A 115,343-nucleotide genomic window follows, 5' to 3' on the forward strand; every position below is an offset into this window, starting at 1 on the left:
TACTTTTTTAACTTTATGCAAGCATTTTCAATAAAAAAATGGTATGATATTAAAAGCAAGCGTATACATTTATTCTGCTATAAAGTATTCGTGGAGATATTTTGATTAAGGGGGAAATCAAATGGTAGGAATTGTCCTAGCTAGTCATGGTGGCTTTGCTGATGGGATCTTTCAATCTGCTGAAATGATTTTTGGTAAGCAAGAGAATCTGGCTCATGTGATTTTAAAGCCTGATGAAGGTCCAGATGACATTAGAGCTAAGATGGAAAAAGCTGTTGCTTCTTTTGATGATCAAGATCAAGTATTGTTTTTGATTGATCTATGGGGAGGTACACCATTTAACCAAGCAAATAATCTTGTTAAAGAACATGAAGATACTTGGGCTATTGTATCGGGTATGAATTTACCTATGGTTATCGAAGCTTTGGGTCAAAGAATGGCAAGCGATAATGCTCATGATATTGCCAAAGCTATTGTTAAACCGGGTCGTGATGGAATTAAAACACAACCTGAATCTCTTATGCCTAAAGAGGAGACAAAGGCAGCCCCAAGCAATAATGCACAACCACAAGGTGCTATTCCTGAGGGTACTGTCATTGGTGATGGTCACATTAAGTATGTTTTGGCTAGAATTGATTCACGTCTTCTTCATGGACAAGTTGCAACTGGTTGGACTAAGGCTATGAATCCAAATCGAATCATTGTTGTTTCAGATAATGTTGCTAAAGATAAAATTCGTAAAACAATGATTAAGGAAGCAGCACCAGCTGGTGTACCAGCAAATGTTGTTCCAATCAATAAGATGCTTGAAGTGGTAAAAGATCCACGTTTTGGAAATACTAAGGCATTGATTTTATTTGAAAATCCAGAAGATGCACTTAAAGCTATTGAAGGTGGAATGGACATCAAAGAATTGAATGTCGGATCCATGGCATATAGTGATGGTAAAGTTAATGTCAATACTGTTTTGGCAATGGATCAAAAAGATATTGATACGTATAAGAAATTAAAAGATTTGGGCGTTAAATTTGATGTCCGTAAAGTTCCTTCTGATGGTAAACAAAATATGGATGAACTTTTGGATAAAGCTCAAAAATTAGTTGATGAAAAGAAATAATTTATAGGGGGATTTGTTAAATGAATGCTATTCAGATGATTCTGGTAGTGATCGTTGCCTTCTTTGCAGGTATGGGAGGAATTCTTGATGAATTTCAATTCCATCAACCTCTAGTGGCATGTACTTTAATTGGTTTGGTTACTGGAAACTTAACTATCGGTATTATGCTTGGCGGTTCACTACAAATGATTGCTTTAGGTTGGGCTAATATTGGTGCTGCTGTTGCTCCAGATGCAGCTTTGGCATCAGTTGCCTCAACTATTATTTTGGTTCAAGGTGGACAAGGACAAAAGGGAATTGGTACCGCTATTGGTATTGCCATTCCTTTGGCCGTTGCTGGTTTGTTCTTAACTATGTTAGTTCGTACTATTTCTGTTGCTATTGTTCATATTATGGATAGAAAAGCTGAAGAAGCTAACTGGAGAGCTATTGACCGCTGGCAAATGATTGCTGTTGCTTTACAAGGTTTGAGAATTGCTATTCCAGCCGCATTATTACTTGCTATTCCAGCTTCTGTTGTTCGTGCTGGCTTAAATGCAATGCCTTCTTGGTTAAATGAAGGCATGACCATCGGTGGTGGTATGGTTGTTGCTGTTGGTTACGCTATGGTTATTAATATGATGGCTAGCCGTGAAGTATGGCCATTCTTCATCATTGGTTTCTGTTTGGCAGCCGTTAAGGAATTAACTTTGATCGCTCTTGGTGGTATTGGTATTTCACTTGCTATTATGTACCTTGCTCTTGAAGGTTCTAAAGGTGGAAACAACAATAACTCTAATTCTGGTTCAGGTGATCCATTAGGCGATATCCTGGATGACTATTAAAATTTGAGCGAAAGGAGGCTAATTATACAATGACTGAAACTGCACAAAAGAAATTAACTTTAAGTAAATCAGATCGTATTAAGGTTTGGTGGCGTTCTACTTTTCTTCAAGGTTCATGGAACTATGAAAGAATGCAAAATGGTGGTTGGGCTTACAGTTTAATCCCAGCATTAAGAAAATTATATCCTGAAAAGAAAGACTTATCTCTTGCATTAAAGAGACATTTGGAGTTCTTTAACACACACCCTTACTTAGCATCACCTATTATTGGTGTTACTCTTGCCTTAGAAGAAGAAAAGGCTAATGGTGCTCAAGTTGAAAACACTGCTATTCAAGGTGTTAAAATTGGTATGATGGGACCTTTAGCCGGTGTTGGTGACCCTGTGTTCTGGTATACAATTCGTCCTATTATTGGATCATTGGGTGCGTCACTTGCTTTGAGTGGTAATATCTTAGGACCTATCTTGTTCTTTGTATTATGGAATGTAATTCGTATGGCATTCTTATGGTACACTCAAGAAATGGGTTACAAAGCTGGTACTAAAATTACAGAAGATGCTTCAGGTGGTTTATTACAAAAAATTACCCGTGGAGCTTCTATGATGGGTATGTTTGTTATCGGTGCTTTAATTGAGCGTTGGGTAACAATTAACTTCAAACCAGTTGTTTCAAGTGTTCCACTTCAAAAGGGTGCTTATATTGATTGGAACACCCTTCCAAAGGGAGCAGAAGGTATTCATAAGGCTTTGAGTGAATACAACTTAGGTAATGGTATGGCCTTAGATAGAATTAAGGAAACAACCTTACAACAAAACTTAGATAGTTTGATTCCTGGTCTTACTGCACTTCTATTAACTTTCTTATGTATGTGGTTATTAAAGAAGAAAGTTTCACCAATCGTTATCATCATTGGTATCTTTGTTGTTGGTATTGTAGGTCACGTAATTGGCTTACTATAACAATTAATCAGATAAGAAACGGTCTTAGTTAGACCGTTTTTCTTATATATGAAAAGGTTTTTTATATGGTTCAATCATTAAATACAAAATCAGAGTATGTAGATGCTGCGACTTGGTTTAGAGGAATTCCTACATATGGAAAAGTTTTAGTCGGAGATAAAGGGTTTGAGTTTTATAGTGATAATAATCCAAATGACTATGTCCAGATTCCGTGGGATGAAGTAACTGTTGTAGTAGCCGATGTATATTTTGGTGGAAAATATATTCCTCGTTTTAAGATTTGTACTAGAAAAAATGGGAGCTTTATTTTTGCTGCAAGACATGTAAAGCCGACTTTGCGTGCTATTCGAAAGCATGTATCAGCAGATAACATGAGAAAAGCTCTTACCATTTGGCAAAAAATCAAACGGAATTTTAAGCACAAATAATAAGGAGAGTTAGCTCTAGGGCTAAGCTCTTTATTTTTTTATTAAAAAGGCCTTGGCATTAATGCTTACCTGTATTAAAATAACATTAATCAATTTTTTGATATCTAAAACTAGCTCTCAACTGACTGCTAGTTTTTTTTATAGGAGTGGCATTAAGTAATGGAAAATAAAAAGTCAATGCCTAAATTGAAACGTTCCATGACTGCTGGTCAAATGGAAATGATATCTTTAGGTGGGGCAATTGGGGTTGGATTGTTCATGGGATCCACTTCCACTATAAAGTGGACAGGCCCGTCTGTTTTACTGGCATATATGTTCGTTGGCTTAATTTTATACATCGTAATGCGGGCATTGGGAGAAATGTTATATGTTAATCCAGGAACAGGATCGTTTGCAGATTATGCAACTGAATATGTCCATCCATTAGCGGGATATTTAGCTGAGTGGGCTAATGTATTTGAATATATAGTTGTTGGAATGTCTGAAGTAGTTGCAGCAACTGAATATTTAAAATTTTGGTGGCCAAAAGTTAATGTGTTTTGGTCAGGAATTATTATTATTTTGTTTTTAGTCTTAGCAAATTTGGCTAGTGCTAAAGCATATGCTTCTCTTGAATTCTGGTTTGCAATGATTAAAGTTGTAACTATTATCTTAATGATTATTTTAGGATTCATTGTAATTTTCTTTGGAGTGGGGAACGGTGGAAAACCAACTGGCTTTAGTAATCTATGGTCACATGGCGGATTTTTCACAGGCGGAGTAAAAGGTTTCTTTTTCTCAATGTCAATTATTGTGGGTTCATATGAAGGAATTGAGTTGCTTGGAATCTCTGCTGGAGAGGTAGCCAATCCTAAAAAAGCAATTGTTAAAAGTGTTAAATCGGTTTTGTGGCGTATTTTGATTTTCTATGTCGGAGCAATTTTTGTTATTGTTACAATCTATCCATGGAACGAATTAAGTAATATTGGCTCTCCATTTGTAACTACATTTGCAAAGGTAGGAATCACCGCAGCAGCAAGTATTATTAACTTTGTGGTTTTAACGGCAGCGTTGTCAGGAGCAAACTCTGGAATTTATTCATCTAGTAGAATGCTTTTTAAATTAGCTCATGATGGGGATGCTCCTAAGACCTTTGGACATATTTCTAAGCGCATTGTTCCTAATCATGCAATTTTAGGTATTTCCGGGGGAATACTCATTGGATTTATTATTAATATGATTGCGGCTACAATTAATAAGTCTACTCAAGACTTATTCGTTGTCGTCTTCTCATCTTCAGTCTTGCCAGGTATGATTCCATGGTTTGTTATCTTGCTTGCCGAACTAAAATTTAGACGCAATAATCAAGATTTATTAGTAGACCATCCCTTTAAATTACCGCTATACCCTGTTTCCAATTACTTCGCATTTTTGATGCTGATTGTTATTGTTGTCTTTATGCTTATTAACCCTGAAACTAGAGTTTCTGTATTAGTGGGAGCTGCGGTCTTACTTATAGCTACAATTGTTTATCTATTTCGACATAAAAAGGATGGTGTAAATGATGGAGAATAAACAGAATCATCCCCCTAAACTAAAACGATCGATGACTGCTGGACAAATGGAGATGATCTCTCTAGGTGGAGCCATTGGTGTTGGATTATTCATGGGATCTACATCAACTATTAAATGGACAGGTCCATCGGTTTTATTAGCATATATGTTTGTAGGACTAATTCTATATATCGTAATGCGAGCACTGGGAGAGATGCTATATGTTAGTCCTGGAACAGGGTCATTTGCGGATTATGCAACAGAGTACATTTCACCATTAGCGGGATATTTAGCTGAGTGGGCTAATGTCTTTCAATATATTGTTGTTGGTATTTCAGAAGTTGTGGCCGCAACAGAGTACTTAAAGTTTTGGTGGCCTGAAGTTAGTGTTTTTTGGTCTGGAATAATAATTATTGCGTTCTTATTACTGGCAAACTTAGCTAGTGCTAAAGCTTATGGAACACTAGAGTTTTGGTTTGCGATGATTAAGGTAGTAACAATTGTGATAATGATTATTTTAGGCTTGCTGGTGATTTTACTCGGCGTAGGAAATCACGGAAAACCAATCGGCTTTAGTAATCTATGGTCACATGGTGGCTTTTTCACTGGTGGAGTAAAAGGATTCTTTTTCTCAATGGCAATTATTGCTGGTTCATATGAGGGAATAGAATTAATTGGTATTTCTGCTGGAGAGGTAGCCAACCCACAAGAGGCAATTGTAAAAAGCGTAAAATCAGTTTTATGGCGTATCTTGATTTTCTACGTTGGGGCAATCTTTGTGATCGTTACAATTTATCCTTGGAATCAATTAAGTAATATTGGCTCTCCATTTGTAGAGACCTTTACTAAGGTAGGGATCACAGCAGCTGCTGGGATTATTAACTTCGTAGTTTTAACCGCAGCCTTGTCAGGTGCGAATTCCGGTATTTATTCATCTAGTAGAATGCTATTTAAATTGGCACATGAGGGAGAAGCGCCAAAGGCTTTTGGAAAACTATCTAAGCGTATTGTTCCTGACAGAGCTATCGTTGGAATTACGTCAGGTATTTTAATCGGCTTTATTTTGAATTTGATAATGTCAACTATGAATAAGTCAATGGGAGAATTATTTGTGGTTGTCTACAGTTCCTCTGTTTTACCAGGAATGGTAGCATGGTTTGTAATTTTGATTGCTGAATTGAAATTCAGAAAAAATAATTCACATTTAATGGCTGAACATCCATTTAAGTTACCCCTCTACCCATACTCAAATTATTTTGCATTTGCAATGTTATTAGTGATTGCTGTATTTATGTTTATCAATCCAGAGACAAGAATTTCTGTAGGTGTGGGTGCTGGAGTTTTAGTGTTAGCAAGCCTTGTGTATATGCTTAAACATCGTAATAAAAAATAATTAATTAGACCATTTCTTTAGGGATGGTCTTTTTTTATTAGGACATAATATTAGCTTATAATGAGAAAAAGGTGTTAATTTTAAGTTATAGTGTTTACGCATTAAACTATATAATTTATAATTAAGTCTAACTGGTAAAAAGTAAGTTAAAGGAGCGAGTAAATATGAAACCAATTATTGGGATTTCTGGTTCTATAATTATTGATGATGGCGGTATTTTTCCAGGCTATCGTCGGAGTTATGTTAATGATGATTATATTGATTCTGTAATCCAAAATGGTGGAATTCCTTATATCATTCCTTTCAATGAAGATGAAGAGGTTGTGAAAGAGCAACTTTTAAATGTTCAAGGATTAATTTTATCTGGTGGTCATGATGTAGATCCTCATAACTATGGTGAAGAGCCTAAACAAAAATTGGGAGATATTTGGCCTGAAAGAGATAAATTTGATATGCGGCTCTTAAAACTAGCTGAAGAAAATGGAATTCCTGTTTTAGGAATTTGTCGTGGTGCACAAATTATTAATGTGTATCATGGTGGAACCTTATATCAAGATCTTAGTTATAGAAAAGAAAAAACATTAAAGCATAGTCAAGGTCAAACTCCAACCTTGCTTACTCATACTGTAAAAACAGTAGTAGGTACTAAGATTGCAGAATTGTTAGGCAAGAAAGAGATGCAAACAAATTCTTTCCACCATCAATTAATTAAGGATGTAGCAGATGATTTTAAGGTTTCAGCTCGTTGTGTAGATGGGGTAGTAGAGGCAATTGAAAACAAAGATGCATCAGTTATTGCGGTTCAATGGCATCCCGAAATGCTTCATCGTGTAGTTCCTTATCAAAATAATCTGTTTAAATATATTATTGATAATGCAAAGAAAAAATAGAAAGAAGTTATTAATAGATGAACGAAAATGAAACAAGTAAATTAGGCTTTTGGTCTATTGTTTTGTTGGCCATTAATTCGATTATTGGCTCAGGAATATTTTTAACGCCAGGGAACGTAGTTCAACAGGCTGGATCTAAAGCTTTAATCGTATATTTTATAGCTGCAATTTTTGCATCTATTTTAGCTATTTCTTTTGCAGCAGCAGCAAAATATGTAACTAAATCTGGAGCAGCTTATGCATACTCAAAGGCAGCTTTTGGAAATAATGTTGGTTTCTATATGGGAATTTTACGTTATTTTTCAGCTAGTGTTGCCTGGGGTGTAATGGCAGTTGGGGTTATTAAATCTACTATTTCTATTTTTGGTGGTAACCCTAATGAAACTACGAGCGTAACTATTGGTTTTTTGATATTAATGGCTGTCATTACGATAATTAATTTATTTGGTCAAAAAGTTGTTAAGTATGTTATGAACTTAGCAACTATTGGTAAATTAGCCGCTCTAGTATTGATTATTGTAGCAGGAGTAGTTTTATTAATTGTAAGTGGTGCTTCAAGTAATTTAAGTCAGGTAGATCAAATTACTCAAAATGGTCAAAAGATTGTTCCTACTTTAACTACTACAGGTTTTGTAATGGCAATCGTATCTGCCTTTTATGCCTTTACTGGATTTGAATCAGTTGCTTCTGGTTCAGACGATATGAAGAATCCTGCTAAAAACTTACCACGCGCTATTCCTTTAGCTATTATTGTTATCGCGGTAATTTATATTGGAGTTGTTGCTGTAGCGATGATGCTTGATCCTAAGGCGTTAATGACAACTAAGCAAGTTGTCGCAATTGCTGCTATCTTTAAGAATGAAATTTTAAGGGATGTTATCTTAGTTGGTGCTTTAGTTTCAATGTTTGGTATTAATGTTGCTTCTAGTTTCAATGCTCCACGAATTTTAGAGGCTATGGCACGTGAAAACCAATTTTCAAAAGCTTTAACTAAAAGAACCAAGAATAATTTTCCAATTAGAACTTTCTTTATTTCTGTATTACTTGCAATTTTAATTCCAATGGCATTTGAATATAATATGGTTAACTTGATTACTTTAAGTGCTATGGTACGTTTCTTAGGCTTTATTGTAGTTCCATTGGCAGTTATTCAATTCTATCGTGGAAAAACTGCAGAACCAGTTTTAAATGCGCAAAAGAATGTGTGGACTGATATTGTAGTTCCAATTCTTTCCATTGCTTTAGTAATTTTCTTACTAGTAGAATATAATTGGAAGGCTCAGTTTGGGGTGGTCAATGCACAAGGACAAGTAACTGGAATTAATTGGTATGCAATTGCTATGATGATTTTTGGATTTATCCTTTTACCTCTAATTATGTTTATTATCTCTAGAAAAGATCGTAAAGCTAGTAAATAACGAAAAAGACTGCTAAGCCGATTGGCTTAGCAGTCTTTTTTGTGCTATAGAATTTTTATGTCGGCAGCTTCACATGATTCAATCATTTCGGGAGGCCAAATACTTGCTTGAACTTCGCCAATATGAGCTTTTCCAAGTAAAAGCATACATAAACGAGATTGGCCAATACCACCACCAATTGTATAAGGAAGTTTACCTTCTAAAAGCATTTTGTGGAAAGGTAATTCAGATCTTTCTTCAGTATGAGCTTTTTTGAGTTGCTCTTTCAGCGATTCTTCGCTAACTCGAATTCCCATTGAAGAAATTTCTATTTTACGTTGTAAAGGTTCATACCAAAATAGTAAGTCACCATTTAATTGCCAGTCATCGTAATCTGGTGCACGACCATCATGTGGCTTACCACTACGCTTTAATCTATCACCAATTTTCATTAAGAATACTGCTTTTTTCTCTTTAGCTATTTTATCTTCACGTTCTTCTGGTCCTAAATCTGGCCAGCGGTCTTCCAGTTCTTGTGTAGTAATAAAAGTAATGTCGCTAGGTAAGCAGTAAGTAGAACCAGGATAGCGTGCGCTGAGCTCTTTTTCAGTTTCTTTAATTGCTTTAAAAATTTGTTTGACAGTAGTTTTAAGAGTCTCAATATTTCTTTCTTCTTTAGCAATAATCTTTTCCCAGTCCCATTGATCTACGTAGATTGAGTGAAAATTATCTAAATCTTCATCACGCCGAATTGCGTTCATGTTAGTATAAAGACCTTCATGCATTCCAAAACCATAACGCTTAAGTGCTAGACGTTTCCATTTTGCTAATGAGTGTACAACTTCGACTGTATCATCTGGCATAGCCTTTATATCAAAAGCAACCGGACGTTCAATCCCATTTAAGTTATCATTTAATCCAGTAGATTTTTCAACAAACATTGGTGCTGACATTCTTTGAAGGTTTAATTTGTCAGCAATTTTATCTTGAAAAGTTTCTCTAATGAAAACAATTGCGGCTTCAGTATCACGAATGGTTAAACTTGGATGGTAGTCCTTAGGTAATATTAATGTCATAATTATCTGTACTCCTTAGAAAAATTTTAAGAGTAAAGAAAAAGCCCTTCACTCCTGAGTTTCTCAGGACGAAAGGCTTTTTTCCGCGGTACCACCTAAATTGTCTAAAAATAGACCAGCTTAATAGAACACAATCATGCTCTTCGGCTTGATAACGTACCGATGACGGCGTAGCTTACTTTAATTTGGGCTAGCAGCACAGCGGAAAAGTGTTATTCGATAATTCAGGGTCTACTAGCTTCTCACTAACGCTAATTCACTGAAAGAATAAAATTATCTACTCGTCTCTTCATTGCTTTTTAATTTTTATATTAATTATATTTAACTCGATTTGCGTTGAAAAAGCAAGAGGTAAAAAGATAATTTTTTTCTAGTATGTTATGATGAATCTTGCATAAGACTAGGAAAGTTGGAAAAATATGACAAAAAAGAGATTGTGGACGTGTTTGGCAGCATTAGCCTGTGTCTTTTGGGGCATTTCAGGGTTATTTGCGAAGGGATTATTTAATATCAGCTCAAGTATAACGCCGATTTGGATTTCACAAGTTCGAATGGTAGTAAGTGGAGTATTATTATTGATTTTTGCTCAAATTACTGGCAAAAGACCACTTAAAACGATGACTGATAAAAAAGATGCAATTACTGTCATTGCGTACGGCTTGTTAGGATTATTACCGGTGCAATATTGTTACTTCATTGTTGTTCAACAAGCAAATGCCTCTATTGCTACTGTATTACAGTTTATTGGACCATTTTTTGTATTATTTTATATGGTAGTATTTGAGCATCAGGTATTACGTGCAGTAGATGTAATTGCTGCTATTGTTGCTTTTATAGGAGTTTTCTTTTTAGCTACACATGGGCACTTTAATCAATTGTCCTTAACTCCTTCAGTTTTATTTTGGGGCCTAATTTCAGCAGTAGGTGTAGCTACTAATACTCTTATTCCACGTAGATTACTTGATCATACTTCTAGTCTAGTAGTAACCGGATGGGGCTTGCTTTTTTCAGGTATTGCTTTGGTAATAGCACATCCGGTATGGCCAAAGATTCCGAATAATATTAACGTTTTTTGGCTAATGGCTGGTATAATCGTGATTGGAACTCTAATTCCATTTCAATGGATGATGGGATCACTTCGTTATATCAAACCATCAACTGCTAGTTTGTTAGATGCTTTTGAGCCGGTTTCCGCAACAATTGGGTCAGTAATTATTTTTGGATTAGTGATGGCTCCAGTTGATTGGGTTGGTTCAATAATGATCATTTGTGCAGTATTAGCACTTAATTGGGAACCAAAGCACCATAAATAAAAAAGTAGTTACTCATGATTTTTGAGTAACTACTTTTTTGGTAATTAGTTATTTCTTTTGCTGATTTTACTATGTTCATATCCATAGACACAATAGATAAATAGTCCAAATAAGAACCAAATGCTAGCAAAAATATAAGTTTTAACAGATAAAAAGCACATCATTCCAATGCAGGCAAGTCCGGAAAGAATAGGAATTACTGGATAGAATGGAACCTTGAAATCTCCTTCAGGAATATCTTTTCTTCTACGTAATAAGATGACCCCAAATGAAACAAAAGTGAAGGCAAGTAGTGTTCCAATTGAAACTAAGCTAGTAAGTTCTTTAAGAGAAAAGAGACCACCCATAATTGCAATCACAATAGTTACAATCCATAAGGCATTTTCTGGAAGACCATGCTTATCAATTTTTCCTAAAAAGCTAGGTAGGAGTCCATCGCGTCCAATAGAATAAATTAGACGTGAGCTTGAGTAAATCATAGTTAACATCATTGTACTCATTCCGACAATGGCACCAATCGATAATAAGTCTGCTACCCAACCTTGGTTAACGACCTTTAGAGCGTAGGCAACCGGATTGGCTACATCGAGTTGTTTATAATTTACCATCCCAGTTAAAACTACTGAAACTCCCATATAGAGAAGAGCTGCTACGATTAGAGTACCGATGATTCCAATAGGCATATTTTTTTTAGGATTTTTAACTTCAGCTGCTGAAGATGAAACAACGTCAAAACCTAAAAACGCAAAAAAGACTGTTGTAGCTCCACGTAAAACGCCTGTAGTTCCATATGGCGTGAAAGGTTGATAGTTTTTAGGCTTAATAAAAAATAAACCAACACCAATAAAAATAAATATGATTGCTATCTTAATTAAAACAGCAGCATTATTAAATTTCATGGATGCTTTCATTCCACGAGAAAGTAAGATTCCAATTAATAAAACGCTAATGACTGCCCATAAATTTAGGTACGTACCATTTAACGGATCGAATGGCCCCTCAAAATGATGCGGGATGTGTAAACCAAAGCTGTGTAGTAAGGAGTTGAAATAAGAAGCCCATCCAGCTGATACTGCAGCAACTGAGAGCATATATTCTAAGATTAATGCCCAACCTAAAATCCAGCCAATAACTTCTCCGTAAAGGATATTTCCGTAGGAATAAGCCGAGCCAGCAACAGGGATGCTAGAAGAGAGTTCAGCGTAACACATACTTGCTAGAGTACAAACTAAAGCAGCAATAAGAAATGAAAGTGTTACACCAGGACCAGCTTCTTTAGCAGCAACCGTACCTGGTAAAATAAAAATTCCTGTCCCAATAACTGCTCCGATACCAATGGTTAATAAGTCAAAAGCCCCGAGCGTTTTGACAAAGTGCTTATCAGTACCGAGATAACGCTTGAGGCTTTCTTTTCTAAACGGATTCAACTTCATTAGCAGTACGTTCCTTGTGACGTTCTAAAATCATTTTAACAATTGCGTTTGCCACATTTGTGTTTCGAAGTAGCGGTCCGTGTGAATATGATCCAATAAAGTTTTTGTATCGTAAACCTTCAACCTTATCTTGTGGATTGTTGCCGTAGCCTTCAATCATTTCACCAAAGGGATGAAGCATATTAGTATTATCAAAGTAAGTTTGTCCTGAATGATTTTCAAAAGCTTTTACTTCGCCCCATTCAGTCATATAGCGAGTATCACCAATCATTCGCTTGTCTGCCTTGAAAATTGTATGTAAAGGTAAGATACCTAATCCTTTGATGGTAATACCAGAATTGGTTTTGTAATAATCTCCCATCAATTGATAGCCGCCGCAGATGCAAAGCATTGGATTACCAGCTTTGATATAGTTTTCAATTGTTTCTTTATGACGTGGCAGATCTTTAGCTACAACAGTTTGTTCAAAATCTTGACCACCACCAAAGAATAAAAAGTCGTAGTCATTAGCATCAAAACTATCATCTAATGAAATGTTATCAACTTCAGTTTGATAGCCTTGCTTGCCAAATAGGTAGCGAATTACTTTAACGTCGCCAGAATCTCCGTAAGTATTCATTAAATCTTCGTATAAGTATGCAATTTTTATTGTTTTATCTGCCATAATTATCATCCTTATTTAAATTGTATGTTCAAAGTATAACTTAAAATTGTCTTAAATCATAGTTAGTAAAAAATATTAGTTCATTTCTTCTTGAGCAGCTAGATGGTTAATGGGGCCATATTTAGAGCCAACATTTATTGGATGTGAAATGGCTTCATAAGTAAAATCCTTAGCAATTTTAACGGCAGTTTTGAGATCAGTCCCTTTAGCTAATTCAGCTGTAATTACTGCTGATAAAGTATCACCAGTTCCGTTAGCTCGATCTGTTTTGAAATATGGCTTAGTTAACCATTCTTCTGAACCATCTGCTAATAAAAGGTAGTCCTTAACTTCAGTTTGATTGTTATTGTGGTGACTGCCCTTAATTAAAACATTTTTAACGCCCATTTTTTGTAGCTTTCTTGCGCCTTGTTTAATTTCATCTTCATTCTTTAGTTCAAGTCCAGTCAATTTCTGAGCTTCAAAAAAGTTCGGTGTAATAATTGTTGCAAGGGGAACCAATTCATCAAGAAAAGCTTGATAGGCATCATCTGCCAAAAGGGTAGCTCCATGCTTAGTGATGATTACTGGATCAAGCACAATATTTTGCATTTGATAATGTTTTAAATTTTTAGCAACTACATCAATAATTTCTTTATTAGCTAGCATTCCTGTTTTAACAGCTTTTATTTTAAAGTCTTCATTTAAAACATCAAATTGCTTTTGAATAAAATCTAATGGCATTAATTGTTGTGCAAAAATACCTTGAGAATTTCCTGCGACAGCAGCAGTTAAAAGACCCATTCCATAAACGTCACGTGCATAAAAAGCATGTAAATCTGCTGGCATTCCAGCACTTCCGTCACTATCATGACCTGCAATTGTTAAAGCTTCGATGTGTTCTTTTGACATATTGTGCCGTCCCTTCTAAAATTTATTTTTAGCAAGTTATTACTATCAATTATAAAAAATAAACTAACAAAGTGAAAGTGTTCTGTACGCAAGGCAGAACTTTTCTTGAACTTAAATCTCAAATACTTAATTACTTTAGAAAATAGTCTAGAATATAGATTGAGAGATAATATGGAGAATGAAGGATGAAAAGTATGGAACATAATCGTTTAGTTACCTTTGATGGTACTGTTAATTTTCGCGATATTGGTGGCTATGAAAATGATGAAGGCAAGCATGTTAAGTGGAATAAAATTTATCGTTCTGATTCCTTAAGTAGTCTAACTAAAAGCGATGAAGAAAAGTTAGAAAAAATGAAGGTTACAGTGGATTGTGATTTGCGTACAAGTAATGAACAATTAATGGCTCCTGACAAAAAATGGAGTGGAGTAGAAGTTCTCGATTGTCATGTCTACGCAGAAGATAGTAGCGGTAATTTTGTTAATGATAGCCATAAACTGTATCGTTTTTTACATCATATTCCTAAAGTTAATAGTTATTTAGGTGAAATTTATCAAAATGTGATTTTAAGTCCTGCTAGTCAAAAAGCTTTTGCTCGTGTGTTTGCCTCTCTACTTACATTGCCTGAAAATGAAGCGTTAGTGTATCACTGCAGCGCTGGTAAAGATAGGACAGGAATGACCACAGCATTAATTTTAAAGGGCCTTGGTGTTGATGAACATACAATTGCTCGTGACTATTTATTAACAAATGAGCTGTATACTTTTGGTCTTAAAAAACAACTCCCAAGTGATTCTGAGATGATTAAAATGGTTAATCGAATGAATGTTACTGAAGGAGAAGGTACCGCTATTGAAGGAATTACTCAGACAATTGATAGCGGGTATGGTGGTTTTGAAAATTACTTTACGAAAGAACTTGGTTTTTCAAAACAAGATCTAAAAGATTTTAGAAAATTATATTTAGAGTAACAAAAAACATTAGACACATCTAAAAGTGTCTAATGTTTTTTAGTTTCCACTAGATTCACGTTTAAGTAGTTCTACCGGTAAATAGTAGGTATAGTTATCCAGTTCTTCAGTTGGATTATCAATTCTTTTTTCTAAAAGTTTAACAAGTAATTGTGCAATTGAGCGAATAGGTTGAACAATTGTAGATAAACGTGGTTCAAAATCACGGACAACTTTACTACCATCAAAGCCAATAATTTTTAAATCTTTAGGAATATGAATACCTAAATCATGACTGATATTTAAAATAAGAAGGGCAGTGAGGTCATCAGAAGCGACTATTCCATCTACTTTATGATTTTCTAGTAAGTCTCTAATTGCCATTTCTTTTAAGGCAAGGGTTTCATTAAAGATCACTGGATGAATATGTTCTGTTAACTTGAGTTCCTTAATTGTTTCTTTATAGCCCAGGAGCCGCTTTTGAGTAGGATGACCATCTAAAGTGGGATTTCCTACAAAGTAAATGTGACGTGCACCATGATTATAAAGCTCTTGCGTAGCTAAACTACCGCCTTTAAAGTTATCGGCACTAACGATTGGAATATTATCCGATAGTTTTCGATCAAAAGATACAATTGGTAAGCCAGTTCTTTGATACTCTTCAATTCCTAAGTTATGTGCACCGGCAATAATGCCATCGACTTGATTAGCCATTAACATTTGCAGGTAAGTACGCTCTTTTTCTTTGTCATTGCCCGCGTTACAAAGAATTGTTTTATAGCCGTGTTTAAAAAGTTGATCTTCTATTTTAGAAACTAATTCTCCAAAAAAAGGATTAGAAACATCAGGAAAAATTAAACCAATTAATTTGGTTTTCTTGCCTTGTAGAGATCGAGCAACTGAATTAGGTTGATAATTTAACTCTTTCATTGCTTCATGAACTTTTTTACGTGTTTTTTGACTAATATAGCCGTAATTATTAATTACGCGTGAAACTGTAGTAACAGAGCAGCCTGCTTTGGCAGCTACATCGGTTAATTTGACCATTGTTATCTTCCTATAGTATAGAATTCATGCTCCATAGTCGTCCCGTGTACTTAGTATCTTTGTCAAAAGCAATTTTTTGGTTTGGAGTTGGTGCAAAGAATCTTAAAGTTGCAACATGACGACCATTATTGATGAAAATTTCGCATAATGAGCCATCGATGAAAATATCTAAATCTAGATCTTGATCATCTTTCAGGTCAATTGTTCTAGTTGCTCCATAATCCGGGTTAACAGCTGGACCACTTGAAGTACGATCAATTGTTAATTTTGCGTTTTTATCTGTATTAAAATCAAGTACTAGACTTGATGATAGATCTTCATTAGAAGCTAAGTGTAATTTTCCACTTTGACCAGCTAGTAAGTGAAGTTTTAGTTCATATTGCTTACCAGCTGCTTGACTAATTATCTTTTCATTATTGAGCTGTTTCTCATTATGACGTAATTTCTTAATTGCGTCTACTGGATGTTGATATAACGCCCCATCTTTAATTTCTAATCGCTTAACTTGACTGTAGCAATTAGCCCAGTTTTCTTTATCAGTTGGATAAGTACAATCTGGAAGACCAACCCAAGAAATGGCATAAGAATTTCCATCCGGTGCATTAAATGCTTGAGTGGCATAGACATCAAAGCCATCATCTAAATTAGCTGGATGGTCTTGAAGAGGAGTAAATTTTGCTTCACTTAAGTTAATATCTTTTCCGATCCAGTACATATTTGGATAAATATTTTTGTAGTCAGCAACTGACTTATCTAATCCTTGAGGACAGAAAATTAAAACAGGATAATTATTAACAAAAACTAGGTTAGGACATTCAATCATATAGCCCATTTCGTCTTTGCCTAAGTCTAAGTATCCATTTTCATGCCAATTTTTGAGATCAGTTGATTCATAGATATCAATGTGACCCTTCTTAGTCTTAGCATCTTGGGCCCCAAGTAAAACATAATATTTTCCATCATGTTCAAATAATTGTGGATCACGGAAGTGTTCACTAACATGGTCTGGAGGTAGGATTGCGGCATCCTTAGGTTTAGTAATATGATTATCTTTATCCATTTCCGCAATTACTTGATAAGGAATTCTAGTCCAGTCTTTGTCGCGGTGATTCCCTGTATACATTAATAGAAGTTTTCCATCATGTTCCATTGCTGAACCTGAGTAGGCACCTGCATTATCTAAATCACTATCTGGATCAATTACTGAACCAAGATAATGCCAATGCACTAAGTCCGGTGAAGCATAGTGAATCCAAGATTTAACTCCATGAACTGGTCCAAATGGATAAGACTGACAAAATAGATGGTACTCACCATTATAATAGGAAAATCCATTAGGATCATTGATTAATCCAGAAAGTGGGTGGATATGATAGTGCATTTGATAGGGAGACGTTGCAGCTTGAGCTTGAAGATTTAATAAAGTCTGTGCATCCCAATCTTTATATTTGCGATAACGTCGTTCTCTTGTCCATTCCATAATTTATTCACCTCATTGAATATGTAAACGCATTCTTATATAAGAATGTTAACTTAAAGCTGGTCTATATGTCAAACGAATAACAGTATTAAACTAGTATTTTAAAAAATTAGAAATTAAAATGTTTCAAAATAATAACATTTTTTATGATAAGCGCTTGACATAATCTTGAAATGCGCTATCATAATACATGTAAATATTTAAAACGCTTACACATTTTCAAGGAGGAGACAGACATGGATCACAAAAAAGTTGCTGAAACAGTTATTGAAGCTGTTGGTCGCGACAACTTAGTAGCCGCTGCTCACTGTGCTACGCGTCTACGTTTAGTCTTAAAAGACGATAGTAAAGTAAATATGAAAATGCTTGATAGCGATCCAGATATCAAGGGTACTTTTAAAACTAACGGTCAGTTTCAAATTATTATTGGACCTGGGGATGTTAATAACGTCTACGATGAATTAATTAAAATGACAGGTCTATCAGAGCTTTCAACTGATGATTTGAAGAAGGTTGCTCAAAAGGATCAAAAGTTCAATCCAGTAATGGCCTTTATTAAGCTTTTATCTGATATCTTTGTTCCTATTATTCCAGCATTAGTAGCCGGTGGTTTATTAATGGCCTTGAACAACTTCTTAACTTCTCCAGGTTTATTTGGAGCTAAGTCAGTTGTTCAAATGGCACCTAGCGTTAAAGGATTATCTGAAATTATCCAGGTAATGTCCGCTGCTCCATTTATTTTCATGCCTATCTTAGTTGGTATGTCTGCTGCTAAACGTTTTGGAGCTAACCAATTCTTGGGTGCAACTATTGGTATGATCATGACCACTCCAGCTTTAGGTGGAGCGGGTAAATATTGGGATATCTTTGGTTTACACGTTTCTCAAACTAATTACCAATACCAAGTTATTCCAGTCCTAGTAGCAGTTTGGCTTTTAGCTTTCTTAGAAAAGAGATTCCACAAGTGGCTACCATCTGCAGTTGACTTTACTTTCACACCACTTCTTTCAATTATGATCACTGGTTTCTTAACTTTTACAATTATTGGACCAGTCTTTAAAGGTGTGTCAGATGCAATAACTACTGCGATTGTTTGGCTTTACAATACTACTGGTGCCTTTGGTATGGGTATCTTTGGTTTATCTTACTCAGCTATTGTTACTACTGGTCTTCACCAAAGTTTCCCAGCAGTTGAAACTCAACTTTTAGCTGAATATGCACGTGGTCGTGGATCCGGTGACTTTATCTTTGTTACCGCATGTATGGCTAACGTTGCGCAAGGTGCTGCTACATTTGCTATTTACTTCTTAACTAAGAATGAAAAGGTTAAGGGCTTAGCAAGTTCATCTGGTGTTTCTGCATTACTTGGTATTACCGAGCCAGCTTTGTTTGGTGTTAACTTGAAGTACAAGTTTCCATTCTTCTGTGCTTTAATTGGTGCAGGTGTTGGTGCTGCTTTTGCCGGCTTAATGCATGTTACTGCCGCTGCTCTTGGCTCAGCTGGTTTTCTTGGATTCTTATCAATGGTTCCAAAGAGCATCCCAATGTGGGCACTTTCTGTAGCAATTAGTTTCATTGTTGCCTTTGGTTTAACCTTTGTATATGGTAAACGTCACTTTAAGGAAGACGTAGTAGAAGAATCCGGTACTGTTGAATCTGCTGGTGATCAAGTAGCACAACAAGAAAAAGCTGAACAAATTATCAAAGAAGATAAAGAATTACATGATGAAGTAATTGCCGCTCCTGTTTCAGGTAAGGCAGAAAGCTTGAAAGATGTAAATGACCCAGTCTTCTCTACTGAAGCAATGGGTAAGGGTGCTGCAATGGTACCAAGTGAAGGTACTATCTACTCCCCAGTAACTGGTGAAATTACAGTTGCTTATGAAACTAAGCATGCTTATGGAATTAAATCAGACGAAGGTGCAGAAGTTCTAATTCATATTGGTATTGATACTGTTAACATGAAGGGTGAAGGATTTACTACTGATGTAAAACAAGGCCAACATGTTGAAAAAGGTGAAAAGCTTGGAACAGTTGATTTAGATGCTGTGAAGAAAGCAGGATACGATACAACTGTCATGACTGTAATTACTAACACTACTAGCTATGCAAATGTTCAACGTATTGATGGCGTAGAAAAGAAGCATGGTGACGACTTAATCGCAGTTACTAAGAGATAAATTTTATTAATAAAATGAAATAAGCTCATTTCCGTTTTAGGGGATGAGCTTATTTTTGTGAGTAAGATAGAATATAGATATAAGATTAATTAAATTAACAGAAAGGTTCAAAAATTGTGACTAATCTTCACGTAATTCAAGCAGATATCACCAAATTAAAAGTCGACGCAATTGTTAACGCCGCTAATCGTACCCTTTTAGGCGGCGGAGGGGTAGACGGTGCTATTCACCGGGCTGCTGGCCCAGAATTACTAGCAGAGTGTCGAACGCTCAAGGGATGCGACACTGGGGAAGCCAAGATAACTAAAGGCTACAATGTACCAGCTAAATATGTTATTCACACTGTAGGACCAGTTTATAATCCTAATTTTGCTCAAAAAGATGCAGAACTTTTAGCAAATTGTTACCGCAATAGTCTCAATCTGGCTAAAAAGTATAATTTACATTCAATTGCTTTTTCTTGTATTTCAACTGGTGTATATGGCTATCCAAAAGAAGAAGCTGCCAAAATAGCTGTTGAAACTACAAGAAGCTGGCTTAAACAACAAAAATTTAATATTAAGGTCTACTTTTGTGTATTTGATTCAGAAAATAAAGCCATATATAATAAATTAACGTCTTAACTAAAGTGAGGAGTTTTAGATGAGTTTAAAATATGCAAAACGAAGTCAGGTGATTTGGTTTGCTATCTTAGCTGCAATTAAGGCTTGTAATATCTTATTTGTGGCTTATATGATCAAGATTATGCTGAATGTGGCATCATCGCATTCAAAGGATGTAATGCACTTGGTGCGTTTAGCAGCTTTAACGGCTTTAGGGCAGCTATGCTTCATGATGAGTAATTTCATCTATGAGCGTGTAAAAATGGGGATCATTCGTGATGTTAATATGGTTTTCAAGCAGGCTAATTTACAATATTTGGTTGACCAAGGTGAACCAGATATAAAAAATGGTTTGTCACTTATGACTAATGATTTGAAACAAATTGAAACAAATCGAATTACAGCTCAACTTGATATGATTTATCAAGGTCTAACTTTTATTGGATCATTAGCTTTTGCCTTATATAATTCCTGGCAAATGACTATTATTTTTGTAGTTGCGATGGCGGCTCCAGCTGTTGTACAAATCTTTACTAGTAGAATTATTACCAAAAAATCTAAAATTTGGGCTAAAACAAATGCTAATTATACTCAGAATGTTTCTGATTCATTAAATGGGGCTCAATCAGCTAAACTCTATAATGTTAGAGATAATATTGTCGTAAGAGCAACAAAATCAGCTCAAAATATGGAAAATGCTCTGCGAAATATGAACTTAACTCAAGCTTGGGCCTTAGAATTAATTTATTCTGCTGCTGAATTATTCTGTTTCATTATTCCATGTACGATTGGTGGCATAATGATGATGCAGGGAAGCTTAAGTGTTGGTACCTTATTTATGATGGTAGATTTGGCAATGAACTTTATTACGCCAGTCGTAACCTTGTTTAATGAATTTAATCAAGTTAAATCAACTGTTCCAATGTGGAAGAAAACACAAAAAGCCCTTAATTATGAAATAAAAGAAAATTCAGAGAAAGCCAAGAAGTTTGAAGGACTATATGTAAAAAATCTTTCGTATCAAACTAAGTCAGATAAGCATACAATTTTTACAGATGTTAATTTACAAGTTAAACCTGGAAAAAAGATTCTGCTCATGGCCCCAAGTGGTTGGGGCAAAACCACTTTGTTGCGCCTAATGCTTGGTTTAAAGAAGCCAGTAAAGGGTAAAATTTTGATTAACGGAAAGAATGTAACTGGGGACTGGGCAAAAGCTCATAATTATTTCTCTTATGTTAATCAAAAACCTTTTATGTTCGATGATACGTTGCGGTTCAATATTACCTTAGGTAGAAAGGTTAGCGACGAAAAATTAAAGGAAGTTATTCATCTAGCTGGTTTAGATGAATTAGTCAAAAAAGAGGGACTTGATCATAAAGTTGGCGAAGCTGGCAATGGGTTATCAGGTGGACAAATCCAACGAATTGAAATTGCTCGTGCCTTATTGTCAGGACGACCAATTTTATTAGCTGATGAAGCTACGAGTGCTCTAGATCCGAACTTGTCTCTAGCAATCCATGAAACTCTTTTGAAAAATCCTGATGTTGCAGTAATTGAAGTTGCTCACAAAATTTCACCAAAAGAAAAAGCGATGTTTAATAAAATTGTTCACTTAGACATGAGTGAAGGAAGTAAAAACAAAAATAATTAAAAATAAGCTTGAGAAGTTTTATACCTCTCAAGCTTATTTCTTTAGTTTAATTTTGCAAAAAAGTTAGTGAAGATTTTTTCTTGCTTCGGATCGTTTAATAGCTTATCTGGTCGCCATTGAATACCTAACATTGTTTGATCAGTTGATTCGATAGCTTCAATAATACCATCAGGAGCAGTAGCAACAATATTAAAGTTGTTGGCAATCGTCTTAATAGCTTGATGATGATGGCTATTAACGTAGGGATGAGTTCCTACAGCTTTAGCAAGTTCACTTTCATCAGTTACATTAACGTGGTGACTTTCTAAAGAGAGATCATTTGGTTGAATATGTTGAACACCTGCACCAGAATTTTGAGCATAAATATCTTGGAAAAGTGTACCGTTAAAAGCAACATTTAACATTTGCATTCCGCGGCCAATTCCTAAAATTGGTAAATTGGAATCATGGGCATTTTTGATTAAGTTTAGCTCAAATTGGTCTCGATGTGGATCAGTTTCTCTAAGCTCAGGAAGTGGCTCTTCATTATAAAAAATTGGTGTGATGTCAGGACCGTCGCTAAGAATCAGAGCATCGAAGTTGATACTAGGCACTGGCATCGTCTTTAAGCTTACTGGAGCAAAGACAAGAGGAAGAAATCCTAGTTTTACAACAGTGTCAACAACACTTCGATCAATAATTACCTCATTATTTTTAATACCTGCAGTAATACCGATAGTTTTCATAAAGAAACACTCCTTTAACAAGTTAGGCATTGCGAGATTGGGAAGAAAATTGCATGATTAAATAATTAATCAGTAAGGTAATCCCAGTTGCTGCAAATACCCATTCATAAGTAAACATACCAGAAATAGTTGAACCTAGTAAAGACCCCAATACTGCCCCAACTGCTTGGAAGGATTGATTGTAAGAAAAGACCCTACCAAATGCTTCTGGTGGAACATTCAAAGTAAGAATTGTTTGAGCAGCTGGAAGTAAGCCAGCACTGATAATTCCTAATAAGAAACGCCAGAAACCTAATGACCAGGCATTAGGAATAAAAGTCATTGGAATAAATAAAATAGTAGCAATTAATAATCCCCATCGCAAAACTTTTTCAGCACCAACACGATCCATTAAGTGACCAATATGTGATGCAGAGAGCATTGTACCAAGACCGGGTGTAGCCGCAACAATCCCGGCGATTAGGGCAATATTATTACTGTGTGGCATTAAAGATTTAACATAAAGAGAGACAATGGGATCGATAGACATAGTTGAAGATTGAACAATCATTGTAGTTACAAACATAATGATAATTAACTTAACATTAGGTAAGTCTTGCAGTATTTGTCCCATTGGTTTCATCTTTTCTCGGGAAACTGGTGTGAAGTCCTCTTTTACTAATAACCATGTTCCTAAGAAAGTTAGAAACATTAGTCCGCCAGTAATAAAGAAGGGAATGCGATAACCGAATGCGCTTGATAAAGCACCACCAATTAGAGGCCCCACTAAGTTACCCGCAGTTCCTGCAGTCATCATTTGACTCATTACCCAGCCACTACGCTGATGCGGTGTCTCACCTGCCATGAGCGCCGTTGCGTTATTGATATAACCTGAAAATAAGCCTTGTAAGAAGCGCATACAGATAATGAAAAGAGCACTTTGAGCTAAGCCGGTAATAAAGATGGTTAAACTCATAACGCCAGCAGCACGCATGCACATTAATTTTCTACCTTTACGATCGGCTAAATTACCCCAGTAAGGGGAAATAATGGCCTGGGCAATAAAAGTCATGGCAAATGCTAACCCTGAGTAAAGGTTTAATTGTAGTTTATTATAATGACCTAGTTCAGCCATAAATAAAGAAATAAATGGCATTGTCATTGAATAACCTAATCCTGTAATAAAACAGCCAAGCCACAGAGTATAAAAAGTTTTATGCCAACCATTTGGTAAAATGCTGGCTTGTGATTTATTCACCTAGTCATCTCAATTCTAAATTACTTTTTAATTTATAATAGGATTATTTTAGCACAGTGTTTTAAAAGTAATTATTTTTAACTTGTTTAATTTTCTTAAAAAAGTAATGCGGATAGTCTTCTAACATGCTAATATTGATTAGCACAATAAGGTAAAGGTAGAGAATAGTGAATAAGATGGAAGATTCTAAAGATAAGAAAAAAGTTTTAACTAGAGAAGAGTATCGAAAGCGACTAGCAAGCCATGGTAAAGTGAACGTTTGGGACTTGTTCTTAAACCGGCCATACATTTCAGTAGCTTTAATTGTGCTAGCAATTCTATTTATTATGACCAAGTGGTGGCTTGGTCTAGTAATTTTAATAATTGCTGCAATTGCTGGAGCATTTATCATTGTAAAAAGTAAAAACCCTGACAGAACTCTTAGTTTGGAATTTAAATTAGGTGGGAATAAGACACTTCATTTACTTAAAGCATTGCAGTTAGGAGCTTCAATGATCATGTTTTTGTCCACTTATATGCGACAAGTTGTTACTATTAATTTTCAAACTACTGGCTCACAAGATATGTTAAAAATGCTCCAAGGTGCGGCTGCTAGCACCAATAATGTTTATGCGGTTCAAGGAGCAAATGTAGTTGGATTACTTGATAGCTTATTAGGGGGGAGTTTATGGGGCACCTACCGCTATGCGACAAATAGTGGTCAATTTATGAATGATCCGACAGGTAGATGGATTATGATTTGGACTTTCCTTTTAATGGTAGCCCCTGCTATTTGTGTTTTGGCACAATTCTTTAGAGAACCGTATTCACGTCGTGCTATGTTGGTGGGATCTGGTATTTCAACAGTGTTATTTGTTCTAACACCAACCTTAATTCATCAATGGGCATATCAATTTGCCATTAACCATCAAATTAATCCAGCACAGATCGGTCAAATGTTTAGTGTTGGCTATATGGCCTATTTTGGCATGGGATGTAGTATTCTAGTATTTGTAATTGCTATTATTCGCAGCATTAAACGAGATAAATTTTAATGAATGAAGATAAAATTGCTACTATAATTTAGGTAGCAATTTTTTATTTGGAGAAAAAAGATGAGTTTTGATCGAAGAAAAGTAGAAATTAACAAGCAAATGATTTTAATGCCCATTAATACTGGTGTAAGTGAAAAAGATATTTTAAAGCAAGCAGAGGAAATAAAAAAACTACAGCCTGAGATGATGGAGTGGAGAATTGATTATTTTAAAGACGTAGTTTTGATGAATAGGTTACTTGAAGTTGCAGGAAAAGTGAAAAATGTGATGGGGACTATTCCTATTTTAATTACATTTCGTAGCCAAAAATTCGGCGGCAAAACTGAATTAGATAGTGAAGATGCATATTTAAACCTAGTAAAAATTATAATTGATTTTAAATTGGGATATGCCGTTGATATCGAGCAAGGACATGTGTCGGATAGAGTAAAAGGGTTAATTAAAGATGCGAAATCTAAGGAAGTACAAGTGGTACTTTTTTAGATAAAAAAAACTCTTTCGGAAAAGTGACCGAAAGAGTAAAGTTAAGGAAAGCTACAAAATGTTATATGAAAGCGCTTCAATCGCCTTCATAGATTATTATAGTAGAGTGTGAGCTGAAGTGCAAATATTTTTTCAGAGATGAGGAATAGATTTGAATAACGATCCACTTATATTTGAATTTGCGATAGCTAAAGATAAACCATCTAGTTTTAATGGTAGTAAGGATATTACCTGTCCTTTTTGTGATGTGGAAAATTTAAGGGATATTTATCAAACCAATGGTCCAATGATCTGGCTGGCTAATCGTTTTCCAACTTTAAAAGATACAAAACAAACGGTATTAATTGAATCAGATGAACATCATGGGGATGTTGCTACATATTCACAAGAATATAATCGCCGCTTAATGAAGTTTGCTCTTGAATGTTTCGACAAGATTAGGCAAAACAGAGAATTTAGATCAGTCCTTTGGTATAAAAATTTTGGACCTAAGTCTAATGGATCACTGTCTCATTCGCATATGCAAATTGTTGGTTTGTATAAAGAAGATGGCTATAAATATATTCATGAAAATAATTTTACTGGAATTACTGTTTTTAAGACAAATAATATGGAAGTTAATTTCGCGACACATCCAGTTCAAGGCTTTCAGGAATTAAATGTTAATTTAATAGATAAAAACGGCTTAAATCTTTGGGCGGATTGGATTCAATACGCTATCCGTTATACTTTAGAAGAGATGTATGGGGGAAAATGTGATTCATATAACCTGTTTTTCTATCCCAATAAAGGCGGAATTTGTTGTAAAATTATCCCACGTTTTTATGCGCCGCCTTATTTTGTAGGATATAAATTATCTGAGTGTAATGATAATAATACCTTGAGAAAAGAAGCGAAGAGATTATTAAATTTTGTACAAAAATCTTGAAATAATATTTCAGTACCTTAAAATGTTGAATAGAAATAGAGGTACGTTATGGATTTATCTACTAAAGTTTTAAACAATTATCCTAATTTTAAGGGAGCATCTAAAAAGATTGCCGATTATTTATTGGCTCATCCAAAGACTTTTTTACAAGAAGATGCACAAGGCTTGGGGAAAATTACTAAAACTAGTGCTGCTTCGATGATTCGTTTTTGTCAACAATTGGGGTTTAAGGGTCTAAAGGATTTTCAAATTCAACTTGCTCAAGATACACCACAAGAAAATGAGAATACAATTGAACCGATTGTGGATAATCATGATAATCCACATATCGTTTTACAAAAACTTCTGTCAAGTATTGAACATAATACTGAAAAGACAGCTCATTTGATTGACGGAATGGCCTTAAATCAAGCTATCAATTTTTTGAAAAATGCTGATCGAATCTATTTAGCTGGTGTTGGTGCATCCAGTTTACCAGCTCAAGATCTTTACTATAAATTTATTCGTAGTGATAAAAATGTCATTTTTAATCAAGATATTCATATTGCATTAGAGCGGATTTGTTATTCACATTCGACAGATGTTTTGGTCATTTTCTCTTATAGTGGACTGACTCAAGAAATACTATTACTGGCTGAACAAGCACGTAAGAACCATACTCCGATTATTGCTATCACTCGTTCTCATCAGTCTCCCTTGGTTGAAATCAGTGATGTGGTTTTAGGTGTATCAACCGATGAAAAGCTGCTTAGAGTAGGTGCGATAAATTCACTTTTTTCTGAAGTGTTTGTCTCAAGTGTTTTATTTTTAGCAACGATTAATCAAGATTTGCCTCGATTGGAAGAAAAATTTAAAGAAACAGAACTAGTAACTAATCAATTAAAACAATTAGATGAGTAGTATTCTAATAACGAATTAAATAAAGGCTGTAATCTACCAGAAAAGATGCACTTAAGCATCTTTTTCTTTTGAAATTAAAAGCTATCTTGATATAGGATAACAAAAAGTTTTAAAATAACTTTATAATAAAAGATACTGACATAATATATAAGATAACATAAGTTAAGTTTTGTCTAATTCTAATAAGAAAGGCGATTGCTTTATGTTAAAGGATGGAATTACTGAAATTATCCAAAGGTATGATATTGATGCAGGTGTAATTGTTAAATATGGCGATCAAATTATGTATCAACATCAAGCTGAAAAAATTTTTCCAGCATTTGATTGACTTAGCTATTGCTGCATATATTGAAGATCAGTGGAAAAAGACCCCTGAAGTTGTGGATGAAAAAATGGAAGTTACTAATCTTTCTCGTGTGCGTGGCGCTGGTATTATTGGTGATTTACGTCGTACTAATTGGAGCGTTCGAGACATAGTTTATTTAACTAGTGCACTATCGTATAATGTAGCTACTAATCTATTAATTGAAGAATTTGATATTTATGAAATTGATGAGTGGTTAAAACAGAATTATCCCAGCATCCGATTGGGAAAAGAGTTAATGCGCTATTCGACTAACGGTCAAGATAACGAATGTACAGCTATTAGTATTGATAAGTTAATTACATATTTAATGACTACTCAAAATCTTTTTTGTGCTTTAGTGCGTAAAGGGTTAAGCAATCATACTATTCCAACAGATTTAACTTTTTATGGGGACAATCTTCTTACCTACAATAAACTGGGACGAGATCGTCAGGCACGCCATGAGGTTTGTGCTTTTATGACGAAAAAAGCGCCAGTATTTTGCACGGTTTTGAGCAGTTATGAGGGAAGAAATATAGAGGATATATTATTCTTTCAAGAATTAAGTAAGTTGATTTTCTCACATGTGAAGAGTGCTGACTTTGAAAAATAGGAATCCGAAGAATAGATAAGGATTCCTATTTTTTATAAAATAAATTGCAATGGTAGAAAATAGGGAGTGGAGGAATAATTTTTGAAAAATATTTTTCGAAAAATAGATATGTATTCTAAAAATTTTAGAATACATTGGCTAGAGTATGTCGCTTTGTTTATCGGAATAGATATTTTTACGCAGATGCTAATCATTCCGTTATTCAGATATGTAACGACTGGAATTTTAAAAGCTAGTGTAATTCCGTTTGTTTCATACCAAAACATTGTTATCATTATTACCACGCATACTGGAGTTGCCCTCCTACTAATCTTGGAATTAGTTATCCTGCTTTTAGTAATTTATGGTGTATTTGCCTTAATATTATTGGGAATTAGAGAAATTTCTCAGAATCAATTTTCACTTAAATTACTATTTAAAGAATTATGGCAGACATATCGTTCTGTTCGAGTAGGTTCCATCTTATTACTAGGCTTATATTTTTTATTAATTGTACCTTTTGCAGATATGGTTTATCGAACGCCGTTATTAGCCAAAGTTCAAATTCCAGAATTTATTTTGGATTTTATGACTAGAAACATTTGGCTGATTAGTGGATTGATAATTTTTTATTTGCTAGCTTTTATTTTTGGTATCAGATTGATTCTGACGCTTCCCTTGATGATTTATCAAGAAAAAAAGACATGGATTGCGATGAAAGAAAGCTGGAAATTAACTAGCCACAAAAATTGGTGGACCCTCTTAAGTAGCTTATTAGTTGCAGGAATTTGTGTTAGCGTAATTTTAGTTAGCTGCAATTTAATAATTTATTTCTGTCAATTGGGATTAGATCATTTGCCAGAAAAGCTTAGCTTTAGTTTTGCTATTTTTAATCTGTTACTGGTTCAGATATTCAGTGAGTTAATTGCAATTTGGATTAGTGTTATTTCTATCTTAATTGTCGTCACACCGTTAAATAGTTTTAAGTGGGAAGATCAGAAAAAAGTAAAAAGTAAAAAGACAGTTAAAATAGTAGATTCCTGCTTAATAATCATTTTTGTATTGGCTGCAGGAATCAATAGTGCCTTGTATTTAAAGGGAGCGGATATGCAGCGCCCAGTCACTATTTCACACAGAGGTGTAAGTGATAAAAATGGAGTTCAAAATACTATCCCAGCTCTAGAAAAGACAGCAAAACTTCATCCAGATTATGTGGAAATAGATTTGCATGAAACAAAAGATAATCAGTTTGTAGTTATGCATGACGAAAATTTGAAAGAGTTAGCTGGCATTAATAAAACTCCAAAAGATTTAACTTTAAAGCAGTTGACCAGAATTACACTTCATGAAGATGGGCACCAAGCTAAAATCGCCAGTTTTGATCAATACCTGAAAGCTGCTAAGAAATTAAATCAAAAATTATTAATCGAAGTTAAGACAACGCCCAATGATTCTCCAAAAATGCTCCAGAATTTTAATCAAAAATATGGCAAGCTAATTGTTAAGCGTAAATATCAAGTTCAGTCATTAGATTATCGTGTTATTGAGGGATTACATCAAATTAACCCTAAGTTATTTGTCTTGTATATCCAGCCCTATAATTTTACTTATCCTCAAAGTGTTGCAGATGGGTATTCAATGGAATATTCTACGCTAAACAATGATTTTATATGGCAGGCTCAACTCCAGAATAAGCTGGTATATGCTTGGACAGTTAATAGTCCACAAATGATGATGAAGATGATGTATGACAATGCCAATGGAATTATCACCGATCGACTAGCTGAATTAAATGAGACAGTTAAAGATTTTGAAGATAGTCGTAGTTATGCTAATAAGCTATTAAACTTTATTTTAATATTGCCTGATGATAATAAATAATTAGGAGTAAAGCATCCCTTAGAAGGGATGCTTTTTTATGTAGAAGAAAGTATTTTATGCTACTATAGGTATATACCAATTTCAAAAATTTTTATTTTCAGCTGCTCTAAATAAACAGCAAATTGTTGAAGAAAGTAGAAAGGGTTAAAAATATGGTTACGAGAATAATTAGTGCAAATGCTAGCGAAATTTTAAAAATGAATGGTACTCAATTGAAACAAAGTATCAAGGCTAGTGAAGGTAGAACTGTTTTAAGTGAAAACGTGGTTACCGAGCCAGCAATTGATAATCTAACTACTTCAGAAATTGCGGCCGCTTTTGGAGCAGATTTAATTTTATTGAATTTATTTGATACCTTAAATCCTAAAGTAAGTGGCTTGGAAGTGGATAAACCAGAAAATACAGTTAAAAAACTTCAAAAATTAACTGGACGCCCAATTGGAGTAAATTTGGAGCCAGTTGATGAGAAAGCAGAGATGGAATCAACTAAATTGCAGATTTCTTCTGGTAGAACTGCAAGCGTTAAATCAATGAAAGCTGCTGAAAAATTAGGTTTTAATTTCGTTTGTTTTACTGGAAATCCTGGGACTGGTGTAACTAATAGAATGATCGCTAAAGCTGTAAAAACAGCTAAGAAAAATTTTTCAGGTTTAATTATTGCTGGAAAAATGCATGGAGCTGGTGTGGATGAACCAGTAGCTAGTGAAGAATCAGTTAAAGATTTTTTAGATGCAGGTGCAGACGTTATTTTGGTTCCTGCTGTTGGAACAGTTCCAGGTTTTACTAGTGAAGAATTAATTAAGATAGTAAAAATTGTTCATAAACATGGTGGACTAGTAATGAGCACGATTGGAACTAGTCAAGAAAGTTCTGGAGCTCAAACAGTTCATGATATTGCCTTACAAAATAAAATTTGCGGTGTTGATATCCAACATATTGGAGATGCAGGTTGGGGAGTAGTGCCACCAACGGATACTATTTTCGAATTAAGTAAGACAATTCGTGGGATGAATCATACGATTTCTCGGATGGCACGTTCAATTAATCGGTAAAAAGATAATAAATAATATATAAAAAGAAGATATCTTAGCAAAAGTTACTTTGATATCTTCTTTGTTTTTAATATTCAGTTTTACCTAAATCATCTTCTAGGCGGTGGAGCTGTAGACGTAGACCGTAGACAGAAAATTCTTCACCGTCTTCTTGGCGGTTAAGTTTAATACGTAAATGGTCTCCATCTTGTTCGAACTCCACTTCATTTCTAGTGTCAATCCAAGCTGCCTCTTCAACGTGAGGAACATGCTTTAATTCGATACTTTCTTCAAGTGGAATATGGATGAAAACGTAGCGTTGATATTTAGCAATGGCATTATAAAAGACATGAACATTGTCTTCATCTGCCTTTATTTCATGGTCAGCCCGACTTTCGTAGTAAGCATGTCCAAAGCGACTAATCCAATTACGCAAAGTTTCCATTGCAGGATCTGATTCGGCTTTAATTGATCCATCTGCGTTTAATTCAACTTCAAAATAGATATTCATATTGTCTAATCGAGCAGCGATTAATTTTGCTAGAACATCAGGAGAAATTAGTTTTTCTGCAGGTCTTTTTTGACAAAATTTAATTGCATATTTTTGACAAGCTGCTTGTATGTCTGCCATTTGTGCATCATTAGTATCTTTGATACTTACGCCTCTAAAGCCGCAGTCTCGTGCATGACGTACAAGAGCATCGGCATCAATTACACCTTTTGGAGCAACTTGATACTGCAATACAAGTCCAATATTTAAATCTTCTTTTTCACTCATTTTACTATTCGCTTTCTATGTCATATTCAAGATTGATTATAAGTGGAAAAGAAATTTTAAGCAAAGCAAAATGGTTTCACGTATAATTAGGGAGGACTATAGAAGGGACAAAGAAATGATTATTTTTAATATTATTTTATATATTACCATTGGTTTCATTGTTTATTTTGGTTACCAAACTGTACTTCATTATCATAAACATGAAAATGTTAATTTTCTCCGTGGCTTAATTATCAGTACACTTGTCTTAGCAGTGCTAGTTTCTTTACAAATTTACTGGGCACTCCCTAATATTATTGGCCTATTTTTATGGCTATTTATTATGTTCTTGTTTATTAGTGTGGCTGCTAGTGCTAGATATATTACCGCTAACTTGCAGGATAAGAAAAAAAGAAAGATAGAGCTAATTGCTTCTGCTGTTTTGGCAGTTATTAGCTTGATTGCTTTATTTATCGTGGTTGCCAATGTCAGATAATAATATGAAGATAATTATTGCTCCAGCTAAAAAGATGAGAGTTGATCAAGATGCTTTTTTGGTTAAATCAGAGCCTGCTTTTTTAGATAAGACTCAGGAGCTATTAGACTTTTTAAAAACAAGAAGTTTTAACCAGTTACAGGAGCTATGGAAGGCGAATGATAATATTGTTCGTACAAATCAAAATAATCTTGTAACAAGTGAACTTGATTCTAACTTAACTCCAGCACTTTTAGCTTTTTCAGGAATTCAATATCAGTATTTAGCTGGGGATGTTTTACCGCAAGAAGGATTAGACTATCTTCAAGATCATTTGCGTATTTTGTCAGGCTTTTACGGTATTTTGAGACCTTTTGATGGTATAATTCCCTATCGTTTGGAATTAAAAACTAAAATGACTGGCTTTAAATACTACAGTCTCTATAACTTTTGGAAAGATCTTCCGTATCAAGAGCTTTTTGCCGATACAGATACAGTTATTAACTTAGCGTCTTTAGAATATTCTCGTTTGATTTCTCCATATTTAAAGGATAGTCAAAAAATGATTACAATTAAGTTTTTGGAAAATAAAAACGGAAAGTGGAGACAAAGTGCTACACATGCTAAGATGACGCGAGGAGAGATGGTTCGCTTTGCGGCCAAAGAAGGAATTAATAGACCGGAAGATTTAAAAGAATTTTCTGATTTTGGTTATGTTTTTTCAGCAGCAGATTCCTCAAAGGAAAATTATATATTTAAAAAATTATAGAAAAAAAGAGAAATCAGATGATTTCTCTTTTTCTATATAAATTAAAACGCATTATTATTCTGTAAAAAATCCGCTGTTAAATTAACAGCATTTTTTTGATAGTTATCACTAAAACAATGGTCTGCACCTTCGATTAAGTGTAAAGTGCTGTTTTGATAAATTTGATCGTATTTCTTTGAGGCATTAGGGGAAACAACGGTATCATCTGTACCGTGGATTAAGCAGACAGGTTTAGTAAATTGAGCAGATACTTCATAAATAGGCAATTGTTGAGCAATGCGTAAGTAAAATCCACCTAGGGTTAAATCTTTAAAAGGGAGGCGGTCTGGGATATGGTCTGGATTATAGGTAACTCCTTGTGTATTACCTTCAAGAGCATCACTTTTTAAAGTGGCAGCTGGTGCTAGCAATACTACCTTTTTTATCAGATCAGGATAAAGCCCGGCTAACATTGAAGCAACAACACCACCTTGAGAATGACCGACTAGATAAATATTACGTACATGCGGATCTGTTTTAACGTAATTTAAAATGGCATTTGCGTCTTCAATTTCATTTAAAACAGTCATATTTTCAAACTTACCATCTGAATCACCATGGCCATTAAAATCAAAGCGAACACTAGCAATATTTTCATCCCGAAGACTGTTAGTAATTTCTTTTAGCAAAGAAGTATTACGGTTAGCGGTAAAACCATGAAAAATAATTGCCATATCATATATTTCTCCGAAAGGTTCTTCCCGAGTTCCAACTAAGTGTAATCCATCACGCTCAAGTGTAATTGTTGCCATATTAATGCCTACTTTCTTTTTGTCTAACTTTATTATAGTCTGACATGTGAGATAATTTAGTAGCTTAATAAATTTTTAGTATAATATTTTCTTGGATAAAATATAAAGGATTGTGATGAAATGGATCTGTTATTAGTAAGACATGGGGTTAGTGAACATAATACTTCAGATGTGATCTCCGGCGGTACTAGTAACCCTAACTTAAGCCAAGCAGGTGTTAAACAAGTAGAAGAAGTAAGTAAGTTAATTGACAATAGTAAACTTGATCGAGTATATGCAAGCCCATTAATTAGAGCTAAAAGAACAGCACAAATTTTAACTGATTTTCAAAAAGAGATTATTACTGATGACCGACTTAGAGAAATGAATTTTGGCTCTTGGGACGGCCAACATGCCGAAGAGCTGAAGATAAAATATCCTGATGCCTTCGATGATTTAGGAACTATTAATAGTAAATATGCAGAATACGCTGAAAATGGTGAAACTTTTAGTCAAGTAGCAGATCGAGTTGAAGAATTTTTATCTGAGATTCAACCCCATGCTAATGACAAGACAATTATGATTGTTTGTCACGGATTTGTGATTAGGAGTTTAATAGCTCGGTGGTTTAAACTAAAAATTGAAGATGTAATGACAGTAAGAAATGTTAGTTTTACTGAGCTTCATTTTGAAAAAAATGATATTGAGCGACCAAGATTAATGACCTTTAATCGGACGGAACCCTTGTATTACGGAATTAAGAGGTAATATGTTATGCGAGTAGTAATTTTACGTCATGGAACTACTGAATTAAATAAGCAAGGAATGATTCAAGGATCAAATGTTGATTCTGATTTAAGCAAAGAAGGGCGCGCTTATGCAGAAAAAGCTGCTAAGAATTTTGATCCTAGTCAATTTGATGCAGTATATGCAAGCCCGTTAAAGAGAGCGCAACAAACTGCAAGGATTTTTGTGGGAGATAAGACCCCAATAACAACCGATAAGCGAATTGAAGAACTAAATTATGGTTCTTGGGATGGAAAATCTTCTTTGGAATATCGTAAAAAGCATCCAGATGCTTTTAATAGCAACGGACTAATTAACGATAATATTTATAAGTATGCTTCAGATGTAGAAAAGCGTGAAGATTTTAGAAAAAGAATTGCTGCATTTTTTGACGATTTATATAAAGAACATGCTAATGATACAGTTTTGGTAGTTTGTCATGGTGTAGTAAGTCGAATGATTTGTGCTCATTTTTTAACTAATGGCGATATTAAGTATTTTGACCAAATGCAGAATTGCGGTCTAGCTGAATTAGACATTAATAAAGAATATGGAACTTTGGTTTACTATAACCGCGTCTTAGCATAATAATTTTAAGGCTTGTTTTTGATATCTTATCGAAATTAAGCTTTTTTTATTTCTAAGTATTGACACAATGTCACTTTAGGAATAGACTTAAGGCATATCAAAAGTGACATGGTGTCACAGGAGGAAGATATGGTTAGTGAAACTTTTATAAATCTTTCAGATGAAAAGAAGCAAAAGATTGTAGGAGCGCTTTTAAAAGAATTTAGTACTTATCCCTTAGCTAAAGCGCAAGTAGCACGCATTGTAAAGGATGCAGGGATTGCTAGAGGAGCATTTTATAAGTATTTTGGTGACTTGAAAGATTCATATACTTATCTCTATGGTCTTGCAATGAAAGATGTCCATATGGGACTTCCAACAAGGTTGAGAGATTTTGACCCTGAAGCTTTTTATAAGATGACAGTTGATTTTATTAATCAGACTGAGAATAGTATCTATTTTGATCTAATCAAACTACATCTTAGTCAGAATCAAGCTTTTATTGGAGATGATAAAAGGCAGAAGGAAGCTTTTCTTAATCTAAATTCTCAAGTTTGGGCTGCTATGGTTTTAACTCATGAAGCAATAGATTTAGCCCTATTTGATAAAAAGAATAAAGAAAAAATTCTAAAAAGATACCATGAAAGTTTATGTTTATTACAAAGGAAGTAGACAAAAATGTTTTTAGCTCTAAAAGAAATAAAATACGAGAAGCTGCGTTACGGATTAATTACATTGATGATTTTTTTAATTGCATATTTAATTTTTATGCTGTCATCATTGGCAGTAGGTCTAGCTTCAGAAAATACACAAGCAGTTAATAGCTGGCAAACTCAATCGGTTGTTTTGAATGATAATTCGAATGTAAGTTTGAGTCAATCTCTGTTAACGAAGGAAAATCTAAAAGATTTTAAAAAGACAAAGAATGATAGCTACATCGGGATAGTTCCGATTGTAATGAAAGAAAAGAAACATCAAACAGTTTCAGCTCAATTTATTGGGTTAAATAAAGATGAATATATCTATAAAGATCTGGAAGTAGTTTCTGGTCGTAAAGCAAAGCATAATGATGAAATAGCTGTTGATCAAATTCTTTGGAATAGAGGTTACCGCTTAGGAGATAAAGTAACCCTAAATGGTAGCGATCAAAAGTATAAAATTGTTGGTTTCTTAAAAAATGCCAAGATTAATATTGCGCCAATTGCTTATGGTACGATGGCAACGTGGAAGAAGTTAAGACCAATGGCTCCGAATGTTGAAGCTTCTGGAATTATCTCTAAGAATAACTTAGATTTTAAAGCTAAGAATGTTAAATCTTATGATAAGCAGACTTTCATTAATAAATTACCAGGTTATACAGCTCAAAATTCAACTTTTGAATTAATGATTGGTTTTCTATTTGTAATTTCGTTAATTGTGATTGCAGTATTTTTATACATTTTAACTATCCAAAAAATGCCAAATTATGCTGTTTTAAGAGCACAAGGTATCCCAAGCAAGACTTTAATTGGTGCTACTATTAGTCAATCATTAATTTTAGTAATTTTAGGTACGGTCTTAGCATATCTTTTGATGTTGCTTACTGTTAGCGTAATGCCAGCTACTGTACCGATTGATTTTGCCCCATGGATCATGATTTCAACATTTATAGGGATGATTTTAATGGGAGCAATCGGTGGATTAATTCCAATTCGTTCAATTCTTAAAGTTGACCCTTCAAAGGCTGTGTAAGGGAGGAAATTTATATGTCAGTAATTGAATTAAAAGATGTAAGCAAATCCTATGGTCAAGGAGATGCCAAGGTTAATGCTCTAAAAAATATAAACTTTGAAGCTCAAAAAGGTGAAGTTGTCTTAATTGAAGGACCTTCTGGCGCGGGCAAGAGTACTTTCCTAACAATTGCAGGAGCACTGCAAAAGCCTACTTCTGGTGAAGTATTTATTGGAGGAGATAACGTAACTAACTATTCTCCTAAACAAGCTGATGCACTACGTCTAGATAAAATCGGCTTTGTCTTACAGGCTTATAATTTAGTTCCTTATTTGACTGTTAGGGAACAGTTCATCTTAGTAGATAAGGTTAAAAAGAGCGGCAATCTAAGTAAAGAAGCGCTTGATGGATTGCTAGATGAATTAGGAATTTCTCAACTGGTAAATAAATATCCTAAGGAATTGTCAGGTGGTCAGCAGCAAAGAGTGGCAATTGCAAGAGCATTATATGCGGATCCAGCCATTATTTTAGCTGATGAACCTACTGCTTCATTAGATAGTGAAAAGGTTGAAGAAGTAGGAAAACTATTTAAGACTTTAGCTAAACAAAAAGAAAAAGCTATTATTCTAGTTACCCATGATTTAAGACTGAATAAGTATTCGGATAAGATTTATGAAATGTTAGATGGACGTTTGAACTTGAAAAAAGGTAATTAAGTATTGAATAATAAAGAAAGCGATATCATATATTTAAAAAGTGAATAAAGTGAGATTGTAACAATATTTTGCACAAAACCCACTTGTCTCTAGTTTAAGAAGGGACAAGTGGGCTTTTTTGTATGTTAAGGAGGTACGATGAAAATAATAAGAGTTTTAAATAATAGTGCTGTTATTAGTGAAAACCAGGAGCATGAGTAGATAATTGCACTTGGTAAAGGAATTGCTTATGGAAAAAAAGCGGGGGATGAGTTTGATAAACAAAAAATGTATAAAATTTTCACACCCTTGTCTGACAATCAAAGAAAACTGCTATTAGAAATAATCCATGAAACAGATCCTATTTTCTTTCAAATTGCACAAAAAATTGTTGATAGATTGAAATTTGAAGAAAATATTGAACTGGCTGATAGCGTATATATAACTTTGACAGATCACTTAGCTACAAGTGTAGAAAGAGCAAAGAAGGGATTGTATTTAAACAATAAATTTATTTGGGAAGTAAAAAATTATTATCCAAAAGAATATCAATATGGTTTATGGGCTTTAAAGTTGTTAGACGCACAATTTGATTTGAGTTTTCCAGAAGACGAAGCTGGATTTATTGCAGTACATATCATTAGTGGGGAGTTAGAAAATGATATTAGTGATTTTAGTAAATCAGTAGATTTTATCAAATCAATTACTAAAATTGTTAGATATTATTTTCACATTAATATTGATTACCAATCTTTGAACTATAACCGCTTTGCGGTCCACTTGAAATTCTTTTGGAAAGCTATGATGTATAAAAAGGATCAATCTAGTTTTGGAGATTTGAGCCAAGAAATTTTAAATGTAATAAAAAATAGCGATATTGAAGCATATAAATGTGCTTTGAAGATTAAGGAATATATTTTAGAAAAATATAATTATGAACTAAACAATGAAGAGATTATGTATTTAGCAATACACATTAATAAAATTGTGAGTGGAGAAGAAAAATGTATGAAAATATGAATAAGCAGATTATAGCTGCTGTTGGAGGAGAAGATAATATTCAGTCTGTTGTTCACTGTGCGACAAGACTAAGATTTGTTCTAAAAGATGAAAGTAAAGCAGATGATGCGGCAGCTGCACGAATTCCTGGAGTATTGCAAGTAGTAAAAAAAGCAGGACAATATCAATTAGTTATTGGTAGTACAGTTGAAGATGTTTATAACGATTTAGTTAAGATGATTAACATCGAAAATGGTGATAGTTATAAGTCAACACCTAAAGAAAAGAAGAATATTTTTGATACTGTAATTAGTGTGATTACTGGATCAATTGCTCCTGCTATCCCATTGCTTGCTGGAGCCGGAATGGGAAAAGTTTTGCTTTTGATTTTGACAATTAGCGGTTTGTTGTCAGATAAAATCCAAACTTATCAAATATTAAATTTAATTTTTGATACAGGCTATTTCTTTATGCCAGCGTTTATTGGATTTTCAGCTGCTAAGGTTTTTAATACTGATCAATATTTAGGTGCTTTTATGGGATTAGTAACTGAACATCCCATTTGGACAGCAATGGTTGCAGCTAAAAAGCCAGTAGATTTTCTTGGGATGCCAGTACAGCTAATTAAATATTCTTCTACTTTAATCACTGCAATTATTTCAGTTTGGATCATGTCTTATATTTATAAGTATGTAAAGAAATATACACCAAATATGGTAAAAATCTTTATGGTTCCCATGTTAACAATGCTTATAACTGCACCTTTAATTTTCCTAATTATTGGGCCAATATCTAATATGATCTCTGAAGGTATTGGATTTATATCTATGTGGTTATTCCACAATGCAGGAATTGTTGCTATTCCAATTTTGGCTGCAGCATATCCTTGGTTTGTATCTATTGGGATTCACAAAGCTTTAAGCCCAATTAGTATTCAATTAGTTGCTACACAAGGTTTTGATCCAATTATTCGTGTAGTTGCATTATGTTCAAATATGTCTCAAGCAGCTGCTTCACTAGCAGTTGGTTTAAAGAGTAAAAATAAGAAACTAAAGAGTTTAGCACTTTCATCTAGTGCAACTGCATACTTAGGTGGAATTACTGAACCTGCTCTATTTGGTGTTAATTTACCATTAAAGAAACCTATGTATGGAGCAATGATTGGTGGTGCAATTGCAGGTGTAGTTGCAAGTTTTATGAAAATTAAGGCATTTATTTATGTCACACCTGCCTTTTTAAGTTTGCCAATGTGGGTTTCTAAAACTGAAAATTTCGTTATTCAAGCTATTATTGTAATTATTGTTGCTACATTTATTGCTACATGGATGATTGGTTTTGATGATCCAGTAGATGAAAATAATCAAAAAAAGAAGTTTGATCAAGTACATGAAAAACATGATTTAAAGAGTCCTGTAAATTGGAAAGTAGAGCCGCTTAGTGAGGTAAAGGATGAAACATTTGCAAGTGGAGTAATGGGGAAAGGAATTGCTGTTATTCCTACGATTGGGGATGGCAAATTGATCCTATTGGTCTAAGAACTATATTAATTAATTTATACGATAGATATCAAAAGCCCCTATTTATTGTTGAAAATGGATTAGGTGCTAAGGATAGTCTGACTACAAGTGGAAAAATTCACGATGATTATAGAATTGATTATTTACGACAACATATTAAACAGATGTTAGTCTCTATACAAAACGATGGAATAGAGCTTATGGGCTATTGTATGTGGGGAATGACTGATATGGTATCAGCCATCGACAACACAAATTTCTAAGCGATACGGTTTAATATATGTTGATTTAGATGATTTTGGAGATGGAACTTATAAACGATACTTGAAAGATTCATATTTTTGGTATCAGAAACTTTTATCTTTTAAAAATAAAATTCCCAAAGATTTTTTAGACAAATAAAAAAGAATTCAGGTGCCTGTAGCAGGTACTTGAATTCTTTTCATTTAGTAATGCTTCAATTCTACAAATTAGGATCAATCTTAAACTGAAGTGGTGAATCTGCGGTCTGAGCAGTAATCAATTTGGCATTCAATTTTTGATAATTCTTAATAGCAACATCAGCTAATTTCTTATTAGCTTCGTTTACGAGCTCTACTTTTTTATACTTATCTTTTTCTTGAGTCAATTTCTTATCATATTCAGCTCGTAGTTTATTCAAAGATAGATTCGTTGCTTTCTGTGTATTAACTAAATTAGTTGCATATTTATTCCAATTTCGGTCTACTAAAACGCTAGCCATTTTAAATACCCAGTAAGCAGAATTAGTTGAAAATTCTTCTTTACCATATTTGAACATAGTTGGTACTTTAGTTCCTTGTGGATAAAAAGGAATGTAAACACTTTGTGCGGCAATTCCCATTGCTAGCCAATGAGTCATATCTTCTTCTCTAAGTTGCAGGAGGTGAGATTCTTGAGTAGTAGCTACAGCAATTGGACGATAGGCAGGTTGACCTTCGTTTTTAGAATTAGTTAGATCATACTGTGTCCCATTAAAGTGATCGCTTAAAACGCGTTGAGCGTCTTGAATAGATACAGGATGATCAGGCTTTCTAATAAATGGTAAATCAAAACTTTCTGGATCTTGATTTACGGAAGGCGTTAGAAGCTTTTGGCCACTCCAAACACGTGGAGTATTATAAGTTAAATCCGAATCATCATGTGTACCAAAAATTAATCTGAAATTAAATGGTTTATTTTTTGGCCAAAGATTATTTTGGTAAACAAATTCTTGAATTCCAGGAGAAGTTATAAAATTGTCTTTATCATTAAAATCAATGATTTGAATAGCTAGTTGATTAGCAACTACTGCGTATGAATCGTCAGGGATGCGTTGAGCAACATAATGATGGCCCGAACCAATTTCCATATACCAAGCTTCATCTCTATCTGCGAATAAAATCCCATCCGCTTCTGCTGCACCGTACTTTTGAACGATCTTACCTAAACGTTCTACACCTTCTCGAGCAGATTTAATATATGGTAAAACAATTGTTATCATTGCTTCTTCTAAGATACCTTTTTCTTCGTCAAAAGGATCCATAGCCATTACACGATCATTAGCATAGGCACTTTCAGTAGCGCTCATTGCAACGTGATATTCATTGATTCCATCTTCTTCAAATACTCCATATTTATCTGTCCATTCAGGAGTAGAAGAGTAAGAAAAACGTTCGTTAGGTAATTCCATCTGAAACTTATTGTCTTTTGACTTAAAAATGTTATTTTTAATTGTTTTATGTGAATTAAAAGCAAGATGCTTAGGCCAAGCAGTCTTAGCATCTTCATTTCGGCCGATAATAACACTACCATCTACAGTAGCGTTTTTACCGATTAAAATAGATGTACAAGATGAACGTCCAACGGGAGAAGTCATAGGTTTCACACTTTCTATTGATATAATATAATCTATATTGTAACGTATAAAACTTAAAAATAAGTGAGGGCATTGAAATGGCAGACTTACCAGAAGATAAAAAAATTATTCTTACAACTGATTACAAAGATAATACCATTAATATGGAATTTTCTGATAATTTAGTTGATAATCGTGAAAAAGGATACATTCTTTCAGCTGCATTTTTAGCATTTGCTGCAAATGAAGGACTAGATAAACAACAAGTTATTGAAATGATTAATTCCCATTATGATCAATTTACTGGGGATAATGATTCAAGTTTGTTTAAAAGATTATAGAATTTGATATAAAATTCTCCACATTTTCATATTTTTGTTATAATATAATCACGGAGAAAATAACATACGTTAGGAAATTCTGTTATTTTTAGATGATCTCGATGTGTTGATGTTGATGAATATGAATTAAGTGAGGTAATTAAAGTGGCTAGAAAGAAAGAAATAGATAAGCAAAGAATCCTGGATGCTGCTTATAAATTAGCAGTTCGTGGTGGAATTGAAAGTTTAACTGCAAGAAATATTGCTAAAGCAGTTAACTGCTCAACTCAACCAATTTATCTTGAATTTGAAAACATGCAAGATTTACGTAATCAAGTTTTAGCAAAAATTTCTGATGAATTGAAGTCTAACACTCTTCAACAGAACTTTACAGGTGAACCTTTGATCGATTTAGATCTTTCATACTTGTACTTTGCTAAAGAACATGTTGATTTGTTTAGAGCAATGTTTGTAGACGGTAAATTTGGAAATCAAATGATTGTTGATACTTTAATGGGACTTGGACTTGAAAAATTCAAGCAACAATTTGACGCAGAACAATTTTCTGAAGAAAGACTCAATCATATTGTGATTTCTAACTGGATTGCTGCTACAGGTTTAGCAACTCTTCTCATTAACAAGATGGCAAACTTTACACAAGCTCAAATGATTAGTGTTTTAAAAGCACAAATTCATGAAGCAATGTTAAATGACCGTCTTACTAATGTTGAAGAAAATTCACTATTTGCTGCCGACAGTGACGCTTCTCTTGAAGAACGTCTAGGTTAGTTTTAAAAATGATCAAGCATCACATTCACTGAAAGTGGTGCTTTTTTATTAAAATTAAAATATGTCTTTTAAAATAGTGAGATTAAAAAGTATAATTTAATAGAAAGATAATTAAAAGAAAGGTGACATAGAAATGAAACTCTTTGCCATTGTAGGTAGCAACGCCGATCATTCTTATAATCGCGATCTACTAAATTTTATTAAAAAGCATTTTACTGATAGATATGATATTGAATTGGGAGAGGTTAAAGATCTTCCAATGTTTAAAGAAGGAGTTGAAGAACCTGCTGCAGTAGCTAGCTTTGCTAAAAAGGTAGCTGATGCAGATGCAGTGTTAATCTCTACGCCAGAACAACAACACTCAGTTCCTTCATCCTTAAAGAGTGCACTAGAATGGCTTTCATCAGCTGAACATCCTTTTAAAGATAAGCCGGTAGTTATTGTGGGTACTTCAGTTTTACCACAAGGATCAGCTCGTGGCCAAAGTCATTTAAAGCTGGTGCTTTCCACTCCTGGCTTTGGTGCCAAAGTCTTTAATGGTGATGAATTTATGATGGGAACAGCTCCAGAACAATTTGACGAAAACGGAAACTTACCAGCTAGAACTGTTAAGTTTTTAGATTATTTCTTTGATGAATTTGATAGTTTTTATGCTGAAGTAAGTAAGTAGGAGGAACGACCCATGAAATTACTAGCAATTGTTGGTACGAATGCAGATTTTTCATATAATCGTTTTTTAGATCAATTTATGGCTAAACGGTATAAAGATCAGGCTGAAATTGAAGTATATGAAATTGCTGATTTACCTCGTTTTAAAAAAGAAGCACAACCAGATAGTAAAGTTGAAGAATTTAAAAATAAGATCCGTGAAGCAGATGGTGTGATTTTTGCTACTCCAGAATATGATCATGGTATTCCTTCTGCATTGAAGAGTGCAATGGAGTGGACGGGAAGCCATGCTCAAGGAAATGCAGATGTAATGAAGATGAAACCAGTAATGGTTTTAGGTACATCTTACGGAATTCAGGGAGCTTCAAGAGCGCAAGAAGAAATGCGTGAAATTTTGCTTTCTCCTGATCAAAGTGCAAATGTTTTGCCAGGAAATGAAGTTTTAATTGGTCATGCTGCAGATAAGTTTGACAAGAATACTGGAGACTTATTAGACCAAGAGACTATTCATGCTATTGATTTAGCATTTAATAATTTTGTTAAATTTGTTGAACAAGCTCAAAAATAAGTTAAAACCTTATTTTCCTATAGTACAAAAGAAACTAGGTAGAATTTTCTATCTAGCTTTTTTTGTCATTAAAGTTTATTATTTTAATGAAAGAAAGCATTTTCACAAAGCTTAGAAAAGAGAGATTTATATGCTCGGTTTTTCAGTTTACTTAGATAAAGATTTGACTGCAGATGATCATAATTATTTGCTTGGAATGAGGAATGCTGGTTTTAAGGAAGTCTTTACTTCATTAACCGGCTTAAAAGATGAAGCAGACGTAGTACTAAAAAGATTAGATCAGTTAACTAGCTGGTGTAAGGATTTAGAATTAAAGGTCATGGCAGATGTTTCACAAGATGATTTACATTATTTAGGCTATGATTTAGCGGATGCAGAAGAAATAAAGAAGCTTAATGTTACTGGGTTAAGAATTAACGATCAAGTATTAATGCGCTTTGTATCAAAATTGTCTAAAACTATGTGGGTATCTTTAAATGCAATTTACTTACAACCAGAAGATATTACTCATTTAAAAGAAGAGGCGGCTAACTTTGATCATATTAGAGCCCTATTTGATTTTTATTCCCAGCCAGAAACAGGAATGGATGAAAAGTGGTTTGAAGAAAAAAATCAATGGCTTCACAATTGTAATTTAGAAACAGCAGCTTTTATATCTGGAGATGGAGTTAAAAGAGGACCATTTTTTGCTGGAGAAACTACTCTTGAGTCACAAAGAGGCGTATATCCATTAGCAGCAGCTCTCAACTTAAAAGATTTGGCATGCAATAACGTCATTGTTGGCGATCGTCTAACTAGTGAAACGATTAAGTCTTTTGCGCGCTATACGAAGGATCATGCAATCACGCTTCATGTAGATGAAAAAAATACTTTTCTCAATGAAAATCAATGGCATAATTATTTGTATCTTGCTCAAGATATCGTTAGACTTCGTAGTGAAGGCGAACTTCCAAAATTTGAAGCGCAGGATTTACCTTTGGATCGACCTGTGGGAACAATTAGTATCAATAGCAATGGCTTAAATAGTAACGAAATTCATATTGCTAAGAGAAATTTACCTGTTAATAAAGATGGAAGGATTCTTGGAAGAGTCTGCGATGAAGAGTGTAGCTTGCTTCCTCATATCGAGCCAGGACAAAAAGTTATTTTTAAAAATTTAGAAAAGTAGGGATTACAAAATGATTAGGCCAAACATTTTACCACTGCAACATGTGCCAAATGCACGTGATTTGGGCGGTTATGTAGGTTTTGATGGTCGAAAAATTAAGATGCATCGACTTCTAAGAACAGGAAAGTTATGCCAAATGACTAAAGAAGATGAAACTTTTTTACTTAATTATGGCTTAACTAAAATTGTTGATTTACGCTCACCTAAAGAAATTGAATTAGCTCCTGATGTTGTGCCAGCAGGAGTTGAAAATATTGATAATCCAATTCATGGAAATCAAAGTGCAGAAACAGATCAAAAGATATTGCAATTAAAAAAGACCTATACTGAAGATCAATATGCTGGTTTTAAGACGATGTGTCACCAATACCATTCTTCTGTTAGTAAGGAATATTCTCAAAAAGCCTTTAATAGTTTACTTAACATCTTTGCTAATACTAAAGATGGAGCTATTATTTTTCATTGCTCTGAGGGAAAAGATCGTACAGGATTGGCTACAGTTCTGATCCTATATATTTTGGGCGTTGATATGGAAACTATCAGACAAGATTATCTATTTTCTAACTTAATGCTAGGAAATTATCAGGCTAAGATGAACCAAAAGATAATCGATGAAGGGGGAAGTGTAATTTTGCGTGCTAACGTTAGAAGTTTAGCAAGTGTCGCAAACGAATATTTGGATACAGCTCTCTTATTAATTGATGAAAAGTATGATGGAATAGATAGTTACATTAAAAATGTTCTTAAAGTTGATGATGAGATGATTCAAAGTTTGAGAGAATTATACTTAGAACCAAAGAAGGCATCAAAATGATAGAAAATTATGCTTCAACTCCAATTTCAAAAGTTGGTCGCGGATTAGGAACTGTTATTACGCTACAGGTTTATGGTGACCAGAATAAAAAGATTTTGGATCAGAGTTTTGATTTGATTGCCGGATATGAAGATCGATTAACGGTAAATCGAGACCATTCTGAGGTAATGGACGTTAATCATGCAGCTGGTATTCATCCCGTACAAGTTTCTGCAAGTACATATAATCTAATTAAGCTGGCTGTTTATGAAAGTAAACAAAATTTCGGCTTTAATGCTCTGATTGGACCAGTTGTAAAATTATGGCATATTGGTTTTAAAGGAGCCAATGTTCCAACTGATGAACAGATTAAAGAAAAGATGGGTCTAACGAATCCAGGAGATGTTAGATTAGATGATGATAATCAGACTGTTTTTTTAACTAAAAAAGGGATGGAGCTGGATCTAGGCGGAATTGCTAAAGGATATATAGCAGATAGAATTAGAGATTTATGGCGTGCTTATGATGTTCGTGCTGGAATTATTAATCTAGGTGGGAATGTCTTATTTGTAAACAGTTCTCCTAAAAGAGCAAGTGGGGAATGGATTCTGGGCGTGCAAGATCCGAAAAAGAAACGTGGTAATAATTTAACAACCGCTACTGTTCATGAATGTTCTGCTGTAACGAGTGGGACGTATGAGCGCTTTTTAGAAATTAATGGGAAAAAATATCACCACATTATTGATCCTAAGACTGGATATCCCGTTAAGACTCATGTGGCTGGTGTAACCTTATTTACTCGTGATTCTGTTCAAGCTGAAATTGAGTGTAAGCGACTATTTTTTGCTGGTGGTCCTATTCCGGGCTGGAAAAATGATAAAGCAGGTCGCTATGGTGCAATCTTTGTATATGACGATGATTCAATGGAAAGAATTGGTGTATAAAAAATAGGATTCGGTAATTCCGAATCCTATTTTTGCTGAGTATTTTAACCAACTGTTCGACTAATACCAAATATTGTCTTAAATACTCCATTTGACAAACCTGGTGTGTTATAAATAATTACTCGTAAAATTGGTGAATCAACTGTTTGTTGAATAAACCAAGGATTTTGAAAAGCCTGGCACATTGATAAGGCTACATAAACTAAGAAGTAAGCAGCAATAAAAGATACTATTGCTCCTAAAACATTGTCTAATAGATTACCGATTCCCTTTTTAGTACGATCACGTTTAGGCAGCCAACCCTTACAAATCTTTAAAATCATTTTACCGATAAACCAAATTACAAAGAAGGCTAAGAAGCGGTAACCGATTATTTCAAGACTAATATTGCCTGTTGTGGGAACAACCTTACCAGAAAATTGTTGATAGAACCAATTTCCCAAGCTATTTTGGCCTAGAATAGCTGCTGCAAATACAATTGCACCAAAAATCATATTAATAACACGTTGAGCAAATCCCAGTTGATATCCTTTATAAGTTTGATAACCGAGATAAAGAATCACAATAAGCGTAACAATCATGCATTTAACCCCTTTTGCTAATCATTATAGCTTATCGATTTTAATTTAAATACATATTTTTAAATACTTATTTGTTTTTTGACGATTCTTAAAAAATACTACATAATTAAATACGTTAGTTTATGATGATAATAGTGTTGTTAACCGCCTTTAATTGCGGTAAATTAGGAGTGTGAAACTAGGTTTCACAGGTGAAAAATGAATCCAGAAATTTTTGCAAAAGAGCTCGCAAAATATGGCTTTGAACTTAATGAGAAGCAAACAAAACAATTTGCGACATATTATGATAAATTAATTGAATTTAATAAAAAGGTTAATCTTACCAGAATTATTGATAAAAATGAGGTTTACTTAAAGCACTTCTTTGATAGCATTACTCCACTTTTAGAATTTCCAGACCTATTTAAAGGTGAGAAAACTTTATGTGATGTTGGAGCAGGAGCAGGTTTTCCTTCTTTACCGATTAAGATTTTGTGTCCTAACTTAAGTATCACTATTGTTGATTCTTTGGGTAAAAGATTAAAGTTTTTAGATGAACTTGTAAACGACTTAGGTTTAGATAAAGTTACTTTAGTTCATAGCCGTGCGGAAGATGCCGGTCAAAATAAAGATTTACGCGAAAAATTTGATTTGGTAACTGGACGTGCAGTGGCAAGAATGAGTGTTTTAAGTGAATATTGTTTACCACTAGCAGAGGTTGGTGGTTACTTAGTTGCTCTAAAAGGACCAAAGGCACAAGATGAATTAGCGGAAGCTAAGCATGCGATTGATGTATTGGGAGGAAAAGTAGAAGATGTGAAAGAATTAACCCTTCCTGATACAGATGATGACCGCACTTTAATTGTTGTTGAAAAAATAAAAGCGACCCCTAAGAAATATCCGCGTCAAGCTGGTACACCGAATAAAAAACCACTTTAAATTTAATTGGAGGAATAATTTATGGCATTTTCATTATTTGGCAATCGTCAAAAAAAGATCCTTGAAAGTAAGCAAGTTCAAGAAATTGAGCTCGATAAAATTATGCCTAATCGCTATCAGCCCCGTCATACTTTTAGTGATGAATCAATTGAAGAATTAGCTACTACACTAAAAGAACAAGGTTTACTTCAACCAATTATTTTGCGTAAGCCAGCTGATGGTCCTGAAGGTGAATATGAAATTATTGCGGGTGAACGTCGTTTTCGTGCTGCTCAATCACTTAAATGGGCAAAAATTCCAGCAATTGTTGAAGATATGGATGATGAAAAAGCAGCCTCTTTAGCCTTAGTTGAAAATTTACAACGTGAAAATCTTAACCCTATTGATGAAGCACAAGCTTACGTTCAATTGATGAAGGTTAATAATTTAACTCAAACTGAATTGGCAGAACAAATGGGGAAGACTCAATCTTATATTGCTAATAAGATTAGACTACTCAAGTTAACGCCAAAAGTGCAAGGGTTCTTAATTGATAAAAAGATTTCTCAACGTCATGGACGTGCACTTTTAGCTTTGAATGAAGAAGATCAAGATACTGCTGTTAGCGAGATTATTAAAAGTGGCTTAACTGTAAAAGAAACTGAAGAGATGGTAAAAGATCTTGATGGTTATTTTGCTGCTCAAGAAAAGGAAAAAGAAGAAGAGCTCGAAGAGAATAAGCCGGAACAAACTAAAAAGCCTAAGAAGAAAGTTCAGGTTCGGACAGCTAATGATTTTAAAGTACAAATAAATACAATTAAAAAAGCAATTAAGATGGCAAAAGATTCAGGAATGACCGTGAAATACAAGGAAGATAAAAAGGGTGATTCCTACAAAATTACTATTGAATTGCTTAAAAAGTAGGCAAAGGGAGTAAATATGGTTCAAATTATTTCGGTTGCTAACCAAAAAGGTGGCGTTGGTAAAACAACGACGACGATTAATTTAGGTGCCAGCATTGCAAATCATGGTTATAAAGTTCTAATAGTTGATATTGATCCCCAGGGGAATGCAACTTCTGGTTTAGGTATTGAAAAGTCAACTGTAGATAAAGATATCTATAATGTTTTAATTGATGAAATTCCTTTATCTGAAACCATTCATCATACAGAAACTAAAAATTTAGATGCAGTTCCTGCTACTATTCAATTAGCTGGTGCTGAGATGGAATTAACATCAATGATGGCACGTGAAACAAGATTGAAGCAGGGAATCGATGAGGTTAGCCATGAATATGACTTTATTTTTATCGATTGTCCTCCCTCTTTAGGTCAGCTTTCAATTAATGCTTTTACTGCTTCAGATTCGATTTTGATCCCAGTTCAAAGTGAATATTATGCAATGGAAGGCTTAAGCCAGTTATTGAATACAATTCGCTTAGTCCAAAAGCACTTTAATAAGAATTTGGGTGTGGAAGGTGTATTGCTAACCATGCTGGATGCTAGAACTAATCTAGGAGCAGAAGTTGTTAAAGAAGTTCAATCTTACTTTAATAAAAAGGTTTATAAGACAATTATTCCGCGAATTACCAAGTTAGCTGAGGCTCCAAGTTATGGTAAACCAATTACAGAATACGCTCCAAAATCTCGCGGTTCCCAGGTATATGATTCTCTAGCAAAAGAGGTGTTGAAAGCTCATGGTAAAAAACTCTAAAGAACCTAAAAAACGTGGTCTTGGACGAGGCTTAGAAGCTTTATTTGATGAGAGCCCACAAGTTCAAGAAACTGAGGAGATTACTGAAATCTCTTTAGATGAAATTAGACCTAATCCATATCAACCAAGAAAAACGTTTGATAACAAAAGCTTAAAGGAACTTTCCGAATCCATTAAAGAAAATGGTGTTTTTCAACCAATTATTATTCGTAAATCAGTTAATGGCTACGAAATTATTGCCGGTGAGCGTCGTTTTCGTGCTTCTAAGTTAGCTAAGAAGAAAACAATTCCAGCTATCATTCGAGACTTTGATGAGGCACAAATGATGGAAGTTGCAGTTTTAGAAAACTTGCAACGTGAAGACTTAACACCATTAGAAGAAGCGCAAGCTTATGAGATGCTGCAAAAGAATTTAGGGTTAACTCAAGCAGAAGTTTCTAAAAGATTAGGGAAATCTCGCCCATACATTGCTAATTATCTTCGTCTCCTTACTTTGCCTCAAAAAACTAAACGTCTCCTTCAAAGAGGAGAGCTGTCAATGGGACAAGCAAGAACATTGCTTGGTCTGAAAGATAAGGACAGTATTGATGACTTGGCAAGAAAAGTAGTTAAGAACGGAATTACAGTTCGTCAACTAGAATCACTGGTAGCTAAATTAAACGAAAAAGAAAAGAAACCTAAGAAAAAGGCTATTAAAAAATCAGCTTTCATTAGGGCTAGTGAATCACAATTAACTGATAAATTTGGTACTAGTGTAAATATTACCGAGGGTAAAAAAGGAAATGGTCATTTGGCCATTGATTTTGCATCAACTGATGAATTAAATCGAATTTTAGATTTACTAGGAATTAATTTAGATAAATAATTAATAGGAGTGATTTTTCATGTATCATTTGGGCGATGTAGTACAGATGAAAAAACCACATGCATGTGGTGAAAATAAGTGGGAAATCTTGCGAATGGGTGCAGACATTCGCATTAAGTGCTTAGGGTGTGGTCATTTAATTATGATGCCCCGAGCAGAATTTAATAAAAAATTAAAAAAAGTGCTGCACTCAGCAAATGATCCTGTTAACTTAAAAGAGGAACATTACGTTCCTAAGGAAAATATTGCTGTGCCACACTTTGAATAAAACCAATTAAGAGGAGAATAATATGTCATTAACTGCAGGTATTGTTGGATTACCAAATGTTGGTAAGTCTACTTTGTTTAACGCGATTACTAAAGCTGGTGCCGAAATGGCAAACTATCCATTTGCCACAATCGAGCCAAATGTGGGGATGGTTGAAGTTCCAGATAGTCGTCTAGCTCGTATTCAAGAATTAATTCCAGCTAAGAAGATTGTTCATACTACATTTGAATTTACTGATATTGCTGGTTTGGTAAAAGGCGCATCAAAAGGTGAAGGACTTGGAAATAAGTTCCTTGAAAATATCCGTCAAACTGATGCAATTGTTCACGTAGTAAGAGCTTTTGATGATGACAACATTACTTCAGTTACTGGTAAGGTTGATCCAGAAGAAGATATCAACACCATTAATCTTGAATTAGCAATTGCGGACTTAGATGCAGTTAACCGTAGAATTGGAAAAGTGCAAAAGGTTGCTCAACAAGGCGATAAAGAAGCTAAAGCTGAATTAACTGTTTTAAATAAATTAAAGCCAGTTCTTGAAGAAGGTAAAGCTGCTCGCTCAATTGACTTTAATGAAGATGAACAAAAGATCGTTAAGGGACTATTCTTACTTACTTCTAAACCAGTTATTTATGTTGCTAATATTGCTGAAAGTTCAATGGCTGATCCAGAAAGCGATAAGTACTACCAAATTGTCAAAAAGCATGCTGAAAGTGAAAATGCAGAGGCTTTAGGAATTAGTGCTGCTACTGAAGAAGAAATTGCTTCAATGGATGAAGATGAAAGAAAAGAATTTCTTGAAATGGAAGGCGTTGAAGAATCTGGGCTTGATCGTTTGATTAAGGCTGCTTACCACATTTTAGGTCTACGTACTTTCTTTACTGCTGGTGGTCCTGAAACTCGTGCATGGACTTTCCATGAAGGCATGAAAGCACCACAAGTTGCCGGTGTTATTCACTCAGACTTTGAACGTGGATTTATTCGAGCAGAAGTTGTTTCATTTGATGATTTAAATGAACTTGAAACCATGCAAAAAGTTAAAGAGGCTGGAAAGCTTCGTCTTGAAGGAAAAGACTATGTAGTTCAAGACGGTGATATTATTGAATTTAGATTTAATGTTTAGGAGTTTTTTGAATGGATCCAAAAGATAAAAATAAAAGTGAACATACTGAAGCTGCCAAGAACTCAACAGTAGGTAATGCGCAACAAGAAAAATTAAAAAAGGCGCATGAACAAAATTCTCGTGATGAAGAGATTAAAAAGATGTCTCCAAAAGAATTGCGTAATAAGTTAAGTAATAAAAACCAAGATTACATTTTTCGTTTGGAGAAGTTTTTGACAGAAGATCAAAACTATACTATGGATCAAGTTGAGCCAGCAATTGATCAAATTTTGCCAGAAATTATTGTTGCGCAACGTAAAGGAATTCCAGCATCTAACTTATATCAAAAAGCTCCAAGAGAAAAAGCAATCGAAATTGCTAATCCTAAAAAAGAAGCACCTAAGACTAAGTTTTGGATGCATGCCGTAGATAATGGTTTATTGTACTTTATTATCTTTGCCGGATTCTTTGGTGTAGTTCAACTATTTAGTAACAGTTCTAAGCAACAAGATGGTATGCAACAAATGGGTATTTTAACTGTTGCATCAGTTACAATTTTATTTGGTATTTTAATGGCATACTATAATGATTTAATTACTAGGGATAAAAGTAAACGTCCACCAATGTGGCAAATTATTTTAATAGGTGTATTTTTAGTCGGAATCATAATGGTTTGGATTACATTTACATCAATGCCATTTATGCAGATGATTAACCCTGTATTAAACCCATGGGTTTACATTGTATTAGCGGTAATTGCTTTCTTTGTTCGTAGATGGTTCCGTCAAAAGTACCATGTTGTTGATCCATTGCAAATTAAGCGTCAAAATGAAATTGCTGCTAGAAGACAAAATCGTCGAAATTAAAAACGTGACTATTTATTTAAATTAGTCTACAGTATAAATAAAGATAACAAATAATTTATTTGTTAGGGGAGTAAATAGACGGCGCGAGGCGTCTATTTATTTTTATCTTTTTTAAGTAAAGAACGGGGGTTTTATATGGTTAATGTGTTGCGTAAGTCAATTAGACAATACAAAAAATTGTCGTTGACTTCCCCAGTCCTAGTTGCAGGTGAAGCTTTAATTGAAATGTTGATCCCGTACTTGGTTGGTATTCTAATTGATAGGGGAATTATGAAAGGAAATATGGGCTATATCAATAAGTGGGGCCTAATTCTTTTCGTGCTAACCTTAATTTCTTTAGCTTTGGGTGCGAGTGCCAGTTATGTTTCTGCACACGCGGCAGCAGGTTTTGCGGCTAATTTGAGAAAAGATATGTTTTACCATATCCAAGATTTTTCTTTTAGCAATATTGATAAGTTTTCCAGTGCCAGCTTGGTAACACGACTTACTACAGATGTAACCAATGTTCAAAATGCCTATCAAATGTTAATTAGAATCGCTGTTCGTGCACCGTTAATGCTGATTTTTTCAATTATTATGTCGATTATCATTAGTCCAAGGCTATCTTTGATTTTTGTGGTAATTGCTCCTATCTTTGTTTTAATTTTGGCATTAATTATTAAAAGTGCATATCCTTACTTTCCACGTATTTTTAGAGGATATGATGTAATGAACCAAGATGTTCGTGAAAATATTCGTGGAATTCGTGAAGTAAAGACTTACGTACAAGAAGAATCTCAAATTGAAAAGTTTGAGAAGTCTTCTGGCTTTATTTATAAATTATTCTCAACAGCGCAGAAAATTATGTCACTTAATGCGTTGGTTGTAATGGCTGTTCTTAACATTTCTACTTTAGCGATTTGCTGGTTTGGTGCTAAGGAAATCGTTGGTGGAAGTTTGCAAACTGGACAATTAGTTTCTATGTTTTCATATTCAAACTCTGTTTTGTTTAGTTTGAATATTCTAGCTATGATCACTACTCAATTAGTTATTTCTGAGGCTAGTGGTAAACGTATTGCAGCTGTCTTAACCGAAAAGCCAGCAATCGAAAATCCACGAAAACCTCTTAAGGACGTAACTAATGGAGATATTGTTTTTGATCATGTTAACTTCAAATACTCACCAGATGAGAAGCATTATGCTTTAGAGGATATTAACTTACATATTACCCCTGGTGAAACAATCGGTATTATCGGTGAAACTGGATCATCTAAATCAACTTTAGTTTCAATGATTCCTCGTCTTTATGATGTAACATCTGGTGCGGTTAGAGTAGCTAGACATAATGTTAAATCATACGAATTGAAGGCCCTTCGTGATAAAGTTGCAATGGTTTTACAAAAGAATGTTTTGTTTAGTGGAACTGTTGAAGAAAACTTGAAATGGGGAAACGAAAATGCAACACATGAAGAAGTTGTAGCTGCAGCTAAGGTCGCTCATGCAGATGGTTTTATCCGTGAAATGCCAGATGGTTATAATACAATGATCGAACAAGGCGGAAATAATGTTTCTGGTGGACAAAAACAACGTTTGACTATTGCTCGTGCACTTTTGAAGAATCCGGAAATTTTAATTCTAGATGATTCAACCTCTGCTGTGGATACGACAACTGAGCGTGAAATTCGTGAATCCTTAGCAAAAGACATGCCGCACACTACTAAGATTATTATTTCTCAAAGAGTTGTTTCCATTAAGGATGCAGATCGAATTATTGTTATGGATCACGGTAAGATTCAATCAATTGGAACTCACGAAGAATTAATGAAAACCAATGAACTTTATCGTTCAATTGCTAAGTTCCAAGAAGAAAATAATGCGGGAAAGTAGGTGAGAGTAAGTTATGGATCAAGTAAAAGAAAAAACACAACCTAAAGGAAATCGAATAAAAGTCCTTGGTCGTTTATTAAAATTAGTTTTAACAACGAGCCCTTGGATGTTAGTTGTTTCAATAATTACTATTATTTTAGCAGCTGCTTCTGCTGTAATTGGATCACTATTTATTGAGCGACTGATTGATACTTACGTAACACCACTCTTACATGAAAAAGTTCCGAATTATGGACCACTTTTAAACGCCATTTTAGTAATGTTTGGAATCTATGCAATTGGATTCCTTTCTAACTACTTATTTAGTATGTTGATGGGGGTATTAGCCCAAAAAGTCCAATTCCGGGTTCGTAATGAAACATTTACCCATATGGAATCTTTACCAATTGCTTATTTTGACCAAAATAACTATGGGGATATCATGAGTCGGTATACTAACGATATCGATACCTTGATGCAGATGATTTCCCAATCATTACCTCAATTCTTAAACTCGGCACTAAGCTTGATTTTTGTTATTGTAGCTATGTTTAGTTTAAGTTGGCAATTGACTTTGTTCTCATTTATTATTTTTGCGTTATCCTTTGGAATTGTTAGATTTTTAACAGTTAGATCTAGTCATTACTTTAAAGTTCAACAAAATAAACTGGGTCAAATTAATGGTTACGACGAAGAAATGCTAAATGGGTTAAAGGTCATTAAAGTTTTCTCTCACGAACCTGAAGCTGAAGAAGGCTTTGATAAGTTTAATGAAGAATTGCGTGGAGCATCTGGAAAAGCTAATACCTATGCCACAATTTTATTTCCAATTATGGGTAATATGGGTAACTTATTGTATGTCTTAATTGCCTTTATTGGAGGAGCTGCTGCAATTAATGGTTGGGCTCCTTTAACTTTAGGTGCAATTGCATCTTTCTTACAGTTATCACGTCAGTTTAGTATGCCGATTGCACAAATTTCCCAACAATTGAATTCAATTGTTTTAGCTTTAGCCGGTGCTCAAAGAATTTTTGAACTAGAAGATGAGCCTTCTGAAGTTGATAATGGAGATGTTATCATGTCTCCTAATAAGGAAGTCAAGAATAGCTGGTATTGGGATGTTCCGGAAAAGAACGGTGACATTAAAAAGGTACCAATTAAGGGACATATTATTTTTGATCATGTTAACTTTTCATACGTTCCAGAGCATCAAATTTTGTATGATATCAATATTGATGCAAAACCAGGGATGAAGGTGGCTCTAGTTGGTGAAACTGGTGCCGGTAAGACAACTATTTCAAATATGCTTAATCGTTTTTATGAAATTCAATCTGGAAAGATAACCTATGATGGTGTTCCAATTTCTCAAATTAGAAAAAATGATTTAAGACATTCTTTGTCGATTGTTTTACAAGAAACTCACCTCTTTACTGGAACGATTATGGATAATATTCGTTTTGGTAAACCTGATGCTAGTGATGATGAAGTATATCAAGCGGCGCGTTTAGCGCATGCAGATGAGTTTATTCATGAACTTGATGATGGATATGAAACTGTAATTGATGGTGATGGGGGCGATTTGTCTCAAGGCCAGATGCAGCTGCTAAGTATTGCTAGAGCGATGATTGCGGATGAGCCGGTGATGATTCTTGATGAAGCAACTTCAAGTATTGATACTAGAACTGAACGTATGGTACAAGCCGGTATGGATAACTTACTTGCTGGTAGAACTAGTTTTGTTATTGCTCACCGTTTATCAACAATTGTTAACTCAGATCTTATTTTAGTTCTAGACCATGGTCATATTATTGAACGTGGTACTCATGAAGAACTTTTGAAACAAAAAGGTTACTACTACGAGTTGTACACTGGTAAAAAAGAATTAGATTAATTAAAAATGGAGTCTAGATGCTTTTCTAGGGTCCATTTTTTATAATTCTTTAAAAACGTGGTTTAATTTAGGTAATTAAAAGGAAAACGGGTAAAATATTAATAATAGATTTTTAATGTGATAAATAATTATAGATAAGGAGCAATCCTCATGAAGATCTTAGTTGTTGATGATGATAAAGAAATCGTTGAATTATTAAGTATATATTTAAAAAATGAAGGTTATGAACCAATTGCGGCTTATAGCGGTAAAGAAGCTTTAACGAAACTTTCTACTAATCCGGAAATTGCCTTAATGATTCTTGATATTATGATGCCACAAATGTCGGGAATCGAAGTTATCAAGGAAGTTAGAAAAGATTCGGAGATTCCAATTTTGGTAGTTTCTGCTAAGACTAGTGATATGGATAAGATTCAGGGTTTGATTACTGGAGCAGATGACTATGTAGTTAAGCCATTTAATCCATTAGAAGTAATGGCACGGGTAAGATCTCTCCTTCGTCGTAGCCAGAAGGAAGTAAAAGATGATAAGCCAGATGTATTAGAAGTAGGACCTTTAGTGATCAATAAAGATTCACATGAAGTTAAAACTTTAACAGGTAAGGTTATCCAATTAACTGCCTTAGAGTTTGGAATTTTATATATGCTTGCTAGCCATCCTAATCGAGTTTTTAGTGCTGATGAAATCTTTGAAAGAGTGTGGCAACAAGAATCAGTGGTTTCTGCTAAAACTGTTATGGTACACGTTTCTCACTTACGCGATAAGATTCAGAAAGCAACTGATGGTGAAGAAGTTATTCAAACAGTCTGGGGAGTAGGCTATAAAGTAGAGGCTTAGTAGGGATGAAAAAGCAGAAAGTAATCCTAACCACAAAAGAAAAAAGCGAACTTTTCGGTGAAGGCGTAATAACCGTTATTTTGCTTTTACTATTAAACCTTTCGATCATTATCTTGATTAACTTAGCTGTCTTAAATGATCCAAGATTAGAAAATGGAATTTTCTTTTTGAAGAAAACCATTACTTTTGCTAATGGGATGCATTTGTGGTCTTGGCAACGGCTTTTTATTAGTTTTATGTTAGTCGGCGATGTCATTGTAGTATATTGGCGCTTAATCAGAAGATATCGACAAATGCAATTGCGTCACGTTATTGAAGAATTACACTATATTGCAGATGGACATTTTGACCATCGAATTCCTTTTGTAGTAAAGACAGATTTGCAAAAAGTGATTGATTCAATTAATGCGTTAGTTGATAGTACTGTTGCTTCAATGGAAGAGGAGCGGCAGATAGAGCAATCAAAGGATGACTTGATTACTAATGTTTCTCATGATATTAGAACACCACTAACTTCAATTATTGGCTATCTTGGCTTATTAAAGAGTAGTGAGCTGAATGAAGATCAAACTAAGTACATCCAAATAGCCTATGATAAAGCTCTTCAAATGAAAGCTTTAGCTGAAGATCTATTTGAATATACTACTTTACGCTCTTCAACAAATAATAAATTGGTTTTGGCACCTCTGCATGTTAATTCAATGCTTGAACAAGTAGCTGCTGGTTTTGAATTAGAAGCTGAAAAGAAAAATATCGCTTTTAATGTTGTAACTAGGCCAAGAGACCTCGTAATTGATGCGGATGCAAAGATGATTGTTCGCATGTTAAATAATTTGATTTCAAATGCTTTAAAGTATGGACGTGGAGCTACTGAAATTAACTTAATTGCAAATAAGGTAAATAACGAATTTGTAGAACTTAGAGTTGAAAACAATGGGGAACAAATCCCTAAGAAATCTTTGCAAAAGATCTTCGATCGTTTTTATCGTGTAGAAAGTTCAAGAAATTTAAAAACTGGTGGAACTGGTCTCGGTTTAGCCATAACTAAAAGTATTGTTGATTTGCATAGTGGTAATATTAAATGTCAATCAACATCAGAATTAACTAGTTTTATTATTCAACTACCACTCAATAGCCCAAAGAAAAATGATGGTGTGCTATAATTTAGGCTGAATTGATTTAAAAATTGGGGAGAAAAAATGAGCGATTCTAGCATTTCTTTAAACACTTGCATCTTAATATTGAAGGAACACCACTTGCTTAAATCAAGTGCTGTTCAAGATGCGGTTCCAACTAAAATGGATTATATTTCCTATGATTCACGTGATATAAAAACAAATACCTTGTTCTTCTGTAAAGGTAAAGGCTTTAGACCTACTTATTTATCAATGGCTAAAGATAGTGGAGCTACTTGTTATGTAGCAGAACAACCATATCCAGAAGGTAAAGGAATGCATGCTTTAGTTGTTAGAGATGTAACTAAAGCCATGGCTCTTTTATCTGCTGCCTTTTACAGATTTCCGCAAGATGATTTGTATGTGGTAGCCTTTACCGGTACCAAGGGTAAGACAACATCTGCATACTTCTTGAAGGGGATGCTTGACCAAATTAATGGTGGTCGAACAGCACTATTTTCATCAGTAGACGATATTGTGGGACCAAAGCCTGAGGATAAATTTAAGGCGAGTTTAACTACCCCTGAGAGTTTAGACTTGTTCAGAGATATGAGAACAGCTGTTGATAACGGTATGACTCACTTAGTAATGGAAGTTTCTAGTCAGGCTTATAAGAAAAATCGTGTCTTTGGTTTGACTTACGATCTCGGCTTTTTCTTAAATATTACTCCAGACCATATTGGACCAAATGAGCACCCTAACTTTGCAGATTATTTGCACTGTAAGTTGCAATTAATGGTTAACTCACGTAAGTGTATTATCAATGCAATGTCTGATCACTTCGATGAGATTTATGCGGCTGCAACTACTACTACGAATCCAGATAGTATCTATTTATTTGCCAGAAATGATTTTGAAAATCCTAACTTAAAGCAACCAATTGATTTCCGTTTCCAATCAGTTGAAACTGATATGAAAGAAACTGAATTCAAATTATTCTGTGCATCTGATAAAGCTAAGAAATTACCAATTGCTGGTGACTACACTCTTCAAATGATTGGTGATTTCAACGAAATGAATGGCACTGCTGCTATTATTGGTGCTGGACTTGCCGGCGAAAATTATGAAGAATGTGCTAAAGGTATTCGTCACGTTACTATTCCAGGAAGAATGGAAGCTTTGCCATCAAAGAATCATGGTACTGTAATTGTTGATTATGCACATAATAAGGCTTCAATGATGGCTTTAATGAGCTTTATGCAGCGTGAATTTAACACTCCAAAAATCATCGTAGTTGTTGGAGCTCCTGGTGATAAAGGAGTATCACGTCGTCCAGGATTTAGTGAAAGTTTAACTGCTTATGCAGATAAAGCATTTTTAACAACTGATGATCCTGGTTTTGAAGATCCAATGGATATTGCACAGGAAATTGATGCAGGCATTGATCATAAAAAAGTTGATGTCACAATTGAGTTAGATCGTGAAAAGGCAATTCATGATGCAATTGCAATGTCTGATAAGGATGACATCGTTTTGATTTGTGGTAAGGGAGCCGACCCATACCAAAAGATTCGCGGAGTAGATACACCATATCCAACTGACATCAAAGTTGCGGAAAGTGTAATTAATGAACTAGAAAAAGATGATGAGGAATAGGAATGAAACACTTTTTCTCAATTATCGGTGGAATGGGGACAATTGCGACTGAAAGTTATGTCCGTTTAATTAATCACCGAGTTAAGATTACTAAGGATCAGGACTATTTAAATTATATTTTAGTAAATGATGCTCAAATTCCTGATCGAACTGCATACATTATGGATCATAGTCAACCTAATTTTTTCTATGATTTAAAGGATGATGTTTTAAGTCAATCAAAACTTAATCCTGACTTTTTCGTAATGCCATGCAATACTGCTCATTACTTTTATGATGACTTGGCAGCATTAACAGACGTACCATTTTTACATATGATGCGTATTGCTGTTCATAAGTTTGTGGATGATTTTCCAAAAGAAGAGAAAATTGGTTTAATTGCAACTGAAGGTTCTATTTACGATCATTTATATGTAGATGAATTAGAACGAGTTGGTAAAAAAGCTGAACTAGGTGGTCCTGAAATTCAACCAATGGTGAACGAGCTAATTTATCATGATATTAAAGAAAAAGGTATTGTTGATCATGATTTATACCACAAAATTTTAAAAACAATGCACGATGAATATGGTTGTAATGTGATTTTACTTGGATGTACTGAGTTATCTCTCGCCCAGGAAAAAGCGCCAGATCACCCATATAACGTTATTGATCCGCAGTCAATTATCGCAGATGTTTCAATTGAACTTGCTTTAAAGATTCGAAATGGGATGGATCCTAAAGAAGCTACTGCAAAATATATGTATAAATAAAGATAAAAGCCTCTCAGATTTGGACAACTGAGAGGCTTTTTTGATCCAATAAAGTATATTTAAGAAAAAATATTGATATAATTAAGGCTAACTTTAATAAATTTACTTAGAAAGAAAAAACTATGTTACAAGTAGAGAACTTAAATAAAAGCTTTGGAAGCAAACAAGTTTTGTTTGATATTAACTTCAAAGCAGATAATGGAAAGATATTAGGCTTAATTGGTAAAAACGGTTCAGGAAAAACAACTCTTTTTCATAGCATTTTAAAGTTTGTTAAATATCAGGGAAAAATCACTATTGATGGACATTCTTTTTCAAGTCGGGATTATAACTCTGTAGGCTATTTACCTGAAGAGCGTAGCTTAATGCCTAAATTAACTGTTTTAGAGCAAGTAAGTTTTTTGGCTAGTTTAAAGGGAATGAAAAAAGATGAAGTAAAACATGATTTGTAAGATTGGATGCAAAAGTTAGAAGTTAAAGGCCAAATTACCGATAAAATAAAAAATTTATCTAAAGGTAATCAACAAAAAATTCAATTAATTGCGGCTCTTATTCATTAGCCAAACTTAATTATTTTGGATGAGCCTTTTAGTGAGCTCGATCCGGTAAACGTCGAAATAATTAAAGAGGTAATCTTACAAGAAAAGAAACGCGGAGCTACTATTCTATTTTCTGATCATGATATGTCTAATGTTGAAGAATTGTGTGACGATGTAGTAATGATTAATAATGGACATATTGTGTTAAACGGTGCCGTAAATGATGTTCGCAATAATTTTGGTTTAACTCGATTGTTTATTAGAACTGGCCTGAATCTTGATAATGTTAAAAATTTACCTGGGGTTGAAAATGCTATTTTACAGAATAATGGTATCTACAAACTTTGGTTAACAACGCTAGTTACGGAAAAGAAATTTTTAATACGTTCTCCCATGGAAAATACTTGCAAACTTTTGATCAAGAGCCACCAACTTTAGATGAAATTTTCAAAATGAAAGCCGGTGAAGAGAATGAATAAAACTTGGTTAGTTGCTAAAGAAACATATCGTAGAGAAGTAAAAATTGGTCATTTTTATTGATGATTTTCGCACCATTTCTTGTATTATTGATTTCTTTTTTCTTTGGGATGAGTTCATCTTCAGCTTTCGACAGTGATACAAAAGTAGGAATAGTAAGTCAAAATCAGAGTATTGTTCAGCCATTAAAGAAAACAGAAGATTTTGATGGATATAAAAACAGGGCAAAAGCTGAAAAGGCCTATAAAGATGGTGATATTAGTGGTTATATTGTGGTTAAAGAGACTTCTACTCAATTAGTCGCAAATTATTATGGTACAGAAAGTCTTGATAATAATGTTAAGACTGAGTTGTTCAGAGTTTTAAACACTCAGCAGCAAGCATTTAATCTAAAAAACGCTAAGCTCAGTGAGCAACAGATGCAGTCCCTTTCTCAAAAAGTTAAATTTACCGAGAAAACTAATGATAAAAAATTGAATGCAAGTGATGAAAAGAATTTAAAGACAGCTACTTTTTGGATTCTAATTTTTGTTTTGTACTTTTTGGTAGCACCATCATGGCACAGGATATTGCCAGTGAAAAGGGAACTAAAATTATGGAAATGATCTTTTCAAGCATGCTTGGTGGAAATTATTTTGATGGTAAAGTGTTGGGCATTTTCTTTGAAATTCTAACTCAGTTATTAATTTATGCTGTGATGTTTTCTGGCTTTTATTATATGGCTCCTCATATTGATGGAGTAAAAGATACATTTGCTCAAATAAAGCCTGCTATCGATCAAGCTTTAGGACAAATAATTTCTTGGGGACTATTATTCGTCGTGCTTGGCTTGATCCTATATATCGTTTATGCGGCTGTTTGTGGTGCAATTGTCACTAAAGCTGAAGATGCTAACAAGGCAGTACAACCCTTAGTTTATTTAACTCTACTCGGATTATTTAGTAGTATGAGCTTATCTAATAATCCTGATGGCATTTTTGCCATGATTATGTCTTACGTACCATTTTTATCATCTTTCTTAATGCCCCTTCGACTAATTAAAGGAAACGCGACTGGCTTAGAGGCAGCAATCTCTCTAATAATTCTATTCGTATTTTTGCTAGGATCGATTTGGTGGATTAGAAAAATTTATCCAAGCCTTATTTTGCAAACTGATGATAACGGTATGTGGAAGAATATGAAGCGTGCATTACAAGGCATTAAGGAATAAAAATTTAACTACTCAGCTTTCAAAAGTTGAGTAGTTTTTTTGTGATAAAATTGAAAGCGAATACAAAAAGATGTAGAGGCTTAATTATGAATACAAATAGTTTGGAAACATATGCAATTAATAAAAACAAAATAAAGATAAATTTTGTTAATTCTAGTATTGAATTAACAATCTTAACACCTGAAATAATCCGTGTATTTCAAAATCGCGGTGAGCATACTAATTCATATGCAATTGAAGGAAATAAGATAAAAGAAACTAAATTTAAAGTTGAGAAAAAGAATGACTATCTTGAAATAAAAACTTCAAAATTAATCATTAAAATTTATCACAACGAAAAAATAGATGTTTATGATGCAGAAGAAAATCCCTTAATTATTGACTATCGGGGCTCTCGAATTCCAATTGACCGACAAATAGATTCTAGCCAACAAAAGTTGGCCGAGTCGGAAGGGCATGATGTGGTTACTAGTAGAAGAAAAGACGGCCACTACTATGACTTAGTCAAAGAATTAGCAGACGATGAGCAATTTTATGGCTTAGGTGATAAGACCGGTTTTTTAAATAAACGACACTATGCCTATGAAAACTGGAATACAGATAATCCCGAGCCGCAGGTGGAAAGTTTTACTCGCTTATATAAGTCTGTTCCATTTCTAATTGGATTGAAGAACAATCATCCATATGGAATTTTTTTTGATAATACTTATCATAGTTATTTTGATTTAGGTAAAGAAAGTAATAAATATTACTACATTGCAGCTGATAATGGAAATATTGATTATTACATTATTGGCGGCAGAGACTTAAAAGAAATTGTTGAAAATTATACTTACTTAACAGGAAAAACACCGCTGCCACAAAAGTGGACATTAGGTTATCAACAATCTCGTTGGGGATATAGTATAAGCGCTGAAAAGGTAGAGGAAATTATTACTAAAATGCGAAAATATAATCTGCCATGCGATGCTATCCATTTAGATATTGATTATATGGATGGGTATCGAGTTTTTACGTGGAGGACAGATACCTATGATGATCCCAGAAAATTTATTGATAAACTTCACAAATTAGGTTTCCATGTGATTACAATTATTGACCCTGGTGTCAAAAAAGACGATAGTTATCAGATCTACCAAGAAGGACTAAAAAAGGGATATTTTGTAAAAGCACCAAATGGGCAAGTTTATGTTAATAAGGTTTGGCCTGGGGATGCTGTCTATCCGGATTTTGGGCGTGAAACGGTCAGAAAATGGTGGTCAGAAAATTGTAAGTTTTTAGTTGATTTAGGTGTTGATGGAATATGGGACGATATGAATGAGCCGGCCTCATTTAATGGAGAAATTCCGAAAGATATTATTTTTAATGATGAAGAAAAAGAATCAACACATGCTAAAATGCATAATGTTTATGGTCACAATATGGCTAAAGCAACCTATTATGGCTTAAAGAATTTAACTGGTAAACGCCCATTTGTGATTACCCGTGCTGCTTATGCGGGAACACAAAAATACTCCACAGTTTGGACTGGTGATAATCAAAGTTTATGGGTCCATTTACAAATAATGATTCCGCAACTATGTAATTTAGGAATGAGCGGTTTTGCTTTTGCTGGGACAGATATCGGAGGATTTGGTGCAGATACTACACCAGAACTATTAACAAGATGGATTGAAGCAGCACTTTTTAGTCCTCTTCTTCGAAATCATGCGGCTATGGGTACACGCTCGCAAGAGCCATGGATCTTTGGAGAACCAACGCTATCGATATATCGCAAGTACTTACATTTGCGATATCATTTTATTCCATATCTTTATGATTTATTTGCTCAAGAAAATAAGTCGGGTTTACCGATTATGCGACCTTTGGTTTTAAACTATCCAACTGATCCAGCAGTTAAAAATATGAATGACGAATACATGGTTGGTACAAATATTGTGGTAGCGCCAATTGTTGAAGAAGGTAAAAAGTGGCGAGCTGTTTACTTACCAGAAGGGGAATGGATTGATTTTTGGAATAATGTTACTTATAGTGGTAATAATACGATCTTAGTTAGTGCTCCGATTGATAGGTTACCCTTATTTATTAAGAAAAATACTATTTTGCCATGGGGAGAAGTTAAGGAACATGTTTCCTGTAGACCAGATGAAAAAATGACATTTAGAGTGTTTGGTGAACGTGGTAAATATACTCATTATCAGGATAATGGAACCGATTTTGCTTATCAAAAGGGTGAGTACAATCTTTATGAGATAAATGTCGATGGTCATAAAATTACTATCAATTTGAAAAAGCATGGATATGAGCCAAATTATCAAAGAATTGAAATTAGGACTACTAATGAAAAAATGAATTTTATTTATAAAGATAAAAAATATATTCAGGTTAATTAATTTAATGAAAAAGGGCTAGTGCGATGATGTGCTAGCTCATTTTTTATATGGAAAACTTTTCACTTTTAATAGCTTTAGTTTTGACTAATATTGAATGAATATGAATGATTTTGGCGAAAAATGATTGAATTTATATCTGAAAGCGTTTATCATATTAAATGAGGTGATGATGAACGATGCTGACTGAGGAACGTCAACAAGCTATAGCAACCTATATTAATAAACACAGTATCTGTCGTGTTAATGAATTATGTAAGTTGACTAAGTCATCAGAGTCAACAATTCGCCGTGACCTCATTGAATTAGAAAAGCGTGGCGTGATTGTTCGGGTACACGGAGGAGCACGCTCACTGCAAGATTATTCACGTGATGTTGAACAACAAGTGAGATTTAATCTTAATGTTGACAATAAACGTGAAATTGCACGTTTTGCTGTGATAAATCATGTTACTAATGGAGATCATATTTTTCTTGATGCTGGAACGACAACTTATGAAATGGTGCCATTCTTGCGGGAAGTTAATGATTTACATGTAGTTACTAATGGTGTTGATGTTGCACTAGCATGTTTAGACAATGGAATTCATACTCGCTTGTTAGGGGGCGAGGCTAAGCTTGAAACGCATGCAGTCATAGGCAACACAGCCATGAAGCAGCTACAAGAAATGAACTTTACGGTTTCATTTATTGGGGCTAATGGTTTAACAGCAGATGGTCAATTTACTACGCCAGATCCAGCAGAAGCTGGTATAAAAAAAGCTGCTATTAAGCAGGCTAAAGAATCTTTTATTTTAATGGATAGTAGTAAGATTGGTGCAGCAAATTTTGCAAGTTTTGCACATATCAATGAGGCAATACTCATCACTAACAATTTAAGTACAGGTAAAGAAAATATCTTACCTGAACAAATCAGAGTTGAGGAGGCTCGGTCATGATTTATACTGTTACAGTTAATCCAGCATTAGACTATGTTATGCAATTAGAAAAGGTGGAAGCTGGTAGTGTTAACCGTTCAAATGATTGTCAATTTTTAGCTGGTGGTAAAGGAATTAATGTTTCTCAAATTTTGAACCAACTTGATGTTGATAACACTGCTTGGGGATTTGTTGGTGGTTTTACTGGCAAAGAATTAGTTCGCCAATTAAACGTTAAAAAAATTGAAAGTGATTTTGTAACTATTTCTGACGATACCCGTGTTAATGTGAAAATTCATGCTCAAAAAGAAACTGAAATTAATGCGGCTGGTCCAAAGATTGATGCACAAGAAATTACTGCATTTAAGGCGCGTTTGGATGATCTTAATGAAGGCGATATTGTTGTATTAAGTGGTAGTTTAGCACCAAGTTTACCAACTGACTTCTATGAACAATTATTACCAACTATCAGAGAAGCTGGTGCTGAATTTGCAATTGATACTACTGGGGAAGCTTTACTTGCAACTTTGAAGTACCACCCATTAGTTATTAAGCCTAACCATCATGAATTAGCAGCTTTATTTGATACAAGCTTTGCTAATGATCAAGAAATGCTTGAAGCAGCTAAGAAACTTTTAGACATGGGTGCACAAAACGTCATGATTTCTATGGCTGGCGACGGTGCATACTTAGTAACTAAGGATCATGTTTACCATGCAAGTGCCGCTGTTGGTACTGCTGTTAACTCAGTTGGCGCTGGAGATTCAATGATTGCCGGCTTTGTAGGAACTTACTACAAGACTCATAATGTTGTTGAAGCATTAAAGGTCGGATCTGCTTGTGGTGGTGCTACTGCATTTACTGAAGATATTGCAGTTAAGAGTCAAATTGATGCTGTTTTACCACAAATTACAGTTGAAGAAGTAAAGTAGTTAAAACTAAATAATACAGTTAGGATAGGGAGTTATTTTCATGAAAATTGAAGATCTTTTAAGTCCTGATTTAATGATTATGGATCTGAAGGCTACTACTCAAGAAGAAGCTATTAAAGAAATGGCTAATCTTGAAGTAAAGCAAGGTGTTGTAAATAACGAAGAAGAATTCATTAAATCAATCTGGGCTCGTGAAAAAGAATCAACAACTGGTATTGGTGAAGGAATCGCCATGCCACACGCAAGAAACAAGTACATTAATCGTGCCGCTGTTTTATTTGCAAAAAGTCCTAAAGGAATTGATTATAAAGCTCTTGATGGACAACCAGTTCATTTATTCTTTATGATTACTGCACCAGCCGGTGCTGATAACACACACTTACAAGCTTTAGCTAAGTTATCAAGTTTATTAATTAATCCAGATGTTGTTAATGCTTTAAAGGCAGCAGCTACACCAGAAGAAGTTATTGATATCTTTAAAAAAGCAGAAGCTGAAAAGGATGCTCAGGACAAGGCCGATGCCGAAAAGAGAAAGGCCGAAGCTGCAAAAGAAGCATCTAAGCCTGCTAGCGAGCAAAAGCCTTTAATTGTTGGTGTTACTGCATGTATCAATGGTATTGCACACACTTACATGGCTCAAGAAGCTTTAATTAAGGCTGGTAAAAAATTAGGCGTTGATGTTCGTATTGAAACTAACGGTTCTGAAGGTGTAAAGGATAAGCTTACTCCAGAAGAAATTAAGCGAGCAAAAGGTGTCATCATTGCCTCTGATAAAAAAGTTGATATGCCACGTTTCAATGGTAAAGAACTTATTATGAAGCCTGTTGTAGATGGTATTAACCATCCAAAAGAGTTAATCGAGGATATCTTAGAAAATAAGGCTTCAATTTACCATGCTGATAGTAGCGCAAGTTCTAGCGACGATGATGCAAAAGAAAAACAAGGTTTGTGGGCATCTATATACAAGAACTTGATGAGTGGTATTAGCCACATGCTTCCATTCGTTATCGGTGGTGGTATCTTAATGGCCATCTCCTTCATAGTGGAAAACTATATGGCTGGTGGTGCTAAGAACCCTGCATTTATTTTCTTAAATAGTGCTGGTAACTTAGCCTTTGCATTTATGGTTCCTGTATTAGCCGCTTATATTGCTGAATCAATCGGGGACTTACCTGCCTTGATGCCAGGGTTTGTTGGTGGATACATGGCAGCCATTGTTAACGGTACTAACGGCTTACAAGTTAACGCGCAAGCACATGCTGTCTCTCCAGCTGGATTCTTAGGTGGTATCGCTGCAGGTTTCATTGCTGGATATATGATGATTGGATTGAAGAAGTTATTTGCTAAACTTCCAAAATCAGTAGAAGGTATGAAGCCAATGTTGCTTTACCCAATTTTGGGCTTGCTTTTCATTGCTTTGATTATGTTCTACATCATCAACCCAATCTTTAGTTCAGTTAACTTTGCTATTACCCACTTCTTGAACAGTATGGGTACTGGTAACCTTGTAATTTTAACAATGATCTTAGCTGGTATGATGGCTATCGATATGGGTGGTCCTTTCAACAAGGCTGCTTATGTCTTTGCTTCAGGTGCATTTGCTAACGATCCACATTCTGCAACTGCTGCAATTATGATGGCTGCTGTTATGGTTGGTGGTATGGTTCCTCCATTTGCTACTGCAATTGGTACTACTTTCTTTAAGAACCGTTACACTAAGGAAGAGCGTCGTGCTGGTATATCAAACTGGATTTTAGGTTTCTCATTCATTACTGAAGGTGCTATTCCATTTGCTGCAGCTGACCCAGGTCGTGTAATTCCTTCCTGCGTAATTGGTTCAGCAGTTGGTGGTTTGCTTGTTGGATTATGGCACATCCAAGTACCAGCTCCTCACGGAGGACTATGGGTATCACCATTATCTAACCATATTTTACTTTACTTCGTAGCTACAATTGTTGGTTCTATTGTAGCCGGTCTAATTATGAGTTTCTGGAAGCAACCTGTTTCTGAAGACCCAGATGAATAAAAATAACTAATTAAAAAGTAAGATTCTAAAAAATTAGAATCTTACTTTTTTGTTTAATAAATAACATATATTCGCTATAGTAATGTATAGTATTGAAAATGTAAGATTTTTGAAATCGAATTCTTATTGGTATATAAAGAAAAATCATATATAAATAAATTACAAATTCACGCAAATATCATAAATTGTTCGTATACTTACTTAATGTAAAAAACATTTATTATAAAGGTGAAAGTAAGCGCTTTATATATGCTCTTTACTAGCAAGAAAGCTATAACTTAATACTCACCTAATACTAGAAGTATGAGGATAAAATTATGGTTTCCAAGAACAATTATAGTGAAAAAATGCGAAAAATTAGACCGCAAAAGCAACGCTTCTCTATTCGTAAGTTTACTGTAGGGGTTGCTTCTGTATTAATTGGTTTAACCTTTATGGGGATTAATAATCAGGAAGTTCAAGCTGACACTACAGTTGCTCCAGAGGAAAGCGTAAAAGTAGAAAGTAGTACAGCTAGTGACATAACCGAAAAAATAGAGAGTGTAGTAAATACTGAAGAACAAAGTGTGTCTACTACTGCAAATCAAACAGAAGTTATGTCGACAGAAGAAAATAATGAAGTAGAAAATGATGGATCTGCTTCTGTTGAGACTGGTAATGAAGAAGTAAAAAATAATCGGTCTATTTCTGGTCTAGAAACAGATAATGTAGAAGAACAAGCAACTAACGAAGTAGTAACTTATAATGCTGAGACAATTAATGGAGATACAGCAGTAAATAATCAAAATACTAATACAACTGAAACTAATTTAGTTGAAAATACTACTCCTGTAGAAGAAGCTCAAGCAGTTGAAGATGTAGAGAAAAATGCTGCTTCTGTAGATGTACAGCCAGTTGAAAGCGTAGAAAGCAATACAGCTTCCGTAGAAGAAACACAACCAACTGAGAATGTAGAAACTAATACTGTACAAAAAAAGGAAGTAATACTTTCCACTCCAAATTACGATACTGCTAAAGATCAGGTAAATAATTATAACCAGTCCGTTAACGATAAATTAAATGGTTATGAAAATGCACCTGGATTAACCATTGTAGAAGGAGATAAAGTAACTATTAACACCAATATAAGTGGTGTTAATGATAGCATTGCTGAAGCAGAAAAAGAAAATAACCAACAATTTGCTAATATTGATGAGATTTTAGCACAGTATAAAGATGCCATGGATAAATATAAGTATGATTTAGCTAAGTATGAGGAAGCTAGAAATGCTTATATTGAACATCTTAAGGAATTGGGATTATGGAAAGAAGGAGATGAAGATCCACTTAAGTTATCGCAACTCTTAGTTTTAGGTAATGAAGAAAATGCGGTTGCAAAAGTAGAGGCCTTAAAGAATGGTGTTACTCAAGGAAGCGGTTCGCTTTTAGATGGAAAATTAAATATTTTCTATAAAGTTAGTGGCAATCAAACTGGTGATTTTCTTAGAGTTACCTACACTAATATCCAAAATTCTACATACGCAGGTAAAACGATTAGTAAGATTGTCATTACCTACAGTGATTGGACTAGAAAAAATCTGAATGATGGACGTACATCAGGTATATACTTTAGTAAAAATCCACTAGATGGCTTCTTTTATGTAGGAGCAAGTGGGGTTACTATGGACCTTAAATTCTATGATGCTGATAATAACCTAATTACTTTAGCAGAAAATACGGCCTATATAACTGTTGGATCTTTAAACAGTACTGGAAACGGCACTGATTATATAGAAAAGGCTGAAATAATCAATACAGGTGGCTATAGAGGTAGTGGGGTACAATTACCAGAATCCTCCGTTACTGTACATAAAGGCCAAGGAGAACATGGTGGGGACATTGTATACTCAGAAAAAAATAATGAAATTATCTCAAAATACAATGTTAAAGATAAGAATACAGCAATTGCTATCTGGGGCGAAGCAGCTGTTAATAAGTACACCGGCTGGGATGAAGTTGATCGTAAAAAAGAAATTTTTGGTTCAGGGCTATTTAAAGTAAATGGTATTGGGGTAAAAATTAGATTTAGTAATGCTCTTGGTTCAGCATGGTCTACTTTTTCAACTAACATACCAAAGATTACTTTTGAAGCGGCTGTGCCAGAAATGCCAAGTTATTTAATTCCATGGCATAAGACTGAAGTTAACCTTAATGCCCAAACTTCTGTACATATTCACTATGTTGATGTACACGAAGAAGCTAAAAAAGGAACCACTGACTTTAAACCAGAGCATGGTAAAGAATTAGTCGATCAAAAGCAGAGTTACCATGATTTGGCTATCAATGATCAATATTCTAATACCTTATGGAATTGGGAAAGTGCTAACTATATCTTAGCAACTGACAGTGTACATCCAGATGCTATTCAAGGTACAACTACAGAAAATGAAAAGCATGTTTATGTTTATTTGAAACATAATAGTGTAGAAGATACTCGTAGTAAAGAAGTTAACCAAGTAATTCACTATGTTTACGAAAACGGCAGCCAAGCAGCTCCAGATTACAAGGGAGTAACCCTAGTGTTTACGCAAACAGGAACTAAGGATACAGTAACTGGTGAAGTTGTTTGGGACGGTGAATGGACACAGAGTCAAAGATTTGAAAGTGTAGAAAGTCCAGTCATCAAGGGCTACCAAACCGAGCGTCCAGTAGTAGACGCTTATGATATTGTAGTGGACAACAGTAACTTTGACCAAAACTTGGACAAAGAAGATACAGTAGTATATGTAGCGAACCCAACTGAAGAAGTTAGCCGCGATAAAGTGGTTAACCAAGTGATTCACTATGTTTACGAAAATGGTAGTGAAGCTGCACCAGATCATACCTCAGTAGCCTTAGTATTCACGCAAACAGGAACAAGGGATACAGTAACTGGTGAAGTTGTTTGGGACGGTGAATGGACACAGAGTCAAAGATTTGAAAGTGTAGCTAGCCCAACGATCAAGGGCTACCACACAGATCGTCCAGTAGTAGATGCTTACGATATTGTCGTAGATAACAGTAACTTTGACCAAAACTTGGATAAAGAAGATACAGTAGTATATGTAGCGAACCTAACAGAAGAAGTTAGCCGCGATAAAGTGGTTAACCAAGTGATTCATTATGTTTACGGAAACGGTAGCCAAGCAGCTCCAGACTACAAAGGTGTAACCTTAGTGTTCACGCAAACAGGAACAAGAGACACAGTAACTGGTGAAGTTATCTGGGAGGGCGAATGGACACAAAGTCAAAGATTCGAAAGTGTAGCTAGCCCAACGATTAAGGGCTACCACACAGATCGTCCAGTAGTAGATGCTTACGATATTGTAGTGGACAACAGTAACTTTGACCAAAACTTGGATAAAGAAGATACAGTAGTATACGTAGCTGACCCAGTAGATCCAGAAGAACCAAAGGATCCAGTAGATTCAGAAGAACCAGAGGATTCAAAAGATCCAGTTCAAGCTGAAACTCTAACTGAATCAACGAATGATGCTCCTATTCTTCCAAAACAACTTTCCACTGATACTCCTATTAATAAAGTAGAAACTGTGGAAAACAAAGAATCTGGTAAAGTAGAAGTAGCTACAACTGAGGATGTCTCATTGCCTCAAACGGGTCATAAACATTCTAATGCAGAAATTATTGGACTAGGTTTAGCAACCATTGCGTCAATTTTAGGCTTAGCAGGCACTAGAAAACGCAAGAAGGATTAAACTAGTTGAATAAAATAGTTTTATGAAAAACGCTACCTCCGGGTGGCGTTTTTTAGTATAGTGGAGTGTGGATAATAAAAGTGGAAAGTGAGACTGAAAATGATTAAGCTTATTGCAACTGATATGGATGGTACTTGGCTAAGAGAAGATAAGACTTATGATAAGGAACTCTTTGAAAAAGAATTTCAAATTATGCAGGATCGTGATATTAAATTTGTTATTGCCAGTGGTAATCAGTATGAAAATATCCTCGATCGTTTTCCAAAAGCTAATAAGCATATGTATTTTGTGGCTGAAAATGGTGCTTTAGTAGCTCATGGAAATGAAATTCTTCAAATATCTGATTTATCTGACAAAGATTATCAAACAATGCTTGAAATTGTGGAAAAACTACCATATAAGGCTATTGTTGCTGGTGTAACTAGTGCATATGTTGAAAAAAGCAGTGGAAAAGAATTTGCGGAAGATCTAAAAAAGTACGTTAAGAAAATTCAAGTTGTTGATAGCTTTAACGATATTGATGATCGTATTTTTAAAGTAAGTCTTCGTGTTCCAGAAGATGAGATGCCTAAGGTCTTAGATAAACTTAGAGAAGACTATCCACAGATTGGTTTTGTCTCAGGTGCAAGTACTGCTATTGATATGCAGACTAAAGGAATGAATAAAGCTGTAGGTTTAGAATATTTGGGTAAAAAACTTAAGATTAAATCTAGTGAAATGGTAACATTTGGTGATAGTGGTAATGATGTTGGTATGCTTAAGTTTGCAGGTAGCAGTTTTGCTACAGCTACTGCTCTTCCAGAGGCAAAGAAAGCTGCTAATCAAATTATTGGATCTAGTGAAGAATCAAGTGTGCAAAAGAAAATTCTTGAGTTACTCTCATAATTAAATGTAAGTTGAGATAGGTGAACAAGTTGAACGATCAAATTATTCGAGTTACTAGAGCTTTAAATCATCCCATTCGAATTCAAATTCTTTATTATTTAAATGACAATCAAAAAAGTAGTGTAAATAACTTGGTAAAACAGTTTGATGTTAGTCAGCCAGCTATTTCTAGACACTTGAGGATCTTGGAAGAGGCTAAGCTAGTTAAGAGTGAACAAGTTAAGCAAGAGCGCTACTATAGCTTAGAAGATAAACATGTAATTAAGATTCTAGATGTCTTGAGACGGCATGTTAATGAAGATTTTTAGTTCAAGGACTGGAATAATCACAGCAATTTTAACTGTCTTTTTTCTAAACACCTTTGACAAACATATAAAAATATGTTTATATAAAGATGTAATTTTAGAGAAAAAGTATTAAATTAAAAATTCAGCAAATTTTTTATTATTTACACTTATTGATAGCATCAAGTCTGAGACGTCTTGGTGCTATTTGTCTATCTAGAAAAATGTTGACATAATAAAAAATTTAGCTTAGTCTAACTTTAAGTTAGAACTTATGCTGAATTTTCTAACTTAATGCTTTTTTGTTTTGCACAGGAGGATATATATGCAAAATTTTAAATCTAAAATTACAAAATTTATTTCTATTATGGGCTTAGTGACACTTGTATTATTGATAACGGTAGGATGTTCGAATAAGCAAAATTCTGCCAAACAATCAGATAAAATTTCTATAGTTACTACAACTAATGTCTATTCAGATATTGCTAAAAATATTGTTGGAAAATATGGAACAGCAACGGCAATCATTGATAAAAGTAGCGTTGATCCACACGATTTTGATCCAACAACAGCCGATGCTAAAAAGGTAGCTCAGGCAAATATTATTGTTTCAAATGGCCTAGGCTACGATTCATGGATGAATAAGTTAGCGAAATCTGTTGATAAAAAGCCTGTCTTAGTCGGTGAAGACTTGATGGGATTAAAGAGCGGAGATAATCCACATATTTGGTACAATTTAGATATGCCAACTAAGTATGTTGATTATTTGGTTAAGCGCTTATCTAAGTTGGATAAGAAGCATGCCGCTTATTTTAAGGAAAATGGCGAAAAATACTTAGCTAAGATCGACGAAATCAAACATCTAGCTAAGGCTAATAAGGGTGATCAAAAAACAGTTTTTGTTAGTGAACCAGTCTTTGACTACGCTTTACAAGAAGCTGGTTATAAAATAGGCGACAAGAAATTTGAAGAAGCCATTGAAAATGGTACAGATCCTAGTCCTAAGACAATTAACGAAATGAATAATGCTATTAAACAAAAGAAGATTGCCTTTTTTGTTAATAATACTCAGGCAAGTAGCTCAACAGTTAAGTCTTTTGTTAAACTTGCAAAAAAGAACAATGTTCCGGTTTTAAATGTTCGGGAAACTATTCCTAATAACACTACTTACTTAGCTTGGATGAAAGAAAATTATCAAAAATTAGCTGATATTCAAAACAATTAAATAGGATTGGTTTATTAGAAGAGGAGGAGTGAGATGACTGATATATTGACAGTTAAAGACCTGGGGATGAAATTTGAGGATAAGGTAATTTTTAAAGACTTAAATTTTACTTTATCTAAAGGGTCAATGACAGCTCTACTTGGTGCAAATGGTACAGGGAAAACAACCTTGATTAGAATTTTGATGGGAATGCTGCAACCGACTACAGGATCATTTAAATTTGCGCCAGATACAAAGGTTGGCTATGTACCGCAGTTTAGAAATCTAGATGCTGATTATCCCCTCTCAATTCGGGCTTTTGTAGAACTTAATACTCCTTTATTTAAGAATGCTCGGGTAAAGGCGAGGGTAAATCAAATTTTAAAAGAGACCCATTTACTAGATATTCAAAATACTAGGATGGGCGAAGCTTCCGGAGGACAAAAGCAGCGTGCATACCTAGCTCAAGCTTTGTTAGATAAACCAGACTTCATTATTTTAGATGAGGCAACAGCTAGTTTAGATCCAGTTGCTAAAGAAGAGTTAATGTCATTAATTAAGCACTTAAATGAAAAACATGCAATGACTGTGTTGTTTACAACTCATGACATTCCTCTAGCTAAGAAATACATGAAAGATTATCTTTTATTTAAAGATAAAGGCCTAGTTGCTGGTAAAATTAAGGACTTAACTGAGGAGGTGGGTGAAGAATAATGTTTGCATATGATTTTATGCGCTATGCATTTCTAGCCAGTACTTTTATTGCGATTACCTGTGGAATAGTGGGTGTATATGTTGTAGCTAGAAGTTTTTCATTCTTAGCTCACACTCTATCGGAAATTGGTTTTGCTGGAGCCGCTTTTGCGGTTTGGATTGGTTGGGTTCCACTATGGGGCATGGTTCTTTTTACTTTGCTCGGATCAATCAGTGTTGGTGAATTATCCATGAGAAGTGATCAGAAAGAATCCGCAATTAGTGCGATTTCAGCCTTGTTTATTGGTTTGGGTGTGCTATTTTTAGCTATTGCTGGCGGTAATAGTCGGTACGCTACTAATATCTTATTTGGTTCAATTATTGGAGTTGATAAAGAGGGCGTTATTCAACTAGTTATTCTTTCTCTCTTTGTTTTAGCAATAATTTTCTTAGTTTTAAGACAATTAAACTATGATTCATTTGACCATGTAGGGGCAGTTAGCCATCACATTAATACAGGTTTAGTTTCAGTAGTATTTTTAATTGCTTTGGCTTTAGCTGTTTCAATTGGTGCACAAGTTGTCGGATCATTACTAGTCTTTATTTTATTAACTTTGCCATCTTCAAGTGCTCGCTACTTAGGTAAGACAATTCCCGCTATGTTATGTTGGTCAGTCGGGATCGCCTTGTTTGGAGTTTGGGCAGGTTTAGTTTTAGGATACGTAACTAATTTACCAGTCACTTTCTTTATTTCGATTATTGAAGTTGGAATTTATTTATTTGTTTATGGCGCTCATGCTTTTAAGAAATAAAACTGTTATTTAGAACCTACAAGGGCCCTCTTGCTCTTGCAGGTTTTTTGTTTTTAAATTTCATTAATATGTGGAAAAAGGATAAAATTAAATAGTATTACTTTTTTAGATGAGGAAAACTATGTGGATAAATTTTTTATGGGCATTAGTGCCAATCATCTGGTTGATAATTTCTCTTGGAATTATTGGAATGCCGGCTTCAAGGGCATGTACGATTGGTTTAATTATTACAATTGCTGATGCTGTTTTAATGTTTAAACAACCCATAATTAATACTCTTTCTGGAGCCCTAGAAGGTATTATAATGGGAATTTGGCCGATCATGTATGTAATTCTGGCTGCGCTTTTTGTATATCAGATTACAACTGATTCAGGTAGTATGGGGACGATTGAAAAATTATTATCATCAATCACAACCGATAAAAGAATTTTAGTATTAATAATTGCTTGGGGCTTTGGTGGCTTTCTAGAATCTATCGCTGGTTTTGGAACTGCTGTAGCAATCTGTGCAGGAATCTTAATTTCTTTAGGTTTAGAACCGATCCAAGCTTCAGTAATTTGTTTGGTTGCCAATAGTACGGCAACTGCATTTGGTGCAATTGGCTTGCCAGTTTTGACATTAGCTGAAGTAACTAATCTTAATGATGTGCAATTAGGATTTATTGTAACCTTGCAATTGGTCATTTTAGTTATTTTAGTACCTTTTATTTTAGTTATTCTTACTGGCAAAAGTATTAAGGCCCTGAAAGGTATTGTTTTTATTACTTTAATGTCAGGGGTTGGAATGGCAATTCCGCAAGTTATTATTGCTAAGTTTACTGGGGCTGAGCTTCCAGCCTTAGTCGGATCATTGTTTTCAATTTTAGTTACTGTCTGGCTGACTAAAAGAAAAACTGGTTCAGTAGAGGAAGTAGAAAATGAAAGTGTCAGCGAAATTATCAAGGCTTGTTCACCATTTATTTTGGTTTTTATTTTCGTTCTACTGGCTTCCTCTCTTTGTCCACCTGTGAATAACTTTTTAACTAGTGTAACTACCCATTTACATGTTTACTTAGGAAAAAATCCTAATGATTTACCAATTAATTGGCTTTCCTCTCCAGGAACATTAATCTTATTAGCGGGAATAATTGGAGGAAAGATTCAAGGCTTAAGCTTAAGCCAAATGTTCAAAATCTTGCTCAATGTTTTGAAAACAATTGGTATGACAACAATTACAGTTTGTGCAATTGTGGGTTTAGCTAAAGTTATGGTATATGCAGGAATGACTAAAGCATTAGCGGTAGCCTTAGTAAGCTTACTTGGACCAGCTTATCCTTTATTTGCACCATTAATTGGGGCTCTAGGAACATTCTTAACAGGCTCTGCAACGTCAGCCAACGTTCTATTTGGTAATTTACAGTATTCTGCTGCTCAATCATTAGGAGTAAGCAAATATTGGATTGTTGCTTCAAATATGACTGGTGCAACTGCTGGGATGTTATCACCACAGAATATTGCAGTAGCTACTGGTGCAATTAATAAAGAAGGTTTAGAAGGAAAAATTCTAAAAGAAACGACTAAGTGGGGCAGTATTTACTTGTTAATTACCTGTGTATTTCTATACTTAGTTGGTTTGATTACTAAATTAGTATAAAGTAAAAAGTTCTTGATCTTAGAAATTAGATCAAGAACTTTTTGTTTACAAATATATTTGTGTTTTTACTAAATTGTTTTCAATTCATTAACGATTTTTTCAAACTCATTAAGTCGTTTTTCAAAAGTATTAAATGCGTCTTTTAAGTAATCGGCCTTTGTCATATCGACACCGGCATGTTTCATTATCTCTGTTGGATAATCTGAAGAGCCAGCCTTTAAGAAATTAATATAAGCGGTACGTTCTTTGTCAGTACCATGAACAACATTATTTGCGAGAGCTGTAGCAGCAGCAAAGCCTGTTGCATATTGGTAAACATAAAAGTTGTAATAGAAATGAGGAATACGGGCCCATTCTTTAGCAATCTCTCCGCCCGGTTCTACACTATCACCGTAATATTTTTGGTTTAAATTGCCGTAAAATTCATCAAGAACATCGGCAGTTAATGGTTGACCATTTGCGTCGGCTTCATGAATAAACTGCTCAAATTCTGCAAATTGTGTTTGACGGAAAAGTGTACCCTTAAATGAATCAAGATAGTGATTCAAAACAAATGCGCGTGTTTTAGGATCGGTAATTTTATCTAAGAAGTATTCAGTTAAAATATTTTCATTAGTTGTTGATGCAATTTCAGCAACAAAAATTGGGTAGTCTCCATATACATATGGTTGAGTATTTCTTGTATACCAGGAATGTACTGAGTGTCCAGTTTCATGAACTAGAGTATATAGAGAATCAAGATTATCCTCCCAATTTAATAATTCATATGGATCAGTATCATAGGAACCACCAGAATAAGCGCCTGTTACCTTATTTTGGCTTTCAACCACATCAATTACACGATTATTAAAGATGTAATCAACATGTTCGAGGTAATCTTTTCCTAATGGCGCTAAGGCTCGTCTAGCTTCATTTTTTGCTTCTTCAAAGTTATAAGAAAGACTGGGCTCACCTGTTAATGGAACATACATATCATACATTTGTAAATCAGAAAGACCTAAAATCTTTTTTCTTAAACTAACGTAGCGATGAAGTAAGTTGAGGTGACTATTTACCTCTTTAACCAATGTATTGTAAACAGCTGTTGGTACGCCGTTTTCACTTAAAGCAGCCTCTCGAGCTGAATTATATTTATGTACTTGAGCATTAAAATTGTGGGCTTTTACTTCACCTGATAAAGTTGAAGCGAGACTATTTTCAAACTGACCATAGCTTGCATACATAACATCAAATGCATTTTTGCGAACATTTCTATCTTGGGACTGAATTAGAAGTGAATATAAGCCATCAGATAATTGGACCATCTCTCCGTCTTCATCTTGAACATAGCCATATTCCATATCAGAATTAGTTAAAACATTGAAAGTATTAGCTGAAGTTCCCATTGCATCTCCAGCAGCGGCAATAATTTTTTCTTCACTTGCTGGTAAAGTATGAGGACGTTTCTTAGTAATTTGTTCAAGTCGATGTTGATACTCTTTTAAACGAGGTTCATCTTGCATAAATTTAGCAAGTGTCTCTTCTGGGATAGATAAAATTTCAGGATCGACAAAAGAGATAGCAGCACTCATTTGGTTAGCTAAGCTTTGAGCTTTAGCAACAAGGCCTAGATAATGAGTATTACTAGTATCAACGTCGCTTGACATAGTAGCATAAACGTACACTTTTTCTAAACGACGATTTACAGATAAAATTTCTGTAATCCCCTCATATAAATCTTTAGCAGATTTAGCAAGATTTCCCTTAAATCTACCTAAATTTTTGATTTCTGTTGTGAGCTGATTATATTCTTGTTCCCATTCGTGATCGTCTTTAAAAACACGACTAAGATCCCACTTGAGATCATCAGATACTTCATTTCTTTTTGGAAGAGCCATATCTTTTCCTTCTTTCTGCCAGATAATTTTTATTAATCATCATTATAGAACATTATTTCGCTTGCTAAAAAATAAAAATTTTTTAATAATGAATTTAATGCGCTTAACTAAGTAATTTTGTATTATGAAAAGGTAAGCTGATTTTCAGAGGAGTTAAAAATTAATGAGACCTGAGGAACCCAAAAGACCAAGCAAAAAACTAAGAAGAAATAATGTGTTTGCGGCGAGTAAAAAAGATTATAAAAATGGAAATAGTTTTGCTCGTTTGGTAGGTCTCTTATCAATTTTACTTGTTTGTGGAAGCGTAGCGTACTTTGCTCATGCCTATTTTTCAGCCATGAGTTCAGTTCAACAAGCTTATCGAGGAACAGGAAAAACATCCCAATTGATTTCTCAGAAAAAGCCAATTTCAATTCTAATTCTTGGCGTCGATCAAGGAATTGAAGGCAGGCATGACCGGGGAAATTCCGATACGATGATCTTAGCCACTATGAATTCAGAGAAAAAAGAAGCAACAATGACCTCAATTCCCAGAGACTTGTTAGCCGATATCAAAGGTGATGGAAGTGGGGAAGGGAAGTACTACATGTTCCGGGTCAATTCGGCTTATCAAGTTGGTGGCAGTAAAGGAGCAACTCGCACAGTAAAAGCACTTTTAAATACACCAGTTAACTACTACATGGAAGTTAATATGAAGGCTCTAGAAAGTATGGTAGAAGCTTTAGGTGGAGTAGATGTTAATGTGCCATTTACTTTTACTTATCATACGCATTTTAAGAAGGGGAAGCAGCACTTAAATGGTAAAGAGGCCTTAGACTATGTGCGGATGCGTAAAGAAGATCCAAAAGGTGACTATGGTCGACAAATGAGACAAAGACAAGTGATTAACGACACTGTACGTAAAGGGATGTCAGTTAATTCAATCACTAACTATCGTAAGATTCTTAAGGTCTTTGCCAAGTATGTTAAAACTAATCTGACCTTTGATGATATGCTTTCAATTGCAATGAATTACCGCGGATGTACTCAGAATATTAAGAGTGGCTATATTCAAGGACATAATGTTTGGATTGGAGCGGCAGCAATGCAAGTAGCCTCTACAAAAGAACTACAACGTGTATCAGATTTAGTTCGTTCTAGTTTAGGATTAAAACAAGAAAAACTCCATAATCAAGAAACAAGACAAAATAGTCTGCAGCAAGGTTTAAATTGGAATGATCCAGAAGACTTTAGAAATTATGTAATTTATGATAAAGATTCTGACACTATTCCATGGGATGGTAATTAAGAAAAAAAGCAGCTAGCAAAATGCTAACTGCTTTTTTTAGTATATCTGTTGATGATTCTATCTTAGTGATTTTAGCCCGTAACTGCAACTGTTGTTTGTAAAGTTTTAGTTACCTAATTCAGAATTTGGGTTTTCTTGATTAATTCTTTTTTCTTCAAACTTGATATCGGCTAACTTATTTTCCTTTTCTTCTTTTATTTGATCTTCTTTGAACTTTTTACTTAGGAGAGTTGGTTTAATGGTATTTTCAACTAAGCTTTTAGACACATTAAAATTGGTATCTTGATCAGCTGCTTGAGAAGTAGTAACTGAATTAGTTAGAAAGCCAAAGCCTAATAATACAATAAGTGCTGTTGAAATTCCTTTTTTGTGTGTCAAAGTATTTTACTCCTTTTAAGTTTAAATTTAGTAATAATTAAATGGTAATCATGTTACACTAGTGATATTTAAAAAGTCGTTTTTAATTTACTTAACAAACTGTATTATAGAAGAGGATTATTGCAGTAAAATAAAGCGAAATTTACATTTTTTTACAAAAACTTCAATTGCGTAAATTTAATGTAATATTTGAAAGATCAGTGTAATAAAAAGGATGATGAAAAATGAAGCAAACTAAGTATTTTCCAGTTATTTATGGGGTAATATCTGCCCTTATTGCATTTATTGCAGTGTTTTTTATTGCACAGAGAACCTTCCATATTTCTGTATCGATGGCTATTTTAAGTGCTGGAATTTTTGCGGCTTTCTTTTATGTTCTATCATATTTTAGAGGACATGCTTCTTATGAAATTAAGACAATTGTAGCTAAATATCATTTAACAGATGAAGAACTTGCAAAAATAACCGGAATGAAGGCTAGTGATTTTCCGATCTATCACAATAAGCTTCAATTAATTATCCCTAAAAGACAATGGCCAAAAGTCTTAAATGCGCTTCAAGAGTATGATCGGCAGTGTCAATTATCAAATGAAAAAGAGAGAAAATAATGAGTTTACTAACAGTTAAAAATTTAAGTCAGACATTTATTGATAAAACTTTATACGAAGACGCAAACTTTGTTTTAAATAAAGAAGACCATATGGGCGTAACCGGGCAAAACGGAGTTGGTAAATCAACTTTAATTAAAATTTTGACCGGTGAAATCACGCAAGATGATGGGGAAGTTAAGTGGCAAAATAAAATTCATGTTGGGTACTTAGATCAGTATGCCAAACTTGAAGAAGGTTTAGAGCTAAAACAATTTTTGCAGACTGCCTTTAGTGATCTTTTTGAAAAAGAAAAAGAATTAGATGAACTCTATGTGAAATATGGTGAAAATGGGGATGAAGCTCTCTTAGAAAAGGCAGGTAAGATTCAGACTTTGCTTGAGGAAAAAGAATTTTACGATATTGATACCAAAATTGATCGTGTAGCTACAGGGTTAGGATTAGCGGATTTGGGTTATAGCCGGGATGTATCAAAACTTTCTGGTGGACAAAGATCTAAATTGATCTTAGCTAAGCTGCTTTTACAAAATCCAGACGTACTGGTTTTAGATGAGCCGACAAACTACTTAGATGTTAATCATATTGACTGGCTTGCTGATTATTTGAATAATTTTGAGGGAGCTTTTATCGTCGTTTCGCACGATTATGACTTTTTAGGTCGAATTACTAATTGTATTATTGACATTGATTTTGGAACTATTACACGCTATACAGGTGATTTAAAGCATGCGCTTCGTCAAAAAGAAGCTGACCGAGAAAGCTATTTAAAGGCCTATGCTAACCAGCAGAGAAAAATTCAAAAGACTGAAGCATATATTAGAAAAAATAAGGCTGGCTCTAGATCTAAAAGTGCTAAATCGCGGGAAAAACAGCTAGCGAAGATGGAAATTTTAACGCCACCGCAAAATAATAAAAAGGCCCATGTCCTTTTTCCTTATGTTGATACCGCATCAAACTTACTCTTGCAAACTCAAGATTTAGTAATTGGATATGATCAGGCCTTAGTAAAATCAGCATTTAACTTTTCTGTTGGAAATGGAGAAAAGGTAGCTGTAACAGGTTTTAATGGAATCGGAAAAACAACCCTGCTAAAGACCTTACTAGGAAAATTAAAACCAATTTATGGTAGTTTTGAATTATCTTCAACAGCTAAGCTTGCTTATTTTCAACAAGATTTAGCTTGGCCTAATAAAAATATGACGCCTTTGCAATATTTGCAGGAAGAATTTCCACGTTTGCGTCCTAGAGAATTACGGCAAGCCTTAGCGAGAATGGGATTAACTGCGCAGCAGGCCATGAGCCCTTTAAAAGAACTTTCTGGTGGAGAACAAGAGAAGGTTAAACTAGCTAAGATGCAGTTTGAACCATCTAATTTACTATTCCTAGATGAGCCAACAAATCACTTAGATATTGCTACAAAAGATTCTTTAAGAAAGGCAATTGTTGAATTTAATGGTGGAGTAATTATTGTTAGCCACGAAAGAGATTTCTTTAGAGGAAATTGGGTGGATAAGACGATTGATATTGAAAAAATGAATAATGAATAACATTTAGAGGACTGAAATGGATAAAGAGCGTGTAAGCCAAGATTATGCTGCTGAGGTTTTAGATACCTGCTTAAAAGCGGGGAGACTAATGATTGAAGGCGGCAGTGAAACTTATCGAGTTGAAGATACGATGATGAGAATAGCGCGTAATGCCGGAATTACTGGTGCAAGATGTTTTACGACTCCAACTGGAATTTTTATGAGTTTGGGTGAACACTCTTATACTCAGGTTACACAAGTTAAAAAAAGAAATATTAACTTAGAATTAGTAGATCGAGTTAATGAATTATCACGCGAATTTGCGGCTAAAGAAATAACATTAAAAGAATTACAAGAGCGTTTACAGCAAGTTTCCATTTCGATTCCAGATTTTCCTATATGGCTTCAAATTATTGGAGCGGCTATTTTAAGCCCTACTTTAATGGTCTTGTTTATGGATGATTATGACTGGATTGATTTTCCGGCAGCTGCTGTAATCGGCGGAGTATCTTATGCTCTTTATTTAGCTATTAAGCGCTATACTAGTATTCGCTTCTTAGCTGAGATGGTAACTGCAATATTTATGGGAGTTATTACTATTTTGACGTGTAAAATCTTCCCTAAGCTTGTAGTTGATAATATTTTGATTGGTTCCTTGATGACCTTAGTACCGGGAGTTGCAATAACTAACGCATTGCGTGATTTATTTGGTGGCGATTTATTGTCCGGAATGGCTCGAACCACTGAGGCAGTTCTAACAGCAATTGCTTTAGGTGGCGGAATTGGTGTTGCAATTAAGTTACTGTGGGGTGTGATGTAATGCCTTTTTGGTTAGAAATAGTTATTAATATAGTATTTGCGTGGCTTGCAGCTGTTGGATTTGGGTTAATTATTAACGTCCCGCACCGCGCTTTAGTTTTATGCGGCATTAGCGGAAGTGCAGGTTGGATTCTATACTGGTTGGCAAATCGAATTGGTGTTGGTCGATTGGGGGCTAATCTTTTAGGGGCACTCTGTGTTGGAATTCTAGGTCTGGTATTTGCTCGTATTAAAAAGTGTCCGGTAACCGTTTTTAATATTCCAGGTGTAGTTCCCCTAGTTCCTGGTGTGCCCGCTTATCAGGCAGTGCGTGCTATGGTAGAAGGTCAATTATCTGATGCAGAAAATCTGATCCTACGGGTAGCAATTGTCACGATAGCAATAGCGATGGGCTTTATGCTTGCACAGTTAATTGGAGAAATCTTTTTCAAGAAGCGCCAAAATAGAAAAAATAAGAAGAATTTGGTATAATATTAAATGCGACGAGTCGAGGAAAACGCGAGATGCGTTCTTTGACAGAGATCATCTAGACTTGCGAAGTCAAAGCACGGGAAGTGCTGATGATGGGCTACTTTGGCTGTGAAACAAAGACCCTGACATACTTTTGTATGTTTCTCGCAAAAAAGACTAGCTTTCTTTTGAAAGTTAGTCTTTTTTAGTACTACAATATCCTTGAAAGTAACTTAATGAGGTAAAAACTTATGAAAATATCTATTCATCATATTGTAACTCAAAAGGTCGGTAATTCAGCTGGCTTTTCACTACCTGCTTCTTTTAAAGTAGAGGTAGGAACTGAGTATGCAATTCATCAGAAAGCTGATGGAAGTTTGATCTTAATACCGAAAATTTCTAATCCTTATACCTCCGATGCTAAATTTGAAGATGTACCAGGACCAGAAAGGGAAGCTTGGGAAAATATGGCTATGGAGGAATTACGTCATGCCGAAGAATAAATTTAAACAGGGAGATATTGTGTGGGCGGATTTTTCACCGTCAGTTGGACAAGAAATGAAGGGAAAACATCCTGCGGTAGTAGTATCGTCTAATTCATATAATGAAAAGACTAATTACCTAATGGTTTGTCCAATTACATCCCACGGCAACCATTTCCCTACCTACTTGGACTTATTCGGATATCATATTCATGGTCGTGTAAATGCAGCTCAAATTCAAACTTTTTCTAGAATGAGATTGCTAGATGAAAAGCCAGCAGATCATCTTAGGCCAGAAGATATGCTTAAAGTAATGGAATTACTTATTTTTGCTCTGCAACTTGATTAGACGAGTAGTTAATTTTTGTAGTTGCATGAAAAAGATTTATTGAGTATCTTAGTAATGAAAAAGGATACACAAAGGAATTTTTATCGTGAAAATTAAACAAGAAGAAATAACTAAAAAAATTGAAGAACAAGATTATCTTCAAGATCTTGAGACAATTAAATATAGCGAAATAACCAAGACAAAATTAAAAAATATTGCAACTAAAATGATTAATGAAGCTGTGCAGGCTTTTAAACATGACTCCCTCATTCAAACGCAGCTGGCCATTAGTGGAAGAAGACCAATGACTTTTGCCCTTGAAAGTAATATCATTAATCTTCCATTTGCTAACTACAAAAAAATTAGTAATTTTTGTAATAATGAAGATGAATATGAAGTAAATATCTATTTTGAAACTATTTCAGAGTATGTAAATGTTTCTCACTTCCGAATCGATATTCTGGGGTCAAGTGATGAAATTGTAGCTGATCCAGAAAAGTATAGTGCATTACTAGTAAAAGCAATTGAAGAAAAAATTGAAGTAATTCGCAACTATCAAAAACCCGAAACAAAAACTAAGAAAACAAAATAAGGAGCTAGCCTTTATGCTAACTCCTTATTTTGTTATTTCACGCATTTTTAGGATGGGATGGGCATTAGTGTAAAAGAAAAAATCCTCAATCATTGCACTTTCCATCAGACCAGTGGTCAAAATTGGATCTAAAGTCTCAACATTTTCTGGATATTTTGGTTCTTGTCCTAAATTCATAAGAGCTTTATTTAATGTGTAATGAATATAATGCTCTACCTTATTTTCAAGATCAGTATTCTGATACAAGAGTTTAATATGGCTAAGCTCATTGTCATATAAATTATCACATAGATCATATACCCAATCATGCACTTTGTTCTGTTCTTTCTTAGAAAGTTTGAAAAAATCTCGCCGAAACTTAATTCCGGTATAAATGCCATTTAAAGTTGTAATTCTAAGGGCATATTTAATCAATTCTGCCGTTCTTGGTAATTTATGTTGTCCGAATAAATATAACGGGCCAAAAAATGATGAATGATAAAGGCCAGTTGATAGAAAAACGTGAGCAGCTTTTTTCTGAATAGCATTTCCTGATTGATATACTGTATTTAGAAGTTTCATCTTTTTTTGTAGATAAGGATTTTGGTTTGCCCATTCATAGGCATCTTCTTGTTTTTTAGAATCAGAAAATTCAGCTAATACATAGCTATAGGCCTTATTATTAATGGATTCTAGATATTGAAGTGCATTATATACAGCAACTTCTTCAGAATTTTCAGCATCTTTTTTTATTTCGGATAGAGCTACTTTCATTTGGAGGGTAGAAGAGAGCGTTAAAGAGCCAAAACTGTGCAAAATCACAGTTTGTTCATTTCTAGGGAGATGAAGAAACTCTTTCTGATCTTTATAAATTGGAACACGACAAGGTTCGTAAACAATATCATTTAATCTTGCCCAAGCAGAACGATCTACTTGCTCTTCTACAGTGTTCCAGTTGTTTGCTTTATAATAAGGTTTTTTATTCATTTTTCTGCCTGAAGTCACTTAAGAAGCTAATATTGCTAAGAGCTGGATTTTGAATTGATAAATCTTTTTGTGCACGTTTTTCTTTTTTTCGAGCTTCCATAACAATTTGACGAACATTTTTGACGTCAGTCGAATTACCACTAAGTTCTAGTAAGTAAAGAATAAGAACATGTAATGTAACCGAGATCTTTTTGCTGTTTGACCAAAAAGATCGTTAAAGTTATGATTACCACATCCAATTAATCCTAAAAGATTTTTTTATTATCTTTATATGTTAAAAAATCAACAACGGAATCCATCATAAAGTCTTGATATGAAGGTAAAATCAAAATGTATTTATCATTCATTTGATATTGAGGATTAGCATCCTCAATTCGATGTGCATCAAGCCCCGTTTTATCTATGAATTGTTGCGTTTGTCCTGTAATTGTATAAAAAGCTATTTTTACCATAGTTTTGCCTATCGTTATATACCAAAACTATCTTCTACATATTCAATTGTCGCGATTTTTAAAGTTAAAGTCAAATCAAAAAAAAGTTTTAAAAACGCTACTAAGTACCGTATACTTAACTTAAAGAAAATGGAGGGTCCCTTATGACACTTGGATGGAATATTTTAGGTATTTTGGCCTGGTTAATTCTGGTTTTATATTTAATTTTTATTGTACAAAATATTCGAAAACGTCACTTAATAATGATTGTTAAAGATCGCAAACGCTTTGAATGGAAAACTACCTTGTTAGATATTTTAGAAGTTTTAGTTTTTTTATGCGGTGCGATCTATATGTTTAGCATTACTTTATTTTACAATCCTGATTTAGAAAATAAACAGGTTTTATCTAGTAAAATTGAATATCAACCATTAATTTTAACAGCGGGCAATAAACGCTCATACTATGTCACCGCTAAATCTGACAATAAAAAAACTCCAATTCAGACATATACTTTTTATAGTAACGGAAACAGAGTAACTGTTACGAGTAATTATGCTACAATTTCTGACGGAAAAAATCCAATGTCTGTTCAAGCGGGAGTTATTCCTTATTCATCTAAGCAATTAGTTCAAGCAGATGCACGCTACCAAAATGCATATGTAGCAACTTATACAGCTACGTATAAGAAAAACTGGCAGAATGGCTTAAGAATGCATGCTGGTAAGACAGCAGCTAGGTATTATTTAATTAGAGTACCTGACCGTACTTTTGTAAGAGAATTAAAATAATAAAGATAATTTAGCAATAAAAAGACCTTATTTCGATGAATACAATTCGAAATAAGGTCTTTTGTTTAGTTATTTGGAAGATATTTCTGAATAACGACTATAGCGAATATTTTGCAATAAAAATCCTAAGATAAATGCCATTACTAAAGTTGCTGATAAGTATTCAAGTACATTACCTGCATAAAAAGCAGCAAACAAGATAAATCCTCCTGATAGTAATAGCGAAGAGTTTAAAAAGGATCTTACTTTTTTATTGAACAGCCAATAAAAGATGCTATAGCCTAGAACAAATAAGTAAATAACGTCTAAGAGGATGACTCCTAATATTCCCATTGAATAACATTGTGCTAAAAAGTCTCGCTCTAGTGGGGCAATATTATTTTCACGGCTAAAAGAAATACCAAACAATTTATTTGATTTGTTTTTATCAGTTTTCATGACGCGGCTTAAGATATCTTTTTCTAGATGTCGATAATTTAGGCGTTCATTTGCTGGTCTTTTCATCACTTCAAGCCAGTAGTATGGATCATTTTGATAAGTGTAATGCTCCAATACTAGATCATGTTTTAAAGAATAGACCCAGTAATTTTTTTTGATAAATTCTTTTAGATATTCTTCTTGTTTTTTTCCCTTATATCTTTTCAGTCCAGCAATAAGTTCTTGGTCAAGCTTCTTCTTGTCACCAAGATGACTTCTCTTTTGAGCTACACCACTTTCAAGTGAAGATCGTCTGAGAGTTGGACTATAAGGGAAAATAGCAGCCGAGGCAGTTAGTATACAAATTAATGTAATTAAGAATTTGGCTGAAAATTTAGTATTCTTCAAAATTAAGCTGTGGATTAAGTAAACTAATAAAAATACCACTAAGCTAATAATCAGTCCGAAATTTCCAACTTTTGTTCCAAGCATTAACATTGCTAATGCTTGAGCACTAACTAAAACTATATTCAAAATATTAAATTCTTTATAAAGAATATAGAGCATAATAGGCATGATCATGAACAAAATAGCCGATAAAGTATTAGCTTGAAAGAAAATTCCTTTAGAAGCTAAGGCATTAAAAGGATAATCTGTTTGAGTAAACCAAGAAAAAATATTAGCACTAATTCTTTTAGCTTCAGTAGTATGGTATGAAGTTAATGAGAAAAGAAATAGATTCGAGATAACAATTGTTAATGAATATATGCCTGAAATACCTTGAATTACCCGGAAAAAGTATTTAGCCTTAAAGTCGCTATATGAAGTAATATAAATAACAATCAGTGGTAGACAAGCTCTCACTAGATAAAAAATTTCAACTTTTGGTGAATAATGGAAGCCTGTTGCATCCACACCAGTAAAATTTCTTACCGAAATTAGATGAAAGATTGAGTATAAGATTAAAACGCCAATATAAGCTATAATCCACCATTGTTTTCTGAATCTTTGCCAATTATTTTTGATACTAAAGAATAAAATAATAGCAATAAAAACTCCTAAAACTCTCAAAATAGTAGGTATTGAAAATTTTAGAAGTGGTGGTCTAGATAACCAATAAATATCTAAAAATGGCTGAATTAAAATAAACCAAAATAAGAATGTTTGAAGCCGTTTTTTCATATGATTTTAGGTTCCTTTAATAAAACAAAAAATTATTTAGGCTTTATTTTGATTCTTTATCCTTTTTATCAGGTTCAACTTTAGAAATCTTTACATCATTTGTTGCGGCAGTCTTTCCACGTGCAGGTGATTTTACCTTCTTCAAGCTCTTGAAGTTAATGACCATTTTATTGTTTAATTCATTAACTGAAGATTCATCTTCTGGATCATATGAAGTAATAGCTAGCAAAGCAGAATTTTCATAAATTTTTTCTACTTTTCCTTGAAAAGGATGCTTAAGTTCTTCCTCAGAAGTAGCGGCTAAAATTTGACCAATTTTTACATCAGCTTTTTTCATTTAAAAAACTCCCTTTTCTGTACAGAAATGTTTTACAATAGTGAAATACTATTATATATGATAGTCGATTTCAAGCGGGAGAGTAATATTTTGCAAAGAATTATCATAATTGCGGGACCAAGTGGAGTAGGAAAGACAACAGTCTCAAAATACTTAACGGAAAAATATAATATTCCGCGTGTAGTAACACATACTACTAGGCCAATTAGACAAGGAGAAATTCCGGGGAAGTCATATTATTTTGAAACTGATGAGAGTTTTAAAAAACTTCATTTTTTTGAACATGTAAAATATGGGGAATATCAATATGGATCCAGTAAAGAAGCTTTAGAAAAAGCCTGGGCAAAGAATGACTTGGTTTCTTTAATTGTTGAGACTGACGGAGTTAAGTCCTATTTAGAAAAATTAGGAAAGCAAGCATATTTTATTTATTTAACTGTTTCAGATTTTTCAGTTCTAAAAAAGCGATTATTAGGACGCGGAGATAAAGCTAGTGAAATTGATAAGAGATTAAATAGTTTTGAATTTAAGCGTGATTTACATTTGTCAGATGAACTTGCTAAAAAAGCACATGTATTAAATAATGACAACTGGGAAAAGACAGCTAAAGAACTAGATAAGATCGTAAAAAAGCTGGAAAATAAATAGATTTTGAATATGAAAAAGGTTGATAATAAGCTAAATGTAACGACAATGATTTAGCTTTGTAACAGGGCTGTAATATTTATGCCCTACAATAACCGTTGTCAATTAAAAAAAGAGACACATAGTATAACTTTTTAGTTAATTAATGACGGCTATGTTGATAATTAAGAAAATGAATTTTATGGAGGAATAACCCTTGACTATCAAATCTAAAGTAATCAAATTTACAACTGCTGCTTCATTCGCTGTTGCAGGTATCGCAACTTTAAGTGCAGCTAAATTAAACTCATTATCTTTTAACGGTACTGCTCAAGCTTCTACTCTTCAAGCACCTGCAAAAGAAATTGGTGTCGTAAAGGTAAACTCTAAGACTGGTGAAAGTATTGCTGTTTGGAACAGCTACGAAGATGGTAAGCAACAAACTGGTAAGTACTTACCACACCAATCAAGTTGGAAGACATACAAGAAAGTTAAGACTGTTAAGGGTGAAACTTGGTACAACTTAGGTGGAAACCAATGGATTTCATCTGACAATGTTGAAGAAGAAGCTCCAATCGCATTTACTGCTGATTTATCTGCAGTTGCTACTGCTGTAAGTCAAGTTCCAGCAGCAAACGTTAACAACGCACAACAAGCAGCTACTACAACTGCTAACACTGCATCTGTTGCAACTACTACACCTGTACAAACTAATACTGCAGCACCTGCACAACAAACTGCAACTACTACTGTTTCAGCTAAAACTAACTACGTACAAACTAATACTGCAGCAACTACTAAGCAAGTATCTACTGCTTCAACTCAATCAAACACTACTTACACTGCACCTGCACAAAACAACACTGCTGCTAAGCCTGCACAACAACAACCTCAACCAACTCAACAAGCTTCAAGTCAAGCAGCAACTACTCAAACTGCTAAGCCACAAGTTTCAACTCAATCAAACAGCAGTACTGCACAAACTGTAGTTAGCGCAGCACAATCACAAATTGGTAAGCCTTACGTATGGGGTGCAACTGGTCCTAACGCATACGACTGCTCTGGTTTAGTTCAATACGCATACAGCCAAGCTGGTAAGAACGTTGGACGTACTACTTACCAACAAGCTGGTGCAGGTCAACACATTTCTGTTAGCCAAGCACAACCTGGTGACATCTTAATGTGGGGTGACTACCACGATGCTATTTACGTAGGTAACAACCAATACGTACACGCACCACAACCAGGTCAAAACGTAACTCAAGCTTCTATCTCAAGTTACTTCATGCCAGATTACGCAATTCGTGTAAACTAATTAATTGAAATAAAGATAGTTATTTTAGAAGGTTAATCAGAAGATTAACCTTCTTTTTTATGATATAATTAAAAGAACTTTTTTAAGGAAATAGGTATTTTTAATGAATAATAAAAACGAAGAAAAAAATACCCTTCCCACAAATAACTATCGTAAGTGGCTAATAGGTATTTTAATTGGCTTAATAATAATTTTAATAGGTTGGTTAATTTTTGGTCATATTCAGTCTAAAAGAAATGCTGAAGCAGAAAAATTTAATTCTACCCACTTTAATCCGAATGTTGTAATTTATGATATTCCTGTCGGAAAGCTAACGGTCAAAAAGGCTACTGCAAAAATAAATGAAAAAGCAAAAAATGATGCGATTTTAGAGGGAGATAAAGTCGTATTGAAGAAGACCGGTAATAAAGTAATTACGAGTAAAGAAGTTCAATCATATTTTGAAATTCAACATACTCGCTACCCTAGCCGAAAGAAATGGAATTTTCAAAATGATGCTTTATTAAAGGCAAAGGATAAATTAAATCAGATTAAAGATCGTCAAGTAAAATATACTGTAAATGGCAAATCTTTCGTATTTAAAAGGGCAGAAGTATTTCCAAATGTATCATATAGAAATAATAAGTATGTATTTTTAGATACAAAAATTCTAGAAGATAAAATTAACAGCATTAACAAAGAAGTATCTACTCTTCACAAATCTTATGATTTCAAGCTTCCAAACGGTCAAGTTACGAAGGTTAAGAATGAAAGCTATGGCTGGGCTATTAATGAAAAGAAATTATTAGCTGGTATTGAGAATGCATTAGCTAATGATGTTCAAACACTTAATGGAAAGAATTATATCTATGGGGAAGGTTTTAGTACCTATGGAACTGGTTATGGTTTAAGCAATAATGGAATTGGTAATAATTATGTTGTTGTTTCTTTAACTGATCAAAAGATGTGGGTCTATAAGAATGGCAAATGTGTATTAACATTAGATACAATTGTTACTGGTACAGTGGAGACTAAGCTTGCTCATAAGAACCTAGAAACACCTACCGGAGTTTGGTATATTCACTATAAAGAATCTCCAAGTGTTTTAAAGGGAACAAATGATGATGGTTCGAAATACTCGGTTGATGTTAAATACTGGATGCCGTTTACCTTAACAGGTTGCGGCTTCCATGATAATAGCTGGCGAAAGAATTGGTCAAAAACAGCTTATTTAAATGATGGTTCTTATGGATGTGTTAACTTAAGACCAAGTGATGCTCCCAAAGTTTGGGATAATGTAGAGAAAAACGAAGCTGTAATTATTTATAAATAATATGAAAAAAGGCGTAGATTTTAAAATCTACGTCTTTTTGTTTGCTAAACAGTTTTAGTTTTAAATTTTTCTAGATCTTTTGGTGATAGTCTTACTGTAACATGAACGCCGTCATCTTTGAAATCTTCATTTAAAATTTGACCATATTCATGAAGATAAGCTAAATTTTTACCATCTGATAAAGGTAAGACCAAGTTTACCTTTTCGTAATTATCAAAAACTTTCTTAACAATTAAATCAGCTAGTTGCTTAATTGACTCGGGATCTTTCGCCGAATATAAAATATCATTTCCCTCAATTTGTGGATAATTGCGATCTGTCAAGTCAGCTTTATTATAAGCAGTAATCATTGGTACATTGGTAATTTTTAACTCATCTAAAACTTTTTGTGTCGTTTTAATCATTTGAACCATATTATGATCAGAAGCATCTACGACATTGATTATCAAGTCAGCATCTTTGGCTTCTTGCAAAGTAGCTTTAAATGATTCAATTAAGTTATGAGGTAACTTGGAGATAAAACCAACGGTATCTGAAAGGATAAAACTTAAGTCATCTTTTAAGTCAATTCTTCTAACACTAGTATCTAAAGTCGCAAATAGCATATTTTTTTCAAATACTTGCTTTTTAGAAGCTTCATCACTAAAGACATTCAACAACTCATTCATAGTTGTTGATTTTCCAGCATTAGTGTAGCCAACGAGGGCGACTTGTGGTAGACGAGAATTGTTTCGTCTAGCAGATTTTATTTCTTCTTGTTTGCTAATGTCTTTTAGTTCTTTTTTAATTGCACTAATTTGTTTACCAATGGTTCGTCTATTTAATTCAAGCTTAGTTTCACCCGAACCACGGTTAGCAAAACCACCGCTTGCACCACCAGAACCACGCTGCTGGTCTAGATTATTTTCTGATGGATGAAGCCGAGGCAGTTCATATTGTAATCGAGCAAGTTGAACTTGTAGTTTAGCTTGTCTACTACGTGCTCGATTAGAAAAAATTTCTAAAATTAATTCAGTTCGATCAAGCACTTTAAGTTTTGTCATGCTCTCAATGTTTCTAATTTGAGTTGGTGAAAGTTCATCATTAATGACTAAAGTTTTAGCATGTAATTCTCGAGCCATATTTTTAATTTGATTAAGTTTACCAACACCAAAATATGTTCCCGCAACGATATTTTCAGCCTTTTGACTTGCTTGACCAACAACATCTAGGTTGTTGGCAAGGGCTAATTCTCTTAGTTCAGTCATATAATAGTCAAAATTAGGATCATTTAAATTTACGCCCGCAATAAATGCTTTAATTTTTTTTGGTTGATTGTCGATCAAATAATTCACCTGCTTTCAAAAAATAGTATTTCTACGTAGAGTTAATAACTTAAAAAATCATCATAACCATTCCTTTATTTGATAGTATGAAAATTATAATTTCTTTTTAAATAAAAATCAATTTTGACACAAAAAAGGCCACTCCGAAAAACGAAGTGACCTTTAGGATATTTGAACACGGTAATATCCGAATAGAGATAATTACTTTAATTAACCGTGCACATAAATATGAGTGGAATATATAGTTGTTATCCTGAAATCATAATAAATTTTATACTTGTAAATGAAATTAAACTGACTGTATCAAAGGTAGTTAATTAGGAAAATCACTTAAGTCATACAATTATGGGGGAATAGGAAAGCTCACGACTTAAGGGTATATAGGGTGACAAATTTATTATCTTTGTAATACATAGTTTAAACTGAAGCTATACATTAAAATATATTTCAGCTTCCTGAAGAATTTAGTTAAACTGTATTTTTACTAAAAATAACTTTCACTATTTTTAATTTTATTGAACTATAGATGGGAAAAAGTAGTGAAAATAGTGAATGATTATTATGATTCAGAATATCAAAAACTTCTTCTTGATATAATTACTAAATATTTATATAAAGTAATAGTAATAGATATATGTTATTTATTACTTCTCTATGAAGACTACCTTCATTTATAAATATAAGACCTTAATACAAGAATAGTAAATAAAATGTTTCCATATATTGTTATGTTATTAAACTATAATAAAAGCCAAATCTACTAATGATTTGGCTTTTGTTTTAATTTTGTTTTTCTCTTTTTCTTTGCCACTTAGCAATTAATGGTAAGAGCACACCTAAACCGATCATCAAAAGCGGTTCAACAATATTTAAGATTAACATATGCCACCAAGTAGATGATCCGGCTTTAGCATCGATTGGCACGATCCCAAAGGTTGCTCCGGTAACAGTAATAATTAGACACCACCAGCCGACAATAACAGCAAATGTTTTATTCTTAATGAAAACATATTGAGATGGAAATTTTTCTGGGTGAAGTCTAATTTTAATAAATGCCCAGAAGAGTAATCCAGTAACGTACGGAGAAACAATTCCGTTTAAGTTTAATAACTGATTAAAAATATCATTCACTGAAGGAAGAGTAGCACTCAAAAATAGAAGTACAGAACAAATTCCTGTTGTTAACCAATATCCGTTGATTGGTAAGCCATTCTTATCAGTTTTAGTTAATTGTTTTGGTAAGTATTTTTTGGCAGTATCTGATAAGAAGATTCTAGCACCACCATCAACTAAAACAGCTAGTTGGGCTAGCATATAAAGAGCTTGGGTAATGATGAAAGTGTATAAGAAAAATTTCCCCATACCGAATTTTTCCCCCATGGCTTGGAAGGCATAATAAGAACCATTCATCTTTAAGTCGTCAGGTAAGTGATGTGCATTAAAGAAGACGCCTAGTGCAAATGAACCAAAGATGGTTAGAAAACCTGTCATGATTGCTAGCATGTACATTGCTTTAGGGAAGTTTCTAGGTCCATCTTTCATCTCAGTAACATAAGGAGCAACAAATTCAGCCCCGTTCATGGCAAAAATTAATAATCCTAATGACATTAGGAATTTCATATCAAAAGTTGGTAAGAAATTCTTGAAGTGGAAGGGTTGAGTAGCAATTCGGCGGCCTTCACCCAAATATACGATAGTCATAATTACAAAAAGAATGGTCATGATAAACATGGCACCACCACCGATGATAGATAACCATTGTAGCGAGTTAGCAAATCGGTGTTGGAAGAATATAAAGATGACAAAAATAATTGCCGTAAATAAGGCAAAAGCCCAATTACTCATTTCTTTGTCACTTAATGCATGTCCTTTAAAAAGCCATGCAAAAGAAACAACTGTTGAATTAGCTACATCAACTAAATATGGTAGTGAAACTACCCAGTAGCACCAAGCAGTAATATATCCCATTCGATCGCCAGAGGTGTGTCTTAACCAAGAAGATAAGCCTCCGCCATCATCTGAAAAAGTAGCTCCTAGTTGTCCGACGATTAATTCGTATGGAACTACAAATAGAATTAACAGTAATATCCAGTCACTAACTACAGCTAATCCTTGATTTTGAAAGTTATAGATAATGTCATCAAAACCAATAACTGTAACAAAGTCCATTAAGGCAATCACGGGCCAAGTTAGTTTTTTACGTTTTTGTGCTTCATCAAAAGTATCCAAAAATATTTTCCCCCTAAAAATCCTATACTATTATCATTTATCTAAATTTAGGAGGTGGGTTGAAGAAGTAGCTTCCCTGCATTCTATACCTCATTTCACATTTTATTTATAATCACGGTTTCTATTATACAAGAAGAAAAGATAAAAAAATTAAAAAACAAGCTTTACTTTTTTGCACGGTGTCTGTATTATATAGTGTAACAGATTCGTAATACACTATAACAAAAAGAGGAGCCAAAATGAGTGAAGTAGTTCAAGTTCAAAATATTACTAAGACTTATGGTAAAAAAGGTGAAAAACAATACCAAGCTTTAAAGGGCGTTAGCTTTGATGTGGAACGTGGTGAATTTGTTGGAATCATGGGTGCATCTGGTTCTGGTAAAACCACTTTGTTAAATATTTTATCTACATTAGATCAACCTACAACTGGAAATGTATACATTAATGGTCGCGATATTACTGGCTTAAATAAAAATCAAATGGCAGACTTCCGCGGTCAAGAAATTGGATTTATTTTTCAAGATTTTAACCTATTAGAAAATCTAACAAATCGTGAAAATATTGCTCTTCCTCTTTCACTTCAAAATGTAAAGAGCAGTCAGATTAATCCTAAAGTGGATAAAATTGCTAAGCGACTAAGAATTGATCATATTTTAAATAAATATCCAGCAGAAATCTCTGGTGGACAAAAACAACGTGTTGCAGCAGCGCGTGCATTAGTTCATGAACCAGCTATTCTTTATGGAGATGAACCAACTGGGGCACTTGATTCAAAGAGTGCTACTGAATTACTTGAAACAATGAAAGGTCTAAATGAAAATGATAGAGTTTCTATTTTAATGGTTACTCACGATCCATATTCCGCTTCATATGCTAGTCGAATTCTTTTTATTAAAGATGGTAAGATCAGAAAAGAAATTAAAAAAGATAGTAAAAGTAGAGAAGAATTTTATCAAGAAATTATTGCTGAATTAGGTAGACGTTAAGAATAGAAAGGAAATAATTATGCTTTGGAAATTATCATTAACCGGGATTAAAATCCGGTTCAAAGACTATTTAGTCCTTTTTTCAGGCTTAACTTTTGCTAGTGCCATTTTTTATATGTTCATGACTCTAGCTACAAACCCAGCTTTCTTAAAGGGTTCACTAAGTATTGCTTTTAAAATTACCCAAATTGTTTTTGGTTTTGGAATTGTATTACTTTCTATTATCACTTTTGTCTATATTGTATATGCCAATAGTTTTTTGCTTAGTATGAGACAAAAAGACTATGGGATGTATATGATGCTAGGAGCTAGAACAAGTAAAATTGGAAGATTAATCTTTGCCGAAACTCTTGTTGTTGGCTTGCTAGCTACCTTATTGGGTACAGTCTTAGGTGTTGGATTAACACAGGAAGTTTCTAGTGTGTTGATTTCCCAGCTAGGATTGCAAATTCATAAATTTGTTGGTTTCTACTTACCAGCCTTACTTTGGACAATAGCTTTCTTTGCAATTCTGTTCTTCTTAGCAGCTTTTTGGAATCGTCATAAATTAGTTAAGTCAAACGTGATTAACTTACTTCATGAAGATCAAAAACCGGTTAAATTACATAGAAATAAATTATGGAAATTTATTGAAGCAATTTTAGGAATTGCATTACTTGCTATTGGTTATTGGGCAATGATGCATGCAGCAAAATTAGGAACAAAAACTATTCCAATAGCTTTCTTTACAATTGTTTTTGGTTCTTACTTTACTTTTGATTCCTTCTTTACAGCAATTATTGATTTACTTCGTAAGAACTTAGCTTACAAATATAAGAAGTTACATTCCTTCACTTTAGGACAACTTAAGTTTAGATTGAGCGATTATACTCGAATTTTATCTACTGTATCATTATTGTTTGCTCTTGCTTTAGGAGCAATTACTGTTGGATTGAACTTTAATAATATGACTGAGCAGTCAATGCAAAGTACCTATTATGATGTAGTTCTGTATGGTCATAATAAAAAAGTAGATAATCAATTAAAGAAAGTTTCTGTAAAATCTACTACAACGTTTGACTATAAGATGGTGGTAGGAGGTAAAGGAAAAGAAAAAACTAGAGTACTTTATATTCCAGAAAATCAAATCCAGAATAATCAGATCATGTATCAACATTATTCAAGAAAAAACGATATGAATCATTATGATACTCGACGTATTAAAGCAAGTGATTTTAAGAATAAGACTGATGCTAATGCAGCACAATATCAGTTAGTATCTTTAACTCCATATATTGATGCTCAAGCTAGAGTTGTACCAGAAACTCAATATAATCAAGTTAAGGCTAAAGTAAATAGAATTGAGCTTTTAAGAGTTAACAATTTTAGAAGTAACTTTAATAATATTGAGAAACTCCAAAACTTATCAGCAACTCAAATGATGAGTTCACCAGAAGTTGATAAAGACGCAATTAATGTAAATCTCTCCAATTCTAAATCAGCACAATATCGCTTAGTTTCAAGTATGACCTCTGGTTTTGAATTTATGGGCTTCTTCTTAGGGTTAGCATTTTTAGCAATGCTTGCTTCAACATTAATGTTCAAAGTTTTATCTGGAGCAAACAGCGATAAACCAAGATACCAAATGCTTTGGAAGGTTGGAACAAGAAAGAGCCTCTTAAAAGCATCTATTGCAAAAGAAATTGGAATTTTATTTGCTTTACCTGCTGCCTTAGGAGTAGTTGACGTTTTATTTGGACTTCAATTATTCAAGTCTATTTTAGGGATGAACACTTACGACAAACTTTGGATTCCATTCACTATTTTCGGAGTTCTTTACGTACTTTACTACTTATTAACAGTAGTTTTATATCAACATATTGTTTTACAAAAAGAAGATTAAAATATTATATTTGATATTATTAAAAACACTTGAGTCATCCAATTCAAGTGTTTTTAATTTAGGTAGAGATATAAGTAAATCTACAAAGTTTCTGATAGTCTGATTGAAGATTTTAAAGAGGTGAGATAAATGACTGAGCAAAAGAAAATGAAATAAGCGCGAAAAGCTGTTCAAGATGCAGTGATTGAATTATTAAGAACAAAAAAAGTCGATCAACTAAAGGTAACGCAAATTTGTAAGCTAGCCCATATTAATCGTTCAACTTTCTATGATAATTATGAAGATATTTATGATATGATTGATCAATTGCGTGATTATGTAGCTAAGCAATATGAAGATGACTTAAAGAGATATCAAGATCAAACTTTTTTAACAATGCTTAGGAGGATACAAGCTAATCCGAAAATATATCAATTATTTTTTCGTTTATCACTAGATTTGCATTTTTCTAACCAATATAACTTTAAAAAATGGGTTCGATATCCTACTAATGTCAATAAATATGATATTGCTTTTATTCAGGCGGGAATTCGTGCAGATCTTGCCACTTGGATTGAGGATAATTGTCAAACTAGTCCTGAAGATATTAACAAATTAGTTATTAACAAATTGGATCAATTAGGATTTCAAGTTTATAAAAATTAGAAAACAGCCAACATTTTTTCAAAAAGTGTTGGTTATTTTTTTACTCTTATCTACCTATAATCAAAGCAAGAAATAAATTAAAGGAAGGAAAAATAAGCTGAGAACAGCCCTTTATCAAGGAAAAGAAAAGATTGAATTAACACAAGTACCGAAGCCGAAAGTTGGCCCAAATGATGTGTTAATCAAAAATATTAACGCTAGCATTTGTGGCTCTGATATTGCTGTTTATAAGCATGGAACGGGAACCGGACATAAAATTTCAATTGGTGAAAAATTCGGTCACGAAATGGTATCAGAGGTAGCTGAAGTTGTATTGGAAGTTAAAGATTTTAAGGTAGGACAACGTGTTTATCCTTATCCAGTTTTTGCGGCAAATAGTCCTCAAAAAGCCGGTACACTAGGAGGTTTTACTGAGTGCTTATTAATTAAGAATGCTAAGTTAAATCATAATTTGTATTTGGTACCGGAAGAATTTTCAAATGAAGTAGCAGCCTTAACAGAACCTTTTACTGTGGCTACAAGAGCAGTTAAGCGAGCTCATCCCAAAGCAGGAGAGAATGCCTATGTTTTGGGAGCGAGAACAATTGGCTTAGCAGCCGCTTTTGCTATTAGACACTTTGGCTGTAAAGTTATGGTTGCTGATCGAAGTGACTATCGCCTTGATTTAGCTAAAAGTTTTGGATGTGGTGTAGTTAATACATTGAAAGATAATGTTAAACAGACACAACTCGATTGTTTTGGAAAAGGCTATAGTTTGAAGGAAAATCAGCCTAATATTAATATTACGATTGACGCAATTGGCATTACCGATTTTTTACAAGATTTTCTTGATAGCCAAATAATTGATAGCCGTTTTGTCATGGTAGGTGTTGATAATAATCCGAAGGATATTAATCTTTTGGGGATGATCTTTGCTTCACAGTCTTTAATTGGCTCAGGTGGTTATCGACCAAGTGACGTTGCCATTGTTTTTTATATTTTAAAGGAAAATCAAAAAGATATCTCAAAAATGGTGACTAAGATTTATCCGTGGGAAGAACTAGTTTCTACCATTAAAAATGCTACCGATCCGGAAAAGTAATGAATATTCAAATAAAATATTAGGGTAAGCGAAAAATGATAGTGAGAATAGTAATCTTTAATTAAGTGATATTTTGAATACAACAAAACCGTTGAATCAACTAGTTTTATTAGTAAGATTCAACGGTTTTATTGGTTATAAATATGGAATTTAAACTGACATTTTATTGTAGGAAGTAATCTTCATATCTTTGTCGGTCATATTCATAATTGTAATTGATGCATTTCTTGGACCATGAGCTAAATTATATTCTCCAGGAGCAAAACGAGAAACAATACTTCTGATTGTAAAGCCATGGGTAACAAGAAGAATATTTTCAGCTCCATCTAATTGGCTGATTAAGTCAAAGCCTTTATCAACGCGATTCCAGTATTCTTCCGCATTTTCAGCTTCGTGATATGGATCTGCTTCTTTCATGTAGTCTTTAATGGTGTTGATATCTACTTCTTTAAGTAGTTTATCTCGTCTTGGATAACCGTGAGGTCCACCGATCATACGCCATGCTTCGTCTGAATTCATCCCTTCAAAGAAGCCATAGAATTGTTCTCTAAAAAAAGGTGTTGCAATGTGTTGCAACTCATCTCGGTTACAGTTTTCATTAATAATATAATCGCAAGTATCACTAGCCCTTTTTAAGTCGCTTGAGATAGCAATATCAAAAGGAACTTCACTCAAGGCTTTACCTGCATCCTTTGCACCTTGGATTCCTTCATCAGTTAGGGGTGTGTCACACCAACCCTGCATTTTATCGTAGCGGTTAATATAAGTTTGACCATGACGAACAATATAAATTCTCTTCATTTATAAACTCCTTGAATAACACTAATTTACATTATAACAAATCTAAAAAATCAAAATTTTAAACGGTGTATATAAAAATAAAATCAGTAAAATGCCTACTATAACTAATAAAATTGTGTTTCTTTTAGTTAATTTCTGATGTGTTTCTTCATCAATTTTATTATTTCTAAAATTACGACTTACATTAACTTGACGAACTATTAAAATCGCAATTAGCAATAAATAAATACTTAATCCAATAAACTCAAATATTTTCATTGTGTTTTGTGTCTTTCATTTGTAGCATAGAAGTATTGTATCAAAAATTTTGAATATTCGGCCTAAGTATATTAACTTAATAGGTGAAAGAAGAGAGGTTTTTATGAGAGTTACAAAATTAGTAATTGGAATTTTAATGATTGTCTATTCAGTTTGGCTATTTATTCAGGGACTACTAGGTGGATTCTTGGGGATAATTGCTGAGAAAAACATGGTAGCAGGAATTATTGGAGTTCTCCTTTGCGGTCTGTTTATGGCCAGCGGTATTGTTTATGTTTCAACTGAAAATAGTGATGGGCTAGGCGGTGATATTGCTGGCTTAGCGATGATGATTGTTGCTGGAATTCTAGGAATTATTGGCGGCTTTTATGCTGGTTTAATTTGGACTGGAATTTTAGCATTAGTAATTGGAATTGGATTCTTTGTTTGGCATTTAAAACAAGATAAGAAAAGATCGGATTAGCTTAAATAGTTAATCCGATTTTTTAGGTCGAAATATTTCATCTATGGGAATTAAGTTTGTACAATTGAGTTGATAAGACCTATTATTTTGTGATGGAAAGAAGAATTATTATGAAATTTATGTCTTGGAATGTAAATGGTTTACGGGCTACTTTACGTCATGGCTTTGTTAACACTTTTACTGATTTAGATGCAGATATTTTTGGAATACAAGATACTCGTGTTGAGCCAAATGAAGTAAAAATTGATTTACCAGGATATTATCAATATTAGAATTATGCTGAAAGAAAGGGCTATGCCGATACTGCAGTATTTACAAAAGAAAAACCAATTACTGTGGCTAATGGCTTCGATGTTCCAGAAGTTGATGGTGAAGGAAGAAGCATTACTTTAGAGTTTTCAAACTTTTACTTTATTAATGTTCAAGTACCATTTTTAGGAGAAAAGCTTCAAAGATTAGACTTCAGAGAATTATGGGCACAAACTTTTAGAAATTACGTTACTAAATTAATGCAATACAAGCCAGTAATTATTGGTGGAGATATGAGTGTCGCTCATGAGAGAATCGATTTAGCTGAACCAGATGATAACCACCACCGTCCAGGATTTACTGGTATTGAAAGAAAAGAAGTTTTTGAATTGTTAAATGCTGGTTTTATTGATACTTTCCGTTACTTCCACCCAGATGAAGCTAAGTATACTTATTGGAGCTATCGTGATAAGGAAGCTCGGGCAGAAAATCTTGGCTGGAGACTCGATTACTTCCTAGTATCGAATAATTTGGAAGATAAATTAACTAATGCTAAGATTTTAAGTAACATTATGGGATCAGATCACTGTCCAATTGAATTGGATGTAGACATTACTACTAGATAAACATAGAAAAACAAAAAATGTACTCAAGAAAATAGAAGCTTGAGTACATTTTTTGTTTATAGAGGGATTAAAGTTATTTAGTAGTTACGGAGTAGACATCATTATGTGCCTCGACTAATTGTCCACTTGTAACGATATCTTCGATTTGTTCAACTCTTTCACTACTATTAGTAATAAGAGTCATAACTGTTGGATCTTTTTTAGCAGTTTCAATTTGTTTTAGATCCATTTCAATTAACTGCGTCTCTGGAGTTACTTGATCGCCTTCGTTTACCTTTAAGGTAAATGGCTTACCTTCTAGTTCAACAGTATTTATTCCAAGATGAAGCATAACTTCTAAACCAGATTCGGTTTTAAGACCTACAGCATGTTTTGTTTTAAAGATTGATACGACTGTAGCGGTAACCGGACTATAAATTTTTCCATTTTCTGGTTTAATTGCAAATCCTTCACCCATCATCTTTTGTGAAAATACTTCGTCATTAACTTGAGATATATCTTCAAAAGTTCCCTTGACAGGTGCCTTGAAAATAACCTCTTCCGACTTATGCACAGAATTTGATTGAGAATTAGGAACTTTATTCACTTGTGGATTATTCACGGGCTGCATATCTGGATGGGCGATAATGTCATTAATTTCTTGACTATATAGATCGGCTTTTCCACCAAAAATAGCTTGAACACCACCGGCAACTTTTAATACTCCAGGAGCGCCCAACATTTTAAATACATCATCATTAACTAAACTATTATCCTTTAAAGAAACTCTCAATCTGGTTGCACAAGCTGAGACAGTTTCAATATTTTCTAAACCGCCAAGAGCAGTGATAATCTCACAAGATTCGTTGTATAGTTTGTCGTCAGTCTTGGGGCTGTTTGACATAATTTTTTCAGCATCTTGATTTTCTTCTACAACCATCCCTGGAATACCAACATGGAATTTTTTAATACAAAAAGTAAAAATAAAGAAGTAAAGGAAGAACCAGATAACTCCCATAATTAAGACATTTGGCCAATTAGTTTTATCTTTTCCTTGTAAGACACCAAAGAGAAGATAATCAATTAAACCGCCAGAGAATGAATTCCCGATTCTAATATTCATAATATCAGCAACATAAAATGAACATCCATCAAGAAAAGCATGAATAACATATAACCAAGGCGCTACGAATAAGAAAGTATATTCAATTGGTTCAGTAATACCAGTTAAAAATGAGGTTAAACCACCTGAAAGATATAGACCACCGTTAGTCCTCCGGTTTCTCTTAGGTAAGCAAAGGTACATTGCTAAAGCAGCGCCTGGAAGACCGAACATCATAGTTGCAAAGCGCCCAGCAAAAAATCTAGTACCGTAAGTAAACAAACCATGGTGATTAGGATCAGCTAATTGAGCAAAGAAAATATTTTGAGCCCCAACAACAGTTTTACCAGCTACATCTGCAGTGCCACCTAGGGCTGTGTACCAAAACATTGGATAAATTGTGTGATGTAGACCAACTGCTCCAGTTAAGCGAAGCAAGAAGCCATATAGAAAACTTCCCAAACTTCCCATTTTAGCTATTGCGTAGCCAGCACTGGTTAAACCGCTTTGAATTGGAGGCCAAATAATGAAGAAGATGGCGCCAATGACAATCGCAGCTAAAGACGAAATAATAGGAATAAATCTTGAACCACCAAAAAAGCCTAAAAATTGTGGTAATTCTACCTTACGATAGTGATTATGAAGGTAGGCAACAACTGATCCAATAACAATTGCCCCTAATACTCCTGTATCAATAGTGTTTTTAGGTGAAAATAGTTGGAGCAGTCCTGAGATTGTAGCTGTATATACTAGATAGGCAACGCCACCTGCTAAGCCAGCAGTTCCCTTATCCCCTTTTGCTAAACCAACTGCTAAACCAATTGAGAAAATAAGAGCTAAGTTATTAAAAACAGCACTTCCTGCAAAATTCATTATCTTTAGAATTGTTTGAAGCCATTCTTGATTAAGCCAAGGATAAGAGGTAACGGCAGCTTTATTGGTTAAAGCTCCGCCTAGCCCTAGGAGTAAGCCGGCTACAGGTAAAATAGCTATTGGAAGCATAAAGGCTTGCCCTAGTTGTGAGAAGGCTTGGCCAATATGAGAAAATTTCTTAGACATGATTACGCCTCATTTCGTTACGCTCGGTTAATTTTCGAAAACTGAAGTAAAAGTTTTAGCAATTTGTAATGGGCGAGTGATTGCGCCTCCGACTACAATTCCTGCTGGGTTGATGTCAATAACTTGCTTTAATTGTTCTGGAGTATGGATTTTCCCTTCGGCAATTACTGGAAGACCTGCATCAACTAGAGCTTTAATTAAATCAAAGTCTGGGTGATCAGTTTTAGGACTTTCTTCAGTGTAGCCAGAAAGAGTAGTACCAACAAAATCAACGCCTGCCTCATAAGCATTTTTTGCTTCCTCAAAATTTGAAGTGTCAGCCATTAAAAGTTGATTTGGATACTTAGTTTTTATTTCTTTAATGAATTCATTTACTGTCTTACCATCATGTCTTGGACGCAAAGTTGCATCAATTGCAATTACTTCTACGCCAGTTTCAACTAATTCATCTACTTCTTTCATAGTTGGAGTAATATAGGGCTTTTCTGGTGGATAGTCCCGTTTGATAATTCCAATCATTGGAAGATCAACAATTTTTTTAATTTGTTTAATGTCTCTAACGGAATTTGCTCTTAAGCCTGTTGCGCCTGCTTCTTGGGCCGCTTTAGCCATTAGGGGCATAATTCCGCCTTCTTCTGTATAGAGTGGTTCGCCTGGCAAAGCTTGACATGAAATAATTAAGCCACCATGGATCTTGTTAATAAATTCTTCTTTGTTCATTTGTAAATATACTCCAAATAAATATCATTTTGGAGTTTTCCTCCTAAATAAATAATATAATGAATTTTGTTTTTATGCAAGCGTTTTCTTATAAAAGCATGATATAGTTGTAATCAGGATGTGAGACAATGGAATTTATACAGCGATACAATCAAAATAAAGACAAGCTAACTAAGTCAGAAAATAAATTGGCTAACTATATTGCGACTCATACTGAACATGTGATTTATGACACGATTAAGTCGCTAGGGACTGCAACTAATACTGGAGATGCCACAATTGTTAGACTTTGTAAAAAATTAGGCTATTCAGGTTTCTCGGATCTAAAAATAGCTTTAGCACAAGATTCAATGATGACTACCTCAAAAAGTCATGAAGAAGCTCAAACATCTTCAGAGTTAAGTAGTAAAGTTTTAATTTCTTCAATTGAAAAAACAGAAGAATTGATCAATCCTTCTGTTTTAAAACAAGCAGTTAGTTTATTAGCTAAAGCGCGCCGAATTCATATTTTTGGTTTAGGACACTCAGGTGAATCAGCTAGAGACTATGAAAGAACCTGGCTTAGAATTGGTTTGATTGCCAATGCGGAGTCTGATCCGCATATTCAAGTTCAAGTTGCGACCTTATTAAGTAAAGATGACCTAGTAGTTGGCTTATCACTCTCTGGTCATACTAAAGACACTTATGATTCACTCAAAGTTGCTAAAGAATACGGCGCTAAAATTATTGCTATTACTAACGATCTTACGTCACCAATTGCTCAATTAGGGGATGTAAGTTTGCAGACGTCCGTTAGTGAATTTATGAATATTGGTACCGTAGCTGGTCAGGTATCACAATTATATTTATGCGATGTTTTAGCGCGAGAATATGAAAAGCTTAATAAAGTTGATGTAGATAAAATTAAGGAGCAGGCACTTGCAGCAGTTATGAAAAAATCTATTTAGCATAAAAAGTTAAATTCTGACAATAAAAATAGCCAAACTACTCAAGATAGAGTAATTTGGCTGTTTTTATATTTAAAATGTGTTAGTTATTTAATTACAGAAAAGTAGAAAGCATAAAGTTAATTGTGCCTTTATGCTTATGTAAGTGTTAAATTTATATTTTTATTATACAGGGTATTTAATATTAAGTTTAAAAATATGCTTGCTAAAATTCTATTAATATAATGTTGTTAATCGGTGACTGATTCTAGTGCTCGGCTTTGTTGACGAGCTTTAACAGATCGCTTGATTAGCTTCATTAATTCAACTTGTAAGATTGAGAATAGAGAAAGAATGATGACTACTAGCCATTGTCTTGATGTCAGGTTAGTCAAATGAAAGAGAGATTGTAAGTTAGGAGTAAATAGAATAACTCCCATCAAAATTGCTGAAACGATAAAGGATACGATTAACCAAATATTAACTTTATTTCCTCTAATCCAAATCGGATCAGTATTAGAATGTTGATTAAATGCGCGGAGCATTTGAGATAAAGCTAGAACACAAAAGGCCATTGTTTGACCAGCAATCGGATTATCAAAAGTGTCTCCAATCCAATAAGCTAATAGTGTCATTAAGGCAACAAAGATTCCTTGGCTGATAACACGCCAGACTAGATCTCTTTCAAATAAGGTTCCAGTCTTCACTGGTTTATGCTTCATAATATTTTTACTTGCGGGGTCTACTCCTAAAGCTAGAGCCGGTAAGCTGGCGGTAGCTAAATTGACCCAAAGAATATGAACAGCAAGTAGTGGTGCGTCCCAATTAAAGAGGGTAGCAATAAATAAAGTAGTAATTTCTGCAATATTACCGACTAGTAAAAATTGAATTACTTTCTGAATATTGCGGTAAACCTTTCGTCCCTCTTTAATGGCGGCAGTAATAGTTGTAAAACTATCGTTAAGTAAAATCATGTCTGAGACATCTTTAGCAACGTCAGTACCACTAATTCCCATCGCGACTCCGATATTAGCTGCTTTTAAAGCGGGAGAGTCATTAACTCCGTCACCTGTCATAGCTACCACTTCTTCATTTCGCTTTAGGCTTTGAATAATTCTTAACTTATCATTAGGTGAAACACGAGCAAAAACTGTGGTTGACTTAACTGCTTGATCTAATTCGCTATCTGTCATCTCGTTTAATTCAGTACCAGAAATAACAGTATTTCCATTAGCATAAATGCCTAAATTTTTAGCAATAGCAACCGCAGTATTTTTATGGTCACCAGTAATCATAATAGTTTTAATGCCTGCTTCGCGAGCCATTTTGATTGATGCTTTAACTTCATCTCTAGCTGGGTCAATCATCCCAACAGCTCCTAAGAAAACTAAATGTTGTTCAATGTTTTCATTTTCTTGCGGTAAATTCAAAATGGTTCGGCTGGCAAAACCTAAAACTCTCAGGGCTTGGTCAGACATCTTATGTGATAAGGCTAAAATGTTTTCTTTATCGGTCTTAGTTAATTTCTGCACTCCATTGCTTGTAGCAATGGAGTCACAGAGTGGTAGTAGTTCGTCCAGTGCTCCTTTAATGTAGGCAACATATTCATTGTTTATTTCATGAATTGTAGACATACGTTTTCTAATTGAGTCAAAAGGATACTCGCCAAGTCTTGGATATTCTTTTCTTAAGCTGGAGACAGAGTATCCAAAATCTTGTGCTAGTGGAATTAAGGCCCCTTCTGTAGGGTCACCAATAATTTCTTCTGGACTAGCAGGACTAAGAGAAGCATCATTACAAAGACTAGCAGCATACATTAAGTCTTTATAAGCATTATTGTTTTTAACTGCTTTTTGAGCTTTTAAGATCTTTTTGTTAAGAAAATCATCTCCGTTAGCTAAATGAGTTACTGTCATTTTGTTTAACGTTAGAGTTCCTGTTTTGTCAGAACAAATAACTGTTGCGTTTCCAAGTGTTTCAACTGCGGGTAGATTTTTGATTAAGGCATGTTCCTTAGCCATTCGCTGTACTCCAAGTGCCATAATGATGGTTGCAGTTGCTGGAAGTCCTTCTGGAATGATTGAAATAGCTAAAGAAATTGCTACTAAAAATTGTGGTAGAAGAGGACGTCCATAAAAAGCACCGATGGCAAAAATTAAAACACAAATGATTAAACCAATAATTGTTAAAATTTTGCCCACAGCGTTAAGTTTCCGCTTCAGTGGAGTATCACTAGTATCATCGTCTTCTAGCATTCCAGCAATTTGACCAATTTCTGTATTCATCCCAGTTTTAGTTACAATTCCACTTCCTCGACCATAAGTAACAATTGAAGAAGTGTAGGCCATATTTTTTCTATCGCCTAAGGGACAATCAGGAGAAAGAACAGCAGCTGCATTCTTTTCACTGGCAATTGACTCCCCGGTTAAAGAAGCTTCAGTAATTTTCAAGTTATTGGATTGAGTTAGGCGTAGATCCGCCGGCACCATATCACCGTTGGTTAAAATAACTAGGTCGCCGACTACTAATTCACTAGCTGAAACAATTTCTTCAGATCCATTTCTAATTACTGTTGCAGTTGGAGCACTCATTGTTTTTAGAGCGGCAAGAGAAGCTTGGGCTTTCTTTTCTTGGATAATACCAATAATAGAGTTGATTATCACAATGAAGAAAATTACACCAGCTTCTACCCATTCATTTAAAAGAGCAGAAAAAGTAGCTGCCCCTAATAAAATTAAAATCATTGGATCAAAGATTTGCTCTTTGAGCATATTTAAAATTGACTTAGGAGACTTTTTATTTAGAACATTATGCCCATATTTTTTTAAACGCCTGTCAACTTCTGGCTCGCTTAAACCAGCTGAGCTTGTTTCTAGATTTGAAAATAATTCGTCTTTTGTTTGAGAATACGCGGGAGGTTGTTTCTGACTATCCATAAAGGATATACCATTCCTTTCTTATGTTAAAAATATACAATTTCAATTTGTATAGCTTTAATAAATTCTTATATTTATAGATTTAAAGCTGATTATGTTCATAAAATATAGTATAAAATAATTGGCGATTTAAGTATAAAAATATGCTTATACTAATATAATTTTGCTATAGTTAAGAGAGAAATGAGGGAAGGAACATGAAGCAACTTGATCAATCAGTTATTATTGGAATTTTTGGCTTAATTGGTCTGTTTATTGGCTTATTCGTCAAAAATATTATGGTTTGGACTTTTGTTGGAATTGCAGTTGGTTATGTGATAACATTTTGGATTCCATATTTTAAAAAGCAAAGTCAATTAAAAAAAAAATACAAAATAATAGCGACTCTCAGCAGAGTCGCTATTATTGTTCTTGATATAGTTTTTTAACATCTTGGACGTCACTTGGTTGAATTGTATAAAAAGATCCTTGTGGATACATAACTGAAATCCTATCTTTATGTCCTAATCCTATTGCATGGCCTAATTCATGTTCAACTGTATTCACAATCCGGCCATTATTGTAGCCGTAGCTTGGATTTAAAAGATAATATGAATTTAAGCGAACCGTGGCCTTAAGTAAGTGTCCAGTTAAAGAGTTGTATTGAGTATCAGTTAATCCAGCCGCATTCGTTTCACCATCATTCATTGACTTAATAATGATTTTGGCATTATTTCTATCATTTGTGATTTTAAAATTAAAGGCATCTGTATTGTTCCAAACGTTAATTCCATCAAGGGCAGCTTGTTTTAGAGTTGGATCAGAAAGATCTATGTAGACAGTGGCTGTATTAGAGTCAAAAGTATGTCCTTTAGAACTGTCTGCATTTTTGTCATCATTTTGGATTTTTTCAGGTGAAATAAATTGCTGTACTTTTGCAGTTAGATAGGGGAGGGGATTTCTAGTTCCAAATGTTTTTTCAATTTTTGGAGCTGCTTTTTGATAGGCGAACTCAAGCCCTACAAAAAGGAGGGCTAGAACTAGAATTGTTTTAAAAAATCGTTTCACTTTCTCATCTCGCAATGTAATTTTATTTAATTATAAAACTAATTATTTAAGAAAATACTAAATAACAGTTGAGACTTTCTGAAAATTATAAATTCTTTTAGAAAGCGTATACATATGATAAAATAATATGCAACGTTTTTACTAATGCTAGAAATAGGTGACATAATTTTGGTAAAAGAAACTGAACAACAAAAAGAACAAAAGCATTTAGATGATGTTCTTGGTTTAATTAAAAAGAAAGAAAAAGAGCTTGATCATTCAATCGAACATGCACAAAATGAAGCTCAAAATATCAACTCACATTTTTTTGATGATGTGAAATTAGATTATGATGGCTACTCCACTTCAATGGATACTGCACTTTCTATTCACCAGCAACAACAAATGTTAGCGGAACGACAAAATGCTTGGCAACATTCAGCTAAGCAATTATCAACTTTGCAGCGTTTAGAAAAGAAGCCATATTTTGCAAGAGTTGATTTTCAAGAACCTAATGAAGAACCAGAAACTATTTATATTGGATTAGGGTCTTTTGCAGATAAGGAAGATCATTTTTTAATCTATGATTGGCGTGCCCCAATATCATCTATTTACTATGATGGAAAATTAGGAAAAGTATCATATAATGCACCAGATGGTGTGCAAACTGTTGATATGACTAAGAAGCGTCAATTTTTAATTAAAGATGGCAAGATTACTAATATGTTTGATACCAATGAATCCATTGGGGATCAAATGCTCTTAAATGTCTTGAATGAAAAATCATCTACACAGATGAAGTCAATTGTTACTACCATTCAACGTGAGCAAAATAAAATTATTAGAAATACTAGTGCTGATCTTTTATTTGTTCAAGGAGCTGCTGGTTCGGGGAAGACTTCTGCCATTATGCAGCGTGTGGCCTACTTACTATATCGCTATCGTGGTAATTTGACTTCTAGCGATGTTATTATGTTCAGCCCAAATCAATTATTTAATGATTATGTTAAAAATGTTCTTCCGGAAATGGGAGAACAGAATATGGTTCAAATGACTTACTGGCAGTTTGTTTCACGCCGTGTTCCCGGAATGAATGTTGAAAACTTATTTGAACAATTCGAAGATAATGAGCAAAACGATAAGATTGTTAACTTGAAGAATTCATTGCAATTCTTTAATGCAGTAACTCGCTATGCTAAACATCTTGAAAAGAATGGTTTGATTTTTAAGAACATTTACTTTAAGAGTAAAGAAAAACCATTTTTTGATAAAGAAAAGATCAAGGAAATTTACTATGGCTTTAACGAAAACTACCATCTGAGAAATAGAATTGAAGCTACAAAAGAAGCTTTGATTAATAGCTTAAACCGAAGAATTGAACCTGAAACTAAGAAGCCATGGGTTGATAAAACTATTGAATCTTTGGATCAAGAACAATTAAATAAGCTGTATGATCGTCCAGATCAAGAATTTGAATCTAGCGCAAAAGAAGAACACTTTTTAGCTCGTAAGATTGTAATTAATCAATTAAAGCAAGTTAGTCGCAAGATTCGTCAGAATCGCTTTTTAAATATTCGTGCACAATACTTACGTTTTTTGCGTGCCGTTCCTAAGATAATTGACTTAAGTAAATGGGATATTACCCAAGAAGAATGGGATGCTCATATTGAAAATGTTAAAGAGCGATTTAAGGCTGGAAAAATCAAGATGGCTGATATTTCTCCATACCTTTACCTATATGATCTAGTAACCGGACGTAGAACAGATTATGAAATGCGCTATGCCTTTATTGATGAAATTCAGGATTACACTCCATTCCAATTAGCGTACCTTAAGTACAATTTCCCTAGAGCTAAGTTCACGATGTTAGGTGACTTGAATCAAGCTATTTTTACTAAAGATGAAAGTAAAACCCTTTTGAGTCAAATCTCTAAATTATTTGATCCCGAGAAGACCGATGTTGTTCAATTAACGAAGTCGTACCGTTCAACTAAGGAAATAACTAACTTCACTAAGCAAATCTTGCGTCAAGGTGAAAAGATTGAAGCTTTTGATAGACGTGGTCCA

104 protein-coding genes, 7 pseudogenes and 1 other annotated feature (1 of these 112 running past the window's edge) are annotated in these 115,343 nt (G+C 34.2%); of the genes and pseudogenes, 85 read left to right on the forward strand and 26 right to left on the reverse strand.

What is annotated here, in order from left to right; genetic code table 11:
- The first annotated feature begins 121 nt into the window (after positions 1–121).
- The 8 genes from HMPREF0528_RS07715 to HMPREF0528_RS07750 all read left to right on the forward strand — a co-directional run bounded on the left by HMPREF0528_RS07715 (position 122) and on the right by HMPREF0528_RS07750 (position 8,562).
- Positions 122–1,117, forward strand: coding sequence for a PTS sugar transporter subunit IIB (locus HMPREF0528_RS07715; protein WP_004896473.1), 996 nt, complete (start codon positions 122–124; stop codon positions 1,115–1,117).
- A 20-nt stretch (positions 1,118–1,137) separates the two neighbouring features.
- Complete coding sequence (locus tag HMPREF0528_RS07720; protein WP_004896474.1) at positions 1,138–1,941, forward strand: PTS mannose/fructose/sorbose transporter subunit IIC; 804 nt, start codon at positions 1,138–1,140, stop codon at positions 1,939–1,941.
- A 29-nt stretch (positions 1,942–1,970) separates the two neighbouring features.
- Positions 1,971–2,900 carry a PTS system mannose/fructose/sorbose family transporter subunit IID gene (locus HMPREF0528_RS07725; protein WP_004896475.1) on the forward strand — a complete coding sequence of 310 codons (930 nt, stop codon included), beginning with the start codon at positions 1,971–1,973 and terminating at the stop codon, positions 2,898–2,900.
- Between the two features lie 65 nt (positions 2,901–2,965).
- A complete protein-coding gene (locus HMPREF0528_RS07730; RefSeq protein ID WP_004896476.1) occupies positions 2,966–3,328 on the forward strand; it encodes a DUF956 family protein in 363 nt (120 codons plus the stop codon).
- A 159-nt stretch (positions 3,329–3,487) separates the two neighbouring features.
- A complete protein-coding gene (locus HMPREF0528_RS07735; protein WP_004896477.1) occupies positions 3,488–4,882 on the forward strand; it encodes an amino acid permease in 1,395 nt (464 codons plus the stop codon).
- A complete protein-coding gene (locus tag HMPREF0528_RS07740; RefSeq protein ID WP_034525413.1) occupies positions 4,872–6,254 on the forward strand; it encodes an amino acid permease in 1,383 nt (460 codons plus the stop codon). Before HMPREF0528_RS07735 ends, HMPREF0528_RS07740 begins: the two co-directional genes overlap by 11 nt.
- Positions 6,255–6,418: 164 nt before the next feature.
- Positions 6,419–7,144, forward strand: coding sequence for a gamma-glutamyl-gamma-aminobutyrate hydrolase family protein (locus tag HMPREF0528_RS07745; protein ID WP_004896479.1), 726 nt, complete (start codon positions 6,419–6,421; stop codon positions 7,142–7,144).
- A 17-nt stretch (positions 7,145–7,161) separates the two neighbouring features.
- Complete coding sequence (locus HMPREF0528_RS07750; RefSeq protein WP_004896480.1) at positions 7,162–8,562, forward strand: APC family permease; 1,401 nt, start codon at positions 7,162–7,164, stop codon at positions 8,560–8,562.
- A 44-nt stretch (positions 8,563–8,606) separates the two neighbouring features.
- Here HMPREF0528_RS07750 and asnA read toward each other — a convergent pair whose 3' ends face one another.
- Positions 8,607–9,617, reverse strand: coding sequence for an aspartate--ammonia ligase (asnA, locus tag HMPREF0528_RS07755; RefSeq protein WP_004896481.1), 1,011 nt, complete (start codon positions 9,615–9,617; stop codon positions 8,607–8,609).
- A 61-nt stretch (positions 9,618–9,678) separates the two neighbouring features.
- Positions 9,679–9,919: a binding site (T-box leader), on the reverse strand.
- 117 nt (positions 9,920–10,036) lie between these two features.
- On the opposite strand from asnA, the gene HMPREF0528_RS07760 reads away from it, so the two are divergent.
- Positions 10,037–10,930 carry a DMT family transporter gene (locus HMPREF0528_RS07760; protein ID WP_004896482.1) on the forward strand — a complete coding sequence of 298 codons (894 nt, stop codon included), beginning with the start codon at positions 10,037–10,039 and terminating at the stop codon, positions 10,928–10,930.
- Positions 10,931–10,974: 44 nt separating this feature from the next.
- Here HMPREF0528_RS07760 and HMPREF0528_RS07765 read toward each other — a convergent pair whose 3' ends face one another.
- From HMPREF0528_RS07765 to thiD, 3 genes are all read right to left on the reverse strand, one after another.
- The gene (locus HMPREF0528_RS07765) at positions 10,975–12,363 is read right to left on the reverse strand and encodes an APC family permease (protein WP_004896483.1); all 1,389 of its coding nucleotides are present in this window, start codon (positions 12,361–12,363) and stop codon (positions 10,975–10,977) included.
- A complete protein-coding gene (locus tag HMPREF0528_RS07770) occupies positions 12,344–13,027 on the reverse strand; it encodes a type 1 glutamine amidotransferase (protein ID WP_034525385.1) in 684 nt (227 codons plus the stop codon). The genes HMPREF0528_RS07765 and HMPREF0528_RS07770 overlap by 20 nt, the downstream gene beginning before the upstream one ends.
- Before the next feature lie 75 nt (positions 13,028–13,102).
- The gene (thiD, locus tag HMPREF0528_RS07775; RefSeq protein WP_004896485.1) at positions 13,103–13,918 is read right to left on the reverse strand and encodes a bifunctional hydroxymethylpyrimidine kinase/phosphomethylpyrimidine kinase; all 816 of its coding nucleotides are present in this window, start codon (positions 13,916–13,918) and stop codon (positions 13,103–13,105) included.
- Positions 13,919–14,112: 194 nt separating this feature from the next.
- On the opposite strand from thiD, the gene HMPREF0528_RS07780 reads away from it, so the two are divergent.
- Entirely contained in the window at positions 14,113–14,889 is a 777-nt protein-coding gene (locus HMPREF0528_RS07780; RefSeq protein WP_034525387.1) for a tyrosine-protein phosphatase, read from the forward strand.
- A gap of 39 nt (positions 14,890–14,928) precedes the next feature.
- On the opposite strand, the gene HMPREF0528_RS07785 is transcribed toward HMPREF0528_RS07780, so the two are convergent.
- Together HMPREF0528_RS07785 and HMPREF0528_RS07790 are read right to left on the reverse strand one after the other, a co-directional pair.
- Positions 14,929–15,915 carry a LacI family DNA-binding transcriptional regulator gene (locus tag HMPREF0528_RS07785; RefSeq protein WP_004896487.1) on the reverse strand — a complete coding sequence of 329 codons (987 nt, stop codon included), beginning with the start codon at positions 15,913–15,915 and terminating at the stop codon, positions 14,929–14,931.
- A gap of 10 nt (positions 15,916–15,925) precedes the next feature.
- On the reverse strand, positions 15,926–17,395 hold the full coding sequence (locus tag HMPREF0528_RS07790; RefSeq protein WP_004896488.1) for a sucrose-6-phosphate hydrolase: 1,470 nt from the start codon (positions 17,393–17,395) through the stop codon (positions 15,926–15,928).
- Between the two features lie 236 nt (positions 17,396–17,631).
- On the opposite strand from HMPREF0528_RS07790, the gene HMPREF0528_RS07795 reads away from it, so the two are divergent.
- The 3 genes from HMPREF0528_RS07795 to HMPREF0528_RS07805 all read left to right on the forward strand — a co-directional run bounded on the left by HMPREF0528_RS07795 (position 17,632) and on the right by HMPREF0528_RS07805 (position 21,828).
- Positions 17,632–19,575, forward strand: coding sequence for a sucrose-specific PTS transporter subunit IIBC (locus HMPREF0528_RS07795; protein WP_004896489.1), 1,944 nt, complete (start codon positions 17,632–17,634; stop codon positions 19,573–19,575).
- 116 nt (positions 19,576–19,691) lie between these two features.
- Positions 19,692–20,198, forward strand: coding sequence for an O-acetyl-ADP-ribose deacetylase (locus HMPREF0528_RS07800; protein ID WP_004896490.1), 507 nt, complete (start codon positions 19,692–19,694; stop codon positions 20,196–20,198).
- 19 nt (positions 20,199–20,217) lie between these two features.
- Positions 20,218–21,828 carry an ATP-binding cassette domain-containing protein gene (locus HMPREF0528_RS07805; RefSeq protein ID WP_004896491.1) on the forward strand — a complete coding sequence of 537 codons (1,611 nt, stop codon included), beginning with the start codon at positions 20,218–20,220 and terminating at the stop codon, positions 21,826–21,828.
- 41 nt (positions 21,829–21,869) lie between these two features.
- Here the strand turns inward: HMPREF0528_RS07805 and HMPREF0528_RS07810 are convergent, their stop codons facing one another.
- Together HMPREF0528_RS07810 and HMPREF0528_RS07815 are read right to left on the reverse strand one after the other, a co-directional pair.
- Positions 21,870–22,553, reverse strand: a complete 684-nt coding sequence (locus tag HMPREF0528_RS07810) for a gamma-glutamyl-gamma-aminobutyrate hydrolase family protein (protein ID WP_034525389.1) — start codon at positions 22,551–22,553, stop codon at positions 21,870–21,872.
- Between the two features lie 22 nt (positions 22,554–22,575).
- Positions 22,576–23,790, reverse strand: coding sequence for an MFS transporter (locus HMPREF0528_RS07815; RefSeq protein ID WP_004896493.1), 1,215 nt, complete (start codon positions 23,788–23,790; stop codon positions 22,576–22,578).
- 176 nt (positions 23,791–23,966) lie between these two features.
- Here HMPREF0528_RS07815 and HMPREF0528_RS07820 point away from each other — a divergent pair, with 176 nt between their 5' ends.
- The 8 genes from HMPREF0528_RS07820 (at position 23,967) to HMPREF0528_RS07850 (ending at position 31,006) form a co-directional block, all read left to right on the forward strand.
- Complete coding sequence (locus HMPREF0528_RS07820) at positions 23,967–24,824, forward strand: hypothetical protein (RefSeq protein WP_004896494.1); 858 nt, start codon at positions 23,967–23,969, stop codon at positions 24,822–24,824.
- 60 nt (positions 24,825–24,884) lie between these two features.
- Complete coding sequence (locus tag HMPREF0528_RS07825) at positions 24,885–25,307, forward strand: type I 3-dehydroquinate dehydratase (RefSeq protein WP_004896495.1); 423 nt, start codon at positions 24,885–24,887, stop codon at positions 25,305–25,307.
- Between the two features lie 151 nt (positions 25,308–25,458).
- The gene (locus HMPREF0528_RS07830) at positions 25,459–26,235 is read left to right on the forward strand and encodes a DUF4931 domain-containing protein (RefSeq protein ID WP_004896496.1); all 777 of its coding nucleotides are present in this window, start codon (positions 25,459–25,461) and stop codon (positions 26,233–26,235) included.
- A 48-nt stretch (positions 26,236–26,283) separates the two neighbouring features.
- Positions 26,284–27,135 carry a MurR/RpiR family transcriptional regulator gene (locus tag HMPREF0528_RS07835; RefSeq protein WP_004896497.1) on the forward strand — a complete coding sequence of 284 codons (852 nt, stop codon included), beginning with the start codon at positions 26,284–26,286 and terminating at the stop codon, positions 27,133–27,135.
- A 202-nt stretch (positions 27,136–27,337) separates the two neighbouring features.
- Complete coding sequence (locus HMPREF0528_RS09695) at positions 27,338–27,463, forward strand: hypothetical protein (RefSeq protein ID WP_004896498.1); 126 nt, start codon at positions 27,338–27,340, stop codon at positions 27,461–27,463.
- Positions 27,456–28,094, forward strand: a complete 639-nt coding sequence (locus tag HMPREF0528_RS07840; protein WP_004896499.1) for a serine hydrolase — start codon at positions 27,456–27,458, stop codon at positions 28,092–28,094. Before HMPREF0528_RS09695 ends, HMPREF0528_RS07840 begins: the two co-directional genes overlap by 8 nt.
- Positions 28,095–28,175: 81 nt before the next feature.
- The gene (locus tag HMPREF0528_RS07845) at positions 28,176–29,954 is read left to right on the forward strand and encodes a glycerophosphodiester phosphodiesterase (RefSeq protein ID WP_034525390.1); all 1,779 of its coding nucleotides are present in this window, start codon (positions 28,176–28,178) and stop codon (positions 29,952–29,954) included.
- A 152-nt stretch (positions 29,955–30,106) separates the two neighbouring features.
- A complete protein-coding gene (locus HMPREF0528_RS07850; protein ID WP_034525391.1) occupies positions 30,107–31,006 on the forward strand; it encodes a DUF7916 family protein in 900 nt (299 codons plus the stop codon).
- Positions 31,007–31,073: 67 nt separating this feature from the next.
- Here the strand turns inward: HMPREF0528_RS07850 and HMPREF0528_RS07855 are convergent, their stop codons facing one another.
- Positions 31,074–31,763: a hypothetical protein gene (locus HMPREF0528_RS07855; RefSeq protein WP_004896502.1), complete on the reverse strand. Its 690-nt coding sequence runs from the start codon at positions 31,761–31,763 to the stop codon at positions 31,074–31,076.
- A 115-nt stretch (positions 31,764–31,878) separates the two neighbouring features.
- Between HMPREF0528_RS07855 and HMPREF0528_RS07860 the strand changes: the two genes are divergently transcribed.
- Complete coding sequence (locus tag HMPREF0528_RS07860; RefSeq protein WP_034525393.1) at positions 31,879–32,238, forward strand: hypothetical protein; 360 nt, start codon at positions 31,879–31,881, stop codon at positions 32,236–32,238.
- The gene (gene yaaA / locus HMPREF0528_RS07865) at positions 32,228–32,986 is read left to right on the forward strand and encodes a peroxide stress protein YaaA (RefSeq protein ID WP_004896504.1); all 759 of its coding nucleotides are present in this window, start codon (positions 32,228–32,230) and stop codon (positions 32,984–32,986) included. Before HMPREF0528_RS07860 ends, yaaA begins: the two co-directional genes overlap by 11 nt.
- A gap of 41 nt (positions 32,987–33,027) precedes the next feature.
- Here yaaA and HMPREF0528_RS07870 read toward each other — a convergent pair whose 3' ends face one another.
- Positions 33,028–33,777, reverse strand: coding sequence for an alpha/beta hydrolase (locus HMPREF0528_RS07870; protein WP_004896505.1), 750 nt, complete (start codon positions 33,775–33,777; stop codon positions 33,028–33,030).
- Between the two features lie 120 nt (positions 33,778–33,897).
- Here HMPREF0528_RS07870 and HMPREF0528_RS07875 point away from each other — a divergent pair, with 120 nt between their 5' ends.
- From HMPREF0528_RS07875 to HMPREF0528_RS09125, 8 genes and pseudogenes are all read left to right on the forward strand, one after another.
- Positions 33,898–34,524: a histidine phosphatase family protein gene (locus HMPREF0528_RS07875; RefSeq protein ID WP_004896506.1), complete on the forward strand. Its 627-nt coding sequence runs from the start codon at positions 33,898–33,900 to the stop codon at positions 34,522–34,524.
- Positions 34,525–34,530: 6 nt separating this feature from the next.
- On the forward strand, positions 34,531–35,130 hold the full coding sequence (locus HMPREF0528_RS07880) for a histidine phosphatase family protein (RefSeq protein WP_004896507.1): 600 nt from the start codon (positions 34,531–34,533) through the stop codon (positions 35,128–35,130).
- 129 nt (positions 35,131–35,259) lie between these two features.
- On the forward strand, positions 35,260–35,781 hold the full coding sequence (locus HMPREF0528_RS07885) for a TetR/AcrR family transcriptional regulator (RefSeq protein WP_034525395.1): 522 nt from the start codon (positions 35,260–35,262) through the stop codon (positions 35,779–35,781).
- Between the two features lie 6 nt (positions 35,782–35,787).
- A complete protein-coding gene (locus HMPREF0528_RS07890; RefSeq protein WP_004896509.1) occupies positions 35,788–36,840 on the forward strand; it encodes an ABC transporter permease in 1,053 nt (350 codons plus the stop codon).
- 14 nt (positions 36,841–36,854) lie between these two features.
- Positions 36,855–37,535: an ABC transporter ATP-binding protein gene (locus HMPREF0528_RS07895; RefSeq protein ID WP_004896510.1), complete on the forward strand. Its 681-nt coding sequence runs from the start codon at positions 36,855–36,857 to the stop codon at positions 37,533–37,535.
- A 138-nt stretch (positions 37,536–37,673) separates the two neighbouring features.
- Positions 37,674–38,534, forward strand: a pseudogene (locus HMPREF0528_RS07900) (PRD domain-containing protein).
- Positions 38,519–40,021, forward strand: a pseudogene (locus tag HMPREF0528_RS07905) (PTS beta-glucoside transporter subunit EIIBCA); the annotation flags it as partial. The pseudogenes HMPREF0528_RS07900 and HMPREF0528_RS07905, both read left to right, overlap by 16 nt.
- A pseudogene (locus tag HMPREF0528_RS09125) lies at positions 40,015–40,432 on the forward strand (family 1 glycosylhydrolase); the annotation flags it as partial. The pseudogenes HMPREF0528_RS07905 and HMPREF0528_RS09125, both read left to right, overlap by 7 nt.
- Before the next feature lie 61 nt (positions 40,433–40,493).
- Here HMPREF0528_RS09125 and HMPREF0528_RS07910 read toward each other — a convergent pair.
- Positions 40,494–41,906 (reverse strand): C69 family dipeptidase, encoded by a 1,413-nt coding sequence (locus tag HMPREF0528_RS07910; protein ID WP_004896513.1) that lies wholly within the window; start codon positions 41,904–41,906, stop codon positions 40,494–40,496.
- A 77-nt stretch (positions 41,907–41,983) separates the two neighbouring features.
- Here HMPREF0528_RS07910 and HMPREF0528_RS07915 point away from each other — a divergent pair, with 77 nt between their 5' ends.
- The 7 genes from HMPREF0528_RS07915 to HMPREF0528_RS07945 all read left to right on the forward strand — a co-directional run bounded on the left by HMPREF0528_RS07915 (position 41,984) and on the right by HMPREF0528_RS07945 (position 47,136).
- Positions 41,984–42,226 carry a hypothetical protein gene (locus tag HMPREF0528_RS07915; RefSeq protein WP_004896514.1) on the forward strand — a complete coding sequence of 81 codons (243 nt, stop codon included), beginning with the start codon at positions 41,984–41,986 and terminating at the stop codon, positions 42,224–42,226.
- A 144-nt stretch (positions 42,227–42,370) separates the two neighbouring features.
- Positions 42,371–42,994 carry a TetR/AcrR family transcriptional regulator gene (locus HMPREF0528_RS07920; RefSeq protein WP_004896515.1) on the forward strand — a complete coding sequence of 208 codons (624 nt, stop codon included), beginning with the start codon at positions 42,371–42,373 and terminating at the stop codon, positions 42,992–42,994.
- A 133-nt stretch (positions 42,995–43,127) separates the two neighbouring features.
- Entirely contained in the window at positions 43,128–43,664 is a 537-nt protein-coding gene (gene nfr1, locus HMPREF0528_RS07925; RefSeq protein WP_004896516.1) for an NADH-dependent flavin reductase subunit 1, read from the forward strand.
- A 12-nt stretch (positions 43,665–43,676) separates the two neighbouring features.
- Positions 43,677–44,231: an NADH-dependent flavin reductase subunit 2 gene (gene nfr2 / locus HMPREF0528_RS07930; RefSeq protein ID WP_004896517.1), complete on the forward strand. Its 555-nt coding sequence runs from the start codon at positions 43,677–43,679 to the stop codon at positions 44,229–44,231.
- A gap of 130 nt (positions 44,232–44,361) precedes the next feature.
- Entirely contained in the window at positions 44,362–45,399 is a 1,038-nt protein-coding gene (locus HMPREF0528_RS07935; protein WP_004896518.1) for a MupG family TIM beta-alpha barrel fold protein, read from the forward strand.
- A gap of 10 nt (positions 45,400–45,409) precedes the next feature.
- Positions 45,410–46,213 (forward strand): tyrosine-protein phosphatase, encoded by an 804-nt coding sequence (locus tag HMPREF0528_RS07940; RefSeq protein WP_004896519.1) that lies wholly within the window; start codon positions 45,410–45,412, stop codon positions 46,211–46,213.
- Positions 46,210–47,136 carry an FAD:protein FMN transferase gene (locus HMPREF0528_RS07945; protein WP_004896520.1) on the forward strand — a complete coding sequence of 309 codons (927 nt, stop codon included), beginning with the start codon at positions 46,210–46,212 and terminating at the stop codon, positions 47,134–47,136. The genes HMPREF0528_RS07940 and HMPREF0528_RS07945 overlap by 4 nt, the downstream gene beginning before the upstream one ends.
- A 44-nt stretch (positions 47,137–47,180) precedes the next feature.
- On the opposite strand, the gene HMPREF0528_RS07950 is transcribed toward HMPREF0528_RS07945, so the two are convergent.
- Entirely contained in the window at positions 47,181–47,717 is a 537-nt protein-coding gene (locus tag HMPREF0528_RS07950) for a CvpA family protein (RefSeq protein ID WP_004896521.1), read from the reverse strand.
- 198 nt (positions 47,718–47,915) lie between these two features.
- Between HMPREF0528_RS07950 and rsmG the strand changes: the two genes are divergently transcribed.
- The 26 genes and pseudogenes from rsmG (at position 47,916) to HMPREF0528_RS08080 (ending at position 79,260) form a co-directional block, all read left to right on the forward strand.
- Positions 47,916–48,635: a 16S rRNA (guanine(527)-N(7))-methyltransferase RsmG gene (rsmG, locus tag HMPREF0528_RS07955; protein ID WP_004896522.1), complete on the forward strand. Its 720-nt coding sequence runs from the start codon at positions 47,916–47,918 to the stop codon at positions 48,633–48,635.
- Positions 48,636–48,656: 21 nt separating this feature from the next.
- The gene (gene noc / locus HMPREF0528_RS07960; protein ID WP_004896523.1) at positions 48,657–49,538 is read left to right on the forward strand and encodes a nucleoid occlusion protein; all 882 of its coding nucleotides are present in this window, start codon (positions 48,657–48,659) and stop codon (positions 49,536–49,538) included.
- Between the two features lie 15 nt (positions 49,539–49,553).
- Positions 49,554–50,327, forward strand: coding sequence for a ParA family protein (locus HMPREF0528_RS07965; protein ID WP_004896524.1), 774 nt, complete (start codon positions 49,554–49,556; stop codon positions 50,325–50,327).
- Positions 50,311–51,192, forward strand: a complete 882-nt coding sequence (locus tag HMPREF0528_RS07970; RefSeq protein ID WP_004896525.1) for a ParB/RepB/Spo0J family partition protein — start codon at positions 50,311–50,313, stop codon at positions 51,190–51,192. The genes HMPREF0528_RS07965 and HMPREF0528_RS07970 overlap by 17 nt, the downstream gene beginning before the upstream one ends.
- A gap of 19 nt (positions 51,193–51,211) precedes the next feature.
- Positions 51,212–51,460: a DUF951 domain-containing protein gene (locus HMPREF0528_RS07975; protein ID WP_004896526.1), complete on the forward strand. Its 249-nt coding sequence runs from the start codon at positions 51,212–51,214 to the stop codon at positions 51,458–51,460.
- A gap of 22 nt (positions 51,461–51,482) precedes the next feature.
- Entirely contained in the window at positions 51,483–52,583 is a 1,101-nt protein-coding gene (gene ychF / locus HMPREF0528_RS07980) for a redox-regulated ATPase YchF (protein ID WP_004896527.1), read from the forward strand.
- A gap of 11 nt (positions 52,584–52,594) precedes the next feature.
- Complete coding sequence (locus HMPREF0528_RS07985; RefSeq protein WP_004896528.1) at positions 52,595–53,428, forward strand: DUF1129 domain-containing protein; 834 nt, start codon at positions 52,595–52,597, stop codon at positions 53,426–53,428.
- A 135-nt stretch (positions 53,429–53,563) separates the two neighbouring features.
- The gene (locus tag HMPREF0528_RS07990) at positions 53,564–55,294 is read left to right on the forward strand and encodes an ABC transporter ATP-binding protein (RefSeq protein WP_004896529.1); all 1,731 of its coding nucleotides are present in this window, start codon (positions 53,564–53,566) and stop codon (positions 55,292–55,294) included.
- A gap of 13 nt (positions 55,295–55,307) precedes the next feature.
- Positions 55,308–57,164: an ABC transporter ATP-binding protein gene (locus HMPREF0528_RS07995; RefSeq protein ID WP_004896530.1), complete on the forward strand. Its 1,857-nt coding sequence runs from the start codon at positions 55,308–55,310 to the stop codon at positions 57,162–57,164.
- A gap of 150 nt (positions 57,165–57,314) precedes the next feature.
- Entirely contained in the window at positions 57,315–58,001 is a 687-nt protein-coding gene (gene croR, locus HMPREF0528_RS08000) for a response regulator transcription factor CroR (protein ID WP_003649950.1), read from the forward strand.
- A gap of 5 nt (positions 58,002–58,006) precedes the next feature.
- Positions 58,007–59,164, forward strand: a complete 1,158-nt coding sequence (locus tag HMPREF0528_RS08005) for a sensor histidine kinase (protein WP_004896531.1) — start codon at positions 58,007–58,009, stop codon at positions 59,162–59,164.
- A 36-nt stretch (positions 59,165–59,200) separates the two neighbouring features.
- Positions 59,201–60,772 carry a UDP-N-acetylmuramoyl-L-alanyl-D-glutamate--2,6-diaminopimelate ligase gene (locus tag HMPREF0528_RS08010; RefSeq protein ID WP_034525396.1) on the forward strand — a complete coding sequence of 524 codons (1,572 nt, stop codon included), beginning with the start codon at positions 59,201–59,203 and terminating at the stop codon, positions 60,770–60,772.
- Between the two features lie 2 nt (positions 60,773–60,774).
- Positions 60,775–61,524: an aspartate/glutamate racemase family protein gene (locus HMPREF0528_RS08015; protein ID WP_004896533.1), complete on the forward strand. Its 750-nt coding sequence runs from the start codon at positions 60,775–60,777 to the stop codon at positions 61,522–61,524.
- Between the two features lie 122 nt (positions 61,525–61,646).
- A pseudogene (locus HMPREF0528_RS08020) lies at positions 61,647–62,542 on the forward strand (ABC transporter ATP-binding protein).
- 60 nt (positions 62,543–62,602) lie between these two features.
- Positions 62,603–63,750, forward strand: a pseudogene (locus HMPREF0528_RS08025) (ABC transporter permease).
- Between the two features lie 86 nt (positions 63,751–63,836).
- Positions 63,837–66,143, forward strand: a complete 2,307-nt coding sequence (locus HMPREF0528_RS08030; RefSeq protein WP_004896538.1) for a glycoside hydrolase family 31 protein — start codon at positions 63,837–63,839, stop codon at positions 66,141–66,143.
- Between the two features lie 176 nt (positions 66,144–66,319).
- Entirely contained in the window at positions 66,320–67,078 is a 759-nt protein-coding gene (locus HMPREF0528_RS08035) for a DeoR/GlpR family DNA-binding transcription regulator (protein ID WP_004896539.1), read from the forward strand.
- Positions 67,075–67,989 (forward strand): 1-phosphofructokinase, encoded by a 915-nt coding sequence (pfkB, locus tag HMPREF0528_RS08040; RefSeq protein ID WP_004896540.1) that lies wholly within the window; start codon positions 67,075–67,077, stop codon positions 67,987–67,989. The genes HMPREF0528_RS08035 and pfkB overlap by 4 nt, the downstream gene beginning before the upstream one ends.
- Positions 67,990–68,029: 40 nt before the next feature.
- Positions 68,030–70,015, forward strand: a complete 1,986-nt coding sequence (locus HMPREF0528_RS08045; protein WP_004896541.1) for a PTS fructose transporter subunit IIABC — start codon at positions 68,030–68,032, stop codon at positions 70,013–70,015.
- A 317-nt stretch (positions 70,016–70,332) separates the two neighbouring features.
- Positions 70,333–73,749 carry a mucin-binding protein gene (locus HMPREF0528_RS08050; RefSeq protein WP_004896542.1) on the forward strand — a complete coding sequence of 1,139 codons (3,417 nt, stop codon included), beginning with the start codon at positions 70,333–70,335 and terminating at the stop codon, positions 73,747–73,749.
- A gap of 99 nt (positions 73,750–73,848) precedes the next feature.
- On the forward strand, positions 73,849–74,634 hold the full coding sequence (locus HMPREF0528_RS08055) for a Cof-type HAD-IIB family hydrolase (RefSeq protein ID WP_004896543.1): 786 nt from the start codon (positions 73,849–73,851) through the stop codon (positions 74,632–74,634).
- 29 nt (positions 74,635–74,663) lie between these two features.
- Entirely contained in the window at positions 74,664–74,942 is a 279-nt protein-coding gene (locus HMPREF0528_RS08060) for an ArsR/SmtB family transcription factor (protein ID WP_011162513.1), read from the forward strand.
- Positions 74,943–75,243: 301 nt separating this feature from the next.
- Positions 75,244–76,143 (forward strand): metal ABC transporter solute-binding protein, Zn/Mn family, encoded by a 900-nt coding sequence (locus tag HMPREF0528_RS08065; RefSeq protein ID WP_004896545.1) that lies wholly within the window; start codon positions 75,244–75,246, stop codon positions 76,141–76,143.
- A 33-nt stretch (positions 76,144–76,176) separates the two neighbouring features.
- On the forward strand, positions 76,177–76,836 hold the full coding sequence (locus HMPREF0528_RS08070) for a metal ABC transporter ATP-binding protein (protein ID WP_004896546.1): 660 nt from the start codon (positions 76,177–76,179) through the stop codon (positions 76,834–76,836).
- Positions 76,836–77,627 carry a metal ABC transporter permease gene (locus HMPREF0528_RS08075; RefSeq protein ID WP_004896547.1) on the forward strand — a complete coding sequence of 264 codons (792 nt, stop codon included), beginning with the start codon at positions 76,836–76,838 and terminating at the stop codon, positions 77,625–77,627. Before HMPREF0528_RS08070 ends, HMPREF0528_RS08075 begins: the two co-directional genes overlap by 1 nt.
- 121 nt (positions 77,628–77,748) lie before the next feature.
- Positions 77,749–79,260 (forward strand): L-lactate permease, encoded by a 1,512-nt coding sequence (locus HMPREF0528_RS08080; RefSeq protein WP_034525399.1) that lies wholly within the window; start codon positions 77,749–77,751, stop codon positions 79,258–79,260.
- A gap of 68 nt (positions 79,261–79,328) precedes the next feature.
- Here HMPREF0528_RS08080 and pepF read toward each other — a convergent pair whose 3' ends face one another.
- Positions 79,329–81,137: an oligoendopeptidase F gene (pepF, locus tag HMPREF0528_RS08085; protein ID WP_004896549.1), complete on the reverse strand. Its 1,809-nt coding sequence runs from the start codon at positions 81,135–81,137 to the stop codon at positions 79,329–79,331.
- Between the two features lie 163 nt (positions 81,138–81,300).
- Between pepF and HMPREF0528_RS08090 the strand changes: the two genes are divergently transcribed.
- A complete protein-coding gene (locus HMPREF0528_RS08090) occupies positions 81,301–82,425 on the forward strand; it encodes an LCP family glycopolymer transferase (RefSeq protein ID WP_004896550.1) in 1,125 nt (374 codons plus the stop codon).
- A 105-nt stretch (positions 82,426–82,530) separates the two neighbouring features.
- Here the strand turns inward: HMPREF0528_RS08090 and HMPREF0528_RS08095 are convergent, their stop codons facing one another.
- Positions 82,531–82,803: a hypothetical protein gene (locus HMPREF0528_RS08095; RefSeq protein ID WP_004896551.1), complete on the reverse strand. Its 273-nt coding sequence runs from the start codon at positions 82,801–82,803 to the stop codon at positions 82,531–82,533.
- A 224-nt stretch (positions 82,804–83,027) separates the two neighbouring features.
- On the opposite strand from HMPREF0528_RS08095, the gene HMPREF0528_RS08100 reads away from it, so the two are divergent.
- The 7 genes from HMPREF0528_RS08100 to HMPREF0528_RS08130 all read left to right on the forward strand — a co-directional run bounded on the left by HMPREF0528_RS08100 (position 83,028) and on the right by HMPREF0528_RS08130 (position 87,608).
- Positions 83,028–83,411, forward strand: a complete 384-nt coding sequence (locus HMPREF0528_RS08100) for a hypothetical protein (RefSeq protein ID WP_004896552.1) — start codon at positions 83,028–83,030, stop codon at positions 83,409–83,411.
- Positions 83,411–84,958, forward strand: a complete 1,548-nt coding sequence (locus HMPREF0528_RS08105; RefSeq protein ID WP_004896553.1) for an ABC-F family ATP-binding cassette domain-containing protein — start codon at positions 83,411–83,413, stop codon at positions 84,956–84,958. The genes HMPREF0528_RS08100 and HMPREF0528_RS08105 overlap by 1 nt, the downstream gene beginning before the upstream one ends.
- 16 nt (positions 84,959–84,974) lie before the next feature.
- A complete protein-coding gene (locus tag HMPREF0528_RS08110) occupies positions 84,975–85,757 on the forward strand; it encodes a threonine/serine exporter family protein (protein ID WP_004896554.1) in 783 nt (260 codons plus the stop codon).
- A complete protein-coding gene (locus tag HMPREF0528_RS08115; RefSeq protein WP_004896555.1) occupies positions 85,757–86,227 on the forward strand; it encodes a threonine/serine exporter family protein in 471 nt (156 codons plus the stop codon). The genes HMPREF0528_RS08110 and HMPREF0528_RS08115 overlap by 1 nt, the downstream gene beginning before the upstream one ends.
- A 230-nt stretch (positions 86,228–86,457) precedes the next feature.
- The gene (gene mazE / locus HMPREF0528_RS08120) at positions 86,458–86,709 is read left to right on the forward strand and encodes a type II toxin-antitoxin system PemI/MazE family antitoxin (RefSeq protein WP_004896556.1); all 252 of its coding nucleotides are present in this window, start codon (positions 86,458–86,460) and stop codon (positions 86,707–86,709) included.
- Positions 86,696–87,037 (forward strand): type II toxin-antitoxin system PemK/MazF family toxin, encoded by a 342-nt coding sequence (locus HMPREF0528_RS08125; protein WP_004896557.1) that lies wholly within the window; start codon positions 86,696–86,698, stop codon positions 87,035–87,037. Before mazE ends, HMPREF0528_RS08125 begins: the two co-directional genes overlap by 14 nt.
- Positions 87,038–87,122: 85 nt before the next feature.
- Complete coding sequence (locus HMPREF0528_RS08130) at positions 87,123–87,608, forward strand: hypothetical protein (RefSeq protein ID WP_004896558.1); 486 nt, start codon at positions 87,123–87,125, stop codon at positions 87,606–87,608.
- Positions 87,609–87,632: 24 nt separating this feature from the next.
- On the opposite strand, the gene HMPREF0528_RS08135 is transcribed toward HMPREF0528_RS08130, so the two are convergent.
- Both HMPREF0528_RS08135 and nrdI read right to left on the reverse strand, forming a co-directional pair.
- The gene (locus HMPREF0528_RS08135; RefSeq protein WP_004896559.1) at positions 87,633–88,574 is read right to left on the reverse strand and encodes a ribonucleotide-diphosphate reductase subunit beta; all 942 of its coding nucleotides are present in this window, start codon (positions 88,572–88,574) and stop codon (positions 87,633–87,635) included.
- Positions 88,567–89,026, reverse strand: a pseudogene (gene nrdI / locus HMPREF0528_RS08140) (class Ib ribonucleoside-diphosphate reductase assembly flavoprotein NrdI). The gene HMPREF0528_RS08135 and the pseudogene nrdI overlap by 8 nt, the downstream one beginning before the upstream one ends.
- A 143-nt stretch (positions 89,027–89,169) precedes the next feature.
- Between nrdI and HMPREF0528_RS08145 the strand changes: the two are divergent.
- Positions 89,170–89,796, forward strand: coding sequence for an LVIS_2131 family protein (locus HMPREF0528_RS08145; RefSeq protein WP_004896562.1), 627 nt, complete (start codon positions 89,170–89,172; stop codon positions 89,794–89,796).
- A gap of 69 nt (positions 89,797–89,865) precedes the next feature.
- On the opposite strand, the gene HMPREF0528_RS08150 is transcribed toward HMPREF0528_RS08145, so the two are convergent.
- Together HMPREF0528_RS08150 and HMPREF0528_RS08155 are read right to left on the reverse strand one after the other, a co-directional pair.
- Positions 89,866–91,395, reverse strand: a complete 1,530-nt coding sequence (locus tag HMPREF0528_RS08150; protein WP_004896563.1) for an O-antigen ligase family protein — start codon at positions 91,393–91,395, stop codon at positions 89,866–89,868.
- Between the two features lie 43 nt (positions 91,396–91,438).
- Positions 91,439–91,732 carry a hypothetical protein gene (locus HMPREF0528_RS08155; protein ID WP_004896564.1) on the reverse strand — a complete coding sequence of 98 codons (294 nt, stop codon included), beginning with the start codon at positions 91,730–91,732 and terminating at the stop codon, positions 91,439–91,441.
- A gap of 90 nt (positions 91,733–91,822) precedes the next feature.
- Here HMPREF0528_RS08155 and HMPREF0528_RS08160 point away from each other — a divergent pair, with 90 nt between their 5' ends.
- The 3 genes from HMPREF0528_RS08160 to HMPREF0528_RS08170 all read left to right on the forward strand — a co-directional run bounded on the left by HMPREF0528_RS08160 (position 91,823) and on the right by HMPREF0528_RS08170 (position 94,983).
- A complete protein-coding gene (locus HMPREF0528_RS08160; protein ID WP_034525400.1) occupies positions 91,823–92,380 on the forward strand; it encodes a guanylate kinase in 558 nt (185 codons plus the stop codon).
- Positions 92,381–92,573: 193 nt separating this feature from the next.
- The gene (locus HMPREF0528_RS08165; protein WP_004896566.1) at positions 92,574–93,671 is read left to right on the forward strand and encodes a C40 family peptidase; all 1,098 of its coding nucleotides are present in this window, start codon (positions 92,574–92,576) and stop codon (positions 93,669–93,671) included.
- 103 nt (positions 93,672–93,774) lie between these two features.
- Positions 93,775–94,983: a L,D-transpeptidase family protein gene (locus tag HMPREF0528_RS08170; protein WP_004896567.1), complete on the forward strand. Its 1,209-nt coding sequence runs from the start codon at positions 93,775–93,777 to the stop codon at positions 94,981–94,983.
- A 44-nt stretch (positions 94,984–95,027) separates the two neighbouring features.
- On the opposite strand, the gene hflX is transcribed toward HMPREF0528_RS08170, so the two are convergent.
- Both hflX and HMPREF0528_RS08180 read right to left on the reverse strand, forming a co-directional pair.
- On the reverse strand, positions 95,028–96,308 hold the full coding sequence (gene hflX, locus HMPREF0528_RS08175; protein ID WP_004897990.1) for a GTPase HflX: 1,281 nt from the start codon (positions 96,306–96,308) through the stop codon (positions 95,028–95,030).
- Between the two features lie 780 nt (positions 96,309–97,088).
- Positions 97,089–98,537, reverse strand: a complete 1,449-nt coding sequence (locus HMPREF0528_RS08180) for an APC family permease (RefSeq protein WP_004896569.1) — start codon at positions 98,535–98,537, stop codon at positions 97,089–97,091.
- A 239-nt stretch (positions 98,538–98,776) separates the two neighbouring features.
- Here HMPREF0528_RS08180 and HMPREF0528_RS08185 point away from each other — a divergent pair, with 239 nt between their 5' ends.
- From HMPREF0528_RS08185 to HMPREF0528_RS08200, 4 genes are all read left to right on the forward strand, one after another.
- Complete coding sequence (locus HMPREF0528_RS08185; RefSeq protein WP_004896570.1) at positions 98,777–99,523, forward strand: ABC transporter ATP-binding protein; 747 nt, start codon at positions 98,777–98,779, stop codon at positions 99,521–99,523.
- Positions 99,524–99,542: 19 nt separating this feature from the next.
- Complete coding sequence (locus HMPREF0528_RS08190; protein ID WP_004896571.1) at positions 99,543–101,405, forward strand: FtsX-like permease family protein; 1,863 nt, start codon at positions 99,543–99,545, stop codon at positions 101,403–101,405.
- A gap of 180 nt (positions 101,406–101,585) precedes the next feature.
- The gene (locus tag HMPREF0528_RS08195) at positions 101,586–102,050 is read left to right on the forward strand and encodes a TetR/AcrR family transcriptional regulator (RefSeq protein WP_004896572.1); all 465 of its coding nucleotides are present in this window, start codon (positions 101,586–101,588) and stop codon (positions 102,048–102,050) included.
- A gap of 175 nt (positions 102,051–102,225) precedes the next feature.
- Complete coding sequence (locus HMPREF0528_RS08200) at positions 102,226–103,131, forward strand: zinc-dependent alcohol dehydrogenase (protein ID WP_004896573.1); 906 nt, start codon at positions 102,226–102,228, stop codon at positions 103,129–103,131.
- A 150-nt stretch (positions 103,132–103,281) separates the two neighbouring features.
- Here HMPREF0528_RS08200 and HMPREF0528_RS08205 read toward each other — a convergent pair whose 3' ends face one another.
- Together HMPREF0528_RS08205 and HMPREF0528_RS08210 are read right to left on the reverse strand one after the other, a co-directional pair.
- A complete protein-coding gene (locus HMPREF0528_RS08205; protein WP_004896574.1) occupies positions 103,282–103,932 on the reverse strand; it encodes a histidine phosphatase family protein in 651 nt (216 codons plus the stop codon).
- Positions 103,933–103,974: 42 nt separating this feature from the next.
- A complete protein-coding gene (locus HMPREF0528_RS08210) occupies positions 103,975–104,190 on the reverse strand; it encodes a hypothetical protein (protein ID WP_004896575.1) in 216 nt (71 codons plus the stop codon).
- 103 nt (positions 104,191–104,293) lie between these two features.
- Here HMPREF0528_RS08210 and HMPREF0528_RS08215 point away from each other — a divergent pair, with 103 nt between their 5' ends.
- Both HMPREF0528_RS08215 and HMPREF0528_RS08220 read left to right on the forward strand, forming a co-directional pair.
- The gene (locus tag HMPREF0528_RS08215; RefSeq protein WP_004896576.1) at positions 104,294–104,653 is read left to right on the forward strand and encodes a hypothetical protein; all 360 of its coding nucleotides are present in this window, start codon (positions 104,294–104,296) and stop codon (positions 104,651–104,653) included.
- A 110-nt stretch (positions 104,654–104,763) separates the two neighbouring features.
- A pseudogene (locus tag HMPREF0528_RS08220) lies at positions 104,764–105,528 on the forward strand (exodeoxyribonuclease III).
- A 73-nt stretch (positions 105,529–105,601) separates the two neighbouring features.
- Here HMPREF0528_RS08220 and HMPREF0528_RS08225 read toward each other — a convergent pair.
- Entirely contained in the window at positions 105,602–107,668 is a 2,067-nt protein-coding gene (locus tag HMPREF0528_RS08225; protein WP_004896579.1) for a PTS sugar transporter subunit IIABC, read from the reverse strand.
- 27 nt (positions 107,669–107,695) lie between these two features.
- Positions 107,696–108,388, reverse strand: coding sequence for an N-acetylmannosamine-6-phosphate 2-epimerase (locus tag HMPREF0528_RS08230; protein WP_004896580.1), 693 nt, complete (start codon positions 108,386–108,388; stop codon positions 107,696–107,698).
- A 128-nt stretch (positions 108,389–108,516) separates the two neighbouring features.
- Here HMPREF0528_RS08230 and HMPREF0528_RS08235 point away from each other — a divergent pair, with 128 nt between their 5' ends.
- On the forward strand, positions 108,517–109,335 hold the full coding sequence (locus tag HMPREF0528_RS08235; protein WP_004896581.1) for a MurR/RpiR family transcriptional regulator: 819 nt from the start codon (positions 108,517–108,519) through the stop codon (positions 109,333–109,335).
- A gap of 230 nt (positions 109,336–109,565) precedes the next feature.
- Here the strand turns inward: HMPREF0528_RS08235 and HMPREF0528_RS08240 are convergent, their stop codons facing one another.
- Positions 109,566–112,250: a cation-translocating P-type ATPase gene (locus tag HMPREF0528_RS08240; protein WP_004896582.1), complete on the reverse strand. Its 2,685-nt coding sequence runs from the start codon at positions 112,248–112,250 to the stop codon at positions 109,566–109,568.
- A gap of 197 nt (positions 112,251–112,447) precedes the next feature.
- On the opposite strand from HMPREF0528_RS08240, the gene HMPREF0528_RS08245 reads away from it, so the two are divergent.
- Positions 112,448–112,678 (forward strand): hypothetical protein, encoded by a 231-nt coding sequence (locus HMPREF0528_RS08245; RefSeq protein WP_004896583.1) that lies wholly within the window; start codon positions 112,448–112,450, stop codon positions 112,676–112,678.
- Here the strand turns inward: HMPREF0528_RS08245 and HMPREF0528_RS08250 are convergent.
- Positions 112,653–113,297 carry a matrixin family metalloprotease gene (locus tag HMPREF0528_RS08250; RefSeq protein ID WP_034525403.1) on the reverse strand — a complete coding sequence of 215 codons (645 nt, stop codon included), beginning with the start codon at positions 113,295–113,297 and terminating at the stop codon, positions 112,653–112,655. The genes HMPREF0528_RS08245 and HMPREF0528_RS08250 overlap by 26 nt on opposite strands.
- Before the next feature lie 144 nt (positions 113,298–113,441).
- On the opposite strand from HMPREF0528_RS08250, the gene helD reads away from it, so the two are divergent.
- Positions 113,442–115,343 carry the 5' portion of an RNA polymerase recycling motor HelD gene (gene helD, locus HMPREF0528_RS08255; protein ID WP_004896585.1) on the forward strand. 417 nt of this gene lie beyond the right edge of the window, so 1,902 of the gene's 2,319 nt are visible here — the first part of the coding sequence; the start codon lies at positions 113,442–113,444; its stop codon lies off the right edge, out of view.

The organism is Lactobacillus johnsonii ATCC 33200 (assembly GCF_000159355.1).
GTDB classification, from domain to species: domain Bacteria; phylum Bacillota; class Bacilli; order Lactobacillales; family Lactobacillaceae; genus Lactobacillus; species Lactobacillus johnsonii.

Excerpts from the sequence above, each read along its gene's own strand:
- HMPREF0528_RS07895 (WP_004896510.1), top strand. The coding sequence starts at position 36,855 with ATGTCAGTAATTGAATTAAAAGATGTAAGCAAATCCTATGGTCAAGGA.
- croR (WP_003649950.1), top strand. The coding sequence starts at position 57,315 with ATGAAGATCTTAGTTGTTGATGATGATAAAGAAATCGTTGAATTATTA.
- HMPREF0528_RS07995 (WP_004896530.1), top strand. The coding sequence starts at position 55,308 with ATGGATCAAGTAAAAGAAAAAACACAACCTAAAGGAAATCGAATAAAA.
- HMPREF0528_RS07935 (WP_004896518.1), top strand. The coding sequence starts at position 44,362 with ATGCTCGGTTTTTCAGTTTACTTAGATAAAGATTTGACTGCAGATGAT.
- HMPREF0528_RS07880 (WP_004896507.1), top strand. The coding sequence starts at position 34,531 with ATGCGAGTAGTAATTTTACGTCATGGAACTACTGAATTAAATAAGCAA.
- HMPREF0528_RS08035 (WP_004896539.1), top strand. The coding sequence starts at position 66,320 with ATGCTGACTGAGGAACGTCAACAAGCTATAGCAACCTATATTAATAAA.
- HMPREF0528_RS07745 (WP_004896479.1), top strand. The coding sequence starts at position 6,419 with ATGAAACCAATTATTGGGATTTCTGGTTCTATAATTATTGATGATGGC.
- noc (WP_004896523.1), top strand. The coding sequence starts at position 48,657 with ATGGCATTTTCATTATTTGGCAATCGTCAAAAAAAGATCCTTGAAAGT.
- HMPREF0528_RS07970 (WP_004896525.1), top strand. The coding sequence starts at position 50,311 with ATGGTAAAAAACTCTAAAGAACCTAAAAAACGTGGTCTTGGACGAGGC.
- HMPREF0528_RS08190 (WP_004896571.1), top strand. The coding sequence starts at position 99,543 with ATGCTTTGGAAATTATCATTAACCGGGATTAAAATCCGGTTCAAAGAC.
- HMPREF0528_RS08050 (WP_004896542.1), top strand. The coding sequence starts at position 70,333 with ATGGTTTCCAAGAACAATTATAGTGAAAAAATGCGAAAAATTAGACCG.
- HMPREF0528_RS07795 (WP_004896489.1), top strand. The coding sequence starts at position 17,632 with ATGGATCACAAAAAAGTTGCTGAAACAGTTATTGAAGCTGTTGGTCGC.
- HMPREF0528_RS08240 (WP_004896582.1), bottom strand. The coding sequence starts at position 112,250 with ATGGATAGTCAGAAACAACCTCCCGCGTATTCTCAAACAAAAGACGAA.
- HMPREF0528_RS07825 (WP_004896495.1), top strand. The coding sequence starts at position 24,885 with ATGAGTTTTGATCGAAGAAAAGTAGAAATTAACAAGCAAATGATTTTA.
- HMPREF0528_RS07965 (WP_004896524.1), top strand. The coding sequence starts at position 49,554 with ATGGTTCAAATTATTTCGGTTGCTAACCAAAAAGGTGGCGTTGGTAAA.
- HMPREF0528_RS09695 (WP_004896498.1), top strand. The coding sequence starts at position 27,338 with ATGTTAAAGGATGGAATTACTGAAATTATCCAAAGGTATGATATTGAT.
- HMPREF0528_RS08115 (WP_004896555.1), top strand. The coding sequence starts at position 85,757 with ATGCCTTTTTGGTTAGAAATAGTTATTAATATAGTATTTGCGTGGCTT.
- HMPREF0528_RS08150 (WP_004896563.1), bottom strand. The coding sequence starts at position 91,395 with ATGAAAAAACGGCTTCAAACATTCTTATTTTGGTTTATTTTAATTCAG.
- HMPREF0528_RS07805 (WP_004896491.1), top strand. The coding sequence starts at position 20,218 with ATGAGTTTAAAATATGCAAAACGAAGTCAGGTGATTTGGTTTGCTATC.
- HMPREF0528_RS08145 (WP_004896562.1), top strand. The coding sequence starts at position 89,170 with ATGACACTTGGATGGAATATTTTAGGTATTTTGGCCTGGTTAATTCTG.
- HMPREF0528_RS07890 (WP_004896509.1), top strand. The coding sequence starts at position 35,788 with ATGTTTTTAGCTCTAAAAGAAATAAAATACGAGAAGCTGCGTTACGGA.
- HMPREF0528_RS08110 (WP_004896554.1), top strand. The coding sequence starts at position 84,975 with ATGGATAAAGAGCGTGTAAGCCAAGATTATGCTGCTGAGGTTTTAGAT.
- HMPREF0528_RS08065 (WP_004896545.1), top strand. The coding sequence starts at position 75,244 with ATGCAAAATTTTAAATCTAAAATTACAAAATTTATTTCTATTATGGGC.
- HMPREF0528_RS08070 (WP_004896546.1), top strand. The coding sequence starts at position 76,177 with ATGACTGATATATTGACAGTTAAAGACCTGGGGATGAAATTTGAGGAT.
- HMPREF0528_RS08155 (WP_004896564.1), bottom strand. The coding sequence starts at position 91,732 with ATGAAAAAAGCTGATGTAAAAATTGGTCAAATTTTAGCCGCTACTTCT.
- HMPREF0528_RS07820 (WP_004896494.1), top strand. The coding sequence starts at position 23,967 with ATGGAAGATTCTAAAGATAAGAAAAAAGTTTTAACTAGAGAAGAGTAT.
- HMPREF0528_RS08210 (WP_004896575.1), bottom strand. The coding sequence starts at position 104,190 with ATGAAAATATTTGAGTTTATTGGATTAAGTATTTATTTATTGCTAATT.
- HMPREF0528_RS08090 (WP_004896550.1), top strand. The coding sequence starts at position 81,301 with ATGAGACCTGAGGAACCCAAAAGACCAAGCAAAAAACTAAGAAGAAAT.
- HMPREF0528_RS07780 (WP_034525387.1), top strand. The coding sequence starts at position 14,113 with ATGGAACATAATCGTTTAGTTACCTTTGATGGTACTGTTAATTTTCGC.
- pfkB (WP_004896540.1), top strand. The coding sequence starts at position 67,075 with ATGATTTATACTGTTACAGTTAATCCAGCATTAGACTATGTTATGCAA.
- HMPREF0528_RS07750 (WP_004896480.1), top strand. The coding sequence starts at position 7,162 with ATGAACGAAAATGAAACAAGTAAATTAGGCTTTTGGTCTATTGTTTTG.
- HMPREF0528_RS08015 (WP_004896533.1), top strand. The coding sequence starts at position 60,775 with ATGAAACACTTTTTCTCAATTATCGGTGGAATGGGGACAATTGCGACT.
- mazE (WP_004896556.1), top strand. The coding sequence starts at position 86,458 with ATGAAAATATCTATTCATCATATTGTAACTCAAAAGGTCGGTAATTCA.
- HMPREF0528_RS07915 (WP_004896514.1), top strand. The coding sequence starts at position 41,984 with ATGGCAGACTTACCAGAAGATAAAAAAATTATTCTTACAACTGATTAC.
- asnA (WP_004896481.1), bottom strand. The coding sequence starts at position 9,617 with ATGACATTAATATTACCTAAGGACTACCATCCAAGTTTAACCATTCGT.
- HMPREF0528_RS07945 (WP_004896520.1), top strand. The coding sequence starts at position 46,210 with ATGATAGAAAATTATGCTTCAACTCCAATTTCAAAAGTTGGTCGCGGA.
- HMPREF0528_RS07810 (WP_034525389.1), bottom strand. The coding sequence starts at position 22,553 with ATGAAAACTATCGGTATTACTGCAGGTATTAAAAATAATGAGGTAATT.
- HMPREF0528_RS07875 (WP_004896506.1), top strand. The coding sequence starts at position 33,898 with ATGGATCTGTTATTAGTAAGACATGGGGTTAGTGAACATAATACTTCA.
- HMPREF0528_RS07740 (WP_034525413.1), top strand. The coding sequence starts at position 4,872 with ATGGAGAATAAACAGAATCATCCCCCTAAACTAAAACGATCGATGACT.
- HMPREF0528_RS07985 (WP_004896528.1), top strand. The coding sequence starts at position 52,595 with ATGGATCCAAAAGATAAAAATAAAAGTGAACATACTGAAGCTGCCAAG.
- HMPREF0528_RS08245 (WP_004896583.1), top strand. The coding sequence starts at position 112,448 with ATGAAGCAACTTGATCAATCAGTTATTATTGGAATTTTTGGCTTAATT.
- HMPREF0528_RS07855 (WP_004896502.1), bottom strand. The coding sequence starts at position 31,763 with ATGAGTGAAAAAGAAGATTTAAATATTGGACTTGTATTGCAGTATCAA.
- HMPREF0528_RS07730 (WP_004896476.1), top strand. The coding sequence starts at position 2,966 with ATGGTTCAATCATTAAATACAAAATCAGAGTATGTAGATGCTGCGACT.
- HMPREF0528_RS07870 (WP_004896505.1), bottom strand. The coding sequence starts at position 33,777 with ATGGCAACAATTACACTTGAGCGTGATGGATTACACTTAGTTGGAACT.
- HMPREF0528_RS08205 (WP_004896574.1), bottom strand. The coding sequence starts at position 103,932 with ATGAAGAGAATTTATATTGTTCGTCATGGTCAAACTTATATTAACCGC.
- HMPREF0528_RS07885 (WP_034525395.1), top strand. The coding sequence starts at position 35,260 with ATGGTTAGTGAAACTTTTATAAATCTTTCAGATGAAAAGAAGCAAAAG.
- HMPREF0528_RS07790 (WP_004896488.1), bottom strand. The coding sequence starts at position 17,395 with ATGGAATGGACAAGAGAACGACGTTATCGCAAATATAAAGATTGGGAT.
- HMPREF0528_RS08045 (WP_004896541.1), top strand. The coding sequence starts at position 68,030 with ATGAAAATTGAAGATCTTTTAAGTCCTGATTTAATGATTATGGATCTG.
- HMPREF0528_RS07715 (WP_004896473.1), top strand. The coding sequence starts at position 122 with ATGGTAGGAATTGTCCTAGCTAGTCATGGTGGCTTTGCTGATGGGATC.
- HMPREF0528_RS07760 (WP_004896482.1), top strand. The coding sequence starts at position 10,037 with ATGACAAAAAAGAGATTGTGGACGTGTTTGGCAGCATTAGCCTGTGTC.
- ychF (WP_004896527.1), top strand. The coding sequence starts at position 51,483 with ATGTCATTAACTGCAGGTATTGTTGGATTACCAAATGTTGGTAAGTCT.
- HMPREF0528_RS07785 (WP_004896487.1), bottom strand. The coding sequence starts at position 15,915 with ATGGTCAAATTAACCGATGTAGCTGCCAAAGCAGGCTGCTCTGTTACT.
- HMPREF0528_RS07860 (WP_034525393.1), top strand. The coding sequence starts at position 31,879 with ATGATTATTTTTAATATTATTTTATATATTACCATTGGTTTCATTGTT.
- pepF (WP_004896549.1), bottom strand. The coding sequence starts at position 81,137 with ATGGCTCTTCCAAAAAGAAATGAAGTATCTGATGATCTCAAGTGGGAT.
- HMPREF0528_RS07770 (WP_034525385.1), bottom strand. The coding sequence starts at position 13,027 with ATGGCAGATAAAACAATAAAAATTGCATACTTATACGAAGATTTAATG.
- thiD (WP_004896485.1), bottom strand. The coding sequence starts at position 13,918 with ATGTCAAAAGAACACATCGAAGCTTTAACAATTGCAGGTCATGATAGT.
- HMPREF0528_RS08080 (WP_034525399.1), top strand. The coding sequence starts at position 77,749 with ATGTGGATAAATTTTTTATGGGCATTAGTGCCAATCATCTGGTTGATA.
- HMPREF0528_RS08235 (WP_004896581.1), top strand. The coding sequence starts at position 108,517 with ATGGAATTTATACAGCGATACAATCAAAATAAAGACAAGCTAACTAAG.
- HMPREF0528_RS08100 (WP_004896552.1), top strand. The coding sequence starts at position 83,028 with ATGAAGCAAACTAAGTATTTTCCAGTTATTTATGGGGTAATATCTGCC.
- HMPREF0528_RS08230 (WP_004896580.1), bottom strand. The coding sequence starts at position 108,388 with ATGAACAAAGAAGAATTTATTAACAAGATCCATGGTGGCTTAATTATT.
- HMPREF0528_RS08005 (WP_004896531.1), top strand. The coding sequence starts at position 58,007 with ATGAAAAAGCAGAAAGTAATCCTAACCACAAAAGAAAAAAGCGAACTT.
- yaaA (WP_004896504.1), top strand. The coding sequence starts at position 32,228 with ATGTCAGATAATAATATGAAGATAATTATTGCTCCAGCTAAAAAGATG.
- HMPREF0528_RS08170 (WP_004896567.1), top strand. The coding sequence starts at position 93,775 with ATGAATAATAAAAACGAAGAAAAAAATACCCTTCCCACAAATAACTAT.
- HMPREF0528_RS08135 (WP_004896559.1), bottom strand. The coding sequence starts at position 88,574 with ATGAATAAAAAACCTTATTATAAAGCAAACAACTGGAACACTGTAGAA.
- HMPREF0528_RS07835 (WP_004896497.1), top strand. The coding sequence starts at position 26,284 with ATGGATTTATCTACTAAAGTTTTAAACAATTATCCTAATTTTAAGGGA.
- HMPREF0528_RS08125 (WP_004896557.1), top strand. The coding sequence starts at position 86,696 with ATGCCGAAGAATAAATTTAAACAGGGAGATATTGTGTGGGCGGATTTT.
- HMPREF0528_RS08225 (WP_004896579.1), bottom strand. The coding sequence starts at position 107,668 with ATGTCTAAGAAATTTTCTCATATTGGCCAAGCCTTCTCACAACTAGGG.
- HMPREF0528_RS07725 (WP_004896475.1), top strand. The coding sequence starts at position 1,971 with ATGACTGAAACTGCACAAAAGAAATTAACTTTAAGTAAATCAGATCGT.
- HMPREF0528_RS08055 (WP_004896543.1), top strand. The coding sequence starts at position 73,849 with ATGATTAAGCTTATTGCAACTGATATGGATGGTACTTGGCTAAGAGAA.
- HMPREF0528_RS07950 (WP_004896521.1), bottom strand. The coding sequence starts at position 47,717 with ATGATTGTTACGCTTATTGTGATTCTTTATCTCGGTTATCAAACTTAT.
- HMPREF0528_RS08105 (WP_004896553.1), top strand. The coding sequence starts at position 83,411 with ATGAGTTTACTAACAGTTAAAAATTTAAGTCAGACATTTATTGATAAA.
- HMPREF0528_RS08215 (WP_004896576.1), top strand. The coding sequence starts at position 104,294 with ATGAGAGTTACAAAATTAGTAATTGGAATTTTAATGATTGTCTATTCA.
- HMPREF0528_RS07990 (WP_004896529.1), top strand. The coding sequence starts at position 53,564 with ATGGTTAATGTGTTGCGTAAGTCAATTAGACAATACAAAAAATTGTCG.
- HMPREF0528_RS07940 (WP_004896519.1), top strand. The coding sequence starts at position 45,410 with ATGATTAGGCCAAACATTTTACCACTGCAACATGTGCCAAATGCACGT.
- HMPREF0528_RS07735 (WP_004896477.1), top strand. The coding sequence starts at position 3,488 with ATGGAAAATAAAAAGTCAATGCCTAAATTGAAACGTTCCATGACTGCT.
- HMPREF0528_RS08075 (WP_004896547.1), top strand. The coding sequence starts at position 76,836 with ATGTTTGCATATGATTTTATGCGCTATGCATTTCTAGCCAGTACTTTT.
- HMPREF0528_RS07850 (WP_034525391.1), top strand. The coding sequence starts at position 30,107 with ATGGTTACGAGAATAATTAGTGCAAATGCTAGCGAAATTTTAAAAATG.
- rsmG (WP_004896522.1), top strand. The coding sequence starts at position 47,916 with ATGAATCCAGAAATTTTTGCAAAAGAGCTCGCAAAATATGGCTTTGAA.
- HMPREF0528_RS08010 (WP_034525396.1), top strand. The coding sequence starts at position 59,201 with ATGAGCGATTCTAGCATTTCTTTAAACACTTGCATCTTAATATTGAAG.
- HMPREF0528_RS08185 (WP_004896570.1), top strand. The coding sequence starts at position 98,777 with ATGAGTGAAGTAGTTCAAGTTCAAAATATTACTAAGACTTATGGTAAA.
- nfr2 (WP_004896517.1), top strand. The coding sequence starts at position 43,677 with ATGAAATTACTAGCAATTGTTGGTACGAATGCAGATTTTTCATATAAT.
- HMPREF0528_RS07720 (WP_004896474.1), top strand. The coding sequence starts at position 1,138 with ATGAATGCTATTCAGATGATTCTGGTAGTGATCGTTGCCTTCTTTGCA.
- HMPREF0528_RS07975 (WP_004896526.1), top strand. The coding sequence starts at position 51,212 with ATGTATCATTTGGGCGATGTAGTACAGATGAAAAAACCACATGCATGT.
- HMPREF0528_RS07765 (WP_004896483.1), bottom strand. The coding sequence starts at position 12,363 with ATGAAGTTGAATCCGTTTAGAAAAGAAAGCCTCAAGCGTTATCTCGGT.
- HMPREF0528_RS07910 (WP_004896513.1), bottom strand. The coding sequence starts at position 41,906 with ATGACTTCTCCCGTTGGACGTTCATCTTGTACATCTATTTTAATCGGT.
- HMPREF0528_RS08030 (WP_004896538.1), top strand. The coding sequence starts at position 63,837 with ATGAATACAAATAGTTTGGAAACATATGCAATTAATAAAAACAAAATA.
- nfr1 (WP_004896516.1), top strand. The coding sequence starts at position 43,128 with ATGAAACTCTTTGCCATTGTAGGTAGCAACGCCGATCATTCTTATAAT.